The following is a 115,343-nucleotide window of genomic DNA, read 5'->3' on the forward strand; positions in this document are numbered from 1 at the left end:
CGCTTGACCAATGGTTTCAAGGAAGAAGCGTGTAAAGGAAGAAAGACACTTGACATTATTCAGTTTTGAAGGTACAATACTTTCAGATGAAAAGAAAATCCGGTGACTATAGCGAGGAGGTCACACCTGTTCCCATCTCGAACACAGAAGTTAAGCTCCTTAGCGCTGATGATACTTGGCGGGCGACTGCCTGGGAAAGTAGGACGTTGCCGGTTTTTTTAGGCCCTATGGTCAAGCGGTCAAGACACCGCCCTTTCACGGCGGTAACCCGGGTTCGATTCCCGGTAGGGTCACCAAAGATAATCCACGTTAAAAGTATAGGCTGCTTTTAATCGTGGATTTTTATTATATGAAAGATATTTTAGTGCTATATGCGAGGGATCAGGAAACTATGAATAACAGTAAGGGTAAGATTCGGTTTGTTTTAGAGTTACTAATTGTATGTGTATTATCATTACTCTTCATAATGATCGGCAATCGAACTTGCGGCTATATACCAGGGGGCGCTGGAGAAACGGATGTCGAAAGCGCAAAGGTCATTAAACTAGTAGATATTCGAGAAGAGATAATTGAAGGCCTTCAAAATACCGTAATTGTCTTTCAAGCAGAAATGCTTACAGGAGACGAAAAGGGACAAGTCCTCGAAATGGAACAAATCATCAATGATGTAACGATTGATAAACCCAATCCGGTAGAAGTAAAGGATCGAATACTTGTCTCCAATACAGATCTCATGGGTAATGCAACAGAAGATGCCCAGTGGTACTATTTACAGCAGGATAGAATTCCCGGGATGCTGTGTCTTGCAGCCATATTTTTGATATTGTTGTTGATTATCGGGAAATTAAAAGGGCTGACAACGATTATTTCTTTAGCCTTTACGGGAGCGGCAGTATTCTGTGTATATATTCCAGCGATCCTATCCGGGAAAGATGTCTATTTGACTACTATTATTATTACTATTTACATTATTTTTTCCAGTTTGATTCTGCTCAATGGATTTAATAAAAAAACGCTGTGTGCAATCGTTGGCAATATTGGCGGGATATTAGCGACCGGAGTCCTGGCTTTCGTTGTAAATTATGCTTTAAAAATCACAGGGATGGTCAATGAGGATTATGTCTTTTTAGCTGCAATTGGAGACGATTCTTCTATAGATCTTCGTGCCATCGTTTGGAGTGGAATTATGATTGGCTCCTTAGGAGCGATTATGGACGTTTCAATGTCCATTGCCTCGGCCATGCAGGAATTAGCTGTTGAAATGAAAGACCGCACCTTTAAAAGAATGGTTTCTTCCGGAATGAATATTGGAAGGGATGCAATCGGGACAATGACTATTACCTTGATCCTGGCCTATGCAGGCAGTTCGATCGCCTCTATTCTACTCTTTACTTTGAATAATCGTAACCTGCTGATTCTCATGAACTTTGAAATGATTGTGGTAGAAGTGATACAGGCTATTGTGGGAAGCCTGGGAATTCTTTTAGCGGTCCCAATTACCGTATTATTTGCCGGAGCAACCTTTAATAAGAACAAGAAGGCCCCTGGACAGTTTGACTAAAAATTGATTGTTTCGTTTTTACTTTCCATTTGAAAAGTACTTGCAAAATGAAACTTGGTATAGTATAATCTAATCTGTTGATTCGCATTTGAATGTTGAAATTTGAATGTTTATACGCGCCTGTGGTGGAATTGGCAGACACGCTAGATTTAGGTTCTAGTGGGCGACCGTGGGGGTTCAAGTCCCTCCAGGCGCACCACAATCTATCCGAAAAGGGCAGGAAACACATTGAAATCGGGAAGATTTCAATGTGTTTTGTTTTTTGCGGAGCTAAAAAAGAGGGTTATACTCTCTCAATGACATCCAATAGGAAGCGGGCGCCGACCCAATTGACTGCCCCTTGACAAAGTGTAGGCAAGAAAACTCAGCCCAGCTCGGCCGTGACTTTCGCAATTCCTTTGCCGAATACGTAATACGCGCTGTAATACCACGGGGCGGTCCCAAAAGGATGCTCAGAAATACACAGGTGTTGTTTTGATTTCTCCACATCATCTGTGATTTTTAGAAGTATGGTCTTCTCCGCGGGTAAAGGCTCCGATCTCCCCAAGGCCGTAGACTTCAATATATAGATTACCGTGCGCATAACAAGTTGGCAGCACTCTCGCGCGCAGACAGATTCGATCATGAGTGTCCTGCTGGAACGGACTGTCTTGAAGCGACGTGTCCAAGCCGGAAGAAAGGAATTCTTTACTTGTTTTTGTGCTTTTCGTTTATTGCTTTCATTGTTTCGTATATAATAAAAGAAAAGATAAAGAAGAATGTGATTTGATAATAAGTTGTGTTCTTTTTTATTTTACCTTCGTACATCTCATTGATCAGCCCAAAATAGGATGAAGGTTCATTAGAAAAAGCGTTCAAAACGAAAAAACTGTACCTAGGTACCATATGAATAATTTTTTAACAAATGTATAATATTCATAATTAATATCGCTATGAACGTAGCCGTGTACTTGATTTATATGGATTAATTATTGAAGAATCAAAGGAGCTATTATGAATAGTCATTTAACTTCTAAAGACTGGAAACGCATTAACGATATTATTCTGGAGATGAATTACGAAAGTGATATTTTGAAAGCGCTCAATTTATTTCTAGTTGGGATCGATAAGATGGTGCCATATGAAAAGGCGACAGTCTATTTTTACACGCTAACAAGGAATAAAGTGAATGTCGACACCCGAATCAGCCAGGGGTTTGACAAAAGAGATCTTGAAACATACGATGAATACTATTGTAAAATTGATGATATCGTTGAAAAAATGCTTCCTACCAAACTGACTACGGTTAGGAGCAGCGATATTTTCAACCTTAAAGAACGGAAGCAAACCGAATACTATAACGATTATATTCGGCCGGTGCGAACACATTTTTCCCTGGATTCAAATTTTAGGTGGAATAAAACGGTAAAGGAGACAAGTTTTGGTTCCCTTGACCTTTTCAGAACGGAAAAGGAGCGGGATTTTACGGATAAGGAAGTTGAAATCTGTAAAATTCTGCAGCCGCACCTTGAAACAAAGGCTTCCCAGTATGTATTTTCATTTGTTGATTCGCTGGAAGATATTCTAAGTAAATTTTCCTTTACAAAAACGGAAAATGAAATCGCGCGCTTAATATTACGTGGATATACAAATGAACAAATATCCAGAGAAAAATTTATCACTGTATCAACTGTAAAAAAGCATGTGACCAATATTCTGGAAAAATCCAAGTCCATTTCCAGGATTGAGTTTATATGCAAAATAAATTTTGATGGAAAGGATATATTATGAAATACGAAAAAGATGTTATGAATGTCGCGGTTGTGGACTTTAAAGTATATGCAGGACAAAAGGAACGCAACCTTAAAAGAATGAATGAATACTCGATCGCTGCCGCAAAGCGCGGTGCCGACCTTGTTCTGTTTCCGGAACTGAGCTTGAGCGGATATGATTATTTTATTGATGATAACATCAGCCTGGAAGAAAAGAGAGCCATGGCTGAAACGATACAGGGACCATCTTGTTCCTATATGGCCGAAACGGCGAAGAAATATGGCATATATATTGTGTTCGGTTTGGCAGAAAAAATGGAAGGCGATGAAGATAAAATATACAATTCCGCTGTGGCAATTGGGCCTGCGGGCGTGATCGGTTCCTATCAAAAAATCCACCCTTTTGATTTGGAAAATAAGTTTTTTAGCAAAGGGGAAACGCCCTTTATGTTTGATACGGAGTGGGGCCCCATTTCCATCGGGATCTGTTATGATACATATCAATTTCCAGAACTGATGCGGTATTATGTTGCAAAGGGTTCCAGGCTTTATTTAAATCCCACAGCGGTAGTAGAAGAAATTTCAAAGCAAGGCAGCAGACAAGCATTTATTGATTATTATGCTCCCACACTGGAATACGGCGTATTGTGCAATACGATTTTTATTGCCAGCGCAAACTTGACCGGCTTTGATGATATCAGCTACTTTGGCGGGGGAAGTGCAATATTAGGTCCCAAATTAACACCATTTTTTGAGACCAATGTGTACTATTATGCTGGGAGCAAAGAAAACACACAAGAAGGAATCAGCCTTACAACTATCGATCTTTCATTGGCCAGAAGACGGCTGATGGATTGTTCAGGAGCTGCTGGAGAGCCGGATTACAGACCGGATTTATATAAACAGTTTATTTAATTATTACTATTTTAAAGGAGGAAACACAATGGATTCTCAATTACAAAATGCTCCAACATTTAAGCGGAGCCTGAAGCTCTACCATTTGACCATCTTGGGCGTGGCTTATATGACACCAATGATCGTCTATGGTATGTACGGTGTTATTGCGGTCACTTCACATGGGCAGGCGGCAGGTGCCTTTGCGATCGGCGTTGTAGCTATGTTTTTTACCGCGTACAGTTATTGCCACATGGTAAAAGCATTTCCGATCGCAGGCTCTTCTTACACCTTTACCCGTCAGGGACTCAATCCAAAGCTGGGATTTATGACCGGATGGATGATCCTTCTGGATTATCTCTTTATCCCTATGGCGATCTGGCTGATTGGCTCTTCATACTTTGAAGCGGCGATTCCTGCAGTGCCTCGTTGGGCGTGGGTTTTGATTTTCATATTTGTTACATCGGCTCTTAACATTATTGGCATGAAAATTGGGGCTAATGTAAATATTTTTATGGTATTAATCCAAATTATGATTATTTTGGCATTTATCATTTTTTCCGTTAAAGCAGTCATGGCCGGTATGGGTGAGGGAAGATTCACACTAACTCCCTTCTTCAATCCGGACGTTCCGTTTGACTTTGTTGTTGCCGGCGCGGCGATATCGTGTTATTGCTATTTAGGGTTTGACGCGATCACGACGTTTGTTGAGGAAGCGGTAGAGCCGGAAAAAAATATCCCGAGGGCTATTATGCTGACTCTGTTAATCTGCGGGCTCGCATTTGCTGGCGCATCCTTTTTCACAACGCTGGCGCATCCGTCCTATGATTTTGCAAATGTCGATAATGCATCCTATGAAGTGGCGAAAATAATTGCACCTCCAATTTTTGCCTCAATTCTATTGATCGGTGTAATTATCGCGCAGTTTGCCTCCGGCGTATCTGCCCAAGCGAGCGGAGCAAGATTATTGTACGCAATGGGCCGCGATGGCGTGCTGCCGAAAAAAATCTTCGGGGTGTTAAATGGAAAATTCAATACTCCGGTAAGAAGTATCATCGTCACCGGCATCATCGCTTTGCTGGCTACGACGCTTGATGTGGCCACCTCTACTTCATTTATCAACTTTGGCGGCTTTATCGCATATATCTTTGTTAATCTGTCTGTAATTTTCCATTACTTTGTCAGAAAAAAAGCGAGAGGGATTGGCTCTGTGATAAAATATCTGATTTGCCCGGCTTTGGGAGCGCTCTTTGTATTCTACTTACTGATCCATCTGGATAAGTCCGCCATTATTTTGGGATGCAGCTGGGCTGTCGTTGGATTTATTATTCTCCTTTACCTGACGAATATGTTTAAGAAAGAACCGCCTGAAATGACGATCGACGAATAAATAAGTAATCAAAAGCAAACACCTGATTTACATGAGTGAATCAGGTGTTTTTTGATGAAATTAATTTGGCTTAGGCTGTAAATAAACACTTAGCTAAACAATTTTATCTTGACAGAAGATGAATTGTTGTATATAGTAAAACTAACGAACGGTCGATAGATAAAATAACCCATCGATTTGGCAAACAAACTTTGAGATATTTGCCGATTTAGACTTGTTTAGCAGAGGAGGAAATAATATGAATAAGTGTAGTTTTTTGGAAACAGCAATGCAATGCGGAGTCAGCCATTCTTTTTTAAAAAGTGATTATGTATCATTTGACAATGCCAGCTTCTCGCTGGAGCAGGCCGATTACGCAGTGATCGGCGCTCCATTTGAACAATGCTGTGTTTACCGGCCGGGAAGTGGATTTGGGCCCCAATCGATTCGTATCGCATCAGAGCAGTTTTCAACCTATAATATTGAACTGGATGTGGAGATTACCGACCACTTGAAGTTGGTTGATGCAGGCGATGTTGCAGTGATTCCCGGCAATCGGGATAAAAGTTTGGAACGCATTGAGGAAGCGGTGGAACGTATTTATCGGCATGGGACCATTCCTATTTTGCTGGGAGGGGATCATTCTGTTACTCTACCGGCGGTTAAGGGGATTTTAAAGAATTTTAACGGAAAACTGGGAGTGATTCATTTTGATACGCACCTGGATACGGGGGATGAATATGCGGGCGAGAAAATCAGCAACTGCACACAGATGCTTCGGATTTCGGAATTCGATCAAGTGGATGGATCAAATATCGTACAGATTGGAATTCGTGGATGTTTAAACCCTAAGGAAGAGTATGAGTTAGCTAAAAAAGCTGGGATTCATACAATTCTCATCAACGAAGTTTTGAAGCGTGGAATGGATTCTGTTGTAGAAGAAGCAATTCGACTGGCGTCAGAAGGAACGGATGCTATTTATTTAACGGTTGACATCGATGTCTTGGATCCTATTTATGCGCCAGGAACTTGTGCGCCAAGTCCGGGAGGACTGTCAATCCGCGAATTAATCGATGCAGTAAGGAAAATCGGAAAAGAAAAAGTAGTCGGATTTGACTTGGTAGAGGTGGCCCCTCAGTATGATTTGGGCGGTGTAACACAACGCTGTGCGGTAAGCACGATTCTAGAATTCTTATCCGCTTGCGCTATTGAAAAATAACCTTTTGAATATTACGTTTATGAACAACGCTGTTTCCAAATTATTTATTGGAAACAGCGTTGTTTATCGATCTTGTTTCATCATCTGCCAAGCAGTATCCCAAATGATCGTAATACGCTTTTGAAATTGTTCCGGTGAGTAGTAATGGTACTCCAAAGCAACGCCGTCCATAAGACAAAAATAGTAGTCAATCAGAGATTCAATAGCAATCGGTAGGATCTCTTTCCGCTCGATACCCTGCTTCAAAATCGATGCTATGATTTCCGATACATCTGCTTCATATTCCATGAACGTTTCCTGCATGGCGCTCTTTAAGGCCGGAGGCTTAAACTGACAGAAGCGATCGAAGAAATACATTTCCATTTCAAATTTTGCATTTCGTTCGCCATAGTATTTTAGAAATGCAAATAATTGATCCTCAACCGGCAATTCTTTCACAGCTTCATAGAGCTGCTGCATTCGCATAAGATCAGAATCGATAACGCTGTTATAAATACTCATAAACAACTCTTCTTTGTTTTTAAAGTGAAAATAAATAGTAGAGGCACGGATACCGACCTTTTCTGCAATATTTCGAATGGAGGCCCCTTCATAATCGTATAAGGCAAACTCTCTTAGTGCACACTCTTTAATGCGCTGCGCTGTATCGCTGGTATTTTTTTGTTCCGTATTAATCAGAGCTGTTTTTCCCATTGTAAATTCCTCCAGTATAAATAATACTAACATATTTAGCCTAATGATACAATTGCCGTTTAAAAGGAGATAATATGACTAATTAATTTCTTGATTGACAAGGGTCAGGTTCTTGTGTACAATATAAACATACCGATCGTTCGTTAGGTTAATTATCGTTTTGCTATTCTCCAAGGAGAGAAAGGGAAAAAATGAGTTTTTTTAACTTTATCGGATATGATCAGGACGGCAGTATTCAAGAACTGAATACCAATCTTGAAAAAAATCAACTTTCTACATGGCATATCATTTTGGCTTCTATGGGCTGGAACGCGCCTGCCTGGGTAGCAGCATCCTCCATACCACTGCTGTATGCTGCAGCAGGACATGCGGGCCCTCTAGTTTTACTCGTAACCTTTCTTTGTTCCACGTTGATCATTATGTTTTGCATGGTATACCTTGTCAGACAGGCGCCCTCTGCAGCTGGAGTTTTTACCTTTACAGAAAAATTTGTGAATCACGATATAGCTACAGTAATCGGTACAAGCTATGTGATTTGCGCTATGATTATTTTGGGAATGACTACGAATGTGGCAGGCACTTATATAAAAGCGCTATTTCCTTTCATTAAGGGGGAATACTCAGGGCAGATCGTAGGAACCTTCTTTATTTTGATTTTATTGACAATTGCATTACAGGGTGTCGCGCTCAATGCCAAACTATCTGCGGTTTTCCTGGCAGTTGAAGTTACGATTGTAGTCGGACTGGGTATCTGCGGAATTGTGAATCCGCGTATTGAAGGAATTTCTCTAGCGGAATGCTATTCAATTGAGGAAGTAGGCGGCATCGGCGGTTTGGTCAGCGGTGTACTAATTGGAATCTTTATCATCTGCGGATATGACACCACGATTAATTTTATTGAAGAAGCGAAAAAACCAGTACGTTCTGTACAGAGGTCATTGATGATTATTGTTTTTGTCATTTTCGCTATTTACACCATTGCTACAATTGGATGGCAGCGAGCTGTACCATTGGAAGTTTTGACTCAATTTGAAAATGGAGACGGCGGACCAATCGCCTCGGTTGCAGCAGCGTATTTGCCGGCCTCCATGCAATGGATCGCCATTTTTGTTGTCATTACTTCCACCTATGCCGGATTTCAAGTAGCTTTGATGTCTGGAGCCAGAGCAGCGTATCGTATGGGAGAAGAAGGCTGCCTACCGCCTGTTTTCCGATTGCTGAACAAGCATAAAACCCCGTGGTTCTCGACAGTACTGATTGCAGGCGTAGGGCTGTTGTTTATTTGGATCAAGCCCATGTCAGAACTGGACTGGTATCTGAATATTATTTCCATCGGGTTGATCCTATCATTCTCAGCAACATTGATTGCGTTCATCTTTGCAGTATTTAAACAGAAAAAACGGGCGCATGCTATTGCTGCTTCTCTTCTTCCAGCCTTTGCGGTATGCTTCATGGTCTATGCTGCGTATGCATCAGGCGCGGGAGCATGGAAATCAGGACTTGTGATTGTATTGATCGGTATAGCATTCATTGTTTGTGGAAAGACGATCGGCAAAAAATATATATGAGAATTTGGTTGCATTAATATGGAAAGGTTTGATATATTCGGCTGCGCAGCCGACTGCGCCAGAACGCGGAAGGTTTTCTGATATGGAGAACAACACCGAACAATCCTGACAGCTGGGATATAGCTGGCGGCGTCTGGGGAGATAATTGCGATTTTATGTTTGGTTATGATTCCTGTAAACTGGATACAGGCCTAAGGACGGCAGCCAGTCTTGTGCTGTCAAGGCAGAAGTAAAGTAGCTTATATATTAAGGCTAATACTCATGCACCAATTTTGCTGTTTTCAAAATTGGTGCAATTTTAATACTTTCGATGGTTAAAGATTATGCTTTATTCCGATCAAATATGGGATAAAGTGAGCTTTTCTTTTTCCCGGAAGTCTGTCTTATTTTATCATGCTCTCAACATATTCATCCACGACTCCGCGAGCCAGTTTGGGCTTGTCGGTTATAATACCCATGGCCCCCATTTTTAAATAAGACTCCATAGACTGCTTTTTATCCACCGTCCAGACATATACCGGAAGATATGCACGATTGCATTCAGCAATAAAGCTATTGGTAGCCATGCTCTCCTCAATGATGAGAAAATCTACATTAAGCTGACGCAGCGAGTTGAGCCTTGCTTGCCCCAGATTACCATATACACAGTATCCTACGGTATATTCGGGGTAATGCGTCTTCAAATCTTCTACAAGGCCGTACTCAAGAGACATGATCTCGCAGTTTTTTTGGAAATGGTTTTGTTCGACGACTTGCGTGACGGCTTTGACAATATTTTTCTTCTCATGGCCGTGGAGCTTCAATTCAATCAGCAGGTCAATTTTCCCCCGGGAATAATCGATGACCTCATCTAATGTAGAAATCTTTCCAGCCTTATCATTCTGTTTCAAATTAATTTTTTTCAATTCACGAGCCGTCAGATCATATACGTTGACGTTTTCTCCGGAAAGCCGTTTTAAGTTATCATCATGGATGACCATGGGGATCCCGTCTTTGGAAAGAAGAATGTCAATTTCCGCATAATCTGCTTTTGTATCGATTGCGCCTTGAATAGCTTCCACGGTATTTTCGACTCCATATTCACTGCCTCGATGACCGACCACCACCTGGTCGTAGGAATTGGGCTGGCTGTAAAGAATTCCAAATACCCCGAGAAATGCTAATATGCAGATTATAGTCCAAATGGGTTTTTTGTGATTTTGATAAAAGGGCCGTCTTTGAACCCAGCCGGCAATCGCCGAAGCGATCGTTTTCAAGGCATTGTAAATCTTTGACGCCGCCCCCTGCGTCTTTCTCAGCCTGCGATCGATCGTCGGCATGGCTTCTTCGTTGAGGCTGACCCTGCCGCGGCATTGGAGATACAGAGCCACCAGAAACGATAGCAGCAGTAAAATCAGACAGATTTGTAGGCATTCTGTTAATAAAAGCTGTAGTAAACTTTTCCAAGAAAAAAAGAAATTTCCTAATATTTCTACAATCCCTGTATCCGAGATACCGGCATAATAAGTCGGAAGAACGCCTGGATAAAGGAATAGGACACACCAAACTACGAAGATGATAATTAAGGGTATGGCATTTCGCAGCTTCATCGATAGCAGCAGAGCTAAGCTGCTTCGGCAGGCCCGGCCGAATTTGCGGCGGCGCAGGACCATGGAGGGCAGCACGAAAATCAGGCAGAAGAACAGCAGATACATAAGAACATAAAAGAACACCATCAGAATACTGCCGAAGGTAGATTTGTACAGCTCACCGCTGATAAAATTGGGAATATCCCCGTCGGGACGAATAGACGGCGCGATCCCCATCCCCACGAGAGGAAGCAGGCCAAGGGCATATAGGATGAATCCAATGGTGCCAAAGCTTTTGAGACTCCTGAAGGTGGTCAAAGCCATTTTTGCCGCATTTACCAGCGTTATAGGCGTACCGGAATATCGGTAGTAAATCATGATAATTATGACCGAAAATTCATAAAATGCAAGGAACGCTCCCAGAATGCATAATAAGATAGTAGCGATGATTCCTGCCGCATTGGTGAAGAAGCCTGCGATATCTCCATTAAAAACCACCTCGTGGCCGCTGATATGGAGGGCCTGCTGCATAATCAGCGATAATAACGGGCGGAATATCAGGGTACAAATCAGTTTATAGATAATTTCAAAAAATAGAAGCGCCGGCAGCACGCGTATGAAGGTCAAGGCTGCTGTTCCAATCATATTTAAAGTTGGTGATTTAACGTGTTTCATAAAATTACCCCAATCGTTTCTTTCCATTATAGGCTCTGTAACAGAAGAATTCAAGACCGTTATCAAAGAGGTATTAGATCCCCCCCTTTCGGGAATACTGAAAGCAGGAGGAGTGAATGAGAAACGGCGGGTACAAATGGTTTCGCATTTTTTTATATGGCCTGTTTTGTGTTGGAGTCACAGCTGTATTGGCAGTAAGTCTGCCTCAGATGCTGCTTCACTTTTATGACGCGGGGTACCAAGATCGCTGCGGTGAGAAGGTGTCCTTATCTAAAATTTTGGAAAAAAACCGACTAAGCAGCAATGACTACCAAATCATCTTTGAACAAACTGGACTGGGGCGGCAGGCGGTAGAATCCCTAAGAGATCGGCAGGGTTATCAAAAAGATGAGATTCAAGCTTTTCAGACGGCAATTTTTTCAAAAATAAAGATAGAATGCAGAGCTACGAGCCCAATTACCAGACAGGATCGATGCTGCTCAGCAGAGGGGAAAAAACTGCCGATTGCGCCGATTGAAGATGGTGACATCCTGATTTCTTTTTCTTCTCACACCTTTGGGTGGAGGCATGGGCACGCAGGGATCGTGGTGGACGCGCAAGAGGGGCTTTGTCTGGAAGCGCTTACGCTGGGCAGCGAGTCAGAGCTAAAGGATCTGGATCATTGGCGGGAATATTCCAATTTTGCTGTTTTACGGTTGAAGAACACCGATGCACAGGAACGGAAAGCCATTGCCCAATATGCAAGGGATTGTTTAAACGGTGTCCCTTACAGCTTGTTGAGCGGCCTACATGGAAAAAAAGAGGCTGTTTCTAACTGCTGCGGTCAAGCCCAGTGCGCCTATCTAATCTGGTATGCATTTGCTCATTTTGGATATGACTTGGATAGCGACGGAGGCCGGATTGTTACTGTAGCTGACCTTGCAGCCAGTTCTTTGCTGGACGTTGTTCAGAGTTTTCATATCAGTCCTGAAGCTTTCTATAGATTCGAAGACGATAAACGGTCAAAATCAGTCAAAATACGTGAATGAGTTTGAGAGGAATTGATTGACTTTGGAAGAGATTGTGTTATAATAAAAGCGCTAGGAGGCAAAGCGATGTTGCAGGATGAACGGCATGAAAAAATTTTAAACGAGCTGAAGATCAAACACGCTGTTAAAGTAACCAGCCTGGCCAAGGAACTGGGAATCAGCGAATCCACAATAAGGCGTGATATCAACGAATTACATCAGATGGGAAGGCTGAAGCGAGTATTTGGCGGAGCAGTCTCCGTATCCGCAGATATGGCTTCAAGAGAAACCGATGTTGCTGCCAGATCCCAAATCAACATAGAGGAAAAAGAGCGGATTGCCAGATACGCGGCAACGATGATCAACGACAATGACTTTGTTTTTATTGATGCAGGGACAACAACAGAAAGGATGATCGGGTATCTGGAAAAGAAAAACGTTACATATGTTACCAACGGCATTGTTCATGCGAAAAAACTAATTCAAAAGGGGTTTAATGCATATATCATAGGAGGTCTGCTGCGGCCCTCTACGGAAGCTGCTATTGGTACGGCCGCCATCGCTTCAATGAGCAGATACAACTTTACCAAGTGCTTTATGGGAACCAACGGCATTGATATAGAAAGGGGATTTTCAACGCCGGACATTGGAGAAGCAGCCGTAAAGACCGAAGCGATGAAGCAATCCTATGAATCGTTTGTTCTAGCCGATCATGCGAAATTCGGATTGATCTCTTCTGTCACGTTTGCCGGCCTGGAAGATGCCTGCATTCTTACCGATTGGACACCGGATGCCAGGTATCGCCAGTTTACGATTATCAAGGAGATCGAGCGCTTATGATTTACACAGTTACCTTCAGTCCAGCCATAGATTATATAATTCATATGGATGCACTGACGCAGGGAGAAATCAATCGATCGAAACGGGAAACGTGCCATTTCGGCGGCAAAGGTATCAATGTATCCGTTATGCTGGAACGTTTGGGCGTTAGAAATACGGCGATGGGTTTCATCAGCGGCTTTACGGGGAGGGCGCTTGAAGAAAGCCTTTGGAAGGCAGGAATAGATACAGATTTTGTTTATCTGGAGGAAGGCATTACCAGAATCAATATTAAGATTAAAACTGATCAGGAAACAGAGATAAATACGCAGGGAGCCTCCATTTCCCATGAAAAGCTGAAAGAACTGTTCCTTAAACTGGACGCACTGAAAGAGGGAGACATACTGATTGTTTCCGGCAGTGCTCCCAGCACAATTCCTGAGGGCAGCTATGAAACTATGCTGGACAGGCTGGAAGGAAAAGGAATCCGCTTAGTAATCGATACAACAGGGCCGCTTTTAAAAAAATTGCTGAAATACCGTCCCTTTCTCGTTAAGCCTAACAAAAAAGAGCTGGAAGAGCTGGAAGGAAGCAAGATTAGGAGCGATCAAGCATTGGAAGACAGGGCCGGTGCACTGCAAAAACAGGGTGCGCGGAATGTCCTGGTTTCACTAGGGGCAGAGGGTGCATATTTACTCAGCGAAGATACAAGAGCTTATAGAATGCAGTCTCACAGCGTGAGTGTTGTAAATACGGTGGGTGCCGGAGATTCTATGGTAGCGGGTTTCTTGGCAGGTTACTTGAAAACCGGCGATTACCCATTTGCGCTGCGCCTTGGTCTTGCGGCAGGTTCTGCAACAGCTTGCAGTGAAGGATTGGCCAGCCTGGAAAAAATTAAGCATTTTATGAATCCATTTGATCGATTGGATTTAGGGAGATGATTTACCACGTCAAAAAGGAGACGGAGGCGAGAAAGGTTTTAAAGCCTGAAGTCGCAATTTCGTAAAACTTTCATATAATAAATGATGTAATTCAAGGAGGATGAGCACAATGACAAAGATTGCAATTAATGGGTTTGGGAGAATCGGAAGATTGGCGTTTAGAAAGGTTTTTGACAATCAAGACTTTGAGGTGGTAGCCATTAATGATTTGACAAAACCGGATATGCTGGCTTATTTATTAAAGTATGACAGCGTGCAGGGCGCTTACAGAGGTCACACTGTGGAGCATGATGAGGAATCTCTGATCGTAGACGGAAAGCGGATCAAAATCTATAAAGAGTCTGATCCTAAAAACCTTCCCTGGGGGAAACTGGACATTGATATTGTATTGGAATGCACAGGCTTCTTTACTTCTAAGGCAAAATCGCAGGCACATCTAGAGGCAGGAGCTAAAAGAGTACTGATCTCCGCGCCGGCCGGTAACGATTTGCCGACGATTGTATATGGTGTAAATCATGAAAAGCTGACAAAGGATGACCATATCGTATCAGGCGCATCCTGTACAACCAATTGTTTAGCACCGATGGCAAAAGTCCTCAATGAATATCGAGAACTGAGAACCGGGTTTATGACCACGATCCATGCTTATACCGGAGACCAGATGATTCTGGACGGCCCTCACAAAAAGGGTGATTTCAGACGTGCAAGAGCCGGGGCTATAAACATTGTTCCCAACAGCACCGGTGCAGCGAAAGCAATCGGCCTGGTCATTCCGGAGCTGGCGGGCAAACTGATTGGATCCGCCCAGAGAGTACCAGTACCCTCTGGTTCAATCACCATTCTTGATGCAACCCTGAAAGATGAAACAGAAAGTGTCAGTGTGGAAGGAATCAACGAGGCGATGAAGGCGGCTGCCAACGAATCCTTTGGGTATTCTGAGGAAGAATTGGTGTCCAGCGATGTAATTGGCATGAGCTATGGCTCTTTATTCGATGCTACACAGACATTGGCGGAGCGGTGCGGCACTAAAATTTACGAAGTCCGTATTGTCGCCTGGTATGATAATGAAATGAGCTATGTTTCCCAACTATTGAGAACCTTGGGCCATATGGCAAGCTTGCTGTAACCTATTGACCATTTTCCGCGTCCCATCTCGGCCTAAATTTGGGTTCCAACTCCAGGTTTTAGCTTAGGGCATTCATATGCGCATCTGGCCTAGCGATGCTCCGAAAATCAATACGCAATAAAATCAAATGGCAGCGAAGGCGATTCAGCACAGTGCTGTCAGATAAAATTAAACGAATAAGGGTGAGGGCTTTCGGTTTACAAAGATAGAACGGAGGCCCTAGCTCTTTTTTGTGGTGTTTAAGATGAGGATTTTGATTTGTCGACTCGACGATTGCCTGTGAATGTGGTACACTTTTAAAAGGAGAAACTCATGATAGATAAAGAATTCCGGTTGAAAAATTATAGAGTGCAGAGACAGGCCCTGCTCAACGCCGGATATCGGGAATACGTGGGAACGATATCTATTTTAAAGGCCAATTTGTGGGCCTTGGCGACTGCCGGTCCATTCGCGATTCTGGCGGCAGTGATCTATATAATAAAATGGGGAGCATTATCCATCCAGCTGAATCTTTGGAATGTGGTGCTTTTCTTACTGCTGTTTCTGATATCGATTCCCGTACATGAAGGGTTGCATGGTCTGACCTGGGGAATTTGTTGCCGGAATCATTTTAAAAGCATACGATTCGGGATTATGAAAGATTCGGGTACTCCGTATTGTCACTGTATGGAGCCCCTGCATTTCGGCAGCTACATAGCGGGAGGACTAATGCCGTTCTTCCTTTTAGGGATCATTTTGTTTTTGATCAGCTTGTTGTTGCATTGTTTCTTATTGCTGCTGTTAAGTATGATTAATATTTTGTGCGCGGGCGGCGACACCACGATCGCGTTAATGCTTTTTCGCTATCGGGATGCAGAGATTCTGGATCATCCTACAGATTGCGGATTTGTAGCATTTCGCAAGGAGAAAGGAAGGGAAAGATAGTGAGTAAAAAAAATATTTGGGCCATGTATTTCAGCCCAACAGGTACAACAGAAAAGATTGTTCGCTGCGTTGCGGATGTTTTAGCGGACAGCGGGCAGACACAAGTCTTTGATTTTACGCTGCCGCAGGCCAGGACAGAGGGAAAATCGTTTACTCAGGATGATGCGGTAGTCTTCGGCGTTCCAGTATATGCAGGAAGAGTGCCTAATGTGCTCCTGAAATATTTAGACACAGTGCAGGGATGCGGTGCGCTGGCGGTTCCCATTGTTTTATATGGAAATCGAAATTACGATGATGCTTTAATTGAGCTGCGGAATATTTTGGAGAAAAACGGTTTTCGAACAGTGGCGGCAGCCGCCTTCATTGGAGAGCATTCCTTTTCCAAAATATTGGCGGCGGGACGACCCGATGAAGCTGATATGAAACTTGCCCGGGATTTTGCATCCAAGATCGTTCTTGAGGATCGGGGCATGATCCAAGTAACAGGAGAAGACCCTATTCGAGGATATTACCAGCCGCGGGACCGGAAGGGGGTATTCATCGATATTCGTAAAGTAAAGCCTCTTACCGCAGACTCTTGCGACAATTGCAAACTTTGTGCGCATGTGTGTCCGATGGGTTCAATTTCTATGGAAAATGTAAGGGAATTTACTGGAATTTGTATAAAGTGCGGAGCATGCATTAAAAAGTGCCCTCAGGGTGCTAAGTATTATGAAGACGAGGGTTATCTATATCATAAGCGCGAACTTGAAGAAGGATATACTCGCCGGGCCGAGCCAGATTTGTTTTTGTAAGATAAAGGCAGGCTGGCAGACTGCAGTCCCTTTTTTGTGTTTTCTTTATACGAACAGCTCATAGATACCAAGGATTACGATGAGAATGCCGGAAATTAGCTCTGAGTAGGCGCCTAATCGATTATTGGTGAACGTAAGCCCTATTTTCACACCAATAATTAGCAGAACCATGCTAAAAATAAGGGTACATAAGGATGTGAGAATAATTGGAAGCCCGGCAATATTGGCCCCAATACCAAAGCCCATGTTGTTGATCATTAGCACCAAGGCAAGGCCAAGACTTTGCCGAGTACTCATCGAAATTCTGTACCCGCTGCCTTGGACAGAAGCTTGCCCCTGTGCTTTATCATCGGCATTATCATTTGGGCCAGAGACGGATTCTGTTCCTGTTCTTTGATTAGAGGATGCCTTATGCTTTTTTCGAAAAAAGCCGGCGACGAGCCATAATCCCATGATAATGAGAATGCTGCAGCCGATCAGTGCTGCAGTCTCTTTTTTTAAAAACAGGGTGATTATTGTACCAAGGGACATAGAAATGAACGTACCGGCACTGGTGATCAGCGCGATTAATAGGTTGCGGGCAAAGTTGATCCTGATTCCGCGGATTCCGTAGGCGATCCCGAGGGGAATATTGTCCATGTTGGCAGATATGGCGAACAGGACGGCTGAAATAACATGCATAAATGACCTCCGTTTTTTGACACTACGTTATATATATGAATCAATGACAGAAGAAGGTTCGAGGAAATATGGAAAATATGTTTGAACAAGTCTATAAAATTGTAGCAGAGATTCCGACCGGCAAAGTAACGACCTATGGGCGGATTGCCAAAATGCTGGGCAATCCCCGGCTGTCAAGAGCAGTCGGATACGCGCTTTCTGTCAGTCCGAGCAATCTGCCCTGTCATAGAGTGGTCGACAGGAATGGGAAATTGGCAGATGCCTTTTTTCATGACGGAATCAATGAGCAGCAATTGCTTCTTGAGGAAGAAGGCGTGCCTTTTACTGAGCAGGGATTGGTGGATTTGGAGGCTTGCATCTGGGATAGTAGTAGGCTGGTATGAGAATAGAAGACAAACATTCTGCGCACAATAACATGCAAGGAGTGTGAAAAAAATGAATGAGAAAAATTATAATGCCGAACTATTGAATTTCATATATCAAAATTCACAGATGGGTGTGGACACCATTACGCAGCTTTTGGAAATCGCGCAGGACGGAGATTTTAAAGATCATTTGCATGCCCAGCTGAAAGAATATCGGCAGATTCACGATAAGGCGGCGCAAATGCTGGAAGCAAACGGGTTTACGGAAGAGGGCCTGACTGCTTTTGAGAAAATCCGTACCTATTTAATGATTAACTTCCAAACCTTATCCGATGATTCCACTTCTCATATTGCGGAAATGCTGATGGTGGGGAGCAATATGGGGGTGATCGATGCTATTAAAAATATCAGAAAATATAAGGATGTGGCAGAAGCAGATATTTTGGAGCTGATGGAACATCTGAAAAAATTTGAAGAAAATAATGTAGAGCGCTTTAAACCATATTTATAAATAAAATCGCGTTTTCTGTCCCTTTGGGCGGGCCTCGTTTGTTCTAATGAAAAAAGCAAACTTCGTACAACGCGACGTTTGCTTAAAAGAGGGTGCTTTTAAGTTGTTATTCGCCTTACTAATAGCGAGGGTTTGCTGCTATGGTCAAGGCCGGTCCCACCCGGCAGCAGCAATCATCCTGCTGAGTCGTTATCAGCGCAGAATGACTAGACTGCAGCTTTTTTCAGAGCCTCTTTATCGACTTTCTGTTCTTGTAGAAATTTGGACCAGTCAATTGCTGCGCCCAGATCCGTTTCCAGAATTTCGAAATTGCGCTGGGCCTGATGATGAAGCTCTGCGGTCTTTTGTCTGGAAAAATCGTTGAGCTCGTTCATGGAAACTTCCAGACCAGCAAGTCTCGATTCCAGGCTGGAAATTCTTTCGCCCATGGAAGATTCCAGGCTGGAAATTCTTTCGCCCATGGAAGATTCCAGGTTGGAGATTCTTTCGTCCATGGAAGATTCCAGGTTGGAGATTCTTTCGTCCATGGAAGATTCCAGATTGGAGATTCTATTGTCCATGGAAGATTCCAGGTTGGAGATTCTCGTATCCATTGCTTCCACTTTGTTTTCCAGTAAAGTCGTTCTCTCCAACAGATTGGCAAAGCCTCTTTCCAGATTGGTGACCCGAACCTTTACTTCCTTCACCTCGTCATAGATCATCACTAGCAGTTCTTTGATTTCACGAATGTTTTGCTCCATAATAAAGTCCTTTCCCCATTGTCCCTGACAATGGCTTTTTTGATTGAATCAATATCCGTATTATAGCATGCACAACACATTGTTGCAAGAAAAAATGTAAAAAAATTACAAATTTAATTGAGTCAATTGTAAACTTTACATAAAAAAAGGTTGACAATTTGCCCGGCGCAAGTATACTAGGCATAGAAGAAACTTTTCTTGTGGAGGTGTTGATATGACAAAAGCCTTTTCTGTGCAGAAGATGATTCTGTGTTCCTTGTTTGCAGCTTTGATTGCTGTGGGCGCCTTTATCAAAATACCGGTTCCTGTGGTGCCCTTTACTCTTCAATTTCTCTTTACCACATTGGCGGGTATGTTTCTGGGAGCGCGAAACGGGGCTGCGAGCGTGATCCTTTATTTGATTCTGGGTCTTGCAGGACTGCCGATCTTTGCCCAGGGCGGCGGCCCGGGATATGTCCTGGTGCCCAGCTTCGGCTACTTGATCGGATTTGCGGCAGGAACGTGGATCACGGGAAAAATGATCGAATACTGGCCTAGTCCAAACTTGAAACAATTACTGGCAGCGAATTTTTTCGGACTAATGGCTGTGTATGCGATTGGCATGGCATATTATTATATAATATGCAATTATGTTCTTGGAACACCCATCGCTTTTTGGCCATTGTTTTTGTATTGCTTTTTATTGGCAGTTCCTGGCGATCTTTTGATTTGTGTCGTATGTGCGATTCTAGGTCAAAGGCTTTTACCTCAAGTAAGGAGGTTTATAAAATGATAAACAAGGAAGAGCTGATAAAGCTGGCAGAGCGACCTTTTAAAAAGTTATGCGAGGAAGCGGACCGGCTTCGCTTTGAGATGTGCGGAACCGAGTTTGATCTGTGCAGCATTGTAAACGGAAAGAGCGGCCGCTGCAGTGAAGATTGCAAATACTGCGCTCAGTCTATGTATTACCAGACGGAAATTCCAGAATATCCATTGATGGATGAAGAGGCGATCTGCAGTGAGGCAGCATATAATCAGGAGAAAGGCGTGGCCCGATTCTCTGTCGTTACTTCGGGAAAACGCCTATCTGATATCGAGATTGAGCAGCTTTGCCGTACATATAGAAAAATTGCTGCTGAAAAGAAGATTTCCCCATGTGCATCCCACGGGCTTTTGACAGAAGATCAATTCAAAAAACTAAAGGAAGCTGGGGTAGTGCGCTATCACAATAATCTAGAAGCAAGTGAACGTTTCTTTTCGAAGATTTGTACAACCCATACACAAAAAGATAAACGAGAAGCTCTTAGGCGAGCAAAAAAAGCAGGTCTTTCCATATGCAGCGGCGGAATCATCGGCATGGGGGAAACGATGGAAGACAGGATCGACCTGGCGCTGGAACTGCGGGATTTAGGCGTAAACTCCGTTCCTCTAAACATTCTCAATCCAATTCCAGGAACACCTCTGGCCGCTCAAAAGCCGCTGTCAAATGAGGAGGTATGCCGAACAGTAGCGCTTTTCCGTTTCGCCTTGCCGAAAGCATCAATCCGTCTGGCCGGAGGAAGAGGTCTTTTGCCCGACAAAGGAAGGATGGCTTTCCGATCCGGAGCAAACGCTGCTATTTCCGGCGATATGCTGACTACCGCCGGTATCAGCATTAATCGTGACTTGGAAATGATTGAAGAACTTGGATATAAGGTGGTGAAATGCAATGACTAAAGGACTTTTTATTACAGCAACTGGAACCGATGCCGGAAAGACCTACCTGACCGGACTGATGATCAAAAAAATGCGGGAATCCGGGTACACTGCCGGATACTATAAAGCGGCGCTGAGCGGGGCGGAGCGAAAGGGAGGGGCGCTGATTCCCGGCGACGCAGATCATGTGAAACGAACCGCAGGGCTAACGGAACCCTTTTCGCAGATGGTTTCCTATATCTATGAAACTGCCGTATCACCCCATTTGGCAGCAGAAATAGAAGGCCCTTTGATATCGGAAGAAAAGGTCCTTGCGGACTATAAAAAAGCTTGCCTGAAGTATGATTACATAACCGTTGAGGGAAGCGGCGGAATTATATGTCCCATCAGACGGGAAAAGCCCCAGCTGATGCTGACTGATCTGATCAAGGCGATGAACTTGGGGGTACTGATCGTCGCGCCGGCCCAATTAGGTACGATTAACAGCACCATTCTAACCATTGAATACGCCCGCACAAAAGGGATCCCGGTGCGGGGGGTTATGCTCAATTACTTCCACCCAGGTGATCGGATGGAGGAAGATAACAAGCGATTTATTGAAGAATATACCGGTGTGCCCGTACTCGCTTGCGTTAAGGAATTGGAACAGGATCTGCCGATGGATGGGAAACTGCTGGCAGAGCTTTATCGATAAGGAGATCATTATGAATTTGAAAAAGGACTACATCTGGCATCCGTGCACACAAATGAAGGATCATGAAGCGTTTCCACTGGTCATGGCTGATCGGGCGGAAGGAATCTACATCTACGATGAAGAGGGGAAAGCCTACATAGATATCATCAGCTCCTGGTGGTGCTCCCTGCTTGGACACAATCATCCGCGGATAAGCAAAGCGGTAAAAGACCAGCTGGATAAAATGGAGCACGTCATGTTCGCGGGATTTACCCACAAACCCGCAGAGGAGCTGTGCAGACGGCTTGCAGGACTGCTGCCTCCAGGGCTGGAGAAATGTTTCTTTGTGGACAATGGCTCTGCTGCTGTGGAATGCGCCATGAAGATGAGCTTTCAGTATCATCTCCAGACCGGATATCCAAAGAAACAGAGATTTATGACCCTGGCAGGCGGGTATCACGGTGAAACACTGGGAGCACTTTCAATGGGCGGTATGGACTATTATTCTGACATCTATCGCCCGCTGCTGCTTTCCGCGATCCATGTGGATGGTCCGGACTGTTACCGCTGTCCCTATGGAAAAGAACGGGACTCCTGCCAAGCGGAGTGCATTCAGGGAGCGGAGAAAGCTTTTGAACAATACGGAGAAGAAACAACAGCCTTTCTACTTGAACCCATGTTTCAGGGAGCAGCCGGCATGCGGATCTATTCCCCTGTCTATTTGAAAAGGCTGCGCCAGTTGTGTGATCGTTATCATGTGAATTTGATCGCAGATGAGATTGCGGCCGGTTATGGAAGGACTGGAAAGCTCTTTGCTTGTGAACACGCGGGGATTACTCCGGATTTCATCTGTCTTTCCAAGGGGCTTACCGGCGGGTATCTGCCAATGGCTATGACGGTGACCACCCCGGAAATTTACCAGGCTTTTTATGCTAATTTCAATGAGAAAAAAGCATTTGTCCATAGTACCACCTACAGCGGCAATCCGCTTGCTTGCGCAGCGGCCGTTGAAGTATTGAAAGTGCTAGAAGAAGAGGATACTCTTGCGCATACGGAGGAAGGTTATCTAAAAAAGGTATTGAATAAGGCTTTGGCAGGCCATCCCCATGTGGGAGAGATAAGGACGATCGGATTAATCAATGCCATTGAGCTGGTAGAAAATAAAGAGACAAAAAAAGCTTTTGCCCCGGATCAGCGTATAGGGTATCAAATTTATAAAGAGGCTATGATGCGGGGGCTGGTGCTGCGGCCCATGGGAGATGTGCCTTACTTCAATCCGCCGCTGAATATCCGGCGGGAGGAGATTGATCAAGCGGTTTTGATCTGCCGGGAAAGCATTGAGGCGATCCTGGGTTAGCGGTTATCCTTCCAAGGCTGCAGGAGATGATAGAAATGGATTTGCCTCTGAATCTGTGTTATAATAAACCATTATTGCAGCGTGCGGACCGACCTGGACGGAAGATCGGATTACGACAGACTGCACAATGGCGGATCGAAAAAAGGAGGCAAGGAATATGAGACAGGAACTTTGGGAAAAAGCAGTCGCGTTTCACGGCCACCAATGCGGCGGGATCGCACTGGGTGTTCGGGCCTGTATGGAAGCGATCGACCGGCTTGGAATCACCTTTTCCGAAGATGAGGATCTGGTGTGTGTAACGGAAAACGATGCCTGCGGCGTAGATGCGGTACAAGCGATTTTGGGCTGCACCCTGGGCAAAGGAAACCTGATCTATTATGGAACGGGAAAAATGGCCTTTAACTTTTATAACCGCAGAACAGGTGAAAGCTTTCGCATGATCGCCAAACCAAAAAAGGCCGGCGGAAAAAAGGGAAAGGCGTATATCGATGCTGTACTCAGCGGCCCTTTGGAGGAAATTTTCGATGTGGGCGAAACCAGATATCCGCTGCCGGAGAAGGCCAGAAGCCTCAACACGGTCCTATGCCAGATTTGCGGAGAAGGAGCGCCGGAAACCAAGATGCGGATTCAGAATGGAAAGCAGGTCTGCCTGGAATGCTTTAACGATTATACCAGGGGGTGGTAGCGGCGATGGATTACATCAAACTTGATAAAAAAGCCATCGCAAGCTGGAGAATCGGCAGAGTCCTATCCTTTGCAATCCTGCTTCTGGCATGCGCAGCCCTGCGTATCATCAGCGGCAGGATCCCTCAACTGGATCCTTTTCTATGGATCATTACCTTGGCGCTTTCCGTGATTGTACTGTACAAGCTTTTGGGAATTCTTATCTATCCGATGATCGAATATCGTCAGTGGGGATATTATATAACGGAAGACAAAGTGGACATTCACCATGGAATTTTTTTCGTGACCAATACCATCGTTCCCATTATCCGAATCCAGCATATCACCGTCAGCCAGGGACCGATCAATCGCAGACTGGGGCTGTACGATGTGGAGCTTTCCCTGGCCAGCGATAATTTTAAGATCGAATGTCTGGCAAAAGACGTTGCCGATGAAATTGCCGAGAATCTGAAAAACAAGCTATACACAAGGCTGAAAACCAAGGAGGAAGGCCAATGAGATTCGGACCAAGACGCGGCCACTTTCTATTCATCTTTGAACGGTTTTTCCGGGATTTCGGACTCCTTTTGGCAGCTGTAGTCATTTCGCTGGTTCTTGGTGATTATCAAAAACTGTTGGAAAACGTTCCTGTGCTGGTTGTAGTGCTTTTTGCACCGATAAGCAGGCTGATCCAATATCTCTTTACCTATTACAGCATCGACGATGAGAAGCTGCTGGTAGAAAGCGGATGGATCAAAAAGAAAACCCAAGAAATCCCCCTTACCAACATAACCACAGTGGACTTTTCGCAAAATATCGTTTTCCAACTGTTCAAAGTTTACAGCGTAAACGTGGACAATGCGGGCAGCATCAGCGGAGATTCGGGAAAGGTCAAGATGGCCTTCAAGATGAAGGATGCCATTGCGGTGAAACAACTGCTGCTTTCCAAGCGGCAGCAGCCTGATCCGGAGATTCACAATGACCGCATTTCGGAAGATGATAGCGGTAATACCATTTTAGCTGGAACTGGAGAGATCCTGTTGATGGGGCTTTTGCGTTCAAAAGCGCTGGTGGTGATACAGGTTCTGGCTTACGGCGGTGTAGCCATCAGCCTTATTTCAAGGATTTTTCTCTCTAAAAACGTGGACGGCCAGGAACTGATGCTGAACTATTTTCTCAGCATTTCTGCGCCCCTGCTGATTGCAGCGCTGATCATCGCCCTTTATTTGCTGGGAGTAGCCATCAACGTGATTCTGACTACGATTAAATATTACGGCTTTCGGATTACCAATCGAGAAAATTCGATCTTCATTGAATATGGATTATTGAACAAAAAAACGTATACTTTAATTAAAGAGAAAATCAGCGGTGTATCCTATAATCAATCGATTCTCATGCGGATTTTCAAAAGAGGGACTCTGGAGGTTTTTGCAGTGGGCTACGGCAGCAATGAAGAGGATAGTCAGGAAGTGGCTATACTCTATCCTATAATCAAAAAGGACCGGTTAGAATTTTTTTTGAAGCGATTCCTGCCGGAACTGGAGCTGGAGAAATCACCAATAGGAACTGAAGCAAAAGCCTTTCCATACTTTTTCCTCTGCGGACGTTTCCTTTTCTCTGCACTGCTGCTCCTTTCCGCAGCAGTATCGACGGTCTTTTTTATTAGATTGCCGATAATCAAAGCTGTGGTGCTGGTTGTCTGCCTGCTGATTTTCCTGAGCGCTCTTGCGTCGGTAATACTGGAATACGGCAATACGGCGATGGCGGCGGACAGCAGAACCGTTTTTTTGACCTGCGGCGGCTTTACTAAACGCACTGTGCTGCTGAGGACAGAAACCATCGAATATATTGAGGAGAGGGCGACCACCAGAAAAAAGAGGAAAAGAGGGCTAACGACCATACGTCTGGGTATTCTCGCTCCGCCAGCGGTTTCACACCAGAGAGTGCGCAACTTGGCAATGGGCGTTTTTGAAGAGGTCAGGGAAAAGCTGACCTACTGATTTAAGGATGGAATTTATGACACAACTAACACAGCGGGCAATGGCGGCTTCTTTAAAAAAAATGCTGTCAAGAAAAACATTGGATAAGATAACCGTGAAGGAGATTGCGGACGACTGCGGCGTAAAAAGGCAGACTTTCTATTACCATTTCAAAGATATTTACGACCTTCTGGAATGGACCTTCGTACAGGAAGGGGAGCAGTTCATCGATGCGGAACGGATCTGCAAAAATTGGCAGGATGTATATCTGGAGGTATTCCAATATATTGAAAACAATAAAAACTTTACAATCAATGCCTACAATTCCATGGGACGGGAGCACTTGGAACGATATTTTTACAAAATTGTCTATGATTTAATCGCGCTGTTCATCGAAGGCACAAGGGATTCTCATAAAATTTCCCAAGAGGACAAAGACTTCATCTGCAACTTTTATAAATACGCGCTGGTGGGAATTATCTTAGACTGGATCCGAGGCGGGATGAAGGCGGACCCGAAAGTGATTACCAGTAAGCTGCACAGCCTGCTTAAGCAGCAGATGCATACAGATCTATTTCCTCTGAGCAGCGATTAATTTTTGACAAATCAGGAGCAGTGTTAAAATTTTTAACACTGCTCTTTTTTTGTCTATGGCACAGCCGGTTTCAAAGGCTTAGAATGAATAAGATTTAAGAGAAAAAAAGGAGGCCGGATATGTTAAAGTTCGGGGAAAAAGTAGTAAACCACAGGAGGGTCATCTTAGTCGTTTGCTTGCTGCTTTTGATTCCGTCCGTTCTTGGGATGATCAAAACCAGAATTAATTACGATGTACTGACTTATCTGCCCGATGATATTGAGACCATAAAAGGTCAGGACATCCTACTTAAAGACTTCGGCAAAGGTGCTTTTTCCATGGTTATGACTGAGGGTCTTTCTTCCAAGGAGAAGGTGGTGCTGGAAGATAGGATGAAACAGGTGGATCATGTGGCCTCGGTCATCAGTTACGAGACCGCTTTGGATGCGTCCGTTCCCATGGAGATTCTGCCGGATAAGTATAAAGCATCCATCCAAAAAGGCGATACATCTCTGATGGCAGTTTTTTTTGACACGTCCACATCCGCCGATGAGACCATGGACGCCATACGGGAAATCCGCCATTTATCCGCAAAACAATGCTTTGTCAGCGGAATGTCAGCTGTTGTGACGGATACCAAAGATTTGGCGGAGCATGAAGAACCAATTTATGTCATGATTGCAGTTGCCTTAGCTGCTGTTGTATTGGGTGTCTGTATGGATTCGTATATTATTCCAATTATATTCCTTTTGGGAATTGGTATGGAAATTCTGTACAATTTGGGGAGCAATTACTTTATGGGGGAAATTTCTTATGTGACAAAAGCCCTCAGCGCAGTATTGCAGCTGGGCGTAACCATGGATTATTCCATATTCCTGTGGCACAGTTACCAGGAAGAATGTGAAAAACTGCCGGGAGATAAACCGGCGGCAATGTCCCAGGCAATCGCCCATACCATAACCTCGGTATCGGGCAGTTCCATCACCACCATCGCCGGCTTCATCGCTTTGTGCTTTATGACCTATAAGCTGGGGCTGGACCTGGGGATCGTAATGGCCAAGGGCGTTATTTTCGGCGTCATCGGCAGCGTCACCATTCTTCCGTCCATGATTCTGGTATTCGATAAATTGATTCAAAAAACTATGCATAGGGAAATCATACCGGAAATGAACCGGCCGGCAGCCTTTATCATACGCCATGCCCGCCTCTTTGGCCTTCTGTTCCTGATTTTGCTGGTACCGGCCCTGATCGGATATACCAGGACCGATGTCTATTACAATTTAGATGCCAGCCTGCCAAAGAATCTGGACAGTATTGCAGCCAATGAAAAGCTGGAAAAAGAGTTTGATATGGGGTCCACCTATATGATTCTGGCCGATGCCAACCTTAGTGCCAAGACTGCCGACCGGATGACAAAAGAGATTGAGAAGGTAGACGGCATAAATACTGTTCTTGGTTTTAACTCGGTGATGGGACCGGCCATACCAAAGGATATGATTCCGGACAGCGTTTTGGATGAACTGCAGGCGGGCGGCCGCCAGCTGATGATTATCAATTCCAAATACAAGGTGGCAACGGGAGCCGTTTATAAACAGATCCGGCAAATTAACCAGATTACGGAGAAGTATGATCCCAAAGCCATGGTCATCGGCGAGGCTCCATGCACCAAGGATTTGATTTCCATCACCAACCACGACTTTAAGGTGGTCAGCTTGATTTCCATCATTGCCATCTTCCTGATCATCGCCATCAATTTTAAGTCGGCCTCTTTGCCGGTCATACTGGTGGCTGTCATCGAACTGGCGATCTTTATCAATATGGGAATTCCATTTTACACTGGCACCCGCCTTCCCTTCATCGCATCCATCTGCATCGGTACCATTCAGCTGGGGGCGACGGTGGACTACGCCATACTGATGACCACTCGATTCAGGCGAGAGCTGCAGCTGGGAAGGGAAAAAAAGGAAGCTGTGCGGATTGCACTCAGCACTTCCATTCCGTCAATCATCGTCAGCGCGCTATGCTTTTTCGCGGCCACATTCGGCGTTGGCATTTATTCGGATATTGACATCATCAGCTCTCTGTGCGGCCTGATGGCGAGAGGGGCTCTGATCAGCATGATGGTTGTAATCTTTATTCTGCCTGCAATGCTGGTTTTATTCCACCGCATCATATGCAGCACCAGCATGGGCTTTAAGCATTCAAAGGAGGAAGCAGAAAATGAAAAGAAACTTGAGGCAAACTAGAATCCTGACTGTGATACTGAGCCTGGTCCTTGCGGCAGCAGGCAGCACCGCTCCGGTCTTTGCCGCCGAAAAAACGGATGACGCCTTAATTTCCAAGGAGGAAACCGTGTATGTCATGGCCGACGAAAATGGAGATGCCAGTAAAATTATCGTCAGCGAATGGCTGAAGAACGCTGGTGAGCTCAGTCTAATCAAAGACTATACGGAACTGAAAGAAATTGAAAACGTTAAGGGCGACGAGTCCTTTGATCAAAAAGACGGCAAGGGAACCTGGAAAGCGGAGGGTAAGGATATTTATTATCAAGGAAAAATAAAAAAGGAGCTGCCCGTCGAAATGAAGGTCAGCTACTACTTGAATGATAAGGCTGTCACATCGAAGGAAATTGCCGGAAAAAGCGGTAAGGTAAAAATTCGCTTTGACTATACCAACAACCAAAAGCTGCACGGCGTCTACGTTCCTTTTGTGGTGATGACCGGCATGAGTTTGGATAACGATATTTTCAGCAAGGTGGAGGTGAAAAACGGCAAGGTGATCAACGACGGTCAGAAATCCATGGTTGTCGGCTATGCGCTCCCGGGACTTGCTCAAAGCTTGGAGCTGAAAGATACGGAGGTTGTTATACCAGATTACGTGGAGGTGACTTGTCAGGCAGAAAAGTTTGCATTAGGCGGGACCATGACCGTTGCTTCAAGCAGCTTACTGGATGATCTGGATTTGGGAAGAATTGATTCCATGGACGACTTGAAAGCTGCGCTGGATCAGCTTCAGTCAGCGGCAGCTCAGCTGGAGGAAGGCGCTGAAAAACTCCAGAGCGGAGCGGGCGATCTGGCCAAAGGAACCAGTGATCTCTCGAAAGGGGCGGGGACGCTTTCCAAAGGGACAACGGATTTGTACAAAGGGGCGGGGACGCTGAAAGAAAAAGTGGAGCAGTTGGGGAATGGACTGAAGGAGGCCAAAGATGGAAGTGCCCGGCTGCAGACAGGCGCCGATCAGCTTCTGAAAGGTGCAGGCGATCTGGAGTCAGGTGCCGGCCGGCTGAAAGGAGGGATCGGCCAAATCCCGGGTAAGCTTCAGGAAGCCGTAGGCAAAGTATCGGCGGGAATTCAAGGAGCGCAGGGTCAGCCGGGAACCATACAGGCGGATGAAGCTGCACTGGCCGCATTAAACAAGATCGATGAAAGTAAGCTGAGCGATGGGGAGAAGACAGCGCTGGCACAGGCGAAAGGCGCCCTCCAGAAGAGCATAGACGGCCAGAAAAGCATTGTATCAGGGCTGACAAGTGAAAGTGCAAAGATGAAAGACAGCGTGGCAGCCTTGAGTGACGGCGCGGAAGAGCTGGCGGCGGGAACAAAGGACTTGAAAAACGGCCTGACCGATCTCTCCAGCGGCGCCAAAGACTTGAATACAGGAATTACAAAGGCCTGCGAGGGCGCAGGACTTTTAAAAGACGGAGCTGCCGATTTAAAAAAGGGGGCCCATCGAGTTAACGATGGTGCAGGCGATCTGAATGCAGGGGCCAAAAAAGTAAATGCCGGTGCCGGTACTTTGGCGACGGGAGCCAGAGATTTGGCCGGGGGCATTTCCAAGTTCAAGAGCGACGGGGTGGATAAACTGGCAGAAGCCTTTAACGGAGATCTTTCCAAGGTAGTCGATCGTCTGAAAGCTTTGCAGAAGGCGGCATCCGATTATCAGAGCTTTGCCGGCAAACAGGCACAGACCAAAGGTACCGTAAAATTTATCTATAAAACCGACGAGATCGAGTAAGAGAATTGCTTTTGCTGCCGCAAGTGTGTTAAAATTACACAAAAGTCAATAAATGCGGGAGGAATGAGACGATATGGTAATTGCAGTAGTAGACGGACAGGGCGGAGGTATCGGAAGGGCCGTCGTTGAAAAGATAAAGGCAGCGATGCCGGCAGCACATGTGATCGGGCTGGGCACCAATTCAGTTGCTACCGGCCAGATGCTGCGGGCAGGCGCTGATGATGGCGCCACAGGAGAAAATGCTATTGTCCACAATATGCAGCATGTTGATATTGTGGTAGGAGTAATTGGAATACTCAATGCCAACTCTATGATGGGCGAATTGACACCGGCTATGGCCTCTGCCATCGGCGGCAGCCATACCTATAAAGTGCTTCTACCCATCAATCGCTGTCATATCCATGTGGTAAGCGTCGAAGATGTTCCTTTGGGCAAACATATCGACCATGCCATTGAAGCAATCAGGAGGTATATTGAGAAACAGGAATGAGGAGAAGGCCGCTGCCTGGAAAAACTGAATATCATAGAAAAACCCTGCACTGCGGGGCTTTTTTAGTTTGAAGGAAGACTTTAGGAGATGTGTCAGACCATGGATTTTCGGGGAACAGAGGAGTAGCAATACAGGCTGTATGGCTCAAGGCAGCAAGCATCAACAGGGATGAACAGCGATGGTATTAGAAAATATTGGTTACATTAAATGTAATCGAAATGTAACCTTGAACAATTATAATAACCTTAACGTAAAAAACAAGGGAGTATTTCCATTTACATAGGGAGGATTTTGTTCATGAAAAAAGGAAAAGGTATTCGAATCGCATACAGCCTGCTCATCGTATGCTTCCTGTTCGCTCAGATGACGACGATGGCTTTCGCGGAATCCCAAGGCGGGTCTGAAAAAGCGTCGACTGCGGAACAACAGAAAACGGAAAGAACACAGGATAAGAGCAGCAGACAGGCGGATTCGAAAGAAGTCGGTTATTATACCATCGAATATATCGTTGATCCCGCCTACGATCACTATTATGTATTAAAGCAAAGCGGCAGCCGCAGTTATACAATGAAGAAAAAAACCACCGAAAAGATTACCTCTTTCGGTGTATGGCTGCTAGCAAAAAATCAAACCGGAAACGGAGACATGAACGTAAAGATGACACTGCTCAACACGGCTCATGGAAAATGGGGACAAAAGGATGTACGTTTTGCACCGGGCGATGCCATCGATGTACACAAAAATAATCAGGCTTTCGTTAATTATAGCAATGGGTTCGGATTTACTAATTTTGATGCGGATTCGACGATTCGTATTATGGTCAGCCCATATAATCCGCCGGTGGAAACAGCTTTACATTCCATTGAATTCCGCGTCAGTCCCAGAGGCGGCGGAAAATTGACTGGTAAGACGTATTTTGAAGACATTGCTCATGGAACCCTTTTCGGAGATGTGGTAACAAAGCTGCCCGGAGCCGACCCTGACCCGGGATATCAGTTTGCGGGATGGGATCCTGTAAAAGGGCTGCCTGCAGCGGACAGTAAAGTGGAAGGAAATCTGCATATTGAAGCGGAATTTGAAGAAACGGAGGCTGCGATCCGCTATCGATCTTCTGATGAAACCGCAGGTAGGGTGGATCGTGAGGCTGAATCGGTGAAAGCAGTCAGCGGCAGTACCAAAGGCGTTGCTGCCAGTGCCAACTCCGGCTTCCGCTTTATCAACTGGACTGATGAGAGCGGAAAAGAAGTAAGCAAAGAAGCAGGCTTTAACCCGCAAAAGAATGATGACAGCGTTTATGAAACACAGACCTATACGGCTCACTTTGAAGAAGAGGTGGAACAGTTTTATAAAGGTGAGGAGAATACGTCTTCAACCCAACAGCAGCAATCCTCTGCCGGAGAACGGCAGCAGAACGAGTACGTTAAGAAGGGAGCTGCAGGGAATACAGCAGAATCCGCCGTTCAGACAAGGGCAAATCGGAATGCTTCGGTGAATACAAATACGGCGGATGCAGCTGTGGGCAGCGCTGACTCGCAGGATAAAACGGCCCCGGCCGCTGTCTCCATCCAGGACAGTCAGGTTCCGCTGGCCGCGGGGATATCCAAGGAAAGCGGCTGGGCATTTCTCAACTTGATCTTCGCAGTCTTGGCAGCTTTGATGAGCGTATATGTTCTGGCAGGCAAAAAGCAGAGCAAAGGCATGTTTAAGGCAGGCAGCGCATTTGCGGCTATCTGTGCAATTATGATCTTTATACTGACGGCTGAGATGAACCTGCCTATGATTTTGGCGGATCCGTGGACTGCGCCTATCGGGCTGTTGACGCTTTTAGAAGCAGTGATAACAAGGCTGGCGATAAAAGATGCTGCAAGAAAAAAAGGAAACTAAAGGTTACAAAATGAAAGCTGGGGCTGCTCACATTGCTTGGTGCGGCAGCTCCAGCCTTTTTATGTTACACGGCTGATGGAAAGGATTACTAACCTTAACGAAATAAGCCTGGATCATGCGTACTCCTATGGGAGGTAGTCGAACAATAAAATTGTTAGCACTCTACTTGGGTGAGTGCTAAAAAAGTTCTTTACTTTTTGCTCATGCAGGATTACAATATAGGTGTAAGATAAATTATCCTTGTTAATACTAAAGTTAACAGGCGCGGAGGTGAACATAAATGAACTTAGAAAAATATACGCAAAATGCCCAGGGGGCCATTATGGATTGCCAGAATATCGCCATAGAAGAAGGACATCAGCAGCTTGAGGCAGAGCATCTGCACCTTGCACTAATCATGCAGCAGGACGGGCTTATCCCGAAACTTCTCAAGTTCATGGAAATAAATGTTGGGGCTGTTATTGGGGATTTGGAGGAAGAGATGGAAAAGCTTCCGAAAGTAACCGGTGGAGCCGACAACATGTATTCGTCCAGGCGGCTTTCCCAGATCCTGATGAAAGCGGAAAAAATCGCAGAGGAGTTCAAGGATGAATATGTCAGCGTAGAGCATATGTACCTGGCCCTCCTCGAAGAAAAAGGGACGCCGTCTTCCAAGATATTCAAGAAGTACGGCATTACAAAAAACAAATTCCTGGAGGCCTTGGAAAAAGTCAGAGGCAACCAGAGAGTAACCAGCCAGAACCCAGAAGATAATTATGATGCATTGAACAAATACGGCCGTGACCTTGTGGAAATGGCAAAAGAGGGAAAGCTGGATCCGGTAATCGGCAGGGACGCGGAAATCCGCCACACCATCCAAATCCTTTCCAGAAGAACGAAGAATAACCCGGTGCTGATTGGCGAACCGGGCGTAGGCAAGACAGCCGTTGTAGAAGGCCTGGCCCAGCGTATCTTAAACGGCGATGTGCCGGAAGGGCTGAAAGATAAGACCATCTTTGCCCTGGATATGGGGGCGCTGATCGCAGGCGCCAAATTCAGAGGTGAATTTGAGGAGCGGCTGAAAGCCGTATTGAATGAAATCGAAAAATCGGAAGGCCGGATCCTGCTGTTTATCGATGAAATCCATAACATTGTAGGCGCCGGCAAATCGGAAGGCGCGATGGACGCAGGCAACCTGCTCAAGCCAAAACTGGCCAGAGGCGAACTCCACTGCATCGGCGCGACCACGCTGGATGAATACAGAAAGTACATTGAAAAAGATGCAGCTCTAGAGCGGCGTTTCCAAAAAGTATTGGTGGACCAGCCGACGGTAGAGGATACCATTTCAATTTTAAGAGGATTGAAAGAACGCTTTGAAATTCATCACGGTGTGCGAATCACGGATAATGCGCTGATTGCCTGCGCGACCCTTTCCGACCGCTATATCACGGACCGGTTTTTGCCGGATAAAGCCATCGACCTGATGGACGAGGCGGCATCGAAGATTCGGACCGAGATCGACAGCATGCCGGCCGAGCTGGATGAGATTTCACGAAAGATCATGCAGCTGGAGATTGAAAAACAAGCGCTGGGTAAAGAGACGGACGACGCTTCCAAGGCCCGGATGGATCATTTGGAAAAAGAATTGTCCCAGCTCAAGGATGAAAGCGCTACTATGCGGGCTCAGTGGGAAAATGAAAAGAAGGCCATCACTGAGGCCAAGGGGACCAAGCAGCAGATCGAGGAAGTTAAACTTCAGATTGAAGAGGCTGAGAGAAATTACGATTTGGAAAAACTGGCCCAGCTGAAATACGGAACCCTTCCCGAACTGGAAAAGAAGCTGGAAGACGAAAAGGAGCAGGCTGACGAGGCCAAGGAAAACCGTCTTCTGAAAGAAGAAGTCGGCGAGGAAGAGATTGCAGAAGTCGTTGCAGGTTGGACTGGAATCCCGGTGAGCAGACTGGTGGAATCGGAGCGGGAAAAATTGCTGCGTCTGCCGGAAACGCTGCACAAACGAGTCGTCGGCCAGGATACGGCGGTGGATGCAGTAGCAGAAGCCGTGCTCAGGGCAAGGGCCGGATTGAAGGACGAAAGCAAACCCATCGGTTCCTTTATCTTCCTGGGACCCACCGGCGTGGGCAAAACCGAGCTGGCAAAGGCATTATCAGAAGCCATGTTCGATTCGGAACGCAATATGGTGCGGATTGATATGTCCGAATATATGGAGAAGCACTCTGTATCCAGATTAGTAGGGGCTCCTCCGGGATATGTGGGCTACGATGAAGGGGGACAGCTAACGGAAGCCGTAAGGAGAAAACCATATAGCGTGATCCTCTTTGACGAAATTGAAAAGGCTCACCCGGATGTGTTCAACATCCTGCTGCAGCTTCTGGACGACGGCCGCTTGACGGATAATCAGGGAAGGACCGTGGATTTTAAAAATACCATTGTTATCATGACGTCCAACATTGGCAGCCAGTATTTGATCGATGGAATCAAGGCTGACGGCACAGTGGACGATGGCGTAAAACAGCAGGTTGAAGACGAGACGAAAAAGTATTTCCGGCCAGAGTTCCTAAACCGTGTGGATGATATCGTCGTATTCTCGCCGCTGACAGAAGACCAGATCGGAAGAATTATCCAGCTGTCCATGGTGGATATTGAAAAGCGGCTGGCGGATAAGAATATCCATCTGACCCTTACAGATGCGGCCAAGAGCTTTATTGCCCGAGAAGCTTACACACCTGCGTATGGCGCAAGACCTGTCAAACGGTACCTGCAGAAACATGTGGAAACCGAGCTTGCAGGCGAGATTATCCGCGGCAATATTAAAGACGGCGACAGCGTTGAGATGAGTACGGACGGTGAAGCTTTGACCTTTATTACAAAATAAAGACGTGTGCATAGGAATCTTGGAGTCCTGGACCGATTGGAAGAAGCCAATCTCAGGCAGGGCCCATGCAAAGAAGGGGCTGTCACAATGTGGCAGATCCCTTCTACTGCGGGATTCCATCATGCACACGTTTTTTAGATGGCATGGGCTTTTTCGTAAAAAACTTAAAATAAATTCTAGTATTTACGCAATTTGCAACGGTTGTGTCCTCTCCAACCGGTGTTAAAGCAGTTTTGACCGTTCCCGGCCACCATCAGACCCCGCAAACCCACAACTTTGCGTAAAAAATAAAACGTTTTCGAACGTTTTCCCGGTTTGGCTTCCGGGACCTCCCGGATCAGTCAGGCCTGGCCAGGTCCAGCCGCCTGGAGCAGCCATTTGGCACTGCCCCTGTCGTTTTGCCTGTCCAAGCTAATTTCCCCGCAATCAGAGCAGATTGAAGCTGGATTTTATCTGCGGAAACTGATAAAATCTATCGTGGATAGATTGGAATTATAATCTTAGATAGGAGATAGACGATAGATGCTTGAACTGGATCAATTAAAGCGCAGCACCTTGGCGCGGTTTTACACCAGAGGAAAACAATTGTACGAACAGGGACATGTGCGCAGCCTGGAAGTTCAGAGCTTCGGACAGGGCGGCGGAGCGCCCGCTGTCCATGTAAAGGGCGAAGTTCTGGGAAGCAGCGGAAAGGTGTATAAGAGCAGCGTGTTTATACGAAGCGATAAAATGTTTTCCTATGGCTGCACCTGCCCATCAGTTAACCAGTTTCCATATCCCTGTAAACACTGCGTTGCTTTGGCCCTGAGGTACCGGCAGCAGCAGGAAGATGCCAAGGGAAATACAGGCGTCCTTTTCCTACAGCAGGAACTTCAGAAGCAGGAAGAACCGTTTTCAAGACGGCTTTCGTCTTCCTTTCCTATACAAGAAATGATCTATCATTACTCGATGACGGACAAGGCGAGATATTTTCAGGCAGAGATTACCGGTACTATTGATTTAACACCAACCCTTCATAAGAGTTTTGGATCGCCCTGGCAGGTGGAATTTAAAATCGGAACGGAAAAACGAATGTATGTACTGAAAAACATTGTTGATTTTGTCCGCGCCGTAGAAAAGAAAGAAACGACGGCTTACGGCAAAAATCTGGAATTTATCCATGAAATCAGCGCCTTTACAGATCGTGCGCAGAAATTTTACATTTTTCTCAGAGAATGTCTGCAGGAGCGATCTGTAAGGGACAGCCAATATGGATACTCGAGGCGATATGGAGAAATGGAGAAATTGCGCAAGATGATCCTGACGGATAAAAATTTGGCCGATTTCTTTTCTATAATGTGGCCTGAACCCTGCCAGGTCAGCGACAAAAACAGTAAGTATATCACGTTTTCGGAAGAAGAACCTAAACTGGAAATGGCATTGGTGAAATCTGCGGCGGGCGGCTACGATCTGGCTATTCCAAACGTGCAGATGGTCAGCAATGAGCAGGATAATTTTCTGATCAGCGGCGATCAGGTATTACGATGCAGTGATGAATTTCGCAGTCATATGGAAGCTCTGTGCAGCGCAGCGGGCCGATACGGAGGAGAAGTTCTTCATATTGGAGAGAAAGATATGCAGGCATTTTGCGCCACAGTGCTTCCGGCCGTTCAGGGATTTTCTGAGATTGCAGGTCTTGAAGCTGCTGAACAATATCTGCCCGAGCCATGTCAAATCCGCTTCTTTTTGGATAAGGAGGACGGCATGTTTGTCTGCCGCCCGGAAAGCCGGTATGGGCAAAAAGAGACGTTCAACCTGCTGCAAAAGCTGGAAGTCAGTCAGATGTACCGGGATACGGTCGCCGAGGGAAAGGCGGTCCAGGCCGCGGGCCGGTATTTTCCTGAGCAGTACCGGGACCATCTCTGGCTGGATGAAATGGACGAGGACCGGGTGTACGATCTTTTTTCCGATGGTATCGCAGACTTGGAGCAGCTGGGGGAAGTCTTTTTATCGGCTGCCCTCAAGAGGATTTCCATTCATCAGGCACCGGAAATAGGCATTCATGTGGGAATGGACAGCGGTCTTTTGGATCTGAGCATCGATGCCGGAGATATGCCTCAGGAAGAAATGGAGGATTTGCTCCAGGCCTATCGGCTGCGCAAGAAGTATTATCGGTTGAATAATGGCGATTTTATGCGTCTTGCGGACAGTGGCCTTGCGGCGGTCTGGGAGCTGGCTGACGGTCTGGGAGTGAGCGACGAGGAATTGCGGGACGGCCATTTCCATGTGCCTCAATACCGGTCCTTTTATATCGATCAGGTGTTGAAATCCTGTGAAGGTGCGGTTGTCAGCCGCTCCTCGTCCTTTAAAAATCTGGTGCGCAATATTAAGGCGGTTGAGGACAGCGATTACGAGGTCCCCGCGCCGATCACGCCGGTTCTCAGAGGTTATCAGAAAAACGGGTACCGGTGGCTGATGACCCTGAGAGATCTGGGATTTGGCGGCATACTGGCGGATGATATGGGACTGGGTAAAAGTTTGCAGATGCTGACCTTTCTCTATACGTCCAGGGAAGAGACAAGGAAGAACGGAGAGCAGAGAACCAGTCTGCTGGTCTGCCCGGCTTCCCTTGTCTATAACTGGATGGAAGAGGTGCTCAAGTTCGCGCCGGATTTAAAAACCCTGCTGGTTACCGGCACTGCTGCCGAACGGGAAGCAATGCTGGAGGAATGGACGCAATATGATCTTCTGATTACCTCCTATGACCTGCTCAAGCGGGATGAACACAATTATGAAGAAAAAGCATTCTATTGTCAAATTCTCGATGAGGCCCAAAACATAAAAAATTATCAGACCAAGGCTGCCAAAGCGGCGAAGAAGATTCGGGCGCAGGTTCGCTTTGCTCTGACCGGCACCCCTATCGAAAACCGCCTCAGCGAGCTGTGGAGCATCTTTGATTATTTGATGCCCGGCATTCTGGGCTCCTATGCATCCTTCCGAAAAAAATATGAGCTTCCCATCGTGCAGGATGGCAATGGTGAACTTTCTTTGCGGCTGCAGAGAATGATCAGCCCCTTTATTTTACGTAGGCTGAAACGGGACGTACTGAAAGAGCTGCCTGAGAAGAACGAAACCATCGTCTATGCCAGGATGGAGAAGGAACAAGAAGCCCTTTACAAGGCCAATGCCAAGCAATTATCGGAGACCATCGCCGGTAAAAACGGAGAACAGTTTCGAACCGGAAAGATTGAAATCCTTTCCGCATTGACCAGGCTGCGCCAGCTGTGCTGCGACCCCCATCTGGTCTATGAAAATTACCAAGGGGCTGCCGCCAAGCTGGAAACCTGCATGGATCTGGTGGAGTCGGCCATTGAGTCGGAGCAGAAGGTGCTGCTCTTTTCCCAGTTTACCTCCATGCTGGATTTGATCGCAGATGAGCTGGAGCGCAGAGGCATTTCCTATTACATGCTCACCGGAGCCACCGGAAAAAAAGAGCGGCTGGAGATGGTCCACCAGTTCAATGAAGGGGATATTCCGCTGTTCCTCATTTCCCTGAAAGCAGGAGGAACCGGACTCAACCTGACTGGTGCTACCGTGGTTATCCATTACGATCCCTGGTGGAATGTGGCTGCGGAAAATCAGGCGTCCGACCGGGCTCACCGGATCGGCCAGGATAAACAGGTCACGGTATTCAAACTGATTATGCAGGGGACCATTGAGGAACGAATCCGCAAACTGCAGGAACGCAAAGCCCATTTGGCCGATGAGCTGGTAGGCGGCCAGGGCATGGCATTATCCCAACTGACCAGAGAAGACTTTATGGAGCTGTTGAATGTGTAAGTGTACACACCGCAGGCAATTTCCTATTTGCTTCAAAACGGACCACCGGCCATGAAGCCAAAAGCAAAGAGGGCTGTCGCATGAAGTGTGATTGCCTATGAATTTTGGTTTACCGTAATACCAGAACAGCCACATGAACAAATCCGTACGCAAAAAACAAAGGCCCCATATGTCGGTTCATATGAGACCTTGTTGTAAAATATGCGGACCTATCTTCCATCCTCCTTAAACCAAGAGAACAAGCCTTTGGTCATACATAGGATAACGACGATAAATGGCAGCGACGTGATGATGGTAATGGTCTGCATGGTGCTGAGCGGCGCCCCGATGAAGTTCATGCACAGGGGGATCAACGCCAGCGTCACGCACCAGAACAGCCGCAGCAGCGGGGATGTGTTCTCGCTTTCCTTCAGCTCCTTGGTCGATGCGGCCGATAAGGAGAAAGCCGCAGAATCAAGGGATGTTGCCAGAAACAACACAGTAATGACAAGGAAGGCAATAATGCCGACTATGCCGAATACGGTTTCATCCAGAATGGCGATAATCGCATTGGCGTTTCCTTCTTCCAGAAGAGTGTCCACAACATTGAGCTGATTCTTCAGCTCCAAATTCATACTAAAACTGCCATTGATGCCGAAGAAAACGAAGCAGCCGATTCCGCCGCCGAACATGACGCTGCAGATCATTTGCCGCAGAGTACGGCCTTTGGAGACCTTTGTGATGAAGATCGCCATCAAAGTGGCATAAACGATGCCGAAGGCATAGAAGAAAATGGTCCATGCTTCGGGAAATCCGCCCTGTTCGACCGGATCGGTCCACAGACTCATACCGATGTAATTCTGCACCATAATGCCCAGGCCGTTGGTGATTTCCTTAATAATGAACTTGGTCGGGCCGGTGAACAGCAAAGCCAGTATGAAGATAATCGCTGCATAAACATTGAAGGAACTGAGTTTTTTCATGCCCTTTTCAATGCCCACATAGGAACTGAGGGTAAAGAGGGCGGCGATGGCCAGGGTTACAATCACATTGGTGGTAAAGGTCGGATCGAAATGAAAGATTCGGCCCAGACCGGTTGCAATGACGGGAATCCCCAGGCCCAGAGTCACGCTGAGGCCGCCGACAACGCAAAATACGAAAAAGAAATCCACCAGCCGCCCCAGGGGACGGGCATACGGCTTGTCGCCGATCATGTTTTCACAGATTGAGCTGAAGCGGAGAGCCGGTATTTTCCTGCAATGATAGCCGTAGGCCACAGGAATTGCCAGAACCACGAACATGGCCCAGGGCGTAAATCCCCAGTGGAACAAGTTGTATGCCGTCGCCCATTCGGCGGCGGATACGCTGAACGGCTCAATATGCTGTGCCGGACTGGAATAATAGTAGGCCCATTCAACGAAAGACCAGATTACGCAAGCAGAGCCCAGCCCGGCGCAAATCATCATCGACAGGTATTGGAACATGGTAAACTCGGGATCGCCCTCGCCCAAATGGATTTTTCCGTACCGGCTGAACGCCATAAAACAGCAATACAGAAAGACGAGAAAACCGAACCAGAGTATGGGTGAACCCAGATTATCTGTGATCAAACTGAACAACGAGGCGATGAAATCCGTCCCGCTTTCCGGGAAAACCGCCAGCAGGACAACGACCACGATAATCAGAAACAAACTGACGATCATTAATGGTAAATCGATATTCTTACTTTTCATGCCACCCTCCTTTCTTTATACGAATCAGAACCTATTTCTTTTCATAAATCTTTTCGCCGTCCAGCCAGGTTTCAATGACTTTGATATCCCGCATCCGCTGAATCTCATCCTCTTTCAGGTCCAGGGGAGACTCACTGAGTATGGCAAAGTCAGCCAGCTTTCCAACTTCGATGGAACCGGCGATATGGCTGCGTCTCAGTGCCCGGGCCGCATAAATGGTATAAGCCTTCAGACCGTCTTCAACGGTGATCGCCTGCTCTGGACAAAGAACCGTGCCTTCATTGGTTCTTCTGGTAACCGCGGTAGAAATCGCTTCCATTGGGTTGGGCGTCGTCACCGGTGCGTCGGAAGAAATGGTGTAGAGGCTGCAATACTTTTTAAAGCGGGCCATAGGCATAAATTCTTTGCCTTTTTCCTCCCCAATGGCGTCTACAACGCCGTCGCCGTACAAGTAGAGAAACTCCGGCTGGGTGGAAGGAATCATGCCCAGCTTGCCCATGCGGATCGCCTGCTCTTCTGTAACCAGACCCGCATGCTCGACCCGGTGGATTGCTTCCGGCCATGGATCTTCTGCCTGGGCTTTTTCGATCGCATCGATAATGGGATCGACGGCAGCATCGCCGGTGGCATGGGTCAAAGTATGAAGCCGGTTTTTATGGGCCTTAACCAAAATCTCGATCATTTCTTCCGGTTCATGGTAGTTATAGCCTTCATGGCGATCACTGTCCAGATAACCGGTGCTGACATTGGCGGTTCCCGACAGCAAAGAGGCGTCGGAATAGAACTTGATGGAGCCGATGGTCAGCCAGTTGTCCCCAAAGGTACTGTTAAAGCCCAGGGCAATTACGTCATCCAGATAATTGGAAAGGAAGGACATTTCCATACGCATCTTCAGTTTTCCCTGATCCCTTGCCCGCAGGTACGTGTTTAATTCTTGTTTTGTAAGCTGGACTTCGTTTACGGTGGTGATACCGGCCCTTACGAAAAAGTCCTGCCCCACTTCAAATCGCTGCATCAAATGGTCCGGGCTGTCAGGCATATGAATGTTGGGGCCGTGGTTTTGCGGCTGAACGCCGTCCAGACCCGATAAAAGATCGTTGGCGCTGTCAAAGAGCTGGCCGTTGGGCTTACCGTCCTTGTCACGTCCCAGCGCGCCGCCTGGAGGATCTGGAGTGTCGTCTGTCACGCCGATGGCCCGCAGCAGCTTTGTGTTAACCACATTGCAGTGGCCGCTGGCATGCATGATCTGAACGTAGACGTCGGTAGAAACCTGGTCCAAATCTGCGGCAGTAGGGTGCCTTCTTTCTTTAAAGTTCCTCTGGTCAAAGGCATAGCCGCGGATGGCCTCGCCTGCCGGAAGGGTTTTGCCGTGCTCCTTTAAAACGCGGATCAAATCATCAATTCCTGCCACCTTGGGGTAGTCCAGATCGGCCCAAATGCGGCACATCCCAAGCATCATCGGATGAGTATGGGTATCGACAAATCCCGGCATCATGCAGCGTCCGTTCAAGTCAACGGTCTTGCAGCCGCTTCCGGCAGCCTCTCTGCATTCGGCCAAAGTGCCGACGGCCTTGATCACATTGTCCTCCACATAAACCGCTTCAACTTGTTTGTTTTCTGCCATTGTGAGAATGGTTCCACCTGTAAAAATCCGTTTCATATAATCCTCCTTTTTATTACGCGGGAAATATCATCAGCGATATTTCCGGAGTATCAACAAAGTCTACTTCTTTTAAGAAACGGCGAAGCCGACTTTGTTTTAAAGAAAAACGCCTTTTGCGTTTATAAAAAGCAAAAGGCGTGCCAATGGACATATACGGGAAGCTGAAAGGCGTGGGGACCGCTGAAAATAGAAGGATTATTCTTTCTCAAATAAGCGCGGGCGCCATGTATGAGCTGACTAGATTGAAACCTGTTCTCAATCTTGCATAATGGACACAAAACATGAAATTTCAACGCTTAAGGCCAATATGTAAATATCTGTTATTCAGAGTTGATTAGACGGATGGCGTATTTTTTTATCTTACGCGCGGCAGTGGCCTGGCTGATGTTCAAAGCCTGGGCAACCTTGATGGAAGTGCCATATTTCAGATAGGCGTGGCGTATGATTTCACCTTCGTATTGATCGAGCGCAAATTGCAGGTCGGAAACATCATAAATTGACGTATGGTTTTGCTGCGGGCCATGACCCAGGGAATCCATTAAGTCGGCGGGCAGGGCGTCTTTGGTAATAATCTGGTCCTCAGAAGTGACAACCATCCGATAAATGACATTTTCCAGTTCCCGCACATTGCCAGGCCAGTCATAAGTATTAAAGGCGTTCATTACATCCTTATCGATCATCTTCTCCAATCCGAATTTTTTGTTTGCCTTTTCCAGGATACTATTGGATAAGGTGACAATATCCTCCCGGCGTTCTCTCAGCGGCGGAAGGGTGAAGGTTACTGTATTCAAGCGATAAAGCAGATCCTGGCGGAATCGGTTTTGTTCCACTTCCCGGCTGAGATCCTTGTTGGTCGCTGATATGATTCGGCAATCGATTTTGATCGACTGACTGCCGCCGATCCGGCGGACTTGACTGTCTTGGAGAACTTTTAAGAGCTTGGCCTGTGATTGCATGGGAAGCTCGGACACTTCATCCAGGAAGAGAGTGCCGCCGTTTGCCACTTCAAAAAGACCCTTTTTACCTTTCTGGTCAGCTCCGGTGAATGCTCCCCGCTCATAACCGAATAATTCCGATTCGATGAGATTTTCAGGCAGAGCGCCGCAGTTGACTTCTACAAAGCGGCCGTCTTTGTAGTCGCTCAGCTCATGTACTTTTTTGGCCAGCAGGGTTTTTCCCACGCCGGTTTCCCCCAAGAGCAGCAGGTTGATATTATATTTGGCTGTGCTTTGCAAGGCTTTCAAGGTTTTCTGAAAGGAGCCGTTATTGGTAAAAAAATTATCGATTACCAGGGATTCATAAGACAGCTCATCCATGGTTTTTTCGTACTGCCTAACCTTGTCCATCAGTTCTTCGTACATGTTTTTAATTTTGATATGCTGGCCCATATCCCGGGTAAAGGTAACGACTTTTAAAATCTTTTTGTTTTGGTCGAAAACAGGGAAGGCGGATACAATGACGTGCTGGCCATCTTTCAGGGTTTGTATGCGGGTGATTTCACTTCCTGTCTTTAAGACGATGGCGGCGGAAGAAGGGCGGAAATACCCTTCCTCTTCCAAGTCGAATACGCTGCGGCCCAGCAGTAAATCGGCATCCAGACCGTAACTGGCTTTGAAGTTGTCATCTACGTAGATTACCATACCTTCGCCATCGGTGATTAAAACGCCGGAAAAGCTGGCGGCCTTAAAGAGCTCTTTCATGATATCCGTGCTGCACATAATGTTTCATCTACTCCTTCCTACTACAGTTCGACTGGGCGCAGTCATTAAAAAAGGGGCGCATGCACAAGAGAGATCAAGTACACGCACCCGGTTTGTTCATTGGCTATTTTTCTTGGTGGACGACCGGTTTGGCCGGCGGTCTTTTGGATGGCGCACCGCCTTCGGTATCCTTGATGATTTCCGTCAGGGAGCTGGCCAGACCGGCGATTCCCTGAATTTCCGATGGAATGATGATCTTAGTCGCTTTTCCGTCCGCCGCGGCCCGGAACGCGTCCAGGCTCTGGATGGTCAAAACCTCCTGTGTGGGTTCGGATTCGGACAGCATGCGCAGTCCGTCGGCCGTAGCTCTCTGAACCATGCGGATCGCCTCGGCTCTACCTTCCGCTTCTCTGATGGCCGACTGCTTTGCGGCTTCGGCTTCCAGAATAACCGCTTCTTTCTGTCCTTCCGCGATGAGGATGGCGGATTTCTTTTCTCCTTCAGCGCGCAGAATGGATTCACGACGTTCACGTTCAGCACGCATCTGCTTTTCCATGGCCATCTGTATATCCCGGGGCGGAGTAATGTTCTTTACTTCCACACGATTGATTTTGATGCCCCAAGCATCGGTGGCTTCGTCCAGGACAATGCGGATTTTGCCGTTGATATGCTCCCGGCTGGTGAGGGTTCCGTCCAGCTCCAGCTCTCCGATGATGTTACGAAGGGTGGTGGCAGTCAGGTTTTCAATGGCAGCCATTGGGTTTTCCACACCATAAGCATACAGCTTGGGATCGGTGATCTGAAAATAAACCACCGTGTCGATTTCAATGGTTACGTTATCCTTTGTGATAACAGGCTGGGGCGGAAAGTCGATAACGTGTTCTTTGAGGGAAACCTTTCTCGCCACTTTGTCGATGAGCGGAATTTTAAAATGCAGTCCCACCTGCCAAGTGCAGTGATAAGCGCCAAGACGCTCCAAAACATAGGCGTGCGCCTGGGGCACGATACGGATATTGGTCACGATCAGCCAGATGATCAGTACGATCAGGATGATCGGAGCAATGATAGACATGATATTCATGTAAGATCCTCCTTTTATTTTGTAATCGGTTCTTCAGAAGGAGTTACGACCAGCTTTACGCCTTCCACTCGATCGATGATTACCGTTGTTCCTTTTTGAATCGTAGTATGGCTGTCTTTTGCTATGGCAGACCATACGAGTCCGTCAACTTTGGCCTGTCCCGAACCGAACGGTTCGATGGTCTCTGTTACCATTGCCTCTCTTCCAACCAGCGCATCCACATTGGTCTTTTCATTTCCGATCTTCAGCCTTTTTTTGGCCAGAGGCCGGGTAAAGTAGATGAGCAGGATAGAGACGATAAGAAAAACGATAATCTGAATGGGCAGGGAAAACTTAGCCATAGCCACAATGGAAGCGATAATCGCCCCGCCGGTGAACCAGATTGTTGTAAGGCCCATGGTGGCAGCTTCGATGATGCCGCACACGGCTGCGATGATCAGCCAGATAACCGCCGCGCTCAGGGTAATTCCAAAGATTGTCATAAACACTCCCCCTTCTTTATTCATACACAAGCAATACCGGATTAACTTATTTTATCACAGTTTTCTGTTTATTTACATCTTCTTTTTTTGGAATTGTCGATATGTTTCTCCATCGCTTCGGCGCCTGCTTCCACATCCTTCTCCGTAAAGGCCTTAAAGATCATTCGGTGCTCTTCCAATACGGTGGTCAGATAATCGTCGGCATAGATGTCTTCCTGTAAGCGATATTTAAAATAAGTCTGGTAGGAGGAGAGGAGCTGCCGCAGCATGCGATTGTGCGATGCTTCGTAAATAATCTGATGAAATCCGGCATTGATGGTAAGCATTTTGTCCACATCGTTTCGCAGCGTATAAAACTCCATAAATTCGAAGGTTTCCTCCAGCGCTTCCATTTCATCATCGGTGATCCGCTCAATGGCCCACTTGACCGCCTGAATCTCATAAGCCTTTCGCAGCTCGAACATGTCCTCAAAATCCTGCTGGGAGAGGCCGATAACAAAAGACCCCCGATTGAGAATGTTCTCCACCAGGCCTTCCGTTTCCAGCTGACGCAGAGCTTCTCGCACAGGGGTGCGGCTTACCTTGTACTCCTTGCAGATCGTCTGTTCAGTAAGCTTCTGACCGGGAGCAAGCTTCCCGGTCAGAATATCTCTTTGCAGCTCTGAAAACAAATTTGTGGAAATTGGCGCATTTGATTTAGGATCATCAGAATGCTTGTAGAGTACCATAACTGTCTCCTTTATTGTTTAGCAAATGTTGCTGCTATTTCAGATGGCTGATTACAAATTCGGTAAAGTCGTCTGTCGAATTTCCCGTGCTGTTTGAGGTCATGCTGAGGGCGTCCAAAGCTTCGTCCAGTGCCTTGTCCAGGGCCGCAGCCTGGTCACCGTAGCCGATATGTCTCAGCAGCATAGCTCCTGCTCTTACGATGCTGGAAGGGTTGGCATACTGGCCTCTTCCTTCGGAAATCATTCTCGGAGCAGAACCGTGGATGGCTTCAAACATGGCGTAACGGCCGCCCTGGTTGATGCTTCCTGCCGTGCCGACGCCGCCCTGAATCTGCGCGGCTTCATCAGTTATGATGTCGCCGTAGAGGTTGGGCAGAATGAATACGTTGAACTTGCTGTTGGCCGGTTCTTTAATCAGGTTTGCTGCTGTGATATCAACGTAATAGTCGTCCACCTGGATTTCCGGGTAATCCTTAGCCACTTCGTAGCAGAGGCTGAGGAATTTGCCGTCGGTCTTTTTCATGATGTTGGCCTTGGTTACGATGGTGACTCTCTGGTTGCCGTTTGCTTTGGCAAATTCGAAAGCAGCGCGGGCAAGGCGGGTGGTTCCGATGGTGGTAGTGACTTTAAAGTCCATGGAAATATCGTCGTTGATATCCACGCCCTGGCTTCCCAGCGCATATTCGCCTTCTGTGTTTTCTCTGAAGAAGGTCCAGTTGATGTTCTTTTCCGGAATGGATACCGGTCTTACATTGGCAAACAGATCCAATTCTTTTCTCAGCTTTACATTGGCGCTTTCCAAATTGGGCATATTATCGCCTTTTCCCGGGGTCATGGTAGGTCCCTTGAGCAGAACGTGACAGTCCTTTACAGCTGCCAGCACGTCAGCGGGAACGGTTTCCATTTTTTCAATCCGGTTTTCGATAGTCAAGCCTTCGATGTCTCTCAGTTCCAGCTTTCCTGCCGCGATCTCGTCCGCCATCAGATGCTCCATGATTTTTTTGCAGGACTGGGTGATGATGGGGCCAATGCCGTCACCGTCGATGATGCCTACGATAATTTTATCCAGAGCCTCATAGTCCGTGGACTGGGGAGCGGTTTTCATCCGCTCTGCCCGCTCCAGCTGTTCTTTTACGATTGTTTCAAATGCCTTTACATATTCCATAGTGTTCCACCTTTTTAACCTTTCATGTAATTAATCTTGCCGCCCTTTAAGATCAGTGCGATCTCCAGGTCGGAGAAGTTAGTCTTTGTCTGATATGTTTTGCCTGTATTTTTGTTTTTTACTTCAACCGTGCCGCTCTGCACCTGCTTGGGCGCCTGCTCGATGACCAGCTCATCGCCGATGGTGAAATCGTCGTAATCAGCCGGATTTTCAAATACCAGAGGCATGATTCCGCTGTTGATCAGGTTGGAGCGGTGGATCCGCGCAAAGGATTTTGCCGCAACGAACTTTACGCCCAGATACAGCGGCGCCAGTGCGGCGTGCTCCCGGCTGGAACCCTGTCCATAGTTGTCGCCGCCGATGATGGCGCAGGTTCCGGCTTCCTTGCATCTTCCCGCGAACTCGCTGTCGACCTTCTCAAAGCAGTAGTTGGCCAGGTGAGGAATGTTGGAGCGATACGGCAGCAGTCTGGAGTCGGACGGCATGATATCGTCTGTCGTAATGTTGTCGCCTGCATGGAGAGTCACGGTTACTTCCACGGTTTCGGGAAGGGCGGTGTTTCTTGGGAACGGTTTGATGTTTGGTCCCATGGCCACCGGCGTATTTTCGGTATTGGTTCCTTCCGGGTAAACAATGAAGTTGTCATTTGCGGTAAAGTCGGTGTCTTCGATCTGCGGCAGGGCCTGGCCGGTTTTGCTGCCGTCTGTCAGCACGCCGGTAACTGCAGAGATGGCTGCGGTCTCAGGGCTTACCAGGTAAACGTCCGCATCCAGGGTTCCTGATCTGCCTTTGAAGTTCCGATTAAAAGTCCTCAGGGAAACCGCTCCTGATTTTGGCGATTGTCCCATTCCGATGCAGGGGCCGCAGGCGTTTTCAATGATACGCGCTCCGCTGGCGATGATATCGGCCAGGGCGCCGTTTTCTGCCATCTTAGTGAGAATCTTACTGGATCCCGGTGAAATAACCAAGCTTACATCAGGATGGACTTTCTTTCCTTTGAGGATGGCGGCAACCTTCATCAAGTCTGTGTAAGATGAGTTGGTGCAGCTTCCGATGGCAACCTGATCGACTTTGATTTCGCCGATGTTTGCTATAGAATCCACATTGTCCGGGCTGTGGGGCTGAGCAGCCAGCGGTGTCAGACTGTCCAGATCGACAATCAGTTCCTGATCGTAAACCGCATCGGCGTCTGCGGCCAGCGGCGTGTAATCGGCCTCTCTGCCCTGGGATTTGAGATATGCTTTTGTATTTTCGTCGCTGGGGAATACGGAAGTGGTCGCGCCCAGCTCCGCGCCCATGTTGGTGATGGTCGCTCTGTCGGTTACGGAAAGGGATTTCACGCCTTCGCCGGTGTATTCTACGATTTTGCCCACGCCACCTTTTACGCTCAGCTGCTGGAGCACGTACAGAATCACGTCTTTTGCCGATGTCCAGGGCTGGAGATGACCGTTCAGCTCGACTTTAATTACCTTGGGAGCAACTAGGCTGTAGGTGCCTTTTGCCATGGCTACCGCAACATCCAGTCCGCCGGCGCCGATGGCGATCATGCCCAGTCCGCCGCCGGTCGGCGTATGGCTGTCTGATCCCAGCAGGGTTTTTCCCGGTTTGCCGTAGTTTTCCAGGTGCAGCTGGTGGCAGATGCCGTTGCCTGGCTTGGAGAAGAGCACGCCGTGTCTCTGAGCGACGCTCTTGATGAAGGCGTGGTCGTCGGCGTTTTCAAATCCGGTCTGCAGGGTGTTGTGGTCTATGTAAGCGACGGAAAGCTCAGTCTGTACTTTGTCGACATCCATGGCTTCCAGCTGCAGGTATACCATCGTTCCGGTGGAATCCTGCGTCAGTGTTTGATCGATCTTGATCGTGATTTCTTCACCCGGTGTCAGATTGCCGCTCACCAGATGATTCTCCAGGATCTTATATGCTAGTGTTTTTCCCATTGTATATGGACCTCCTTGTCTTATAGAAATATGTAATTTTGATTGACGTATGTAATTCGCGCCTTTGAGGCGGCGAAATGGCGCGGGTGATCGATGCTGGCTGCGGTGATGTGTGCTGCCGCAGCTGCCTGCCTTCGGCACCATTGTATACAAGTATACCAGTATGCGGAATTGGGGTCAAGAGGCAGAATGGGGTTTTTTGAGGTGGTGGGGCGGGGGAAGGAAGGTGGGGGGTGCGCAGGGGAGAGGAGCGGGCCCTCTGGGCCCGGATAAATTAAGGCCGAAAAGTAAAATCATCGCTGGAGGCTATTTTAGCCTTGGCCCACGATAATTTTTAATCGCTGGAGGATGAAAAAAGGAGAATCAGCGATGATTTTCCGCTGGTTTTAGATGGAAAGATGGCAAAAAAGGAGCAAAATCATCGTGGAGAGGGCTGCCGGAGAGCGATCACGATGATTTGTCCGGGAGCTCTGGAGCCAGCCCAGCCCGGTAAGTCCCAGCATCAGCCTTCCCCGGAGCCCCGGGCCAACAAGAAATGAAGATTTTATGATATTTTTAGAATCTATTTGAATTTCAAAAGCTGATATGGTACGCTTAGGAACAGAAAGGGGCGCTTTGAGGATGTTAGGATATGTAACAGCGGATAGACCGGAATTAAAAATGCGGGAATTCGAAGTTTATAACGGATACTATTGCGGCGTTTGCAAATCCATCGCCCGGCGTTACGGACAGCTGCCGAGGATGGTGCTCAGCTATGACGCGGCGTTTTTGGCGCTTTTGATCGGCAGCCTCTACAGAGAAGAAGATCAGCCGGCCAGAGAACATTGCATCATTCACCCCATTAAGAAAAAAACCATTGTCAGCAATGAAGCCATCGATTATGCCGCAGATGTGATGCTGATCCTGGCCTGGCACAAGCTTCTGGATGACGCCAGGGATGAGGGAAAGCTGCACGCTAAGGCAGCGGCGAAAGCGTTAAAGCATATCTATCACAGGCTGGAAGCCGCCAGGCCCGGTCTTTGCCTGAGAGTTGAAAAAGGGCTGCAGGGATTGACCCAGCTGGAAAAAGACAAATGCGCCAATTTGGATCAGGCCGCGGAAGCCTTTGCCAAAATCATGGAAGCGATTTTTGAAGAGGGCCCTTTGCCGGGCGGATTTAAAGAACAAGAAGTCCTGCGCAGAATCGGCTATCATCTGGGAAAATGGATTTACCTGATGGATGCCATCGACGACATCGACGAGAACATTGAGAGCGGAGCCTATAATCCGCTGCTCTACCGATTCAACTACGAGCAGGGAGAAGAGGACTTCCACGGCCGGATCATGGAAACCTGCGAGTTCAATCTCTACCATTATTTGGGGGAGATAGGGAGGGCCGCTGATTTGCTTGCTATTAAGAAAAATGAAGGTATAATAGAAAATATAATTTACAAGGGGTTACTTCGAAAAACACAGAATATGACCCAAAAGGAGGAATAATGGATCCATATGAAGTACTGGGAGTCAGACAGGGAGCTTCCGAAGCAGAAATCAAAGCCGCTTATAAAGAGCTGGTAAAAAAATACCATCCGGACAAATATCAAAATAATCCGCTGTCCGACCTGGCAGAAGAAAAACTTCAAGAAGTAAATGAAGCTTATGACATACTCATGAAAGGCTCTGGGAAAAATGCCGGAACAGGATATGGACCGGGCTCCAGTCGTGGAAACAATTATGGCCAGGCGCGAACCACACCGGAATTCAACCAGGTCAGACGAAATATCGATATGGGAAATTTGCAGGCAGCGGAAGAAATTCTTAACCGGACCCAGAACCGCAACGCCGAGTGGATGTTTCTGTCGGGGATGCTGTCCTACCGCAAAGGCTGGTACGATGATGCAGTCAGCAAAGTACAGCAGGCAGTCAATATGGACCCGTCCAACCCGGAATACAGTCAGGCTCTGGGGCAGATGATGAACGTGGGACAGAGCTATCAAAATACAGCCTATGGAAGAGGATATAATTCCACAGAAGACGCTTTCTGTAAAGCGCTGCAGTGCTACTGTTGCGCAGATATGTGCTGTGACTGCTTCTAGATTCAAGGGGGATCAGGTGACAAATAAAAAGACCTTCAAGCTTGCACTGGGCGGAATCTGCCTGGCGCTGTCCGTTGTATTTATGTTCGGCGCCTCTTTCGTGCCTGGAGTGGAACTGACACTTTACGCGCTCAGTTCATTGTTTATCGCCGTGATGATCATTGAAACCGGCGTCAAAGGAGGAATTCTCCTCTATGTTGCGGCCATTCTGCTGGGACTTTTGATCGTACCCAATAAAATAGGGATTTTGCCGTATGCCTGTCTATTCGGTCTCTATGGAATCCTGAAATATTTTATTGAAAAGATTAAAAATCCGATTATGCAAGTAGGCCTAAAAGTATTGTTCTTTGCAGGAGTTCTTTCAGCGGCATTCTACGGCTTTCAGGGACTGCTGCTGGGAAACGTGGATTTGCCGGACTTGCCGGCGGCAGTGCTGCTTGCAGCGGGCATCCTGTTTCTACTGCTGTATGATTGGATCTATACTTTACTCATTCGCATCTATCGAAAACGATTCGGAAAGCCGGAAATGGCATCCTTTCAGCTATCGGAAAAGAGAAAAAACGGAAATGACAAGCAGGTATGAAAAAACGCTGGAAAAGGCCTTACTGATCCATATGCAGACCCTTTTGGGTATGGCCGTGGTCGCATTTGCGGCAGAGATTGTCTTTTATTTTGTGCTGACCGCCCAGGGGACCATGGAGTCAGAGCCAAGCAGATATTTCTTGAAATATGTGGCCCTGCCTACGGGCCTTAACGGAATCTGTGTATTGACAGCGTGGCTGACATATCGGTCTAATGGTACAAACTTGAAACAAAAAGAATATACCGTGTCACTGCTGGCCGTGGCCGAGGCCTTTATCATTGCCATTGTCCATGCAACCTTTCCTTCTGTCTATCTGCTGTTCGCCTTCATGATTATTGTTACCGTTTTTTATGGTGACAAGCTTTTGACGACGATCATTTTCTTCGCAGCACTGATCGGCCGATGTCTGAGTGCAATTTACTGCATTGACCAAAGCGTTTCCTTCTGTGCTGACGAGCTGGCGGATCTGCTGCTGGCTGTGATTATTTTATGCGGAATTTATGTGCTCTCGTTAACCATTATACGCTTGGAAAATGAAAAAAGAGAAATGATGGTACGCAGTATTGAGGAATGGGGCCGGATGAAGGAGACCGCACAGAAGGACCCTATGACAAAACTATATAATGTCAGAGCCTTGGAAGATTTCCAGAAAAAAGTGCAAGAAAAAAAATTGGGAAGACTGCCTACCTTTTTTGCCATGTGGGATATTGACGGTTTTAAGGAAATCAATGATACATATGGCCATCTGGAAGGCGATGCGGTATTGAGGTTTCTGGGAGAAAGATGTTTGGAACCTGCTTGCGGCATGCTATGTTTTCGCTATGGAGGCGATGAATTCAGTGCGTTTCTCTTTGACGATAAATGGGAGGATGGGCAAAAGAGGCTGAAATTATTGCAAGAACAGTTGAGACAATACACCATAAGCAGTACGGGAGAGAAGTTGCTGCTGTCGATCAGTATCGGGGCTACGCCTTACACTTCTGATGTGGAGTTGTCAGAATTGATCGCCCGGGCGGATAAAGCATTGTACCAAGTAAAAAAGAAAGACAAAGGAAGTATTCGCTTCATCCAATACTGACTTGGAGCCGCTGCCTGATTAAAAGACTAGGCTGAAAGCATAAAGAAGCTGCGAACATTTTTGATTCGCAGCTTCTTGTGTTTTTGCCGGGACCGTTCCATATCAGAGGTGCATGCTTGCAGAACCTTGTACGGCTAGCATGATATGGGCTAAAGCATTGGCGTCTTATGTTTAATCTTATTGCACTTCACAAATTTTCCGTCGCCCTTCTTGCCGAGGAATTCGCCGTCTTTGTAAACCAGATTTCCTCTGCTGTAAGTGGCCACAGGATACCCTTTAACCGGTACGCCTTCCCAGATGGTATGATCCGTGTCGCCATGCATAGCGTCATTGGTGATGGTGAAGTTTTTCTTCGGATCGTAGATTACGATATCCGCGTCCAGTCCCACCTGAAGAGCGCCTTTTTGTGTATCCAGTCCGAACAGTTTAGCCGGATTGGAAGCGCACAGTTCAACTGCTTTATTGAAGGTAATTCTGCCCTTGTTTGCCTCAGACAGAACATAAGGATACATGTTTTCAATACCGGCGCAGCCATTAGGAATGGTGGTGAAGTTTCCTGGAGTACCGTCCTTCTGGGTGATTCCCCAGTCCTTTTCTGCCTTTGTGAACGGGCAGTGATCGGTGGCGATGGTGGAGATATCGCCTCTCTTAATTCCTTCCCACAAAGAATCCTGAGATTCTTTCCCCTTCATTGGCGGAGAGCATACGAAGTCGCGGGCGCGAAGTCCCTGTTCCGGAATGCCTTCCTTATAAACTTTGCTGGTGAAGTACAGATACTGAGGACAAGTTTCTGCAAAAATGGGATAACCCTGATCCCTGGCTTCTGTTACTGCGTCCATGCCCTGTTTGTTAGCCAAGTGAACGATATAGAGAGAAGTTCCGGCCATTTTAGCCAAATTGATGGCTCTTACATCCGCTTCGCCTTCAACAGCCTCGTTTTTAGCCATATAATGCCACCAGGCGTCCGTTTTGCCCTCAGCCAGGTACTGGGCGATGAGAACGTTGTTGACTTCTCTGTTTTCAGCGTGCACGCCGACCAGTGCACCGATGTCTTTGGCTTTGAGCAGAGTTTTGTAGAACTGTCCGTCATCTACGCCGAAATCATATACCATGAATACTTTAAAGGAGGTTACACCAAACTTAACGGCATCCTCCATGGAATCCAGCATTTCATCCGTTGTGACATCACCCACACCAATGTGGAACGAGTAGTCCACTGCTGCTGTTGGAGCAGCCAGATCATTTCTGCGGTTGATTGCATCCAGCATAGGCTCACCCTGCCCCTGGAGGACAAAATCGAATACCGTGGTCGTTCCGCCGCATGCAGCCGATCTTGTACCGGCATAATAATCGTCGGTGGAAATGGTTCCGCCGAAAGGCATGGCCAGATGAGTATGTCCGTCAATGGCGCCAGGAAGTACCAGCTTGCCTTTAGCGTCTACCACTTCCGCGCCCTTTTCCGGCTTCAAGTTTGCTCCGATTGCTGTGATTTTACCGTTTTTTACGGCCACGTCCGCTTTGAAGCTCGACGGTGCTGTTACGACGGTGCCGCCCTTGATTAATAAATCCATAATACAACCTCCTTTTACTTGGATAAGAGTAGAAGCCCTTGGTTTCAAAGGCTTCTACGGTATCATTATTACGTAGGAAATATCCTCAGGATATTTCCTACGTATCAACAAAGTCTACTTCTTTAAACAATCGGCGAAGCCGACTTTGTTCTTTAAGTCTTTGTGAAAACTAATCCTTGTTATGCTTCTATTTTTTCGATAGTTTCAAACTCTTCATCAGAGATATTGGAATCCTTGGCCATGCTGGTTTTCATCAGCAGTACATATACGACGAAACCAACGATGAAGGACCAAATGTAGTTGATGGAGTTGATGTAAGTAATTAATGTCCAGAAGCCATTGCTTGCAGTGGCCGGCTGGAAGTAAGTGATCAGCGGAATGATGAATGCTACGACCCAGGCGATGATAGCGGCCTTGTTAAAGCCGTTGCCATACCAGTATCTGCCTTCTTCTCCCTTGAACAGTGCTGCGATTTCCACCTTCTTTTTCTTGCAAACGAAGTAGTCTGCGATAAAGATAGCGGCGATCGGTGAGAGGATTGTTCCGTAAGCGTTCATCCAAGTGAAGTATGCTCCGCCGGAACCATAGATCCACCAAGCCTGCAGGATGAAGAACGCGATCAGGATGGTAACAACAACGCCCTTCTTGTAGCTGATCTTCTTCGGGTTGATGTTGGAAATTCCGTTGGCCGGCGCTACTACGTTGGCCGCTACGCAAGTGGTTACGGTAGCTGCTACTACAGCCAGAGCTGCGATAAATACGATGAGCTTGTTATCGATCCGATAGAATACGGCTGTCGGGTCGAACATGGCCTGGCCGTCAACCAGCTCAGTTGCTCTTGCAAAGAACGCACCTACGAATGCGCAGAATGCCATTGGAATCGGCATGCCGTACAGCTGGCCTCTGAACTGATCCTTCTGCGATCTTGCATATCTGGAAAAGTCCGGGATATTGAGAGCCATGGTCGCCCAGAAAGCGATGTTGCCCATCAGGCCTCCCAGGTAAACGAGAGCAAACCCGCCGCCCTTTTCAATCAATGCATCATTGTTCGGTGAATTCAGTACGTCGGAGAAGGAATAGCCTGCTTCTCCCGCATACATTGCGGCCCAGATCAGAAGAGCGATCATAACTGCGATGAGCAGCGGTCCGCCGATGTTCTGGACCCATTTGATCTGATCCATACCTTTATAAGCTACCCAGCCGATAAAGATGATGAAAATGATGTAACCGATGAACTGACCGGCTACAACGGTCTCCATGCCGCCCCAGGAAGGAAGGCTCATTGTCCAGTCTTCATGGGCAAACTTGGGAATCACGCAGCCAATGATGGCCGCTACGGCACCGCCGCCTACCCAGGCCTGAACGGAAGTCCAGCCGCAGGCGGTGATCGCCCTCAGGATTGCCGGTATCTGGGCGCCTCTGCCGCCGAAGGTCAGTCTGGCAAAGAGCGGGAACGGGATACCGTATTTGGTTCCGACCTGCGAGTTCAGCTGAATCGGGATCAGAACGATGATGTTACCTAAGGCTACATTGATGATAGAAAGCCATGGGGATACACCCATACCGATAAGTCCGGATGCCAGGGAAAGGGATGGGATACAGATCGACATACCAACCCATAACATCGAAATGTTGTATGTAGTCCAGGTTCTCTGGGATACTGAAGTGGGAGCCAGGTCTTCATTGTAATACTTGGAAGACAATAGTTCCGCTTTGGCAGTATCCGTCAGTTCGTATAGTCCGTTGCGAACTACTTGTGTGTGCGTTGACATTTAAACACCTCCATATTAAATTTTTACAAAGCGTAAATTATTTCATAACCAATTATACTATAAATTGTCAGAAATGTAACTAGTTTTTTTTAATTTTTTAGAAAACTCAAAATATTGGTTGGAGTTGAAAACAATATGTTATCCATGTATAATCATACCCAGACGTAGAGGAGGTATCGTATGAGCTTTACGAAAAAACAGGTAAATGAAATACTGGATAAGTTGGAATTGCAATATCCGGACGCTGATTGCGCATTGGAGCACGGCAGCGTTTTTCAGCTTTTGGTGGCGGTCGTTTTATCGGCGCAGACCACAGATAAGAGTGTTAATCTGGTAACAAAAAAACTTTTTGAAACCTATCCGGACGCCCATGCTTTGGCGCAGGCCTCACAGGAAAATCTGGAGGATATCATCAAACGGATCGGCATGTATAAGAACAAATCGAAGAATATTCTGGCCCTGGCGAGGATGCTGGTTGAAAAATATGATGGACAAGTTCCAGAAGATTACGACCTGTTGATTGAACTGCCAGGGGTGGGGAGAAAAACCGCCAATGTGGTGCTGGCAGTGGGATTCGGCCATCAGCGGATCGCCGTAGACACCCATGTTTTCAGGGTTTCCAACCGAATTGGTCTGGTCGATGAAAAGGACGTTTTGAAGACGGAGATGGCGCTGATGAATAGCTTGCCGGAAGAGCGCTGGTCCCGCTCTCATCACAGCTTGATTTTCCACGGACGTTACTGCTGTCACGCTAGAAATCCAGACTGTGAAAATTGTGTAATCGGTTACATATGTAAAAAGAAGGGTGTAAGTGTAAAATGACAAAGCAGGACGCTCGGCTGGGGGTATACAAAGTGCTGGATGACTTGGGGGTTTCTTACCAGATTCATGAACATCAAGCTTTTTTCACAGTGGCGGAAGCAGATGAAAAGGGCTATGTGCTGCCAGGTTTAAATCTGAAAAATCTTTTTATAAAAAACAAGAGGGGACCGGAGCGGTACCTTGTCATATTGGACGACCATCGCAGGCTGGATTTTAAAGCATTTGCCAAGTTTACCGGCTGGGGCAATAAGGTCACATTTGCGGGAGATGATGAGCTAATGGAATACCTTGGTCTTACTCCTGGATCAGTGAGCCCTTTTGGACTGATTAACGACTTGCAGCATCGGGTGATTGTGGTGCTGGCAAAATCGATCGGCCAGGCAGCCGGTGATATGACGGTCAATTTTCATCCCAACGATAATACGGCAACGCTGTCACTGACTAAAAACGATTTTCTCAAGTTTCTGGAGCATATGGGAAATACCGTGATTTTCGAAGTATAATCGTTTAAATCTGAGCTTGGTCAAAGGGATACATGGTATAAACGGATTCCCGTCTCCATGTATCCCTTTTTGATCAATTTTTTTGGAAAATGTTGCCTTGACAACATACTTTTCTCGTAATCCTTGGTACACTGGGTGGTGTTATTAAGAAAAAAGAGAAAGGATGTTTACACCATGAAAAAACTAGTTGCTATTGTTATGATGCTGACGATGACGGTCGGTTTGCTTGCTGGATGCGGAAGCGGCGACGGAGACAATCAGGAGACAGGCGGAAGCAAGAACCTTGAAGGCAAAAGCCTGATGATTTACTGCGGCGCGGGAATGAAAGAGCCGTTTCAGAAAATCTCCGATACCTTTCAGGAAAAGACCGGATGTCAAATGAAGGTTACCTTTGCCAATGCGGCACAAATTCAAACACAGATCAACACTTCCAAAGAAGGTGATATGTTCATTGCCGGATCAGCGGAAGAATTAAAACCGGTAAAGGAAACAGTCAGCAAAAGCGAAGATTTGGTAAAACATATTCCAGTGATCGCTGTTCAGAAAGGAAATCCGAAAAACATAAAAAGTATCAAAGATTTAGCCGGCCATTCCGTGCGCGTACTAATTGGAGATCCGGATTCCACCCCGATTGGAAAGATTGCGCAGAAAGCCTTTGCTGATGCCGGAATTAAGGATCAGGTCAAGCTGGCCGCTACAACAACAACTGCTCCGCAGATGACTACGGCCCTTTCCGCAGGCGAGGCGGATGCTGCCATCGTCTGGAAGGAAAATGTCAAGGGCGACAACGTCGAGATCGCAGAGGTACCGGATATGGAAGCTTACATAAAAACCATTCCCGCCGCGTCTCTTTCAACGACAAAGGATGCGGATACGCTGAAAGCGTTCGAAGCGTTTCTTGGAACTAAGGAAGCAAAAGACATCTGGACCGAATTTGGATATGAGCTGGTATAACCCTTATGAAACGCAGATTCCAATTATTTGAATGGTTTGCCATTGGCGTTTTGATTTTGGTAACTGCATTTATTACGATTAGCTTGCTGGCGGTGATTTTAGGGGGATTTTCCGCTCTCAGGGAATCCCTCTTTTCTGATGAAGTCCAATTTGCTGTCAAATTGAGCTTGGCCACCGCAACCATATCCACAGTAGTATGTATGCTTTTGGCGCTGCCCTGCTCCTACGTGCTGACTAGAAAGCGTTTCCCGGGAAGGCAGCTAATTGAAGCTATTATTGAAGTGCCGTTGTCGCTTCCATATCTTGTTCTGGGGCTATGCCTATTAATTGTTTTCTCCTCTCAAGCAGGACAGCTCTTAAAGGCGGCTGGATTCCGGGTTGTCTTTGACGCTGCAGGAATTGTGATTGCCCAGATCATGGTCAATCTGCCTTTTGTGATCAAGCTGGTGACATCCGCCTTTTCTGAGGTAGACCTTCGCCTTGAATTCATTGCAGGGACACTGGGCGCAAGCAGGTGGAAACGCTTTTATACCATTACATTGGGATTGTGCCGGAACGATCTGCTGTCCGCTTGTATTTTAGCCTGGTCCCGGGGACTGGGTGAATTCGGGGCAACCCTCATGCTGGTAGGGGTAACGCGAATGGTGACGGAGACATTGCCGGCTAGTATTTATCTCAATATCTCCACCGGCGACAACGATATGGCTATGGCTTCCGCAACCATATTGATCGCTATATCTATGGCAACTCTGATCTTCAGCAGCAGGCTGGAGAAAAAGAACAAAAGAGTAACGAGGAAAGAAGTATGAACAGAGTAGAAGTCAGGAAGTATCACATTCGGCGGGGCGATTTTTCCCTCAAGTCCATCGATCTTGCGGTGGATGAGGGGGAAATCTTTGCGGTTGTGGGCAAAACCGGTTCTGGCAAGACGATGCTGCTGGAATCGATTGCGGGTTTCTATGAGGACGGGACAGGCGAGGTGCTCATAGATGGTATTTCGGTAAGCTCCATTCCGGTGGAAGAACGGCGAATTGGATTTGTTTATCAGGACTACGGACTGTTTCCTCATATGAGCGTATTAAAAAATATTGCCTACGGACTGACGATGCAGAAACAAAAGAAATCGGAGACTCTGCAAAAGGTTCAGCAAATTGCCGGACTCTTTTCCATTGGACATATTCTGCACCAATATCCGGGAACATTGAGCGGCGGCGAAAAACAGAGAGTAGCCATGGCCCGGGCGTTAATTACAAATCCCAGACTGCTGCTGCTGGATGAACCTTTTAGTGCATTAGATCCAGAAACAAAGAAAGCCCTATACAAACAAGTGAAACATATAAGCGCTCATTATCAATGTCCGATTATTTTTGTTACCCACGATTTTGAAGAGGCAGCATTTCTCGCTGACCGTATCGGAATTATGGAAGCAGGAAAGCTGTGCGCCGTCAGGACCCCGGATACGCTTTTTTCTTCCTATGACAGCGAGTCAATCCATCGATTTCTTGGAATTAAAGGAGAGTAACATGGAACAAAGAGAATTTTTTGAATATCTAAAAGCTCGTTTTGAACAAGTGTTAGAGAAATATGAGCTGAAATCAGAAACCATTGTCATCCGTTCAAAAGCCTTGTCTCCGCTGGAGGCAATCGGTAAAACCCAAAGAAAAGATTATCCGATCCTGACAGGAAAGGAGATTATGCTGGAGGCTGACTATAAAGGCGCCAAAGGACAGGCCTTCACCGATGCTCCGGCACAGTTTCAAGGGTCTTTGAAAGAGATTCTGAGTCTGGGGCTGGCTGATGATTCCCACGCAAGAGGACTGTTCATCGCTGCAATGAATGCAGTGATGCGTTATTTGGGACTTGCAGAAAAGACGGTCCATTGTAAAGAACAGGAACCGGAGGAATGTGCAAAGCAGGCTGCATGTTATATAAAAGAGCATTACGGAACTCCCAAGATCGCACTGGTGGGATATCAGCCGGCCCTTTTGGAAAATCTGTCAAAGGAATATCCGCTTAAAGTGCTGGATTTGAATCCGGAGAATATCGGGCAGCTGCGTTACGGGGTAATGGTGGAGCATGGAGTTGAGGACTTTCAGGCGGTTGTAAAAGATTGGGCGGAACTGGTACTTTGCACAGGCAGCACCCTTTGCAATGGTACGATCCTGAACTTTTTGAATTTGGATAAAGAGGTGCTTTTTTTCGGCACGACCCTGGCCGGTGCGGCTGAGCTTTTAGGCTGCAAGCGGATGTGCTTTTGTGCGAAGTAGGGTGATGGGGACTGCTTCTTGGCGGGCCAGAAGTTTACCGCGGGTTCTCGGTTTTGGCCGATTGGGGCCGCCAGGCCCAAGGAGCTTTTGCTGCTGTAGAGCAGAGTATCGGTATTTAAATAAAACGGCTTCGTTTTTAATACTCTTTCTAAAAACCAATTAAAAAAGTATCAGAATCCAATGATTTAAAGATGGATCCTGATACTTTTATCTGCGCAGAGCCCTAAGCAGGTGCATAAAAGGCTGAAAACTATCAAAGTCAAACGATTTTCTCAGCTATTTTGATAACACTGCTTCTAGCAGGGCACTCCCCTCTTGGAGTGGGAGATCCGGGAAAAAGACCGGCATTTCTTATGGCCGTTATCTTCCGCAGCACTTCTTATACTTTTTGCCGCTTCCGCAGGGGCATGGGTCGTTGCGGCCGATTTTTTCACCTTTTACAACGGTCTTTGATTTTTTATATGCCTTAACAATTTCCTGCCGTTTTTCTTCTGACAAGAGCTTTTCCCACTGAGGCAGACCATACAAATAATCGGCGTCAGCTGCCAGCATATTATAGTAAAGCTTTTCCAGATCAATGTCCAGTTCCACCTGAGAATCTTCGCCGTAGTTCTCAAAATCGTTGCCCTTACGAAGGCTGGAATTGATTCCGTCTAAAAATCCCATGAAGATAACTGGACGAACCTGATACTTGTCCGCAAGTTCTTTAAGTGGAGCGGATATTTTTTCCCCAGGGTTGTCCAACAGATCACTGTAAATCTTTGTTTCCGCCTCACTGTATTCTGTCCAAAAATCTTTGAATGAGGCATCTGTCTGATTCTCAATCAGATCGCGCCATTGTTCGTACAAAGTCATGTTCCTGTTACCTCCCGCATAATTTTGCTATTTCCAGCACATCGCCCATCACAGCACTGCCGGTTGGCAGCGGGCCGGCGCCTTTTCCATAAAACATCAGCTCGTCCACCGCGTTTCCGCGTACAAAGACAGCATTGAATTCATTATTGATCGTTGCCAGAGGATGTGAATTGGGGATGCGTGTAGGTTTAACGCTGTATTCCAAACCATTTTCTGTTTTTTTAGCAGAAGCAATCAGCTTGATTTTGCAGCCGTTGACTGCAGCGTCGGTAATATCGGCTCTGGTAATGTCGGTGATGCCGGTAGTTGGTATATCTTCTGGTGCGACATAGGTATCGAAAGCAAGTGCCATCAAAATCGACAGCTTGTTAGCCACATCGATGCCTTCCACGTCAGCCGTGGGATCGGCTTCGGCAAAGCCTTTTTCTTGGGCTTTTTTCAGCACATCGCCATAGGGCAGTCCGTATTCGGTCATCTGTGTCAGAATATAGTTGGTCGTCCCGTTGAGAATACCAAGGATTTCCTCGAACTGATTGGAACGGAGCACAGTGGTGATGGCGTTGAGAATCGGGATACCGCCTCCCACACTGGCTTCAAATCGGAAGTCCACATGGTTTTCTTTAGCTGTTTTCATCAAGCGGTCAAAGTTAGCCGCTACAGCCGCCTTGTTGGCCGTAACCACATGCTTGCCGTTTTTCATTGCGGAAAGCATGAAGGTGGATGCAGGCTCAATACCACCCAGGAGTTCGATGACGATATCTATTTCAGGATCCTGGAAAATCGAATCCGGGTCCTGCGTGAACTGTTCCGGTACAACCGTTATGTCGCGCTTGCGATCCACATCCCGCTCTAGGATTTTGGTAATTTCAATTTTGCATTCAGCAGCAGCTTCAATCTGCGCTTTATTCATTTCCAAGGTTTTATATGTGCCGGTTCCAATGTTGCCCAGACCCAGCAAACCAACCTTTACTATTTTCATTCAGAATACCTCCTACGATCTCAAAATGCATTGACTAAAATTATATAACAAAAAAGACGATTTGTCTTTAGAAAATTAGAAATTTTTGCGATTGGTTACAAAGTCATTGACTTTTATCAATCGAGCCGCCACAATGAAAGGAGTTGCGCATAAAAATCTTGAATAGGAGGAACAATATGGCAATACACATCGTTCTGGTAGAACCGGAAATCCCGCCTAATACGGGAAACATCGCCAGGTCCTGTGCGGCGACGGGCAGTGTGCTGCACCTGGTAAAGCCGCTGGGGTTTTCCATTGATGATAAAAGCTTAAAACGGGCAGGACTGGATTACTGGCCTTTCGTAACCCTGAAAGTCCATGAGAGCCTGCAGGTGTTTTTAGACACATATAAAGGAAGGAATATGTACTTGGCTACCACCAAAGGCCCTAATCTTTATACAGACGTGGAATACCAGGATGAGGATATGATCCTGTTTGGAAAAGAGACGGCAGGACTGCCGCGGGATTTTATCAAAGCCAATGAATCCCGGGCCATACGTATACCTATGAGTGAAGACACTAGACTGCGATCCTTTAACCTCTCCAACTCAGCGAACATCATCCTATTTGAAGCACTGAGGCAATTAGGTTTTCCTAATTTAAGCTAAAAGCTCTAGAAAAAAAACGTGGTTATGGTATAATTATTGCGTAAGTGTTGTGAAAAATAAAGTGAATTTCTTGATTTGACAGAGGTGTATGAATGAGCATGAGACTTGGATATGATCTGACAATTGAACAAACACAAAAACTGGTGATGACCCCTGAATTGATTCAGGCAATTCAAATTCTGCAGTTCAACACCCAGGAGTTGGATTCGTATGTGCAGGAACAATTGCTGACCAATCCTGTTCTGGAACAGGGAGCATCTGCGCCGGGGGAATCACAGGAGCATGGTGAACAGGAAAGCGGATCCAGGGAAGATGCCGCACCGGAAAAAAATGACCAGGATGGTGAAATCGATTGGAAGGAATACCTAAAAGACCGGCAGTACGATGATATCAGTTACCGGCAATGGGAGTACAAGGATCCGGAGGAAAAAGAAAATTCTTACGAGCAGTATACCACCTATGATGTCACCCTGCCGGAGCACCTGATGTTCCAGCTGCAGTTTGCTTCCCATAAAAGGGGCTGCCGCAATGTCGGCAGGTATATCATTGAGTCGTTGGATGAAAACGGATATATGACGCTGTCGGTGGAAGAGATCGCTAAAGTTACCAGTGTTCCGGAGAATAAAGTTGAGGAGGTCCTCGATATCATACACACCTTTGATCCGGCGGGAGTAGGGGCGAGGAATCTAAAAGAATGTCTGCTGATTCAGATGGAGCATAAGGGGCTGCTGACTGAAGAATATGAACTTGTAATCAATGAGCACCTGGAGGATTTGGCGGCTAACCGACTGGGAGCGATTTCAAAATCCATGGGCATTCCTGTTAAAGAGATTCAGGAAATGGCGGATGTGATTAAATCTCTGGAACCAAAGCCGGGACGCCAGTTTGCCAGTCAGACGGATACCAGATATATCGTGCCCGATGTTTTAGTGGAACGGGTGGATGACGACTACGTGGTAACGGTCAATGACAGCAGCACGCCTCATTTGATGGTCAGCTCCTACTACGAGAAACTGCTGACAGAGGCGGAGAAGGACTCCAACCTGTCCAAATATCTTACAGATCGGCTCAATTCAGCAGTCTGGCTTATCAAGAGTATCGATCAAAGAAAACAGACCATCTATAATGTGGTCAAAGCCGTAGTCAAATACCAGAAGGACTTTTTCGACAAAGGGAGCAAATACTTGAAAACCCTGACGCTGAAGCAGATTGCCGAAGAAGTGGGCATCCATGAATCAACGGTAAGTCGTTCCATCAACGGTAAGTACCTGCAAAGTCCAATGGGCGTTTTCGAAATTAAATACTTTTTCTCCGGGGGCGTTTCAGGCGACCAGGGAGAAGGCATTTCCTCAAAAAGCATAAAAAGTTTTATTAAGGAAATTGTGGACAACGAGGATCCGAAATCGCCTCACAGCGACCAGGATATGGTTAAGATGCTGAAGGATAAAGGTATTGATATTTCCCGAAGGACAGTGGCAAAATACAGGGATGAGATGAACATATTGTCCTCATCCAAACGAAGACGGTATTAATTAATACATTTAAATATATTTTTTAGTTAATCGAGGAGGATTACAAAATGGCAATTAAAGTCGGTATTAGTGGTTTTGGTCGTATCGCAAGAGTCGTGATCCGCGCAGCTATGGATGATAAAGATATTGATATCTGCGGAATCAACGTACGTAACGCGGACAAGGAGTACATGGTGTACATGCTCAAATATGACACTATCTTCGGCCGTTTTCCAAAAGACCTGGCTGTATATGAAAACGGGATTGTAATTGATGGCAAGAAAGTTCCGGTATACAGCGAGAGCGATGCCGCTAATATTCCGTGGAGCGAATGCGGGGCAGAGTATATTGTAGAAGGTACCGGAGCATACAACACGACGGAAAAAGCAATGGTACATATCAACCAGGGGGCAAAAAAAGTAATCATCACAGCACCGGCAAAGGACAAGACTACACCGACCTTTGTAATGGGCGTTAACCATGAGAGCTATAAAAAGGATATGCACATTGTATCCAACGCTTCCTGTACCACCAATTGTCTGGCACCGCTGGCGAAAGTCATTGAAGATAACTGGGGAATCGAACAGGGGCTCATGTCAACGATCCATGCAGCTACTGCAAAGCAGAAAGTGGTAGACGCCCGTTCTCTGAAGGATTGGAGAACTGGAAGATCTGCCTTTAACAATATCATTCCGTCCACCACAGGCGCGGCCAAAGCCGTAGGTCTGGTTATCCCGTCTCTGGTTGGCAAAATGACCGGTATCTCCTATCGTGTGCCAACAGCCGACGTTTCGGTAATCGACCTGAATATTATGACAAAAAAATCCGCTTCCTACGAAGCGATCTGCGCCAAGATCAAAGAAGCTTCCGAAACGACCATGAAAGGTGTCATCGAATATATCGATGATGAAGTGGTATCCAGCGACTTTATCGGCGATCCGCACACTTCCATCTTTGATGCCAGAGAAGGAATCCAGCTCAATGATAAATTCTTTAAACTAATCGCATTCTATGATAATGAATATGGATATTCCAGCAAAATCCTGTCGCTCATAAAACACATGAACAGTGTAGATACTAAATAGAGGAAAAGGGACTCGATCCCATGCAATACGACAGCCGATGAACAATCGGCTGTTGTGCTATAAGAGCGCCTCACGGCCCGTCAAAAGATCCGCTACCAAGGGCCGAGACACGGGCAGCACGGCCAAACAGGCCCATAGAAGATTGATTTACATTTGAAAGGGAGTAGAATTATGAAAAAAACAGTAAGAGATGTGGAAGTAAAAGGAAAGAAAGTTCTGCTGAGATGCGACTTCAACGTACCCATGCAGGACGGAAAAATTACAGATGATATTCGTATCACCGCGGCATTGCCAACGATCGAATACTTGATCGACCACGGAGCAAAGGTGATTCTCATGTCCCATATGGGCAGACCCAAGGGTGAGGCGAATATGGAATATACACTCAAACCAGTGGCAGAACGGCTGGAAGAGCTTTTGGGAAAAGAAGTTTTTTTTACCAGCGTTCCTGAGGTTGTGAGCCAGCAGATCATCGATACGGCAGCGGCTTTAGAAAACGGCCAGGTCATGCTCCTGGAAAACGTCCGCTTCCGCAAGGAAGAAACGAAGAACGAGCCGGGGTTTGCCAAAGAACTGGCCCAACTGGGAGAACTGTTCGTCAACGATGCCTTCGGCACCGCCCATCGCGCCCACTGCTCCACAGCCGGGGTGGCCGACTACCTGCCGGCAGTATCCGGTTTTCTCATTGAAAAAGAAGTAAAATTCCTTGGAGATGCGCTGGAAAACCCCAAGAGACCCTTTGTGGCCATCATGGGCGGCGCAAAAGTCGGGGACAAAATACCGGTCATTGAGAATCTCTTGAAGAAAGTAGACACGCTGATCATCGGCGGCGGTATGAGCTACACCTTCTTCAAGGCCATGGGACTGGAAATCGGGACCTCCATCCTGGACGAACCCAGCATCGATCTGGCCGGAGAATTGATGAAAAAGGCAGAGCAGGCCGGCGTGAAGCTGCTTCTCCCCGTGGATGTGGTATGCGCCAAGGAGTTTGACAACAACAGCGAAAAGAAAGTCTGCGACAGGGATCAGATACCGGCGGATATGATGGGCATGGACATTGGTCCCAAATCGGTCCAACTAATCAGCGAGGAACTGGCAAAAGCAAAGACGGTAGTCTGGAACGGCCCGGCCGGCGTATTTGAAATGCCCAATTTCGCAGAAGGAACAAAAAAAATCGCAGAAGCCTTGGCAAACAGCCAGGCAGCGACTATAATAGGTGGTGGCGATTCGGCAGCAGCTGTGGAACAGTTCGGCTATGCGGATAAAATGACTCACATTTCCACCGGCGGCGGCGCATCGCTGGAATTTTTAGAGGGTAAGGTATTACCTGGGATTGCAGTATTGGAGGAAAAAGAATGAGAACACCATTTATCGCAGGAAACTGGAAAATGTTCAAAACAGGGAGAGAAGCCGTAACCTTTGCCGAAGAATTCAAAGAACTATACCAGGACACGGACGTAAAGACCGCGATCTGTGCGCCGTACGTGTATTTGGGCCTTTTGAAGAACCTGTTTTCCGGCACAGACATCAAGGTAGGAGCGCAGAATGCGTTTTATGAAGATGAAGGCGCTTTCACCGGCGAAATATCGGTGCAAATGCTGGAGGATGTAGGTGTGGATTACTGTATCATCGGCCACTCCGAACGGAGACAGTATTTTGGCGAAACTGACCAAACCATCAACCGCAAGTTAAAGAGGCTCTTTGCTGGTACAATTACGCCGATTCTATGCGTTGGAGAAAATCTTCAGCAGAGAGAACAGGAAGAACAGTATTTGGTAGTAAGGGATCAGCTGATGGGCGCACTTGCGGGAATCGCTCCCGAGCAGGCTGTAAAACTGGTCATTGCATATGAGCCGGTTTGGGCGATTGGTACAGGAAAGACCGCGACTCCTCAGCAGGCTGAGGATATGTGCGAATTTATCAGAAACGCAGTTGAAGCTCTATATAACGAAGACGTTGCCGATGAAGTGGTAATTCAGTACGGCGGCAGCGTTAAACCGGCCAATGCAACGGAGATCATGAACATGGACAATATAGACGGCGCTCTGGTAGGCGGCGCCAGTCTCAATGCAAAAGATTTTATGGAAATTATTGATTTTTAGAAGGAGGAGAAGAACATGCCATTTATTGAAGATGTAATCGCACGGGAAGTGCTGGACTCAAGAGGAAATCCTACAGTAGAAGTTGAAATTATGCTGGATGACGGCAGTGTGGGAAGAGCGATGGTACCGTCCGGCGCATCCACAGGCGTTCACGAGGCAGTTGAGCTGCGGGACGGAGACAAGAGCCGTTATCTGGGCAAAGGTACTTTGCAGGCGGTAGAGAATGTAAACACCGTAATTGCCGATGAGGTGATCGGCTGCGACGTATTCGATCAGGTGGGCCTGGATAGACTGCTCATCGACCTGGACGGAACTCCCAACAAGGGTAAACTGGGCGCCAATGCGATTCTCGGCGTTTCCATGGCTGCGGCCAGAGCGGCGGCTGAATCTCTGGGACTTCCGCTGTTCCAGTACCTGGGCGGCGTCAACGGAAAAGTTCTTCCTACTCCCATGATGAATATTTTAAACGGTGGTTCCCATGCCGATAATACCGTCGACATTCAGGAATTCATGATCATGCCTGCCGGAGCTCCTACGTTCAGAGAAGCGCTGAGAATGGGCGCGGAAGTATTCCACAGCCTGAAAGCCGTATTAAAAGGCAAGGGCCTCAATACAGCCGTGGGCGACGAAGGCGGATTTGCTCCAAACTTGTCCACCAACGAGGAAGCCATTCAGGTCATAATCGAAGCCATCGAAAAGGCCGGTTACAAACCTGGCGATGATGTGCGCATCGCACTGGACGTTGCTGCCAGCGAATTCTACAATGCAGAGAAAGACATTTATGCTCTGACTGGTGAAGGCGTGAGCAGAACAGCGGCGCAAATGGTTGAATACTACGAAATGCTGGCGGATAAGTATCCAATTGTTTCCATCGAAGACGGATTGGCGGAAGACGACTGGAACGGCTGGAAGCTGCTTACCGAAAAGCTGGGCAAAAAGATTCAGCTGGTGGGCGACGACCTGTTTGTCACCAATACCGAGAGACTGGCAAGCGGAATCGAAAAGGGAATTGCCAATTCTATTCTCATCAAGGTCAACCAGATCGGAACACTGACCGAAACCTTTGACGCCATCGAAATGGCGAAAAAAGCCGGTTACACAGCAGTTGTGTCCCATAGAAGCGGTGAGACGGAAGATACGACCATCGCCGATATCGTTGTCGGACTCAATGCCGGACAAATCAAGACCGGGTCCCTTTCCAGAACCGACCGGATCGCCAAATACAACCAGCTGCTTCGCATTGAAGAGCTGCTGGGCGACTCAGGCCTGTACGCGGGATTTGATGCCTTCTATAATCTGAAATAACTTGAAGCGTAAAGTAACTTTGCGGGCAGCGTGTGCTGCCCGTAATCTTTTTTCAGAGTACCATTATGATTGAAGAGGGCAGGTGTGTCAGGATGCTGGAACAAAAAGAATATGATATTTTGAACGGTATTATTAAAACTGTATACCAAACAACCAACTCACAGGCCATGCGCAGACAGGTGCTGATGGACTTGAAAAAGCTGACCGGCTGTAAATTTTCAGTATTTAGCCTGGGCCTTCTGCGAAATAAAATCGTCTATCTAACCGATAGTGTGATCGTCAGCGATTTCGAGAAAGAATTTGAAGACTCGTTTATTTATCTCAGCGAAACAAAATATGAGATGTCGGATTATGCTTCCTGGATTTTTCTGATTCCGGAGTCGGTGGTCTATAAAGATTCTGACCTGGTCAATGACCAGCTGCGGAAAAAGACGCCCTATTACAAAGACTATCTGCTTGCCAGCGGACTGCCCCATGTGGCAGGGATCTCCATTGTGGAAAACGGCAAATTTCTTGGAGCGCTGACCCTGTACAAAGCGGAGAAAGCCGGTGATTTTACGGAAAAGGATCTGTTTGTCCTTGAGTTTCTCCGGCCCCATCTGGAAACGCGGCTTTCAACCGATGACCTGCGGGCAGGAGGCAACAAAAATAACATATCCTATCTGCTGAAAAGCAATTATTTCATGACAACACGGGAAATCGAGATCCTGGGCCTGGTCTTTAAAGGAAAGCGCAATGACGAAGTTGCAGATTTACTGGGGATTGCAGAAAACACTGTCAAAAAACATGTGAGCCATATCTACGAGAAACTGGAGGTCTCCAGCCGGTCCCAGCTGGTTCAGTTTGTCCTCGATCATGATATGGCTCACTTGTGGTAGAAACCATCCGCAGAAAAAGGGTGTGAAAGATTTTTCTAGCAGGCGGCTATATCAGGTGCAGCGCCTTCAAGGGTATCCAGCCTGCGGCATTCTCTGCGAATGAAGATCAGGCAGAGGATAAACGCGAGGGCATCGGCTGCCGGCTGTGCAAACCAGATTCCCTTATACCCGAAGATTGCAGGAAGAAGGAAGAGCAGCGGTGTGGAAAAAGCCACACGGCATAAAGCGCAGACCAGCGCCGGCCGGATCATTTCGATGGCCTGGAAGTATCCGCTGGTGACCAGGGCGAGACAACCGAAGGTGAATAACGGCAGGAATACATGCATGATGGCGACGGTCGCATCGATCAGCTCCGGATCTTCGCCGACAAAGAAGGTCACGACCGGTTTTGCGAAAACAAAGATGATTGCCAGCAAGCAGCTCAGGGCCAGAACAGACTGGAAGGTGGCGGTTTTTAACAGCTGTTTTACACGGATGAAATTCTTCATGCCGAAGTTATAGCTGGCAATGGGAAGCAGCCCGGAAATCAGTGAGTTGCAAAGGAGCATGATGATGTAGACAATATAAGCGTTGATCGTTCCAAATGCCGCAATTTCCAGTTCGCCCCGTCCATAGCTGACGATCTGGCGATTGACAATGATCGTTGTCAGAATAACGCACAGTTCGATGAGAAAAGGCGCAAAGCCGATCTTCAAGGCGCTGCCGATGATGGAAAACTTCAGTTTGAAATCGCGCAGATGAATTTTCATACCGCCTTTGGCTAGCTGCAGATAGGGCACCAGTGCAAAAGCAAAGCCTACGCAGATTACCCAGGAATATGCCGAAGCTTCCATACCAAATCCCATCCGCATCAGGAGAATGTATTCGAGGATGGTCGCAACGATCGCAGGAGCGATGTAGGAGATGGCCGAAGCCAGAGGTTTGCCGATGGCCCGGGTATAATAGTATACTGCCGTACCTGTAATGGAAAAAGGAATGCAGATAAAGTACGGAATTGCATACGCTCTGGCATGGGGCAAAATGTCCGGGGTGGAACCAAGGAACATCAGCAGCCGGTCCATGTTGAGCAGGCACAGAGCAGCCAGAACCAGGGAGAAGAGGAAGGTGAAGATGGTGACCATTGCATAGGTTTCCCGGGCACCCTCAGAATCACCTTCGCCCAGCTTACTTGCGATGACCGTTGAACCGCCTATGGCAAACAGTGCGCCCAGGGCGATGGTGACGGTCCAAAGGGAGGTAACGATGCCAATGGTGGCAAGGCCGATGGTTCCCTGGCTGTTTCCAACGAAGAACCCATCGGCAATAACCGATATGGCCTGGGCGATCAGGCCAATCAGGCCCAAAAGGGAGTATTTCCAAAACAGCGGCGTGATTTTTTTGGTAGCAAATTCGTGCGCTTCCGTTTCAGGAACAGCTTGATATTCTTGATCGTTACTCATATTTAGCACCGTGTCCTTTCTCAAGAAGCATTCCGTAGGTTTCCGGGCGGCGGTCTTTCAGCAGGGCATAATAGCCGGCCCGCAGCGGTTCCTTGTCCATATAATTGAAGCTGGCTGAAACGATGGCTTCTTGATCTTCAACAACTTCTGACAGCAGCTGGCCATTGGGGCCGGTCAGCTTGCTTCTTCCGAAAAAGTCCAGAATTTCTTCAGCACCAACCTGATTGCAGCAGGCCGTATAAATAACGTTGTCAAAGGCCCGCGCTTGCTGAACCAGATCCCAATCATGCTGCTGGGGCTTTTCCCAGGCTGCCGGAATCAAAATATAGTCCGCGCCTTTTAAGGCCAGGATACGAGCTGTTTCAGGGAAAGCGCTGTCCCAGCAGATCATGATCCCAATGGTGCCGATTTCAGTTTGGAAAACCGGATAGTCCGAGTTGCCGGATTCCACGCCAGGCTTTTCTTCTTCCACCAGATGCATTTTGCGGTACTGGCCCAGCACCTTCCCGCTGCGGTCGATCAGTGCGGCTGAGTTGTAAACCTTGTCCGTATCCGGATCTTTTTCAATGAATCCAAAGACGAGGAAAACGCTGTGGTCTCTGGCATAATTGGATAATTCTTTAATGGATGGACCCTGCATGGTTTCGGCAATGCTGCGGCAGTCTTCCGGTGTGCATTCACAGCCGGTAGTAGCCAGTTCCGGAAACAGGATCAGGTCTGTATCCGGATATTTTTGCAGAGCCATGTCTGCAAGCTGCTTCATTTTATCCAGATTCTTTCGTTTTTCATTGGTCAGCGAGTGCATCTGCGCACAGGTAATACGGATCGTTTCTTTTTTCATATGGTTGTTCCTCCAAAGGTGATTTATTGGCTCTTAGCTGCTAAGAAATTTGTTAGGTTAATTTTATCGCTCCGTAAAACCCTGTGAAATGTACCTGGGAAGTATTTGTTGCCGAAAAAAATAACACAAAAGTAGTATCTGAAAATTCATACTTGACAGATAACGTGCTTTGTGTTGCTTTAAAAGGAGTCGCCTGAAACCTATTTTAATTACGATAAACCAAAAGGCATGAGCAATCATACTTGGTGCGGCAGCCCCTCTGGCTGAACTTTTCCCAGGATGATTTCCAGCCAATAACAGGCCGCAGTTAGAAAAGAACCATGTTGTGACAAAAAAACTTGAATTATTTTAGGCCATGTGATAAAATTTAGAAGTTAGTTTACAAGGAGGTAAGAAAATGCAGACAATTCTCATGGTAGTACTGGCCATTGCAAGTGTTATTTTGATCATAAGCATTCTGCTGCAATCCAGTAATAGTGCCGGTTTGTCGGGCTCTATCGGAGGAGGAGCAGAGCAGCTTTTCGGTAAGAAAAAGAGCCAGGGATATGAGGGCATCCTCAACAAAATATCCACGGTGGCAGCGGTTCTGTTTATTGTGCTGTCTCTTATTCTCGTTATGCTTGAGGGTTAGGGTTAGCGGTTAATTCGTTTCGTTTAATTTTATTATTATATTTCACTTTTACATAAGAGGTGTCATTGGCGCCTCTTATAGTTGTGTTAAAAGTGAGAGGGAGGTATCATTTTTATGGACAACTTATCAATTATTGCTCCTATTGCGGCAGTCATCGGGCTAATTGTAGCCTTCGGCCTGTCATCATGGATCAGCAAAGTGGCTGAGGGTAATGATAGGATGAAGGAAATCTCAGGCTACATTCGCGAAGGCGCCATGGCGTTCCTGAGAAGAGAGTATAAAGTCATGATCATTGTTATCATCATACTCTTTATTCTGATTGCTGTATGCATCAAACCGCTTACTGGCGTGCTGTATGTAGTGGGTGCACTCCTGTCTGTTCTGGCCGGATTCTTCGGCATGAACGTTGCGACAAAAGGTAACGTAAGAACAGCTAACGCGGCCAATGAAGGCGGTATGAACAAGGCTCTCAAAGTAGCCTTCCGGTCCGGTGCAGTAATGGGCCTGTGCGTGTCTGGTCTGGGACTTTTAGGCCTGGGTGTCATCTTTGTTATTATGGGCATTTCTTCGGCAGACGTTATCACAGGTTTTGGTCTGGGCGCTTCTTCAATGGCTCTCTTTGGAAGAGTTGGCGGCGGTATTTACACAAAGGCGGCCGACGTTGGTGCTGACCTGGTAGGTAAAGTTGAAGCAGGTATCCCGGAAGACGATCCAAGAAACCCGGCTGTTATCGCAGATAACGTAGGCGACAATGTAGGCGACGTTGCCGGTATGGGATCCGACTTGTTTGAATCCTATGTTGGTTCTATCATTTCCGCAATTACACTTGCGGTTATTATCCCGCACGTAACTCCAATGTTCGGATCATCCTTTGAGCTGGATCCGGTCGTTGGTTCTGTATTCCCGCTGGTGCTGGCGGCTATCGGCCTGATCGCATCGGTTATCGGTATCCTGCTGGTAAGAGGCAAGGAAGGCGGCAACCCTGCTGCTGCGCTCAATATGGGAACTTATATCAGCGGCGTTATCGTAGTGATCGCTTCTCTGATTTTAAGCAAGACCATGCTGGGCAACTTCAACTCAGCGATTGCGATTATTGCGGGTCTGATTGTTGGTATTGCCATCGGTAAAATTACTGAAATTTATACTTCTGCAGATTATAAATCCGTTAAAAAGATCGCAGACCAGTCTCAGACCGGTTCAGCGACAACAATTATCAGCGGGCTGGGCGTTGGAATGCTGTCCACCGTATGGCCGATCATCTGCATTGCAGTTGGTATTTTCGTAGCAAACGGCTTTGCCGGATTATATGGTATTGCTCTGGCTGCTGTTGGAATGCTGTCCACAACCGGTATGGTTGTAGCGGTTGACGCTTATGGTCCTGTATCCGACAATGCCGGCGGTATCGCTGAGATGTCCGAGCTTCCTGCGGGCGTTCGAGAAATCACGGACAAACTGGACTCCGTTGGTAACACAACCGCAGCCATCGGTAAAGGATTTGCGATTGGTTCTGCGGCTCTGACAGCTCTGGCTCTGTTTGCTTCCTTCTCGCAGGTTGCACAGATCAGCGCAATTTCATTGCTGGATCCAATGGTAATCATCGGTCTCTTCATTGGTGCTATGCTGCCGTTCCTGTTCTCCGCTATGACGATGAACTCGGTAGGTAAAGCGGCGAACCAGATGATCGAAGAGGTAAGAAGACAGTTCAGAGAAGATAAGGGCATTATGGAAGGTACTTCCAAGCCTGACTATGCAAGATGCGTAGATATCTCCACAAAAGCAGCGCTGAAAGAAATGCTGGCTCCTGGCCTGATGGCAATTATCGCGCCTCTGGCAGTTGGTGTTGTTCTGGGCGTTGAAGCGCTGGGCGGCATGCTGGCTGGCGCGCTGGCTGCAGGCGTACTGCTGGCGATCATGATGGCTAATGCAGGCGGTGCCTGGGATAATGCGAAGAAGTATGTTGAAGAAGGACATTACGGCGGCAAGGGTTCCGATACCCATAAAGCTACTGTCGTTGGAGATACGGTCGGTGACCCGTTCAAGGATACATCCGGTCCGTCCATCAACATTCTGATCAAGCTGATGACGATCGTAGCAGTCGTATTTGCGCCACTGTTCGTAAGTATCGGCGGACTGATCTAATTGAAAAACAATTGAATGTAAGTTATTTAGGGCGAGCTCTTCGGAGCTCGTCTTTTTGTGTGGGGAGAGAAGCAGGAGTTGGGGATTTTTGAGTAAACAATGGAAGGTAAGAAAGAGATGGACTTGTTGCGGAAAAAATAGAAGATTTGGAAGAGATGGACTTGTTGCGGAAAAAAATGAAACTTTCATGTAAAATTTACGCCATTTTCAACGATAGCGGCCTCTCAAATCTGCCGGGAAGCTGCGTAGGCCGCTTTCTGCCAAGAACAGGCCCCATAACCCTGTAACTTAGAGAAAAGAATGCCGCTTTTTACAAAAGTTTTCCGGAATATGGGGCTTTGGCGGTTTGAAGGTGGGATGTGGATATCCCGGGAAAACTTTCATACTAATCTGGACAATATAATGTGACTGTAAAATCCAATAAAAGTAATAATTTCCAAAAAATACTTGACAAAATATGTAAATTACTGCAGAATGTAAATATATTACAGATTACTGCAAAGAGAGCGAAAAGTTCAAGGAGGATTTTGGAGATGAGAAGAGTCAGGGCGAAAGACGCCGGTCGGATTCATGCAAATGCGGGCTGTAACAGACAAGCCATACTTCTGCTGGCACTGATCGCAGTGCTGCTGCTGTCCTGCATGCCGGAGCAGGCCAGCGCCTTTACCATAAACGGCGGCAGCTACAAAGCGCTGATCTCTTACCCAGGGGTGAAAACCTTTAACTACGCAGTCAAGCCGGTCCGGGAAAATCTGATCGCCGCCGACATGGTGGATCCGGAATACAGCTTTAAGACCGGCTCCAAAGCAGTGGATGAATACTTCGGCTCAATGGCCACTTATACAGACCGAAGCGGAACCAAACGCAAAGGCTTTTATCTCAATAAAAACAGCAAAGGAAAATGTGGCGTCCGCTATAACAAGCTTTTTCAATACAACAACACTTGGGTTGACGTTAAGACTACCTTTACCAACTGGTCCCTCAAGGACAAGAAAAAAGCTTTCGCTGCAGGCGGGTTTTGCAAAATTTGGTGGACCAATGTCAAATGGCTGAAGATGAAGCACGAATTTTTCCTGTCCGGCACTAACACGCCTGTCCAGGTCAACGGGTTCTTTTCCTTCAGCGATGTGGACGATGCCCAGGGCCTGGCAATCCCCAGCGGCCAGATAAAAAAACTTTGGGTGAACTCCAAAGGAACGATTCTTAAATATAAAAAAGAAGATGACCTGCTGTTAATCCAGTCGGATGATGTTTTGATCCCCAACTTGGGCACAGCAAACTACAGCCCTGCCAAAGCGGCAACAGCCACTTTTTCTTATCAGTTCAGCGGCAACAGCCATACCCAATACGTACTGGACGGCAACGCCGACGGCTCGGATAACGTCATTGGATTTGATGCGGCCAAATACATTCCATCTATGATCCCCCAGCCCAAACCGCCTGCCATCGAAAAAACCGTATCCGATCAGGATGAAAAGGATGTTTCCAACAATATAGTCCCCACCATCCGCGATGCCTGGACCTACACGCTCAATGGTCTGGTGCCCTTGGAGACAGAGCCGGGAAACTTCTATCAAGGCTTTTCCATGAACGATACCTTGGATAGTTGTCTGGAGATTCAGGATGTCCACATATATAAAAATAAAAGCGAGGACGTGTCCGGTCAATTTACCATAAACATCAGCGGACCGACGGTATCTGCGGCAGCTAAAAACTGCAGTACAGCTTCATTTTACGGATGTAATTACCAGCTGCGTATCACTGCAGGCATAAAGAGCGGAGCTACAGAAGAGATATTGAGGAATCATGGCCATTACGACAGCGGCAGAGGCGCACTGCGCTTTTCCAACACCGGCAGGGTGGTGTATCAGGCAGGCGGCAGCCAGACCGTGCGTACCACCAATACAGTAACGACAGAAATTCCTCTGCCGGTTCTCTCCATTACAAAAGAAACCTCGAAAAAAGAATACCGGGTGGGCGACCCCATCGATTATACTGTGAGGGTTACCCAGACCAAGGCCAATTCAGCGGCGCTGGATCTGTATATAAAGGATGATAGCCTTCCAAAGGAGGTCAAAGTGCTGGCCGATACACTGCAAGTCTCCGGCATCACAGGGTATGAACTGACACCTCTGGAAAACGGCTGTCTGCTCAAGGTGAAGCGGCTGAATTACGGGCAGACGGCCGTCATCCGCTATCAAGCCAGAGCAGAAAAGGCGGCCGCCCATCGGGACATCGATAATACGGCGCTCACGGGCGCTCTCCTTGCCCGGGAAAAGACAGCGACAGCAGCTGTTCATATAAAGCCCTACAACATTGAAGGGCAAAAGATTTGGGATGACCATGAGGACCAGGACGGCCTGCGTCCCCAGTCCCTTAAGGTGAAACTGATGGCAGACGGGCAGATGGCAGATACACTTTCGATCAGCGAAGAAACGGAATGGAAATATGTATTTGAAGATTTGGAGCCTTTCGATGAACAGGGCCGCAGGATTGATTACACGGTAGAAGAAGAGCAGATTCCAGGATACACATCAAAGCAATTGGGATATGATATGGTGAATCATCATACCCCTGAGCAGATTACCATTGAAGGCGCCAAGCTTTGGAACGATGCGGATGACCTGGATAAGCTCCGGCCGAAAAGAGTGATCGTCTATCTGATGGCGGACGGAAAAAAATACGCATCAAAAACCATTTCCACGGCGGAAGACTGGAAGTATTCCTGGACCGTGGATAAATACCGGCCCAGAGGCGTACCCATTGATTATAAAGTGGAGGAAAAACCTGTAGATGGTTATGAGGCAAGCGTATCAAACTATGACTTGGTAAATACCCATGTCCCTTATCAGATACACCTGGTCAAATATGAAAAGCTGGAAAACGGCGAAAAAACAGAAAAGCCGCTGGCAGGCGCAGTCTACCTGGCTTACCGGCAGGGAGAAAAAGATGAGAATGGCAACTTGCTTCCGGACAAATTCCTGGGCAGATACACGACGGATTCCAGCGGCAGCATTATCATCAGAGGACTCAGCCCGGGCAGCTATTACCTTCTGGAAGACAGAGCGCCGCCCGGTTATCGGAAAGAAAAGGACCGCATAGATATTCAAATGGAAAAGGCACAGACCGACGGACCGGTAAAGCAGCCGCAGATCACGACTGTTATCGCATATAACCAGAGAGAATACGGCTTACTGGAACTCGTCAAAAAGGATGACAGAGCAAACAGCGTGGCGGACGCAGTCTTTGGGCTTTATCGAGATCAGGACTGCCAGAGGCAGGAAGGAAGTTATACCACTGATGATAAAGGGCGGATTCGCATTGATTCGCTGCGTTGGGGCATCTACTTTCTCAAAGAACTCCAGGCCCCAGGCGGCTATGAGCGGTCAGAAGAAATTCAAAAAGTGGAGATCGGGCCGGAGAATTTGCATCCGGTAATCGAGATTTACAATCAACAGAAAAAAGGATCGGTCATACTGACGAAAACCGATGAGACGGAAACCATAAGGCTTGCGGGCGCGGTTTATGATCTCTTTGATGATGCGGGGCGGATTGTTAAAGAAAACTTGACGACGGATGAAAAGGGCAGGCTTCAAGTCGAGGGACTCAGATGGGGCGGCTATTACTTTCTGGAGAAAAAGGCTCCCGAGGGGTATGGGATCAGCAGTGAAAAGATTCGCTTTTCCGTCAACAGCACAACAGGAGGAATGACCCAATATGTGGAGGCTGCCGATAAAGCCCGGCGGGGGCAGCTGACGATCGTTAAACAGCTTCGGACCGATGAAATCCATATGGCTCACGGGGTACCGTCTTTCATTTTCCGTCTTACAGGCAAAACGGCGGATGGGGAAGCGATAACCGAATATCAGATGGCGACCTTCAACCAAACCTACGTGGAAAACAACCGGAATCAAGACGGAACTGTAAAAAAATCGGTTGTTTTCAGCGGACTAAAAAGCGGAACCTACCAGGTGGAAGAATTGGAGCATATCCGATATCAACTGGCCGGGATCACAGACTTGTCGCCAAACGGCAAAAGGGACGGTGATAAGGTGATCTTCCAACTCGAGGGGGAGGAGGAAGGCACGGCCACCTTCCTTAATGAGAAAGAGAAGTGGCAGGACTATTCCCACACTGCGGCAAAAACCAACTTGATAAAACTGAACCGCAGGCTCACTGGACTGAAGCTTCAATATGAAGGCGAGAACATTCTGGAAGGAAACCAGCAATTTCCCCGGGAAAAGCTCCAAGTGACCGCTGTTTACGACGATGGCACCCAGGCTCCCCTGGGACAAAATCAATTCCAATTAAAGAAAGAGGATGGCGGGGTCCTGACCAGAGTTCCCAAAATTGCAGGAAGCTATACGGCAGCAGTTGAATATGAGGAGGATGGGATCTGTCGCCGGGCCACAATCACTTATCAGGTAGAAGCAGTTAAGCTGCTGACCATCCGGTTTGATACGGGAGGGGGCGGGACCATGGCTCCCCTGATCGCAGAGAAATACAGCTGTCTGGCGGATTACAGAGAAGGGGAATACATTCCGCTGCGCTCGGGATTTTCCTTTGGTGGATGGTACCTGGATAAAGAACTGATTTCCGCCTTCGATACAAAGAAGGAACTGGTCGAGGATTTGACGCTGTATGCCCGATGGCAAGAGAAACATCTGAACGACTATACCTGGGAAGAAATCAAGAAGATTGCCGATTCCGGCAAAGCGGAGACCGTGCTTGATGAATGCTTTTCCGCAGTCAAAAAAGACTTGGAAGATGGCCGATTGTCGCAGGAAACGCTGAAACATACCAAGGAGCTTACCATCAATGGAAAGCAGTGCCACGCTGTGATTCTCGGCTTCAATCAGGATCGGAAGGAGGATGGCAGCAGGGCGGGACTCTCTTTTGTGATTTGGGAGCCTGTGGCTGCTGATGTTTTCAACCCGACCCTGACCAACCAGGGCGGCTGGAAGGATTCTCAGCTTCGAAAAAAGACGGCTCCTTTGGCAGCGGAATTACCGAAGGCCGCAGTACCAGTGCAAAAAGAAAGCTGGGGATTTGCGGACGGCAAGGCGCTGAAGGAAACCACATGGGATAAGCTCTGGCTGCTTTCTCAGTCGGAAGTCTGCGGAGCATGGGGGTATGAGGACGAGGAACTGGAGCCATCGATTTACTTTGAGGATTTGGACTTTGGCCGGCTGCGGAGCGGCAGGGGAGAAGGAGCGCAGTACAAGCTTTTTCAAGGCCTGATTCCCGACGGAAAGCCGGATTTGGAAGCTGCCGCCGCATTGGGAAAACCCTGGTGGCTCCGCTCTGCCAACCTGGAAGGGGATCAAAGGTTCTGCTTCTTTGACGCTGATGGCGCGGCCAGATAGGGGAGATGATGATGGAAAAAATGAAACATTGCCTCGGACAGCAGGGCAAGTCATGTTTGCTGGTACTGGCTGGAGCAGTCATGTTGTTTCTGCTTCTGGTGGAGCCGGCGCTGGCCAAGACCGTCGCCGGTACCACCTCCAGAAATGGTTCAAAATATGACTTCAACTGTGTGTATACACTGACGGATGATGCTGCCAACAAACGATATGCCCTGGAGGTTACGGCCCAGCTGAAGATTAAAAAATACAAGTTCAGCAGCACCCAAACCCACAAGGTCAATATCAAAATAAACGGGACTACTTATACCAAGACCTTTGACGGTATGAGCGGAGGCAACAATTCCTCCACCGTGACCAAGAACCTTTATAAGAAGACGGTGTACTTTTCCTACGCCTCGGCCGCCAGGAGCATCCCGGTCAGCATTACCACTTCCGATCTTTCATCGGGCGGCTACGGGCCCGGCGTTTGTAAAGCTTCGACCAATGTGACCGTTCCGGCGGTGACCACGACGAAAACCCTGTCCGGCAGCGTTATTTGGCAGGACAACAATAATCAAGACGGTCTGCGCAGTATCAGGACCATAACCGTGATCAGGGACGGTCAGGCTTACACAAGCTTTGCGGCCATCGGCGCATGGAATGTCTCTGTTCCAGTCTATAAAGCAGGAGGGGGAGAATCGGCCTATTCGGTAACAGGAAACGGCCTCAGCGGATATTCGGGACCATCCGTTTCCGGATTTAACCTGACTTACATCAGGACAGCCTATTACACCACCGAAGTTTCAGGAAAAATTTACTGGGAGGACATGGACAATCTGATGGGAACCCGGCCCGGGTCCGTAGTTGTGCGTGTTCTCAGAGGAACATCCGTAGCAGCGCAGGGTACCGTTTCCCCTGGCGCAGACGGGAGCTGGAGTTTTTTCTTTTCCGATCTGCCAAAGTATGAGGGAGGTGCGGAGATTCGCTATACAGTCTCACAGAATGCCGATGGATATGGGACAGCATATGAAGGATTCAAGATTATCAATACCTGGATTCCAGCCTTTGATGTACGCATGGGATTCAGCATATAAGAAAGGAACAGAAAATGGGAAAAGAGATAAGATTAAGGGAAAAAGGGAGCATGCTGCTGGCGGCGTTTCTTCTGGCAGTGGTGGCAATCGGCGGAATCAGCGCCTATTTTACGGACGTGGATTCGGTGGCCAATGTGTTTACAATCGGTAAGGTAAAAATTGACCTGACCGAACCGGCGTATGACGCCCATCCGCAGGATCATCAGAATCTGACGCCAAACAAAAGCCTGGACAAGGACCCATACGTGACCAACACCGGAATCAATGATGCGTTCGTCTTTACAGAATTCACCATACCGAAAGCAGAGGTCAAAACAGCGGCGGAAAACGGTTCTCAAAATACGGCGGTCAATCAGGAACTATTCCAGTATCAGATCAGCGAGGGATGGACACAAGTGGTCAAAGAGGACCGGGAAGATGGCTGCCGGTATGTCTATGCCTATGGCTCAAACGAAGCCTGCACGCCCCTTTCTGCCGGCCATACAACGCCGGTACTGTTCGCAGACGGGAAGATCCGTTTTCTCAATGTGATCGAAGGCCAGGGCCTGGAAGAAGAAATGCTGGAGCTGCCGGTAGATGCTTATGGCATACAGACTGTGGATTTGGATGGGGGAAAGACCGCTCCGGCAGATGTCTGGGCTGTTTTAGAAAATCAGCAGGCAGGAAAGTAACATGAAAGGGATGAGGCGGCTGGCGGCTGCGGCCGGGCTGTTTCTCGTGCTGGCCGCGGGAGGACTGGCCAGTATGCTGGCACTGCAGGAGGAAAGCCTGTCCAGCAGATTTCAGACCGGAGGCGTGGACATTTGCCTGGAATCGAAGATGAAAGAAAATGGCCGCGTCAAAGAGTTTGTTCAGCCCCGCGATTTGGTCCCGGGCCAGGAGATTTCCATGATCCCGGTCATTACCAGCCGGGCAGAGGATTGCTACATAAGAGCGCAGATTGAAGTGACCATGGATGAAGAGGGACCGCAGCCTGTAAAGATGCAGGACTTTATTGGTATGAATGCGGCCTGGATTGAGCAAGGCGCCTATTACTATTATCGCTACCCGCTGGCGCAGGGGCAGACCGCGGAGCTTTTTCAAGGGCTGCGTGTGCCTGCCGCATGGACGGGCATAGAGGCATCCGGCTTTGATCTGCACATTACAGCGGAAGCTGTCCAGTCGCAGAACTGGCAGCCCGATTTTCAGAAGCACAGCCCCTGGGGGAGCGTGGAGACGGAAATTTCTCAGATCGGAGAATACTATCTGGCCGGAAGGGGCAAGCGGACGGAAAACAAAGGGATCAGCCTGGTTTATCAGGGCGGCGCAAAGGCGCTGGTCAGCGATGCCGATTCGTTCATGTCCCATTTGAGCGACCTCATGCCCGGTGATCATTACAGCGATGTTTTGAAGCTGAAAAATGCCGGACAAGAAAAAGTGTGTATTTTTTTTAAAGCATCCGCAGAGGAAACGAAACTTTTGAAGCAAATTCAGCTTCGCATTGAATCGGAAACAGAACTCTTTTATCAGGGCCCGCTGACTTGCGAAAAGCTGTCGGATTATCGGATGTTGGCAGAGCTTGAAAAAAAACAGGCGGAGAAGGTGAAGTTTTCCATCCATGTGCCGGAAACATTGACCAATCCCTACCAAGTCCTTGCAGACAGGGTAACTTGGTATTTCAAGGTTTGCGATGAGGATGGCAATCCAATACAGGCACAGACGGGTGATGAGCGATGCTTTGGGCTTGCGATTCTGATTATGGCTGTGAGCGCAGCGGCAGGGCTGCTGATAATAAGGAGGAGCAGGAGATGATACGAACTATTTATCATATCATTGAAAACGTGCTGATTTTTTTGATTCTTTTTTTTACGCTGGCCTTGGGCGGCGCCAAGCTGATCGGCCATATCAGCCCATTTATGGTTTTAAGCGGCTCCATGGAGCCCCAGCTTGCGACCGGCAGCCTGTGCTTTGTCAATGAACGAGACCGGGAGGCGAAGGCGGGAGATATCATCGCTTTTTCCAAAGGGAGCACGAAGATTGTTCATCGGGTTTTAAAGGCGGAGCACGGCGTCTATACCACCAAAGGGGATAACAATCCCCACGCCGACAGAGCGCCTGTCAGCCAAAAGGAGGTTCTGGGAAAAGTGGTCTTTTCTATTCCAAAAGCAGGGTATGCGGCGGCTTTTCTGCAGACGAAGAAGGGCATGCTCCTGACCAGCGCCGCTCTGGCGGCATTCTTTGTAATGGGGCGTCTGCTGCCTGAAAGGAAAAAGCGGGGAGGCGGCTATGAAGCAGGTTAGATTTAAAAACAGAAGGCTGGCTGTGGTGCTGATGCTTTTGCTGCTTGTTAACAGCAGTTTTCTGGGACTGCTTGCTTATAGTGTTTATCAAGCTCAGGCGGTCAATGCCTTTACGGTGGGTTACGGGGAGATTGAAATTGAAGAGGACTTTGAACCGCCTGCCAAAATGCTCCCCGGCATTACCATCCGCAAGGAAGTGGCGGTGGTCAACACAGGCCCGGTTCCCTGCAGGGTCAGACTGCTGGCCAAGTATACCAGCAGTCAAATGGCCGCCCTCTCTGTGGTGGATTTTGACCGGGAGCATTGGTCGGAAACCGGCGACTATTTTTATTACAAATACGTCCTCCAGCCAGGGGAAAAAACTGCTCCCCTTTTTTCTGAAATCAAGATCAGTGAAGCGGCAAGCCAAAGTGAACTGGAGCCGTTCGACATTCTTATCTATGGAGAAGCAATTCAAGAAAACGGCCTTCTATGGAGTGAGCTCTAAAGTCAAGGGCTGAATGTTACATTAGTAGGACTGTTTATTACAGCGTGACGATGTAACAAATTTCCTGTACGTAAAAACGGTACAAACCATTGACAAAAATGACCGGGGGGGGGGGTAGTATATTTATACGAATAGGGGAGAGGCAAGGATGAATGTATAAGCTATAATGCCATAAAATTGCAATATGATAGTTGTTTGCAAAGGGTGATATTATGAAAAGCTCTCTCCGCCATTCAGAGCTTCATAGCAACGGTCTTTGCGCACTATCATCCTGATGGTGCGTTTTTTTGCGCCACCTGCCCCAAGCTCTATTACGATTTCGTTTTGTACTATTTATTAAGGAGGAAGACATGGAAGCAAGGAAAAAGAAAAGCAGCAGGCTTCTAGCGTGGGTGGTCGTGATCGCCGTGGCGTTTACCATGACGTTCCCGACTGCATTTGTCTGGGGTGCTGAAACCGGCGCGACGCAGGAAACGGTCGCAGCCGATGATCAGACGCCGGGCGAAGATCCTGCGGCGGAGGAAAGCAGTAATAAGGATCCGACTGGGGCTGTGAAGACAGAGCCGGAGACGAAGAAGCCGGCGGCGAAGGCAGCGGCTAAAGCAGCGGCAGCAGAGAAAAAAGAGGCTGCTGATGAAAACGTGGACACAAAAAAGCCGCATGTCAATCAGGAAGCGATCGGTGGCACACATAATGCAGGAACCGTGTTCTTCGCAGAGGGCTACGATGTTACGATTGATGCTGCAAAAGATTTAGAAAATGAAAAAATGGGATTTACTGCTACATGGATCGATGGCGATAAGCAAGAGTCAATGACTGTGGCGCGGAATACTTCTGCCAATCCCTCAGAAAAAGAGAAGCTTTTTGTGGTTGGCGGTACAGAAAGTGAAAATCCTGACTTAAATACCACCAATATAACGGTTAAAGGCGGGAGCATGGATTATGTGATCGGCGGCAACCTGAACGTTGGAGCAGTAGAGACAGCCAATATTGAAATTCTTGATGGAAATATTGGTATGGTTATTGGAACGACCAAAGATGGCCCAAACGGTTCATATGATAAACGTAAAGAAAAAGCCTCTGTCGAAACTGTCAATATTAAAGTAGCAGGAGGCGATATGCAGGCCGTTGTAGGCGGTACTTATGCATACACCTACGTTAAAAATGTTAATGTGGAAGTTACTGGCGGAACCATTGCCGCTACTACTTCTCCGATGCAGGCGGGTATCCTGCTGGGCGGAACCAATGGTGAAGTGGAAAATGCCAAGCTTACTTTCAGCGGCGGCAAGACAAAGGATATCGCCCTGGGACAGAGAGTCATGATCACAGGGAAAGCTACCCTTGATCTTACCGGTGGAAACGCTGGAAATATCTATGCAGGCTCCTATTATGATGACGGGGATAATGCGGCAGGAACAACTGATTGGAACGGTTGGGGAGCCGGTCACGTCAATTACGGTCAGGCTAAGGCAATTGATCTGAACCTGGGTGAAAACCTGACCTATAATGATGTATATGCAGGATTTCAATTTATTGACAAAGCTAAGTTTGCTGAAAAATATACTGCAATAAGTGATATAAAGGATTCTGACAAGGCTCCTGTCAATATCACAATAAAAAAGGCAGGCGAGGCAAAGCGCGGCGATGCGGAAAAGCATACTGTCAGCATGCTGGAAAAGGTACTTCCCAGCGAGACTTTGACGATTGAGACGTCTCTTGCTGATGGAAAAGTGCTTGATCTGCAGGAAGGCTGCACGGTTATTGTTAAATCTGGCGTTAAGGATATCAAAGCTAAGATTGGAAAAAAAGATGTAACGTTAGAAGCGAGCGATACTTATACTGTAAAAGACGGAAAGCTGGTTGGTTCGGTTGCTAAGATTGGTGACACAAACTATGCCAGTCTTGAAGAAGCAATTGCAGCTGCAGAAAAAAATGGAACAATTAAGATGCTGCAAGATATCGATATTGAAACGCCAATTACAATTTCAAAATCGATAAATCTTGACTTGAATGGACATGTTATTACAGGTGCAGAAGCGTCAAATATTAATAAGACAATTGTTTTAAACGGGGCAGATGCAACTTTAACGATTGAGGATACTTCGTCAGAGAAAAAAGGTGAAATCACTTCTCATGATAATGGAACAACGCCGAGAGTACTGTCCGTAGAAAAAGGGAATTTAATTCTAAACAACGGTACAATTACGACAAAAGGCTTGACCGTGGCGGGCTCGGCAGTATTTCTCGGTAAGGATACTACATTTGTAATGAACGGAGGAAAGATCGACACGCCATCGTCTTCCGTAAAGCAAATTGGTGTAAATGTAGGATCATCCGGCGCGAGCTTTAACCTTAAAAATGGCGATATAACAAGCGAATATGGCGATTGTATTTCATTGAGCGCTGGAGCGGCACTTAAAATGGAAGGCGGAACTGTAACAAACAGTGGAGAACTGGGTACTGCCAGTGCTCTTTCAGGAGCTATGAGCCGAGATACAAAGGTAAATATTTCAGGAGGAAGGCTGGAAGGAAAGAATTATGCAATTTATTCCGGACAGCACAATGAAATTAAACTTAGTGGTGGAACATATATTGGAAAACTAAAATTAGACAATACTCAATTTGCTTCCATTACAGGCGGAACCTTCAGCACTAACCCATCCGCCTATGTTGTAAAAGACTATGCAGTCAATAAAACTGATAAAGGCTACAACGTTGTCAAAGCAACAGACGCAGCCGGCGAAGCGTTTATTGGAAACACATATTATAAAACCCTTGCCGATGCAATTGAAGCAGCAAAAGAAAAAGACACCGTAAAACTGAACAAAGACGTTCAGGTGACCATGACCGCTCAGAACACAGCGGCGATTCTAATCGATAAAAACATTACTCTGGACGGTAACGGAAAGACCATCACAGCAACAGGCGACACAAAAGCAATCGGCCATGTCATTGAAGTTTCCAACGGAGTCAAAGCTGCAGTCAAGAATCTGACTATAGACGGCAACCAGATTGCAAAACATGGCATCCAGGTGTATAGCAAAGAAGAACCACAAAGTGAAGCCAAAGTTACTTCCGTTACAGTGAAAAACTGTACGGGCTATGGATTCATGATCAATGGCGGTAAAATGATCGCTACCAGAATCACAGCGGAAGCGAACGGCTGGGGCGGCGTCAACATTGGACAGGGCACGGATGTAACCGCAGAACCAAGCTTTACCTTTAACAGCGGAACCCTGCAGGAGCATAATCCAATCCAGACCGATAACGTGGGCGACAAAGCGCCAAGTACAAGCTGGGTTATCTTTGGCGATAATGCTGGAACCTGGTATGCGACAAAGAGCGTCCGCAAGGAGGACAATAAGACTCTGATTCAGTGGAGCAGCCAGTTAGCCGGCGAAGCACAAACTGACGGCGTGACCTATCCGACCTTGAAAGAGGCAATCGAAGCTGCAAAAGCAGGAACAATCGTGACACTGCTGAAAGACGTGACCGTGGATATGGGGACGGAAAAAAATAATCCGGCTATTCTCATTGATAAGGCAATTGACTTTAATGGAAATGGAAAAACCATAACGGCCAAAGGCGACAAAGAAGGGATCGGACATGTGCTCGGCGTACAGAGTTCGAATGTTGAAATTAATGCCCTGACGATCGATGGCAATAATGGGACGGCCAGACACGGTATTCAGACCTATGGAGAAGGCAGTGCGGCAACCCTGACTGAGGTGACGGTTAAAGACTGTTACGGATATGGTGTCGTGGCAAACGGCTCTGCGGTAACCGCGAATGGACTTTACACAAGCGGAAACGGCTGGGGCGGTGTCAATGTGACAAAGGGCTCCGGCGTCACAGCTGATCCAAAATTTGAATTCAATTATGGAGATTTACAGCAAGACAATCCGATTCAGATTGATAACGTTGATAAAACTGTGGAAGTAAAGGCTGAATGGGTTGCGATTCATGAAGATATGGCTAGTGATTGGCATTCTGTAACAACGACTGATGATGGTAAGACGATCATCCAGTTTGCACCGGGCGCAGCGATTAAGAGCCTTTCCCTCAACACGAGTGCAATGACCTTGACAGAAGGCAATAAGGGGCAGCTCATTGCAACGATTGAACCGGAAGAAGCATATGATACCAGCATTGAATGGACTGCTAGCAATACCGACAAGATTACCGTCGATGACAACGGCGTTGTTACCGCATTAAAGACAGGCGAGGCAACTGTTACCGCGACAGCGGCAGATGGAACCACGAAGGCTGAATGTAAAATATCGGTAATAGAAAAAGCTGCAGACAAAGAACCGGTTAAGGTCATCGTGGAACCAAGTAAAACAACGGTAACCGACGATGAAGGGGACGAACAAGAGGTTATCAATGAAGCGGACGTTAAACAAGCGATCGACAACGCAAAGGAAAAAGAAGAAGTTGTTGTCAAAGTTCCGACAGACGTTCCTCCAGTGCTGAGCGAAGATGTCTTTGCGGCGGCGAGTGAAAGCAAGGCTGCCAAACTGATCGTAGAAGTACCGGCAACGAAAGATACCTATGCGGCGACCTTTGAATTCGATACGGCAGCCATTGAAAATATGGTGGCAGTTGATACGAAAATCGAGAAGAAGGATGTCAATGACGTTTCTGGCTTATCCGGCGATGCTGCAAAATTGGGATTAACCTTATCACACGAAGGCGACTTCCCGGCACCGGCGACCATCACCATTGCCATTAATGATGATAGTATTAAAGATGGCGATACGGTATATATCTATTATCTCAATAATGGAAAGCTCCAGCTGATCGACAATGGTCCGCTGACAGTGAAAGATCGCAAAGTGACTTTTACTCTGAGTCATGCATCTGACTACGTGATCAGCAGCGAACCGATTGAACCGGAAACCGCAGCGGATTCCGTGGATGCCCTGATTGGCAAGATTGGTACCGTTGCTTATACAGATGATGTATACCAGGCAATCAAAGCAGCGAAAGAAGCCTACAATGGTTTCGAAAAACAATATGAAGGACAGACCAGCTTAGTTAAACAACACGCGACGATGAAAGCTGCCGATGAGCAGTACACTAAGTGGGACGATCAAGTGAAAGCATTTAAGTCCGATATTGATGACCTTTATGAAGCTGTAGACGGCGCGATGACTTACGCCCAGCAGAAAAAGGTTGAAGCGCTGACAGCAGCCTATAAAGCCTTAAACGCTGATCAAATTGAAGCCTTAGAATGGGATGGCTATGGAGAAGAAGGCTACTACGGTGACTTGCTGGATATTCTCAAGGCCAGCAAAGACGCGGAAGCCGTTTCTCAGGCCAATCGGGTAAGCAAGCTGGTGGATCAGCTTCCGGCTGCAGCGGCTTATTCAACCGCAGACAAGAGCAAGATTGACGCTGCAAGAAACATGTACAACAGCGTGGTTGCCGAAACACCAGACGCCAAAGCGCTGCTAACCGCTGATCTGGCAAAGATCGAAAAAGCAGAAGCTGAGTACAAAAACGCCAAGAGAACCGCATACAGCAACGCGAGAATCTCCTTGTCAACGACTCAGTATACGTACAACGGCAAGGCTAAGACACCAGCTGTATATGGATTATCCGCCTTTGCCAATGGAACGGATTATACGGTAGCATACAGCAACAACACAAAGACAGGAAAAGCGATCGTAACTGTTACAGGAAGAGGCGACTGCGCAGGACTGAGCGCTAAGACCGCAACCTTCCGGATCACCCCGGCCAAGGCTGCAATCAGCAAGCTGAAGAAGGGTAAGAAATCCTTCAAGGTAACGATTAAGAGCCAGAAGAGCGCAGGCGTGAACGGCTATCAGATTTCTTACTCATTGAAGAAGAACAAGAGCTTCAAGAGCACCACGACCACCAAGACCAGCAAGACGGTTAAGAAGCTGAAGGCCAAGAGAACCTACTATGTAAAGGTACGTTCCTATAAGACGATCGACGGTAAGAAATATTATGGTTCTTACAGTAAGATCAAAAAGATTAAAACAAGATAAACAATTCCTTGCAATTACATACACAAAAAGAAACAGGCTTTGCTATTGGGCGGGCCTGTTTCTTTTTGCATGGAATTAGGGTTTTATTAAACCATTTTTTATGGCTTCCGCCCATGCAACCGCTTAATGATAAAACTTAATTAGGAAGCCTTACACCAAAATTAAAATCGAATGGTTTCATTTTGTCAATAACATACGATTACATTAAAAAGCCTAATTGTTACAAGGTTGCAATGTAACCTTTTTGTAGCAAGGCAATACCATGAAAAGCGTTGACAAAACTGGTGGGGGGGGGGTAGTATATTTATACGAAATAAGGGGATTGGGCTGTATGGGGCAATAAAAATCCAACAAAAAATTGACAGCCAAATAATTTGTGCAGCAAATAAAAAAGAACATTTGAAACAAATTCGAAGCATACGTTCTGGAACGTTTTAATACGATTATTTTTTTATTTAAACGAGGGCGCTGTCAATAGACGGCGTTTTTTTGTTCGGAAAGGCTTGAAGCGGGGATGCTGGATTGATGATTGGAAGGTAATTGTTTGGAATTGAATGGAGAACGGAAAGATGAATGTAAAAGAGCGTAGTTATGGAAACTCTTTCTTAGCGGTGCTGGTGATCGTGCTGATGATTCTTGCAGCGCAGAGCGCCAGTGTGTTTGCAGAGGATATTGATGCCAGCAAGTTGTCGCCGGATGGGAGCGTGACGGGATTTTCCAATCCAGGTGGATGGATATACGATGATGCCGCGAAAGCATATACAAAAAGCGGTGTGGAATCTAATGGCGCAATGTTTCAAACAGAAACAATTACAGGACCGGCAGTGTGTTCCTTTCAGTATGAAGTAAAAGGCGGAAACCTTGATTTTTTCGCATTACTCTTAGATGATCAACAGCAGGGTGACTCCTATAATACAGAGACGAACGGCTTTAAAGAAATCATGGTTCCCATTCCAGAAGGTTCGCACACACTAACCTTTTTGTATATGGGATTTGGAGGCACGGGTTCTGTTTCTATAAGAGATTTTTCATTGATACGTGGTCTTGCAGACATTACCATTAGTAGCGGAACTGCTTCCAAAGCATATAAGTTCCAGGACGTCAATGAGGAATATTTCCCCTCAAGAGGAGATGTTACATACACAATAGAAACAAAGCTCACAGATAAAGTGAGCGGTCTTCAGTTGTCGGCGAGTCTGGACGGCAATGAAGTTGTTATTTCAAATGGGAAAGTAGAAATTCCTATGACGGAAACCAGCAGCGAACGTAAGCTGGAACTGACCATCAACAATAGCGGCAAATCATATACAAAAACGATAACCATCACTCCTGCTCAGACAGAAAATGCAGGGGTCGCCATTGAAGGTGATGCTGCAAAGGGGCAGGTAACGGCAGAATACGCAGGCGCTTTCCTTCAAACGGACGGAACGATAAATGATATTAAAAGAAATAGTACAGTAATGATCAAAGCAGCTCCCAAGTCAGGAGTGGATTTCCTGGGGTGGGTTGACGGCGCGGGCCAGTTCTTGTCAGCAGAAAAGGAGTATTCTTTCCAGGTTGAAAAGAACGTTAAGATTAAAGCCGTTTTCAGCCAGAATGATTATGCGGCGAGGAACGACGGAAAGTTTTACGCCTCATTAGAAGAGGCTCTTGCTGAAGCTAAAGCAGGCGATACGGTAATTTTGACAGGAGACACGACCCTTAAAAACAATGCAACGGTTCCTAAAGATGTTTTTCTTCTGCTGCCGACCGATGCCTTGGACACAAAGGGATATGCTTCGAGCGGTTACTGTCCGGACGGGACAGATAAAACAACGCCATACACTGGAATTGGAAAGAACGCTAAACTGTATCATACCTTGACAATCAGCAAGGATGCCTCCCTTTTTATCAACGGCAGAGTTCTTGTCAACGCAGTAGTCGGCCGCCCGGCTGCCGGTTATTACGATCAGGATATTACAGGCGGTTATTCACAGATTAAGCTAGAGGGAAATCTTATTGTTAAAAATCAAGGTTTGTTGGACGTATGCGGTTATATAACAGGCACGGGACAAATACGTGGAGAAACTGGCAGTGAAATTAGAGATTTATATGTTGTTCGACACTGGAGGGGCGGTACGCAAGCTAGTAATATGCATTTTGCCAAAGTCTATCCAATGAACGAGTACGACTGTCATAATATACAAACGACAACGCGGATTGATTACGGCGCTTCGCTGGTGGGAACTGTGAAAATGTATGCGACATCTCTCTTTGGCGGAGGCGGAAAGTTTTATTGTACCCGTTTCCCGCAGATTAATAATGAAAATGGACTTTTCAGATTAAGTGATGAAAGCAGTTATGCGGAAAAGTCATATGAAAACGGGGTTGAAATCATTAAATTGTATGGGGGAGCAGCATTTTCAAATTCATCGCTAAAAATAACCACTTTAAATCTTTCTACAAAAGATTATATTTATCCGATAGACGGTGACTATTCCTTTGAATTTCATAACGGAGAATACTCCTTTGACAATGATTATAAGTTCATGCCAGGAGCAAAAGTTACAGTAGCAAGGGATGCCAAACTGACTATTCCTGAAAAGAAAAAAGTGGTTTTCTATGATAAATTTGAAGACCCTTTGAATACCGGATATGCCGGAGATAATACCCAATATCCGCAGGATCGGTCTCCTGCACAGCTGATTCTCAACGGAGCTCTCGATTTAAAAGGGACCTTGGCCGGACAGGTTGTCTGCGGCAGCGAGTACTCTGTCAGCAGAGAGTGCGATGCAGGCCTGATGCTGACAACGAAAGAGGCCAATGGATATAAAGGAAACCCGAAGACAAAGGACTACTCCTTCCAGCTAACCTGGCTCAATGAAAATGGAGAGTCCATTGGTGCACCTGCTGCCAAGCCTCACGTAGGTGACTGGATAGCTGATGCAGATGGACTGAATCATACCAGAACATGCACAAAGTGCGGAACGGTTGAGACGAAGCTTCATGAATATGACGCATGGAGCAGTGTTGATGAATCGCAGCACAAACACACCTGTACATTCTGTGGACATGAAGAACAAGCAGACCACCAATGGAGTACTGGAGTGGAAAATCAGGACGGAACAGAACTGGTTTACACATGCAAGGATTGCAGCGTAAAAAGAACAGAAAAACTGGTGACTGCTTTCAACTTAAATAAGCAAAGCACAGAACTAGTAAAAGGGAATAAAGAACAACTGATTGCTTTGATTGAACCAGAGGATGCAGCAGACAAAACTGTAATCTGGATGTCGACAAACGAAAATATAGCAACAGTTGATGAAAACGGCCTTGTGACAGCTAAAGCTGTCGGGAACACCTTAATCGAGGCCAAAAGCAGCAATGACAAGTTGACGCTTGCAACTTGTGCAGTATCTGTCACAGAGGAACAGGGCGAGGAGATTCCAGGGGTTGGAGATAACCCTGTTGTAGCGATCCAGCCGGAAACAGACGAACAGGGGGCGCTGAATGCGGAACCGATTGTCCAGCTGATCCAAAAGGCGGAACAAAATGAAACCATTGTAATTCTGCTGGAACAGAAGGACGATGAGGCTTTGCCGACCATACCGGCCGATGTCTTTAAACAAGCAAAAGAAAAGACCGGAGAGCCAATTGTGATTCAAACCGTTACCAAGGACAAAGATAAAATTGATGCAACCTTTGTGTTCCAACGTTCAGAGCTTACCCGAGAGGATCTTCCTGTAAACGTGGATATTTCCAAGACTTTGGACACGAAAGGACAGACCTTGCTTGCAGCTTGTCTGCCTGCTGATGCAGTGAATAAGACGCTGCGATTAGGACACAGCGGGGCTTTCCCCGGAACGGCAACGCTTATCCTGGATGTCAGTGATCGATTCAAGGCGGGAGAGCGGGTTCACCTCTATTATCTGGATACGGATAAAAATAACCTGACCCTTACGGCGAAAGACTTGGTCGTTGATACAAACGGGCGCATTACGGTAAAGATGACTCATGCATCCAGCTATGTGCTGACCAGCGTGGTTTACAAAGGCAAGAATATCACAGGAATCACTCTGGATAAAACCAGCTTGTCCCTGGAAGCTGGACAGAAGTCTAAACTATCGGCATCCGTGCAGCCGGAAGATGCGGCCGATAAAACTGTGACCTGGAGCGCTTCCAATGAAAAAATCGCGAAAGTGAACCAGTCCGGTGAAGTAACTGCTATTGCTCCGGGAAATGCGAAAGTCTATGCCAAGACCGCTGATGGAAGAACAGCAGTCTGTGCGGTTGAAGTAAGACTGGGCCAGCCATCAGGGCTGAAAGTGACGTCAAAAGAGTATAACAAGACCAGGCTGACCTGGAAGAGAGCAGCCGGAGCCAAAGGATACAAGGTATACCGAGCCACTTCGAAAAAAGGCAAATATAAGGTGGTTAAAACAACAAAATCGACTGCTTATACGGACAAAAAATTGAAAACAGGAAAGACCTATTACTATAAGGTGAAGGCTTATGCGGCGATCGACGGGAAGACGGCCTACAGTGCCTATACGACGATCAAGAAGGTAAAAGTCATCCCGGCAGCGCCAAAGGGCGTTAAGGCAAAAGCAACAGGCAGCCGCGGCGCTAAATGCTACTGGAAGAAGGTGGCGGGCGCCAGCGGATATGAGGTCTATCGCTCCAAGGGCGACACCAAGCATTTTAAAAAGATCCGCACCGCCGGGAAAAATTCGAGAAGCTATAAGAGCCAGAGCTTGAGCAAAAAAACCAAGTATTACTATAAAGTAAGAGCTTACCGCAAGGCGGCCGGCAAAAAGGTTTATAGTCAATACTCAAAGACAACAGTAGTGTTTGTAAAATGATAGCGGCGACGCTGTCTTACAAAATATGCCGTTCTGACCGCTTAACGCAGCGATGCCGTAAAGGGCGGAATGGTGCGAGGTGCTTCACGCCTCTGATCATTATCTCATTAACACTTATTTAAGAAGGAGTTTGTTATGAAGAAACAAGGAAAAACCAAAAAACTTTTGGCCTTTCTTCTGTCGCTGACCGTATTATTTACCATGTCAGCGCCGGCGGTATGGGCCGACTCGTCAGACAGTACAATTACAGGTACAGATGACAAAGTAAAACTTTCCATCAAGTCAGGCGAGACGATCGTTTCGGCCTTTGTCCGTGACGACTATTCAGCTTACCTGCAGATCCCTAAAAATGCCAAAGTAAATGCGGGAAATGCAGAAATTGACTTGACGATGAAAAACATTGAGAGCCTGGGTATGGGGGGTATAACAAAGTCCCATAAGATTACCATAAACACCGGAATAGAAGGTAAGGATCAGGTTGATCTGGAAAATTACATTGGACCAATTAAAGATTTCCAGAAGGCAAAAATTTCGGGTAAGATTGGTGATAAAGATTATTCTTATGCGGTACAGACTGTCACAACAGATACCGATTATCTTGTTAAAGCATCCACAAACACAGAACAGACTAGAGCTGCCTGGATGGAACTGGCATCCCATGTTGCCACGACTACTTATGATAAGGATGACAGCTATATGGTGATTCCGGCTAATGCGTATATGCAAATTGGAAGCGAACGATTGAGCTTTACCGATCCGAAAGGAACACCGTTAAAATTGGATAATGCCGGTAATTTAACGGAACTGCAGAAGTCAATTCGCGATGCGGTTGAATTGAACACCCAAGCAGCGAACTTAAAAGACGGCAGAGATGCAGAAGCCTACATCCCGGCAGGAACCATTCTGCGGGTTGGTGCAACAGAAGCCAAATTACTGCAGGGCGCGACCATCGATATGAGCGGTCTCAATAATTTGAGTTCAAATTCACTGGCCAATTTACGCGATGCGGAGACGAATGCAGACATGATCACTGCATTGATTAATTTTGTAATGAATCCAATCACCGCAGCCAGCGGACAGCAGAATATCCAATGCAACGTCATTTTTGACAAGCAAGTCGCTGTAGATAAAGACAAAGATGAAAACAAAACAACCATTGATACAACAGCAACCGACCAGGAAGCGCTGGACAGCACGACAGTAGACACAATTACCAATCTGCTGGCTGCCGCCGGTGAAAATGAGACCGTCGAAGTTGTAGTTCCCCAGAAGGCTGACGGAACAGCTCCAGAAATCAGTAAAGAGATAATCGAGGCAGCAAAAGGCTCACAGGCGGAAACTCTGGTAATCAAAACAAAAGATCAAGATACAAACATCGCTGCCACTTTTGAATTTAAAACAAGTGAAATTACAGACGCATCCATCGCTGTTAAGCCAGGAATCAAAGCAGCCGTAACGGCAGATTCTGAAAAGCTGGCTGCAGAAGCCCTGCCGACAGGAGCCAAGACAATGGGTATTACCCTGGACCACAAAGGCGATTTCCCGGCTCCTGCTACCATCACCATCGGCGTTGATCAAAAGACTTTCAAGCCTGGCGATGCTGTATATCTCTATTACATCAACAGCAAGACCAAAAAGCTGGAACTGGTAGGGGATAAAGCCCTGATCGTAAGCGATGCTCACACGGTTACCTTTACCCTGGATCATGCATCCGAATACGTGCTCTCCAGCGCAACTGTAAAAACAGCCGTAGATGTTACAGGCATCACACTCAACACCACAAAGACCAGCGTAAAGACAGGCAAGACCGTAGCCTTAAAGGCAACCGTAACACCTGCTGACGCAACCGACAAGACTGTAACCTGGACATCTTCCAACACCAAGATCGCTGCAGTAGATGCAAACGGCGTTGTAACCGGTAAAGCTGTAGGATCAGCGACCATTACCGCTAAGACAGCCAATGGCAAGACAGCTGCCTGTGCAGTTTCCGTAAGCCTCTCCGCTCCGGAAAACGTGAAAGCCGCTTCCGCCAGCAACACCAGCGTCAAAGTTTCCTGGAAAAAGGCAGTGGGCGCACAGAAATATCAGGTTTATCGTGCAACATCCAAAAAAGGCAAGTTCAAGAAAGTTGCCACAACCTCCGGTGCCAGCTACACAAATAAGAAGCTGACGACAGGCAAGACCTACTACTACAAGGTAAAAGCAATTTCCGGATCAGCGACGAGTGCATACACGAAAGTTGTCAGCGCAAAACCGGTTCCCAAGGCTCCGACTCGCGTAAAGGCAAAGAAGGTAAGCAAGACCAGCATCCGGGTTTCCTGGAAAAAGGTAAGCAAAGCGAACGGATACAAGGTATACCGCGCTACTTCACAGAAGGGCAAGTACAAGGCAGTTAAGACCATCAAGAAGGGCTCAACAACCAAGTACACCAACAAGAAGCTGAAGAAAAACAGAACTTACTACTACAAGGTAAGAGCTTATCAGAAAGTAAAAGGCAAGAATGTTTATGGTACTTACTCAAAAGTTGTAAAAGCCAGAACAAAATAAGTTGAGATTGACCACAATCACACATTAATAAGAGGGCGCGGCCGTATGAAGCGATTTGCTTTATGCGGCCGCCCGTCTTTTATCTGGGCGGCTCGTAGGATTACAGAGCAAAACCGGAGGCTGTCAAAAGCCAATAGGCGATCAATAAAAGCTAAGAAAATGGTCAATTTGTTACGGAATCAGTCTCATTTGTTACATGGTTGCTATGTAACAAAATAAAAGTACCTAAAAATGGTCAAACCCCTTGACAATGCTTGCTTTCAGAGTTAGTATAATAATACAAACAAACTTCGAAATAAGAAATTCCTTACAATAATTACATGCACCAATAGAGCGGGCTTTGCGAAAGCAAAGCTCGTTCTATTTTATTGTATGAACGAAAACCACGGGCTATGCCTGTGGTTCCGGAGAGCTTCCAGCGGTGAGCAGAAAAAAGAAAACCTCCATTTGTTACAATAAGACTAGGTCTGCCAACCAAAGTAACAAAGGAGGTATCCAAAATGGATAAAAATAGTCTAGCACACACCAAAGTACAGTTTACAAGGGACTACACAAGGTAACGGTCTGACGGGAGATGTGCCGCCCATCAGATTTTCCATGTAATGTTTAAGCTGTCGCTTGTGGCGGCTATGGTGGTAATCATCAAATCCACCACCCGCCGCTTGCCGTCAAAGGATACGCTGTCCCAAGTGTCGAGATAGCCGGAAATCTGGCTGATCTGTTCCGGGCTGATGGCTTCCACAGTCAAGCCCCGCTTAATGTTTCGCACCAACTCTTGAAACTTCGGGCGGTCTGTGTTCTTGCCGCTGTACCCTTTGTCTGTGTATTCCTTGCAGTTACTGCCTTTCAATTCGTATTTGCAAAACTCAATCTGGCTTTCAATGTAGATTGCGTCTATCCGATTGTTCATTTGTCGCTCCGTTTCTTCAAAAAGAAACGGAGCTGCTGACAGTTTTATTATACCGCCAGCAGCCCCGCAAATCAATGTTGTCGTTGGAAAACCTTACGCCCCGGCTTCCTCCTCCTGCCGCTTGTCGGCGTACTTGCGGAACACGTCATAAAGCTGCTGCTCCAATTCCCGGCGTTTCGCCGCTTCCTGTTCCGGGGTGAATACTGGGGAGAGATTTTCCAGCGTGATTTCCTTTCTCTGAAAAGTCACGACCTCTGTTTCTTTTCTGCACCTGATACCGCTTATAAAATCACCTATCCTTCCCATATTGCTGTTGCCGTTTCAGTTCTGCCAACACATCGGGCGGAATACGGTCAAGTACCCGCTGGATATTATGTAATTCGCTTTCCAGCTTCGCCCGTTCCATCGTGTCTTTCGTCTTGCCGTTTTCGCAGGCCTTTGCCCTTGCTTCCAGCTTGCGGTTTTCTTCCAAAAGGTCATTTATCGTGACCTTGTACTTTTTCAGTTGTCCGGAGAAATTCTCCATCTGCGGGAACCATTTTTTCAGCATGGCGAGGGCTTCCTCTTTCTTCCTTCCGGCGTTCAGCGGGTGAATGCCGTCCAGCGTGGCCTCAATCGCCCTTGCCTGTTTGGAACGGGGAACGAAAGCCGCCCCGCACTCGGCGCACCGCTTCACGCTGTCGCTATGGAAAATCTCCGCTTCCAGCGCCTTGTCCTAGGGTAGCACCGCCCAGCGAAACCACTTGCAGCAGATGGAATAGGAGATAGTCTGGGGGTAGACACATTCCTCCCCATCATCCAGTATCAGGCAGTTGCCGTTCTCATAGTTGCAGCAGGTTTTCCGAATAAAGGCGTTTGCCCGTCTGCGCTGCGCCGCCGCCCGGTGTGCGCTCTATCTCTGGTAGTTTTTTGCTCATGCGTTCCTCCGTTCTCCCGAAAGCCGTTCCTGCCCCCTCCCGGCGGCGTGTTCCGGCATTGGTACGCTGGCCTGCTTCGGGCCAAGTTAACCCGAAGTGACTTCTGGACATTTTGTCCAGAAGTGGCGGCGTTATGGCGTACTTCCCTAGCCGGTAATATCTCTTTCGGACGGTCATTCACTTGTGCCTGTCCATCGATGAACTAACACAAGTCTACACTTTTTTGACCGCCCGTCCCGTATATCAGAAAGGTTGGAAATACGGCTGAAAAACGCACTATTTCCACGCTCCCGGAATTGTGGTAGAATAAAGATACAGAAAGGAAAATCGGAGCTTGTAAGGGAGAAATCGTATGAGCAGAAAAGAAGTTACAACAAAAGAAGATTTAATGAGTGTTGTCAGTCTATTAGAAAATGCGGGCATATCATATTGGATTGACGGCGGGTGGGGTGTTGATATATTGGCAGGAAAACAAACAAGAGTTCATCGGGATATTGATGTAAATTTTGATTCTCAACATACAGAGAAATTGTTAAATCTGCTTTTTGAGTTTGGATATGAAGTAGATACTGATTGGAAACCTGTAAGAATAGAGTTATATAGCGAAAAACACGGTTATTTAGATATACACCCATTTGTCCTGAATAAGGACGGAACTGCGAAACAAGCGAATTTAGAGGGCGGTTGGTATGAGTTTGAAAAAGACCTTTTTGGTAGCGCTGTTTTTGAAGAAAAGACAATTCCATGTATATCTGTAAAGGGACAAAAAATCTTTCATAGAGGCTATGATTTGAGAGATAAGGATAAGCACGATATTTTAATTCTCGAAAGTATTTCAAGATAATTTGTAGTATTTCAGCTCCCCATTTGTCGAGTGTTCAAAGTAAGGGGGATAGCATGGCTTTGACAATACAGGAACGCATAAAAGATCTGCGCGTGGAGCGCGGGCTGACGCTGGAACAACTTGCAGAGCAGACCGGGCTTTCCAAGTCCGCGCTGGGCAGCTACGAAGCGGACGAGTACAAGGACATCAGCCACTATGCCCTTATCAAGCTGGCAAAGTTTTACGGTGTGACCGCTGATTATCTGTTAGGGCTGACCGAAACAAAAAATCACCCAAACGCCGAGCTTGCAGACCTGCGTTTGAGTGAGGCGATGATAGACCTGCTGAAAAGTGGATGGATTGACACCGGTCTGCTTTGTGAGTTGGCGGCGCATCCGGATTTTGTCAAGCTGCTGGCAGATATACAGATTTATGTGGAGGGTAACGCCGCCACACGGATACAGAACTTGAACGCATGGGTAGATGTGGCGAGGACTGAAATCGTGGAGAAGTACCAACCGGGTGAGCATGACAAGACTGCCGGAGTGCTGCAAGCCGCCCATGTGCGGGAGGGCGACTATTTCATCAGCCGGGTACATGACGATATTGACGCTATCATGGAGGACATACAGCAATACCATTGTGGACGAACTCAAACGGGATTTAGAGGAAGTGGCGAGCTTCAAGGGCAGCCGGGCGGAACAACTGTTGATGGTATTCTGCAAGCAGACAAAGTTACGTTATAACAAGCAGACAGAGGAAGAAAAACAATGGCTGACCCGGATTGTCCAAAAATCCGAACTGGCGAAAAGCTATGTGCCGCAAAGGGGTAAAAGAAAATGACAAGTACGCCTTTGGCAAATAAGGCGTACAGCTTAGAGGAGAGATCGATGGAAGATTTATTAAAAGAAGAAACCTATAGTTTTGTCAGTCCTAAGGACAAGAAATTTATAATAGCCTTTGAAGCTGAAATGGATAGGCTCGGATATACCAGCAACCAGACAATTGGGGACGGATATTGTTGGGGGCGGAAAATGATAATCTACACGAAGGCAAACGTGAAAAGCAAAAAATCCTTCGCCCGGATTTATTTGCGCGAAGATGACCTTATTCTTCGCATGTATTTCAGCAATATAGACAAACATAGACAGGCTATTGAACAGGCTCCCGACTATATACAGCAAGCCTTTACTGGTGCTTACGGAGCTTGTAAGCATTGCCATAATATGAAAGAGGACGGTTCATGTAACCACAGGAAAAGCTATACCCTTCACGGAAAACAATACGAATTCTGTGACGGTTTTGCTTTTTGGTTTTTTTCTCCCGACCTTGCAAGAATACCAGATTATATCAAGCTGTTTCTCGCCTTTTACCCTGAAAAGAGGAAAAAGTGATAGCTGTGCCTTATTGGTATAAGCCGCAATCGCATAACAGGCTCGACTGGCTTTGCCGGGTGTCTATACACAACATCGGGCCAAGTTGGCCCTAAGTCCAGACGAAGGACGAGGGACGGGGGCTCCATATACGCCCTGTCTGCTGACGAAAACAGCCTTGCGCTTGCGGCCTTCGCCCTACAAGCACAGCCTGTTTCACGGTCTGCGTGTAGTCTCTTGTAAACTGACCTAAATGGAATTGCAAATATCACATTGTGTTTGCACCGAAGTATCGTAGGAAAGTGATTTATGGAACAATCAAAGTGGACATAGGAAAGATTTTGAGGAAACTGTGTGAGCAAAAAGGGGTGGAGATCATCGAAGCAAATCTATATCCGGACCATGTCCATATGCTTGTGCGTATTCCACCGAAAATCAGTATTTCAAGTTTCGTGGGGTATCTCAAAGGAAAGAGCTCGTTGATGATTTTTGATCGGCATGCGAATATGAAATACCGCTATGGAAATCGGAAATTCTGGTGCAAAGGGTATACAGGTAGATACCGTGGGAAGGAACAAGAAAGCCATTCAAGAATACATAAGGAGCCAATTGCAGGAAGACATAGCCAACGACCAGATCAGTAAAAAAGAATACATCGACCCATTTAAAAAAGAAGATCCGGAAGAGGATAAATAAAGAACCCCTCTTGGAGGGGTAGTCTGAGAATGTAATGCGATTGGCAGACCTTTTTCACAATGCATCTTGAGATGCTCGCAGGTAGGGGTGCCTTTCAGGCACAGTGCAAACCACCCGTTCACACGGGTGGTGCTGGTTAATACGTAGGAATACACACGTTTATTATCGCATTTGCCGCGAATCTGCTATATGGATTTTTCGAAAAAAAGCTGAATGGAATTTGAGTTTTTACGCAATTTTCAACGATTGCGGCCCTTCAAACTGCAACTTTAAGCCGCTCTGCTGCTTTCTGCCAGAATCAGGCCCTGCAACCCCACAACTTTGCGAAAAAAATGCCGGTTTTTACAAAAGTTTTCCGCTGCCTGGTACCTTGTGGTCTTAAAGCGGTTTCCCCAATCTGGCGCCTAACCGGTTTGAAGTAATTTTCCCCAATCTGAAATCTCATCGGCTTCCCCTGCTTTTCCGCAATCTGGCGCCCGTTCAACGAAGCGCAGCATACAGCAAAAAATGCCTCTTTCCAAACACCCCGACTGTAGCGTTTCTTCATACTTCTCCTTGTGCTGAAGATTCCAGCGCTGCGGCGCCGTGGAGCACCATCTCTTCCGCCAGAGCCGCGATTTCTTCCGGCGACTCTTTCATGCCAGATGCCAGCCAATCCTGGATCAAGCCGATATGACCGCTGACAACAAAGGCGTAAAAACATTCAAAGGTCCGCGAATCCGCCTTATCATATTTCACAGCCCAGGTACGAAAACACTTATCCCGCACCAGACCCTTTAGCTTTTCGACAAATGCGATATCTCCGTTTTCCCCTAAGAAAGCGGCGCACAAATCTGCGTGATCCGCCAGATAGGTATAGATCTCCGTAAAGAGAAACAGCGGCGATTGCTGGAGCTGGGATGTGGGATAGGCATCCAAAATTATGCGGAATTCCTCCATGATTTCAGATTCGATCTTTTCCACCATATCGTAAATATCCTTATAGTGCAGATAAAACGTTCCCCGATTGATATCCACCAGCTCCGTCAGCTCCTTGACGGTGATCTCCTTAATACTTTTTTTCAGCATCAGCTTGGACAGACCCTGGCGCAGCAGCAGCCTGGTTTTGCGGATCCGGCGGTCCGCTGTCTTTTTTTCATTCATAATCAGTTTCCTCATGGACGCGAATAATGAACGAAATCTGGGGACTTTGTTCATTAACGCACATTTTTTCCCCTAGTTGCTTATTGAAAATTGAGCAAGACCTATTATAATAAAAGATAGCATTAAAATCAACAGCCTGTTCATTACTTAAAATTCGTCAATATAAGGGGGATCATAAATGGAACGCTTTTTCCGGGCAATACTAAGGCATAAAAAGACAGTGGTCGTTCTGTTTTTAATCTGCGCCGTTGCGGGAGCAATTCTTTCCACAGGCGTTAAGGTCAATTACACCTTTGCAGACTATCTGCCTGCGGATACGCCCTCGACCATCGCGCTGGATACCATGAAAGAAGAATTTGGAAGCGGCGCGCCCAACGCCAGGCTGGTGGTAAAGGACGTGTCCATTCCCCAGGCTTTGGCCCTGAAAGAAAAAATTGCTGCCATAGAAGGCATCCGGGATATTACCTGGCTGGACGATGGGGCAGAGGTTAAGGGGCCGTTGGAGTTGATCAGCCAAAGCGTTCTGGACCAATACTATAAAGATGAAAAAGCCTGCTTTATTCTCACCATCGACCCTGACCGGATTCTGGAGACGTACCTGCAAGTGCAAAAACTGGCTGGCGAGGATGCGGCAATGGCGGGAGCGGCGGTCAATACGGCCGCGGCCACTGCTACAACGGGCATTGAAGTAGGAAAAATCATGATGCTGGTCATACCCTTATGTTTTATCATTCTCCTGCTGACTACCACATCCTGGTTTGAGCCGGTCCTCTTCATGGTGACCATTGGCATCGCCATCTTGATCAACCTGGGGACCAACCTCTTTTTCGGCGAAATTTCCTTTGTCACCAAAGCGGCCTGCAGCATCCTCCAGCTGGCAGTTTCTATGGACTATTCCATCTTTCTTCTTCACCGGTTTTCAGCCTACCGGCAAGAAGGCGTGCCGGTTCAGGATGCAATGATAAAAGCCATCCGCAAATCCTTTTTTACCATTACTGCCAGCGGTTTGACAACGGTCATCGGATTTGCGGCGCTGATCCTCATGGAATTCCGCATTGGTCCCGATATGGGAACTGTCATGGCCAAAGCCATTGCCCTTTCCATGGTCTCGGTGCTGATTCTGCTGCCAGTGCTGGCACTGATGAGCTACCGATGGATCGATAAAACTCAGCATCGCCCGCTGATGCCAAAGTTCGAAGGCTTTTCCAAATTCGTAAACAAGATTCGCATTCCGGCGCTGATCGTCTTTCTGCTGGTGATGATACCGGCCTTTCTGGCTCAGAGCAGCAACGATTTTCGATACGGCGCGGGAGACATCTTCCGTGAGGGAACTCAGACCTATGCGGAAAGCGTGCAAGTGGAAAAAGATTTCGGAAAGACCAATCAGCTGGTGCTGATGGTGCCCAAAGGCGATACGGCCAAGGAAAAAGAGTTGAGCTCAGCTATCCATCAAATTCCCCAGGTTATAGAGGTTCTTTCCTTTGTGGATGCAGCGGGGCCCCAGGTACCGCCAGCCTATCTGGATCAGAAAACCCGCAGCAAGCTTATCTCAGAGCATTATAGCCGGATGGTAATTTCCGTAAGCACCAGTCAGGAAAGCCGGGAGGCCTTTGCAGTTGTTAAAAAGCTGCGCAAGCTGGGGGACCAGTACTACGGCAGCAAATATCTGCTGGCAGGGGAAAGCGCCACCACATATGACATGCGGGATGTGACTACAAGAGACATGGAGCGGGTCAACTTTATCGCCATCGGAGCCATATTTTTAATCCTGCTTATAACCATGCGTTCCATCATCATTCCTGTGATTTTGGTGCTGGTCATCGAAACATCTATCTGGATCAACCTGTCGGTTCCCTATTTTGCCGGTGAGCAGCTCCAATATATCGCTTACTTGATTATCAGCGCCATACAGCTGGGGGCGACGGTGGACTATGCGATTCTGATGGCAAGCCGCTATATGGAAGAGCGGCATCTATATACGAAAAAGGAAGCCCTGCTTTCCACTGTGCGCCATACGGCGCTGTCGATTCTGACTTCGGCTTCCATTCTCACATTGGGAGGCGGCATGCTGGCGGCGATTTCCACCAACGGCGTGCTGATCGAGCTGGGCACGCTGGTAGCCCGGGGAGCGGTCTTATCGGCGGTCCTGGTGCTGCTGGTTCTGCCGGGGATCCTCTACAGCCTGGATAAGATCATCGGCAAGCTGACTTATCAATCAAACTTTGCACAAGGGGGTAAAACACATGTATAGAAAAAACAGAACGGGAAAAAAGCTGAGGATGTTGACGGCAGGACTGCTGATCCTGCTGCTGGCCGATGTGGCCGCGGTTCCGGCTTTCGCTGATCAGCAGCCGTCCCCAAAGGACGAAGTGGTTTATGCGGATCTGGGCGGGGACGGACATATGGAGCAGATTTATGTGGTCAATATCTTTGAGGGGCAGAAATCCATTCTGGACTATGGAACCTATGAGCGTGTCCGCAACATGACTTCCACTGATAAAATCCGTGAAAAGGGCGATCAGCTCCTTATAGACACCGATCAAGAGATGCTCTATTATCAGGGTAACTTGAAAAAAGGCAGCCTTCCCTGGAACATCGCGCTCAAATATACCCTTGACGGCAGGGAAATAAGTCCGAAGGAACTCGCCGGAAAAAACGGAGAGATGAAGCTGGAAATCGCCATATCCGAAAACCCTCAGGCAGAAAAATCCTTTTTTAACCAATATGCCTTGCAGATTACGGCTGCTTTTCCGACCGATAAGTGTGAAAACATTCGTGCTCAGGGCGCGACCGAAGCCAATGCGGGAGCCAATAAGCAGCTGACCTGGACTTTGCTCCCTGGCACAGAGAAAACCCTTCAGGTGGAGACAGAGGTAAAGGACTTTGAAATGGAGAGCATCTCCTTCAACGGGATTCAGCTAAATATGGATGTGGACGTGGACAGCAGCGAGATGACAAAAAAATTCGGCCAGCTTTCGGCAGCGGTGAAAGCCATTGATCATGGCGCGAAAGCCATGGATAAAGGGGCCGGAGAACTAAAGAGCGGGGCGAAAAAATTAAAAAAAGGCAGCGATGATTTGGAAAACAACGTGAAAACTATTTCCAAACAAGTGAAGCAGGCCGGTAAGCTGGGGAGCGCATCTTCGGAAATCAAAGGTGCCGTTTCAGCATTGGATCAGGGTGTTGAAAAAATCAAAAGCTCTGTCAGCTATGACGCCTATAAAAAGGTCATGGCTGAAAACGGCCTCAATATCGACCAGTTGAAACAGCAGAACGCCCAAATGCTGGAGCTGCTGAATCAACTGAAGGCACAGGCCGGTATGTTGAATGAACCGCAGAAGAGCCAGTATCTTGCCCAGATCAGCCAGGGCCAGAAGCTGATCCAAGGGAATATAGCGGCCATTCAGGCAACCGAAACCTATCTGAACAGCACGGCGGCGGGAATTACCGAGGCCCAAAACGGTGCGGCTGCTCTGGCAGAAAACTATCAGACCTTTGATCAGCAGCTGCAGGGAGCGGTCAATCAGCTGAAGGAGCTGGATCTTTCTCAGATCAGTAAGCTAACCCAGGGTGCAGAGGCCCTTTCAGACGGAACCGGAAAGCTGAAGAGCGGCAGCAGCGCTCTGGCTCAGGGCACTGCTAGTCTTACCAGCAAGACCTCCGGCATCAGCGGCCAGGTAGAGGAACAAATCAACGACATGCTGGAGGGAATCAGGGGAACCGATGGAGAGGTAACATCTTTTGTTTCGGAAAAAAATACCAATGTGCGCAGCGTGCAGTTTGTGATTAAGAATGGGCCGATCGAACTCCCAGACAAAGATCCTCCTGCAGAATCACCAGTTCAAAAGCAAAGCTGGTGGCAAAAACTCTTATCCCTCTTTGGCATCGATTAAGCATCTTTCTTCGCTCAAAGAAAAAAATCTTTTTTTCTTTGATAAATTTGCGGCAATAGGCAAATAATATGTTAAGAAAAAAAGAGAGGAGTGAAGACATTGAAAAAAGCAAGAATCTTATTAGCAATGCTGCTGGCCGTATCTGTATTTTCATTTGCAGGCTGCGGCGACAAGGATACATCGGAAGGTCAGGTCAACGATGGCACAACAGTCGAACAAACGACGGAGAAAGCCTCCGATGCAGGCGAAGATTTGAAAAACGATGCTAAAGATCTGGGCGACGATGTGAAAGACGGAGCCAAAGATTTAGTCGATGGTACAGACAACACAGACGATGCACAGAAGAATAATACCAAAGAAACTACAAAATAGGCGGCTTTCCGAAAGTTAGGGGCTGCCGCGTGAAAAGCGATCTGCTTCATGAAGCCCCTTGGCATCTGGGATTGCACTAATTTTGATAAAAGCTACAAAATTAGTGCAATTTTTCAACGTTTCCGGGGGTCGGATTTAGCAAAAACCTCCTTAAGTGTGGATCTTGGAGAATTTACAGCTTCATAACAGACACGAACCTTTAACTTTGGTGCGGCAGCCCAAAGCCCAATTTGGCTTCAAACGGGTTTAGGGTGCGTTTATTGCCGGGATATGGTAAACTATACATATGAGAAAAAAGATGAAAAGACCTGAGACCATAGGCACATTGTCAAAACACAGAAAAGGGTTTGGCTTTGTTATAACAGAAGACGAAGAACCGGATATCTATATTTCCGCGCGCAGCATGGGCGGTGCCATGAACGGAGACCGGGTTCTGGTAGAATTAAATCCCCAGAGCCGCGGAAACTCCAGAGAAGGCGTGATTGTCAAGATTGTGGAACGCTGCACAAAAGAACTTGTCGGCACCTTTGAGAAAAGCAAACGATTTGGCTTTGTTGTGGCCGACGACCCCAGAATGGGCGAGGATATTTTTGTGCGCAAAAAAGATTTCCGCGGCGCACAGAGGGGCGATAAAGTGATGGTGCAGATCACCCGCTATCCGGATAAAGAAAACAGCGCGGAAGGAAAGATCACGGAGATCATCAGCCGCAGCGGGCAGGCCGGCGGCGACATCAAAGCGCTCATGCGGGGCTGCGGACTGCGGGAAACTTTTCCCAGCCGGGTTAACGCGGAAGCCAAAGCCGTCAGCAAGGCAGGCGTGGAAGAAAAAGATCTGGCGGGCCGCCGGGACCTGCGGGAAAAAACCACCCTTACCATAGACGGGGCGGATTCAAAGGATTTTGATGACGCGGTTTCCATTGAACTGCTCCCAGGAGGCAATTTCCTGCTGGGGGTTCATATTGCCGATGTGGCCCACTATGTTAAAGAAGGCGGCTATCTGGACCAGGAAGCGCTGAAACGGGGCAATAGCGTTTACCTGATCGATCAGGTGGTGCCTATGCTGCCAAAGAAGCTGTCCAACGGTATCTGCAGCCTTAACCCGGATGTGGATCGACTGACCCTATCGGTTGATATGGAAGTGACGCCCCAGGGAGATGTGGTTAATCACGATATTTATGAAAGCGTGATCCATTCCAAAGCGAGGATGGTTTATTCGGAAGTCTCCGACATGCTGGAAACCAATGATCTGGATCTGATAAAAAAACACCGGGAGGTTTATGAAGATATTCTGATTATGGATAAGCTGGCTAAAATTCTCCGGCAAAAGCGGGAAGCCAGAGGCAGCTTGGACTTTGATTTTGATGAAGCTTATATTACCTTGGACGAATCGGGGATCCCGGTCAGTGTGGACATTGCCGAGCGGCGAACGGCCAATAAGCTCATCGAGGAGTTTATGCTCTTGGCAAATCAGACTGTGGCAGAGCATTTTTATTGGATGGAAATCCCCTTTGTCTACCGGATTCACGAATCGCCCTCTCCAGAAAAAATGGAAGAGTTCCGAACTTTTTTAAGAGGGTTCGGCCTTACGCTTAAAGGTGCTTCTGATTCCATCCATCCCAAGACACTCAACGATATTTTGGATAAGGTGTCGGGAAAGACTTATGAAAATGTCATCAATACCGTGATGCTCCGGTCCATGCAAAAGGCTTTTTACGGAACGGAATGCGGCGGTCATTTTGGGCTGTCCCTCAAATATTACTGCCACTTTACCTCACCCATCCGCAGATATCCTGACCTGATCATTCATCGGATCATTAAAGCTTGTCTCCGGGGAAAGCTGGACGGAAAGACGATGAAGCATTTCAAGAAAAAGACATTGGAGGCTGCGGAAATTTCATCAGCCACCGAGCGCCAGGCCATTGAGCTGGAGCGTCAGGTGGAAAAGCTGAAAAAGGCCGAATATATTTCTTATCATGTGGGTGAATCCTTTGACGGAGTCATCAGCGGCGTGACCAGCTACGGAATCTATGTACAGCTGGCCAATACCATCGAAGGCATGATTCGGCTGGATTCTTTGACCGACGATTATTATATCCATGAACCGGAAAAATACCGGGTAATCGGGGAGCGGACCCATAAAGCTTACATGCTGGGGGAACGGATCCGCGTCACGGTGGATTCGGTGAGCATTGAAAATCGCGAAATCAATTTTGTGATGGAGGAGGTTTAAATGAAAAAGGATTGTATGGAACATATGGCCGCCTTTCCAGGCGGGACCATTGAAGAACTGCTGCCTACTAAAAAGCTGATGAAAGACCCGTTGGATCCAGACATAGCGTACCGCCTGGTTTTGGATGAACTGCTGGATGAAGGCGTGGCCAGGCAGAATCTGGCCACGTTCTGCCAGACCTATATGGAGCCGGAAGCGACCCGCCTGATGTCCCTGACTCTGGAGAAAAACGCCATCGATAAATCCGAATATCCCCAGACTGCCCAGCTGGAAATGCGCTGCGTCAATATCATCGCCGACCTGTGGCATGCCCGTAAAGACGAAAGGTTCATTGGAACCTCCACGGTGGGCTCTTCTGAGGCCTGCATGCTGGGCGGCATGGCCATGAAATTCCGGTGGAGGGAAAATGCGGCTTCCCATGGTCTCGATGTCAACGCCAGAAAACCCAATTTGGTCATTTCCGCAGGCTATCAAGTTTGCTGGGAAAAATTCTGTGTATACTGGGACATTGAACTGCGCCGGGTGCCGATGAAATGGGATCGCCTCAGCCTGGATTTGGAAAAGGTCATGGATTACGTGGACGAATACACCATTGGAATTGTGGGCATCCAGGGGAATACATACACGGGCAAACTGGACGATATCCAGGGGCTGGATCGATTGGTGGAGGCGCACAATAAGACGACGCCATACAAAGTATATATCCATGTTGACGGAGCGTCCGGCGGCATGTTCACCCCGTTTTGCGGACCCAACCGGCCGTGGGATTTTCGTTTGAAAAATGTTGTTTCGATCAACACGTCCGGTCATAAATACGGTCTGGTTTATCCGGGGGTCGGGTGGATTTTATGGAGAGATGAAAAATTCCTTCCTAAGGAGCTCGTCTTTGATGTGAGCTACCTGGGCGGCGATATGCCCACCATGGCCATTAATTTTTCCAGATCAGCAAGCCATATTATCGGCCAGTACTACAATTTTTCCCGCATGGGCTTTGACGGTTATCGGGTTGTACATGAAAAAACGCGTAAAATCGCTATGTACATAGCAAAAGAACTGAAAGAACTGGGAATCTTCGAGCTTTTAAACGATGGGGATGAAATGCCGATTGTTTGCTGGAAGCTGAAAGCAGATGAAAACCGCAAATGGAATCTCTACGATCTGGCAGATCGGATCCGCATGAGCGGCTGGCAGGTTCCGGCTTACCCGCTGCCGCAGGATTTGGAAACCATCGTCATCCAAAGAGCAGTGATCCGGGCCGACTTCTCCAGACAGCTGGCTATCCACTTTATCGATGATTTCCGCCGCGCTGTCAAAGAGCTGGATGAAGCGCGGATCCTGCCCGGTCCGGCGACCGATAAAGGCGTCTATGGCTTCACCCATTAACCTGTTTATAAATGAGACGGCGGCGCTACTGCGCAGATGGAAGAAAGGGCATCCCCGGCTTCATCGATGAAAACGGTTTTTCGAGCGATGTCCGCCATGGACAGCATGCCCACCAATTTGCCATTTTGTGTGACAGGCAGCCGCCGAACCTGGTATTTTGCCAATAATAATGCCGCATGATGGGTATTCATATCCGGTGAAGCACAGACAATGTTTGTGGACATTACATCACGGGCTTTTAATTGGCTTTCTTGGGCGCCGGATTTTCCCGGCGCCTTTTTTTCGCCGGAATGATCCCCGATCTCTCTGGCTAAAGCGCGCAGCACCAGGTCTCGGTCTGTCACTACGCCCAAAACCTCTCCTTTATCATTGCAGACAGGAATAAGCCCAACATCCTCCTGTTTCATTTGTTTGGCGATCTGCTTTAATGAAGTATCTTCCTTTACACAGCTTATTCCTGTAGTCATCAAATCTTTTACCAGCATAAAAATCCTCCCTGCTTCCGTAGTAATAAGCGCTTTTCCCAACGAAAAGAGCACCCCAAACGTTAGGATGCCCATTTATTTCCTTTTCATGCGATTTTTAGCGGTCTCTTCCCCAGAAGTTTCTCGTAAAGAGGATGACAATTGTAAATAGTTCCAGTCTTCCTACGATCATCAGCAAGCTGAGATAAAGCTTAAGGCCGTCTCCGAACATAGAGTAATTGCCCAGAGCGCCCACTTGGCCGAACGCCATTCCTGTATTGGAAAGCATGGCTGCCGACGTGGTAATCGTCGTTTCCAGATCAAGATTTTGCAGGGATAAAATCAGACTGGAGAAGAGGAACAGCCCCATATACATAAGAATGAACACGGTGATGGATGAGACCACCGGCGCAGGTACTGCTTTGCCCCTCAGTTTTACCGCCACCACAGAGCGGGGATGGATTCGTTTGTAAAAGCCGCGTCCGATCAACTTAAGAAAAACCACGATTCGAATTACCTTAATTGACCCGCAGGTAGAAGCCGCACAGCCTCCGATGAACATCAGCGTGAAGAGGATCAACTGGCATAGTGCCGGCCACAGGGTATAATCGGCGCTGGAATATCCGGATGTGGTGGCAACGCTGACCACCTGGAAAAAGGAATCCCGCAGCGCTTTTCCCAAGCTGGGATAGTGACCAAGAAAATATAGGCCCAGGGTACACAAAATAACGGCGCCTATGAGGATTCTCAAAAAGGCACGCAGTTCAATATCTTTTAAAACATACTTCCACTTACGCTTAATCGCGTAATGATAGAGTACGAAATTGACAGAAGCCAAAATGGTGAACACCCCGATCACGACCTCCACATAAATGCTGTCGTAGTAAGCGATCCCGTCAGGATGAGCCAAAAGGCCGCCGGTGCTGATGCTGCCCATGGTATTGATCAGCGCGTCAAATGGTGTCATCGATGGGCTGAGTGCGAGCAGGACAAATTCGATCACGGTAAAGGAAAAATACATCAAATAGAGAATTTTAGCTGAATCACTCATCCGTACCGCCATCTTTTCCAGAACCGGGCCGGGTGCTTCTGCTCTGACGATCAGCTGGCCATTGATGCCCAGCGCCGGCAGGATGGAAATAACAAAGACCAGGATTCCCATACCTCCCAGCCAGTGGGAGATGGCCTTCCACATGAGCAGAGAATGGGGCATGGTTTCGGCTCCAATGGATGTGCAGCCAGTCGTGGTAAAACCGGCCGTTGATTCAAAGAATCCGTCAATAAAGCTGCCGGTAAAATCGGAGAGATAGTAGGGCAGGGTGCCAAACAGCGAAGCAATAATCCAGCACAGCGCAACCACAAGATAACCTTCCCTGGCGCGGAATTTGGCCTTTACCGGTCGGATGAACAAAACTACCAGAATACCTGCACTGATGGTAATGACAGCCGAAATGAGAAGTGCCTTGAAGTTTCCCGGCTCATTGTATAAATGGGCGCAAAACAGAGCAGGGAGCATGGAAATGCCCACAATCAGAGTAATGACTCCCAATATTTTTACGATAGCCTGATAGTTTAGTGCAGTATTGAATGACATAGTTCTTCTCCCTTGCGGTTAATGATCCTGGTTCCAGAATTTCGGCGTCAGCAGAATGAGCAGTGTAAACAGCTCCAGCCTTCCTGCCAGCATTAAAAAGGATAAAAGCAGTTTGGAAGGAATGGCGTAAATAGAAAAGTTCGCCGTCGGTCCCACCAGTTCGAATCCAGGGCCGATGTTGCCCAGACAAGTAATGACAGAAGTAAAGCTGGTCGTCATGTTAAACCCGTTGAGGGAAATCAAGATCGTAGAGATGAAAACGACAGCCATATACAAAAACGCATGGTTGGCAATGGCCGTAACTGTGTCGGCCGGTACGGTGCTGCCGTTAAGTTTCACGTTGACTACAGCGCTGGGGTGGAGCCTGGTGGCGATTCCCCTGCGGATCAGCTTGAGCAGAATCAGAATACGGATCACCTTGACCCCGCCGCCGGTGGAGGAAGAGCAGCCTCCGACGAACATTAAGAGCATGAGCAGCATCTTGCTGAAGGTGGGCCACAAATCAAAGTCGGTGGTGGCAAATCCAGTGGTGGTCAGTATAGAAGCAGTTTGAAATAAAGAATAGCGTACAGCCTGTCCAATGCTTTCATAATAATGAGTAAGGAGCAGGTTCAGGCTGATCAGCGCGGTTGTGGAAGCGATGATAAACAGATAAAAGCGGAATTCCGCATCTCGAACCAGCGTTCGGATACCTCTGCGCAGCGACATGTAATAAAGGTTGAAGTTGGCTCCGGAGAGAATCATGAAAAGCGCGATGACCATATCCACATAGGCGCTGTCAAAGTGAGCGACGCTGTCCCCATAATTGGAGTATCCGCCGGTTCCCACAGAGCCGAAGGTATGAATCAGCGCATCATAAAGGCTCAGGCCGCCCAAGCACAGCAGGACTGTTTCTATGATGGTGAAAATTAAGTATACAAAATAGAGGGCTTTGGCCGTGTCGGACATTTTGGGCGTAACCTTGTCCAAGGTAGGACCGGGTGCTTCTGAAACAGCGATGTTCTGTCCGTTGATTCCCAAGGAAGGCATAAGGGCGATGGCAAATACCAGAATGCCCATGCCGCCGATCCAGTGGGTGAAGGAACGCCAAAAGAGTATGCTTTTGGGCAGGGCTTCAATATCGGAAAGGATGGAAGCACCTGTGGTGGAAAAGCCCGAACAGGTCTCGAAAAAGGCATCCACAAAGTTTGGAATACTCTGAGAAAAAACAAAAGGAACGGCCCCGATCACTGCT

Annotated in this window: 90 protein-coding genes, 2 tRNA genes, 1 rRNA gene and 1 pseudogene (1 of these 94 running past the window's edge); 68 read left to right on the forward strand and 26 right to left on the reverse strand. The window is 47.3% G+C overall.

The features are described from left to right. The first annotated feature begins 98 nt into the window (after positions 1-98). From rrf to speB, 8 genes are all read left to right on the forward strand, one after another. Positions 99-215, forward strand: a 5S ribosomal RNA gene (gene rrf / locus LG211_RS00005). A gap of 6 nt (positions 216-221) precedes the next feature. Continuing rightward, positions 222-296: transfer RNA gene (locus LG211_RS00010), tRNA-Glu, on the forward strand. 53 nt (positions 297-349) lie between these two features. Next, positions 350-1,561, forward strand: coding sequence for a YibE/F family protein (locus LG211_RS00015; protein WP_148395361.1), 1,212 nt, complete (start codon positions 350-352; stop codon positions 1,559-1,561). Positions 1,562-1,677: 116 nt separating this feature from the next. Continuing rightward, positions 1,678-1,760: transfer RNA gene (locus tag LG211_RS00020), tRNA-Leu, on the forward strand. A 794-nt stretch (positions 1,761-2,554) separates the two neighbouring features. Further along, positions 2,555-3,331, forward strand: a complete 777-nt coding sequence (locus LG211_RS00025; RefSeq protein ID WP_148395362.1) for a helix-turn-helix domain-containing protein — start codon at positions 2,555-2,557, stop codon at positions 3,329-3,331. After that, positions 3,328-4,227 (forward strand): carbon-nitrogen hydrolase family protein, encoded by a 900-nt coding sequence (locus LG211_RS00030; RefSeq protein WP_148395363.1) that lies wholly within the window; start codon positions 3,328-3,330, stop codon positions 4,225-4,227. Before LG211_RS00025 ends, LG211_RS00030 begins: the two co-directional genes overlap by 4 nt. A gap of 28 nt (positions 4,228-4,255) precedes the next feature. Continuing rightward, positions 4,256-5,596 (forward strand): APC family permease, encoded by a 1,341-nt coding sequence (locus LG211_RS00035; RefSeq protein WP_148395364.1) that lies wholly within the window; start codon positions 4,256-4,258, stop codon positions 5,594-5,596. Positions 5,597-5,834: 238 nt separating this feature from the next. Beyond that, positions 5,835-6,794, forward strand: coding sequence for an agmatinase (speB, locus tag LG211_RS00040; protein WP_148395365.1), 960 nt, complete (start codon positions 5,835-5,837; stop codon positions 6,792-6,794). A gap of 63 nt (positions 6,795-6,857) precedes the next feature. Here speB and LG211_RS00045 read toward each other — a convergent pair whose 3' ends face one another. Further along, positions 6,858-7,487, reverse strand: a complete 630-nt coding sequence (locus LG211_RS00045; RefSeq protein WP_253021027.1) for a TetR/AcrR family transcriptional regulator — start codon at positions 7,485-7,487, stop codon at positions 6,858-6,860. 191 nt (positions 7,488-7,678) lie between these two features. Here LG211_RS00045 and LG211_RS00050 point away from each other — a divergent pair, with 191 nt between their 5' ends. Beyond that, on the forward strand, positions 7,679-9,055 hold the full coding sequence (locus tag LG211_RS00050; RefSeq protein WP_148395367.1) for an APC family permease: 1,377 nt from the start codon (positions 7,679-7,681) through the stop codon (positions 9,053-9,055). Between the two features lie 383 nt (positions 9,056-9,438). On the opposite strand, the gene LG211_RS00055 is transcribed toward LG211_RS00050, so the two are convergent. After that, the gene (locus LG211_RS00055) at positions 9,439-11,298 is read right to left on the reverse strand and encodes a glycerophosphodiester phosphodiesterase (protein WP_253021028.1); all 1,860 of its coding nucleotides are present in this window, start codon (positions 11,296-11,298) and stop codon (positions 9,439-9,441) included. A 116-nt stretch (positions 11,299-11,414) separates the two neighbouring features. Between LG211_RS00055 and LG211_RS00060 the strand changes: the two genes are divergently transcribed. The 6 genes from LG211_RS00060 (at position 11,415) to LG211_RS00085 (ending at position 16,909) form a co-directional block, all read left to right on the forward strand. After that, entirely contained in the window at positions 11,415-12,326 is a 912-nt protein-coding gene (locus LG211_RS00060; protein WP_269476794.1) for a hypothetical protein, read from the forward strand. Positions 12,327-12,392: 66 nt separating this feature from the next. Next, complete coding sequence (locus LG211_RS00065; RefSeq protein ID WP_148395370.1) at positions 12,393-13,145, forward strand: DeoR/GlpR family DNA-binding transcription regulator; 753 nt, start codon at positions 12,393-12,395, stop codon at positions 13,143-13,145. Next, positions 13,142-14,065: a 1-phosphofructokinase gene (gene pfkB / locus LG211_RS00070; RefSeq protein WP_269476795.1), complete on the forward strand. Its 924-nt coding sequence runs from the start codon at positions 13,142-13,144 to the stop codon at positions 14,063-14,065. Before LG211_RS00065 ends, pfkB begins: the two co-directional genes overlap by 4 nt. A gap of 109 nt (positions 14,066-14,174) precedes the next feature. Beyond that, the gene (gap, locus tag LG211_RS00075) at positions 14,175-15,191 is read left to right on the forward strand and encodes a type I glyceraldehyde-3-phosphate dehydrogenase (protein ID WP_148395372.1); all 1,017 of its coding nucleotides are present in this window, start codon (positions 14,175-14,177) and stop codon (positions 15,189-15,191) included. A gap of 312 nt (positions 15,192-15,503) precedes the next feature. Then, on the forward strand, positions 15,504-16,115 hold the full coding sequence (locus LG211_RS00080) for a DUF3267 domain-containing protein (RefSeq protein ID WP_148395373.1): 612 nt from the start codon (positions 15,504-15,506) through the stop codon (positions 16,113-16,115). Next, positions 16,115-16,909: an EFR1 family ferrodoxin gene (locus LG211_RS00085; protein ID WP_148395374.1), complete on the forward strand. Its 795-nt coding sequence runs from the start codon at positions 16,115-16,117 to the stop codon at positions 16,907-16,909. Before LG211_RS00080 ends, LG211_RS00085 begins: the two co-directional genes overlap by 1 nt. A 45-nt stretch (positions 16,910-16,954) precedes the next feature. Here the strand turns inward: LG211_RS00085 and LG211_RS00090 are convergent, their stop codons facing one another. Further along, the gene (locus LG211_RS00090) at positions 16,955-17,590 is read right to left on the reverse strand and encodes an MntP/YtaF family protein (protein ID WP_148395375.1); all 636 of its coding nucleotides are present in this window, start codon (positions 17,588-17,590) and stop codon (positions 16,955-16,957) included. Between the two features lie 68 nt (positions 17,591-17,658). Between LG211_RS00090 and LG211_RS00095 the strand changes: the two genes are divergently transcribed. Continuing rightward, on the forward strand, positions 17,659-17,973 hold the full coding sequence (locus LG211_RS00095; protein ID WP_253021030.1) for an MGMT family protein: 315 nt from the start codon (positions 17,659-17,661) through the stop codon (positions 17,971-17,973). A gap of 52 nt (positions 17,974-18,025) precedes the next feature. Further along, positions 18,026-18,466 carry a hypothetical protein gene (locus LG211_RS00100; RefSeq protein WP_253021031.1) on the forward strand — a complete coding sequence of 147 codons (441 nt, stop codon included), beginning with the start codon at positions 18,026-18,028 and terminating at the stop codon, positions 18,464-18,466. Positions 18,467-18,672: 206 nt separating this feature from the next. Here the strand turns inward: LG211_RS00100 and LG211_RS00105 are convergent, their stop codons facing one another. Continuing rightward, positions 18,673-19,206 (reverse strand): hypothetical protein, encoded by a 534-nt coding sequence (locus LG211_RS00105; RefSeq protein ID WP_269476796.1) that lies wholly within the window; start codon positions 19,204-19,206, stop codon positions 18,673-18,675. A gap of 214 nt (positions 19,207-19,420) precedes the next feature. Between LG211_RS00105 and LG211_RS00110 the strand changes: the two genes are divergently transcribed. The 14 genes from LG211_RS00110 (at position 19,421) to LG211_RS00175 (ending at position 39,202) form a co-directional block, all read left to right on the forward strand. Beyond that, on the forward strand, positions 19,421-19,978 hold the full coding sequence (locus tag LG211_RS00110) for a biotin transporter BioY (protein ID WP_269476797.1): 558 nt from the start codon (positions 19,421-19,423) through the stop codon (positions 19,976-19,978). Beyond that, positions 19,975-20,901, forward strand: coding sequence for a biotin synthase BioB (bioB, locus tag LG211_RS00115; RefSeq protein WP_269476798.1), 927 nt, complete (start codon positions 19,975-19,977; stop codon positions 20,899-20,901). Before LG211_RS00110 ends, bioB begins: the two co-directional genes overlap by 4 nt. Then, entirely contained in the window at positions 20,894-21,574 is a 681-nt protein-coding gene (bioD, locus tag LG211_RS00120) for a dethiobiotin synthase (RefSeq protein WP_148395381.1), read from the forward strand. The genes bioB and bioD overlap by 8 nt, the downstream gene beginning before the upstream one ends. A 10-nt stretch (positions 21,575-21,584) precedes the next feature. Beyond that, positions 21,585-22,910, forward strand: a complete 1,326-nt coding sequence (bioA, locus tag LG211_RS00125; protein ID WP_148395382.1) for an adenosylmethionine--8-amino-7-oxononanoate transaminase — start codon at positions 21,585-21,587, stop codon at positions 22,908-22,910. A gap of 157 nt (positions 22,911-23,067) precedes the next feature. Continuing rightward, on the forward strand, positions 23,068-23,595 hold the full coding sequence (locus LG211_RS00130) for an FmdE family protein (protein ID WP_148395383.1): 528 nt from the start codon (positions 23,068-23,070) through the stop codon (positions 23,593-23,595). A 5-nt stretch (positions 23,596-23,600) separates the two neighbouring features. Beyond that, entirely contained in the window at positions 23,601-24,092 is a 492-nt protein-coding gene (locus LG211_RS00135; RefSeq protein WP_148395384.1) for a PH domain-containing protein, read from the forward strand. Next, a complete protein-coding gene (locus LG211_RS00140; protein ID WP_269476799.1) occupies positions 24,089-25,573 on the forward strand; it encodes a PH domain-containing protein in 1,485 nt (494 codons plus the stop codon). Before LG211_RS00135 ends, LG211_RS00140 begins: the two co-directional genes overlap by 4 nt. Before the next feature lie 16 nt (positions 25,574-25,589). Continuing rightward, on the forward strand, positions 25,590-26,147 hold the full coding sequence (locus LG211_RS00145) for a TetR/AcrR family transcriptional regulator (protein WP_148395386.1): 558 nt from the start codon (positions 25,590-25,592) through the stop codon (positions 26,145-26,147). 119 nt (positions 26,148-26,266) lie between these two features. After that, positions 26,267-28,372, forward strand: a complete 2,106-nt coding sequence (locus tag LG211_RS00150) for an efflux RND transporter permease subunit (RefSeq protein ID WP_269476800.1) — start codon at positions 26,267-26,269, stop codon at positions 28,370-28,372. Then, positions 28,347-30,137, forward strand: coding sequence for a methyl-accepting chemotaxis protein (locus tag LG211_RS00155; RefSeq protein WP_148395388.1), 1,791 nt, complete (start codon positions 28,347-28,349; stop codon positions 30,135-30,137). Before LG211_RS00150 ends, LG211_RS00155 begins: the two co-directional genes overlap by 26 nt. 73 nt (positions 30,138-30,210) lie before the next feature. Next, complete coding sequence (locus LG211_RS00160; RefSeq protein WP_269476801.1) at positions 30,211-30,627, forward strand: DUF3842 family protein; 417 nt, start codon at positions 30,211-30,213, stop codon at positions 30,625-30,627. Between the two features lie 297 nt (positions 30,628-30,924). After that, on the forward strand, positions 30,925-32,511 hold the full coding sequence (locus LG211_RS00165) for an InlB B-repeat-containing protein (protein WP_269476802.1): 1,587 nt from the start codon (positions 30,925-30,927) through the stop codon (positions 32,509-32,511). 280 nt (positions 32,512-32,791) lie between these two features. After that, positions 32,792-35,383 carry an ATP-dependent chaperone ClpB gene (clpB, locus tag LG211_RS00170; RefSeq protein ID WP_253021039.1) on the forward strand — a complete coding sequence of 864 codons (2,592 nt, stop codon included), beginning with the start codon at positions 32,792-32,794 and terminating at the stop codon, positions 35,381-35,383. 522 nt (positions 35,384-35,905) lie between these two features. Then, positions 35,906-39,202: a DEAD/DEAH box helicase gene (locus LG211_RS00175; protein WP_269476803.1), complete on the forward strand. Its 3,297-nt coding sequence runs from the start codon at positions 35,906-35,908 to the stop codon at positions 39,200-39,202. A gap of 209 nt (positions 39,203-39,411) precedes the next feature. Here LG211_RS00175 and LG211_RS00180 read toward each other — a convergent pair whose 3' ends face one another. The 8 genes from LG211_RS00180 to LG211_RS00215 all read right to left on the reverse strand — a co-directional run bounded on the left by LG211_RS00180 (position 39,412) and on the right by LG211_RS00215 (position 49,667). After that, a complete protein-coding gene (locus LG211_RS00180) occupies positions 39,412-40,914 on the reverse strand; it encodes a BCCT family transporter (RefSeq protein ID WP_269476804.1) in 1,503 nt (500 codons plus the stop codon). Between the two features lie 31 nt (positions 40,915-40,945). Continuing rightward, a complete protein-coding gene (locus LG211_RS00185; protein ID WP_269476805.1) occupies positions 40,946-42,574 on the reverse strand; it encodes an amidohydrolase in 1,629 nt (542 codons plus the stop codon). A gap of 323 nt (positions 42,575-42,897) precedes the next feature. Continuing rightward, positions 42,898-44,295, reverse strand: a complete 1,398-nt coding sequence (locus LG211_RS00190) for a sigma-54 interaction domain-containing protein (RefSeq protein WP_148395395.1) — start codon at positions 44,293-44,295, stop codon at positions 42,898-42,900. 106 nt (positions 44,296-44,401) lie between these two features. Continuing rightward, positions 44,402-45,358, reverse strand: coding sequence for an SPFH domain-containing protein (locus LG211_RS00195; RefSeq protein WP_253021044.1), 957 nt, complete (start codon positions 45,356-45,358; stop codon positions 44,402-44,404). 14 nt (positions 45,359-45,372) lie between these two features. Next, positions 45,373-45,840, reverse strand: a complete 468-nt coding sequence (locus tag LG211_RS00200; RefSeq protein WP_269476806.1) for an NfeD family protein — start codon at positions 45,838-45,840, stop codon at positions 45,373-45,375. Positions 45,841-45,908: 68 nt separating this feature from the next. Further along, positions 45,909-46,568, reverse strand: a complete 660-nt coding sequence (locus tag LG211_RS00205) for a GntR family transcriptional regulator (RefSeq protein ID WP_148395397.1) — start codon at positions 46,566-46,568, stop codon at positions 45,909-45,911. A 34-nt stretch (positions 46,569-46,602) separates the two neighbouring features. Next, entirely contained in the window at positions 46,603-47,733 is a 1,131-nt protein-coding gene (locus LG211_RS00210; protein WP_148395398.1) for an isocitrate/isopropylmalate family dehydrogenase, read from the reverse strand. A 14-nt stretch (positions 47,734-47,747) separates the two neighbouring features. Beyond that, on the reverse strand, positions 47,748-49,667 hold the full coding sequence (locus tag LG211_RS00215; RefSeq protein ID WP_148395399.1) for an aconitate hydratase: 1,920 nt from the start codon (positions 49,665-49,667) through the stop codon (positions 47,748-47,750). Positions 49,668-50,288: 621 nt separating this feature from the next. On the opposite strand from LG211_RS00215, the gene LG211_RS00220 reads away from it, so the two are divergent. From LG211_RS00220 to LG211_RS00235, 4 genes are read left to right on the forward strand one after another with little or no spacing between them, the layout of a single operon-like run. Then, positions 50,289-51,146: a DUF5685 family protein gene (locus LG211_RS00220; protein WP_148395400.1), complete on the forward strand. Its 858-nt coding sequence runs from the start codon at positions 50,289-50,291 to the stop codon at positions 51,144-51,146. After that, positions 51,146-51,742 (forward strand): J domain-containing protein, encoded by a 597-nt coding sequence (locus LG211_RS00225; protein WP_148395401.1) that lies wholly within the window; start codon positions 51,146-51,148, stop codon positions 51,740-51,742. Before LG211_RS00220 ends, LG211_RS00225 begins: the two co-directional genes overlap by 1 nt. A 16-nt stretch (positions 51,743-51,758) precedes the next feature. Further along, complete coding sequence (locus tag LG211_RS00230; RefSeq protein WP_148395402.1) at positions 51,759-52,325, forward strand: hypothetical protein; 567 nt, start codon at positions 51,759-51,761, stop codon at positions 52,323-52,325. Then, on the forward strand, positions 52,309-53,403 hold the full coding sequence (locus tag LG211_RS00235) for a GGDEF domain-containing protein (RefSeq protein WP_269476807.1): 1,095 nt from the start codon (positions 52,309-52,311) through the stop codon (positions 53,401-53,403). Before LG211_RS00230 ends, LG211_RS00235 begins: the two co-directional genes overlap by 17 nt. Positions 53,404-53,552: 149 nt before the next feature. Here LG211_RS00235 and hydA read toward each other — a convergent pair whose 3' ends face one another. Then, the gene (gene hydA, locus LG211_RS00240; protein ID WP_269476808.1) at positions 53,553-54,974 is read right to left on the reverse strand and encodes a dihydropyrimidinase; all 1,422 of its coding nucleotides are present in this window, start codon (positions 54,972-54,974) and stop codon (positions 53,553-53,555) included. Between the two features lie 179 nt (positions 54,975-55,153). Beyond that, the gene (locus LG211_RS00245; protein WP_148395405.1) at positions 55,154-56,746 is read right to left on the reverse strand and encodes an NCS1 family nucleobase:cation symporter-1; all 1,593 of its coding nucleotides are present in this window, start codon (positions 56,744-56,746) and stop codon (positions 55,154-55,156) included. A gap of 180 nt (positions 56,747-56,926) precedes the next feature. Between LG211_RS00245 and nth the strand changes: the two genes are divergently transcribed. The 6 genes from nth (at position 56,927) to LG211_RS00275 (ending at position 61,292) form a co-directional block, all read left to right on the forward strand. Then, complete coding sequence (nth, locus tag LG211_RS00250; protein ID WP_148395406.1) at positions 56,927-57,568, forward strand: endonuclease III; 642 nt, start codon at positions 56,927-56,929, stop codon at positions 57,566-57,568. Further along, positions 57,565-58,071 (forward strand): prolyl-tRNA synthetase associated domain-containing protein, encoded by a 507-nt coding sequence (locus tag LG211_RS00255; RefSeq protein WP_148395407.1) that lies wholly within the window; start codon positions 57,565-57,567, stop codon positions 58,069-58,071. The genes nth and LG211_RS00255 overlap by 4 nt, the downstream gene beginning before the upstream one ends. A 174-nt stretch (positions 58,072-58,245) precedes the next feature. After that, positions 58,246-59,025: a molybdate ABC transporter substrate-binding protein gene (gene modA, locus LG211_RS00260; protein ID WP_253021052.1), complete on the forward strand. Its 780-nt coding sequence runs from the start codon at positions 58,246-58,248 to the stop codon at positions 59,023-59,025. Positions 59,026-59,030: 5 nt separating this feature from the next. Next, entirely contained in the window at positions 59,031-59,834 is an 804-nt protein-coding gene (locus LG211_RS00265) for an ABC transporter permease (protein WP_148395409.1), read from the forward strand. Beyond that, complete coding sequence (locus LG211_RS00270) at positions 59,831-60,547, forward strand: ATP-binding cassette domain-containing protein (RefSeq protein WP_148395410.1); 717 nt, start codon at positions 59,831-59,833, stop codon at positions 60,545-60,547. The genes LG211_RS00265 and LG211_RS00270 overlap by 4 nt, the downstream gene beginning before the upstream one ends. 1 nt (position 60,548) lies before the next feature. After that, positions 60,549-61,292: a Rossmann-like domain-containing protein gene (locus LG211_RS00275; protein WP_148395411.1), complete on the forward strand. Its 744-nt coding sequence runs from the start codon at positions 60,549-60,551 to the stop codon at positions 61,290-61,292. Positions 61,293-61,652: 360 nt separating this feature from the next. Here the strand turns inward: LG211_RS00275 and LG211_RS00280 are convergent, their stop codons facing one another. Both LG211_RS00280 and LG211_RS00285 read right to left on the reverse strand, forming a co-directional pair. Further along, the gene (locus tag LG211_RS00280) at positions 61,653-62,147 is read right to left on the reverse strand and encodes an SEC-C metal-binding domain-containing protein (protein WP_148395412.1); all 495 of its coding nucleotides are present in this window, start codon (positions 62,145-62,147) and stop codon (positions 61,653-61,655) included. A gap of 7 nt (positions 62,148-62,154) precedes the next feature. Further along, the gene (locus tag LG211_RS00285) at positions 62,155-63,126 is read right to left on the reverse strand and encodes a homoserine dehydrogenase (RefSeq protein ID WP_148395413.1); all 972 of its coding nucleotides are present in this window, start codon (positions 63,124-63,126) and stop codon (positions 62,155-62,157) included. 176 nt (positions 63,127-63,302) lie between these two features. Here LG211_RS00285 and trmL point away from each other — a divergent pair, with 176 nt between their 5' ends. The 7 genes from trmL to LG211_RS00320 all read left to right on the forward strand — a co-directional run bounded on the left by trmL (position 63,303) and on the right by LG211_RS00320 (position 70,654). Continuing rightward, positions 63,303-63,773, forward strand: coding sequence for a tRNA (uridine(34)/cytosine(34)/5-carboxymethylaminomethyluridine(34)-2'-O)-methyltransferase TrmL (trmL, locus tag LG211_RS00290; protein ID WP_269476809.1), 471 nt, complete (start codon positions 63,303-63,305; stop codon positions 63,771-63,773). Between the two features lie 92 nt (positions 63,774-63,865). Beyond that, positions 63,866-65,305, forward strand: a complete 1,440-nt coding sequence (gene rpoN, locus LG211_RS00295; protein ID WP_253021056.1) for an RNA polymerase factor sigma-54 — start codon at positions 63,866-63,868, stop codon at positions 65,303-65,305. Between the two features lie 47 nt (positions 65,306-65,352). Next, complete coding sequence (gene gap / locus LG211_RS00300) at positions 65,353-66,369, forward strand: type I glyceraldehyde-3-phosphate dehydrogenase (RefSeq protein ID WP_148395415.1); 1,017 nt, start codon at positions 65,353-65,355, stop codon at positions 66,367-66,369. A 171-nt stretch (positions 66,370-66,540) separates the two neighbouring features. Continuing rightward, positions 66,541-67,728: a phosphoglycerate kinase gene (locus tag LG211_RS00305; protein WP_269476810.1), complete on the forward strand. Its 1,188-nt coding sequence runs from the start codon at positions 66,541-66,543 to the stop codon at positions 67,726-67,728. After that, positions 67,725-68,471: a triose-phosphate isomerase gene (gene tpiA, locus LG211_RS00310; protein ID WP_148395416.1), complete on the forward strand. Its 747-nt coding sequence runs from the start codon at positions 67,725-67,727 to the stop codon at positions 68,469-68,471. Before LG211_RS00305 ends, tpiA begins: the two co-directional genes overlap by 4 nt. A gap of 15 nt (positions 68,472-68,486) precedes the next feature. Continuing rightward, positions 68,487-69,776, forward strand: coding sequence for a phosphopyruvate hydratase (eno, locus tag LG211_RS00315; protein ID WP_148395417.1), 1,290 nt, complete (start codon positions 68,487-68,489; stop codon positions 69,774-69,776). A 92-nt stretch (positions 69,777-69,868) separates the two neighbouring features. Continuing rightward, complete coding sequence (locus tag LG211_RS00320; protein ID WP_269476811.1) at positions 69,869-70,654, forward strand: response regulator transcription factor; 786 nt, start codon at positions 69,869-69,871, stop codon at positions 70,652-70,654. A 35-nt stretch (positions 70,655-70,689) separates the two neighbouring features. On the opposite strand, the gene LG211_RS00325 is transcribed toward LG211_RS00320, so the two are convergent. Together LG211_RS00325 and LG211_RS00330 are read right to left on the reverse strand one after the other, a co-directional pair. Then, positions 70,690-72,093, reverse strand: a complete 1,404-nt coding sequence (locus LG211_RS00325; protein ID WP_148395419.1) for an MATE family efflux transporter — start codon at positions 72,091-72,093, stop codon at positions 70,690-70,692. Further along, a complete protein-coding gene (locus LG211_RS00330; RefSeq protein WP_269476812.1) occupies positions 72,086-72,934 on the reverse strand; it encodes a carbon-nitrogen hydrolase family protein in 849 nt (282 codons plus the stop codon). The genes LG211_RS00325 and LG211_RS00330 overlap by 8 nt, the downstream gene beginning before the upstream one ends. 397 nt (positions 72,935-73,331) lie before the next feature. Between LG211_RS00330 and secG the strand changes: the two genes are divergently transcribed. The 11 genes from secG (at position 73,332) to LG211_RS00385 (ending at position 98,311) form a co-directional block, all read left to right on the forward strand. Continuing rightward, positions 73,332-73,565, forward strand: coding sequence for a preprotein translocase subunit SecG (gene secG, locus LG211_RS00335; protein ID WP_148395421.1), 234 nt, complete (start codon positions 73,332-73,334; stop codon positions 73,563-73,565). A 114-nt stretch (positions 73,566-73,679) separates the two neighbouring features. Next, positions 73,680-75,704: a sodium-translocating pyrophosphatase gene (locus LG211_RS00340; protein ID WP_148395422.1), complete on the forward strand. Its 2,025-nt coding sequence runs from the start codon at positions 73,680-73,682 to the stop codon at positions 75,702-75,704. 533 nt (positions 75,705-76,237) lie between these two features. Beyond that, positions 76,238-81,070, forward strand: a complete 4,833-nt coding sequence (locus tag LG211_RS00345) for a SpaA isopeptide-forming pilin-related protein (RefSeq protein WP_269476813.1) — start codon at positions 76,238-76,240, stop codon at positions 81,068-81,070. Positions 81,071-81,081: 11 nt separating this feature from the next. Next, positions 81,082-82,143, forward strand: a complete 1,062-nt coding sequence (locus tag LG211_RS00350; RefSeq protein WP_269476814.1) for a Cna B-type domain-containing protein — start codon at positions 81,082-81,084, stop codon at positions 82,141-82,143. 14 nt (positions 82,144-82,157) lie between these two features. Next, the gene (locus LG211_RS00355; protein ID WP_269476815.1) at positions 82,158-82,814 is read left to right on the forward strand and encodes a SipW-dependent-type signal peptide-containing protein; all 657 of its coding nucleotides are present in this window, start codon (positions 82,158-82,160) and stop codon (positions 82,812-82,814) included. 1 nt (position 82,815) lies between these two features. Further along, a complete protein-coding gene (locus LG211_RS00360) occupies positions 82,816-83,934 on the forward strand; it encodes a hypothetical protein (RefSeq protein ID WP_269476816.1) in 1,119 nt (372 codons plus the stop codon). Continuing rightward, complete coding sequence (locus LG211_RS00365) at positions 83,931-84,422, forward strand: signal peptidase I (RefSeq protein ID WP_269476817.1); 492 nt, start codon at positions 83,931-83,933, stop codon at positions 84,420-84,422. The genes LG211_RS00360 and LG211_RS00365 overlap by 4 nt, the downstream gene beginning before the upstream one ends. Beyond that, entirely contained in the window at positions 84,409-84,909 is a 501-nt protein-coding gene (locus LG211_RS00370; protein WP_148395428.1) for a hypothetical protein, read from the forward strand. Before LG211_RS00365 ends, LG211_RS00370 begins: the two co-directional genes overlap by 14 nt. A 350-nt stretch (positions 84,910-85,259) precedes the next feature. Beyond that, positions 85,260-90,923, forward strand: a complete 5,664-nt coding sequence (locus LG211_RS00375; protein WP_269476818.1) for an Ig-like domain-containing protein — start codon at positions 85,260-85,262, stop codon at positions 90,921-90,923. 569 nt (positions 90,924-91,492) lie between these two features. Then, complete coding sequence (locus LG211_RS00380) at positions 91,493-95,764, forward strand: Ig-like domain-containing protein (RefSeq protein WP_269476819.1); 4,272 nt, start codon at positions 91,493-91,495, stop codon at positions 95,762-95,764. A gap of 135 nt (positions 95,765-95,899) precedes the next feature. Continuing rightward, a complete protein-coding gene (locus LG211_RS00385) occupies positions 95,900-98,311 on the forward strand; it encodes a fibronectin type III domain-containing protein (RefSeq protein ID WP_269476820.1) in 2,412 nt (803 codons plus the stop codon). A gap of 586 nt (positions 98,312-98,897) precedes the next feature. Here LG211_RS00385 and LG211_RS00390 read toward each other — a convergent pair. The 4 genes from LG211_RS00390 to LG211_RS20090 all read right to left on the reverse strand — a co-directional run bounded on the left by LG211_RS00390 (position 98,898) and on the right by LG211_RS20090 (position 100,068). Continuing rightward, positions 98,898-99,221, reverse strand: coding sequence for a recombinase family protein (locus tag LG211_RS00390; protein ID WP_417448589.1), 324 nt, complete (start codon positions 99,219-99,221; stop codon positions 98,898-98,900). Between the two features lie 93 nt (positions 99,222-99,314). After that, positions 99,315-99,470, reverse strand: a complete 156-nt coding sequence (locus LG211_RS00395; protein ID WP_465250763.1) for a hypothetical protein — start codon at positions 99,468-99,470, stop codon at positions 99,315-99,317. A gap of 40 nt (positions 99,471-99,510) precedes the next feature. Continuing rightward, a complete protein-coding gene (locus LG211_RS00400) occupies positions 99,511-99,897 on the reverse strand; it encodes a hypothetical protein (RefSeq protein WP_465250764.1) in 387 nt (128 codons plus the stop codon). A gap of 39 nt (positions 99,898-99,936) precedes the next feature. Beyond that, positions 99,937-100,068, reverse strand: coding sequence for a cysteine-rich VLP protein (locus LG211_RS20090; RefSeq protein WP_269476961.1), 132 nt, complete (start codon positions 100,066-100,068; stop codon positions 99,937-99,939). A 422-nt stretch (positions 100,069-100,490) separates the two neighbouring features. Here LG211_RS20090 and LG211_RS00410 point away from each other — a divergent pair, with 422 nt between their 5' ends. The 4 genes and pseudogenes from LG211_RS00410 to tnpA all read left to right on the forward strand — a co-directional run bounded on the left by LG211_RS00410 (position 100,491) and on the right by tnpA (position 103,030). Then, positions 100,491-100,982, forward strand: coding sequence for a nucleotidyltransferase domain-containing protein (locus tag LG211_RS00410; protein WP_148395433.1), 492 nt, complete (start codon positions 100,491-100,493; stop codon positions 100,980-100,982). Between the two features lie 53 nt (positions 100,983-101,035). Next, positions 101,036-101,707, forward strand: coding sequence for a helix-turn-helix domain-containing protein (locus tag LG211_RS00415; protein WP_465250765.1), 672 nt, complete (start codon positions 101,036-101,038; stop codon positions 101,705-101,707). 144 nt (positions 101,708-101,851) lie between these two features. Then, the gene (locus LG211_RS00420; RefSeq protein ID WP_148395434.1) at positions 101,852-102,355 is read left to right on the forward strand and encodes a hypothetical protein; all 504 of its coding nucleotides are present in this window, start codon (positions 101,852-101,854) and stop codon (positions 102,353-102,355) included. A 251-nt stretch (positions 102,356-102,606) separates the two neighbouring features. Continuing rightward, positions 102,607-103,030, forward strand: a pseudogene (gene tnpA / locus LG211_RS00425) (IS200/IS605 family transposase). 543 nt (positions 103,031-103,573) lie between these two features. Here tnpA and LG211_RS00430 read toward each other — a convergent pair. After that, on the reverse strand, positions 103,574-104,173 hold the full coding sequence (locus tag LG211_RS00430; RefSeq protein ID WP_253021071.1) for a TetR/AcrR family transcriptional regulator: 600 nt from the start codon (positions 104,171-104,173) through the stop codon (positions 103,574-103,576). A gap of 178 nt (positions 104,174-104,351) precedes the next feature. Here LG211_RS00430 and LG211_RS00435 point away from each other — a divergent pair, with 178 nt between their 5' ends. From LG211_RS00435 to LG211_RS00455, 5 genes are all read left to right on the forward strand, one after another. Next, positions 104,352-106,424, forward strand: a complete 2,073-nt coding sequence (locus tag LG211_RS00435; RefSeq protein ID WP_148395436.1) for an efflux RND transporter permease subunit — start codon at positions 104,352-104,354, stop codon at positions 106,422-106,424. Then, positions 106,417-108,066: a hypothetical protein gene (locus LG211_RS00440; RefSeq protein WP_269476822.1), complete on the forward strand. Its 1,650-nt coding sequence runs from the start codon at positions 106,417-106,419 to the stop codon at positions 108,064-108,066. The genes LG211_RS00435 and LG211_RS00440 overlap by 8 nt, the downstream gene beginning before the upstream one ends. Positions 108,067-108,165: 99 nt before the next feature. Beyond that, positions 108,166-108,438 carry a hypothetical protein gene (locus LG211_RS00445; RefSeq protein ID WP_148395438.1) on the forward strand — a complete coding sequence of 91 codons (273 nt, stop codon included), beginning with the start codon at positions 108,166-108,168 and terminating at the stop codon, positions 108,436-108,438. Between the two features lie 298 nt (positions 108,439-108,736). Further along, positions 108,737-110,668: a ribonuclease R gene (gene rnr, locus LG211_RS00450; protein WP_269476823.1), complete on the forward strand. Its 1,932-nt coding sequence runs from the start codon at positions 108,737-108,739 to the stop codon at positions 110,666-110,668. After that, positions 110,669-112,051, forward strand: a complete 1,383-nt coding sequence (locus LG211_RS00455) for a glutamate decarboxylase (protein WP_148395440.1) — start codon at positions 110,669-110,671, stop codon at positions 112,049-112,051. It begins immediately after the preceding gene. 5 nt (positions 112,052-112,056) lie between these two features. On the opposite strand, the gene LG211_RS00460 is transcribed toward LG211_RS00455, so the two are convergent. The 3 genes from LG211_RS00460 to LG211_RS00470 form a co-directional block, all read right to left on the reverse strand. Beyond that, positions 112,057-112,536 (reverse strand): CBS domain-containing protein, encoded by a 480-nt coding sequence (locus LG211_RS00460; protein WP_253021074.1) that lies wholly within the window; start codon positions 112,534-112,536, stop codon positions 112,057-112,059. 97 nt (positions 112,537-112,633) lie between these two features. Continuing rightward, positions 112,634-114,109 (reverse strand): TrkH family potassium uptake protein, encoded by a 1,476-nt coding sequence (locus LG211_RS00465; RefSeq protein ID WP_148395442.1) that lies wholly within the window; start codon positions 114,107-114,109, stop codon positions 112,634-112,636. A gap of 18 nt (positions 114,110-114,127) precedes the next feature. Further along, positions 114,128-115,343, reverse strand: the 3' portion of a protein-coding gene (locus LG211_RS00470; RefSeq protein ID WP_148395443.1) for a TrkH family potassium uptake protein. It continues 248 nt past the right edge of the window; 1,216 of the gene's 1,464 nt are visible here — the last part of the coding sequence; its start codon lies off the right edge, out of view — the gene reads right to left on this strand; the stop codon is at positions 114,128-114,130.

The organism is Hominibacterium faecale (assembly GCF_020734085.1).
Taxonomy (GTDB): Bacteria; Bacillota; Clostridia; order Peptostreptococcales; family Anaerovoracaceae; genus Hominibacterium; species Hominibacterium faecale.

Coding starts and splice junctions, on each gene's coding strand:
- LG211_RS00015 (WP_148395361.1), top strand. CDS start 350: ATGAAAGATATTTTAGTGCTATATGCGAGGGATCAGGAAACTATGAAT.
- LG211_RS00025 (WP_148395362.1), top strand. CDS start 2,555: ATGAATAGTCATTTAACTTCTAAAGACTGGAAACGCATTAACGATATT.
- LG211_RS00030 (WP_148395363.1), top strand. CDS start 3,328: ATGAAATACGAAAAAGATGTTATGAATGTCGCGGTTGTGGACTTTAAA.
- LG211_RS00035 (WP_148395364.1), top strand. CDS start 4,256: ATGGATTCTCAATTACAAAATGCTCCAACATTTAAGCGGAGCCTGAAG.
- speB (WP_148395365.1), top strand. CDS start 5,835: ATGAATAAGTGTAGTTTTTTGGAAACAGCAATGCAATGCGGAGTCAGC.
- LG211_RS00045 (WP_253021027.1), bottom strand. CDS start 7,487: ATGGGAAAAACAGCTCTGATTAATACGGAACAAAAAAATACCAGCGAT.
- LG211_RS00050 (WP_148395367.1), top strand. CDS start 7,679: ATGAGTTTTTTTAACTTTATCGGATATGATCAGGACGGCAGTATTCAA.
- LG211_RS00055 (WP_253021028.1), bottom strand. CDS start 11,298: ATGAAACACGTTAAATCACCAACTTTAAATATGATTGGAACAGCAGCC.
- LG211_RS00060 (WP_269476794.1), top strand. CDS start 11,415: ATGAGAAACGGCGGGTACAAATGGTTTCGCATTTTTTTATATGGCCTG.
- LG211_RS00065 (WP_148395370.1), top strand. CDS start 12,393: ATGTTGCAGGATGAACGGCATGAAAAAATTTTAAACGAGCTGAAGATC.
- pfkB (WP_269476795.1), top strand. CDS start 13,142: ATGATTTACACAGTTACCTTCAGTCCAGCCATAGATTATATAATTCAT.
- gap (WP_148395372.1), top strand. CDS start 14,175: ATGACAAAGATTGCAATTAATGGGTTTGGGAGAATCGGAAGATTGGCG.
- LG211_RS00080 (WP_148395373.1), top strand. CDS start 15,504: ATGATAGATAAAGAATTCCGGTTGAAAAATTATAGAGTGCAGAGACAG.
- LG211_RS00090 (WP_148395375.1), bottom strand. CDS start 17,590: ATGCATGTTATTTCAGCCGTCCTGTTCGCCATATCTGCCAACATGGAC.
- LG211_RS00095 (WP_253021030.1), top strand. CDS start 17,659: ATGGAAAATATGTTTGAACAAGTCTATAAAATTGTAGCAGAGATTCCG.
- LG211_RS00100 (WP_253021031.1), top strand. CDS start 18,026: ATGAATGAGAAAAATTATAATGCCGAACTATTGAATTTCATATATCAA.
- LG211_RS00105 (WP_269476796.1), bottom strand. CDS start 19,206: ATGGAGCAAAACATTCGTGAAATCAAAGAACTGCTAGTGATGATCTAT.
- LG211_RS00110 (WP_269476797.1), top strand. CDS start 19,421: ATGACAAAAGCCTTTTCTGTGCAGAAGATGATTCTGTGTTCCTTGTTT.
- bioB (WP_269476798.1), top strand. CDS start 19,975: ATGATAAACAAGGAAGAGCTGATAAAGCTGGCAGAGCGACCTTTTAAA.
- bioD (WP_148395381.1), top strand. CDS start 20,894: ATGACTAAAGGACTTTTTATTACAGCAACTGGAACCGATGCCGGAAAG.
- bioA (WP_148395382.1), top strand. CDS start 21,585: ATGAATTTGAAAAAGGACTACATCTGGCATCCGTGCACACAAATGAAG.
- LG211_RS00130 (WP_148395383.1), top strand. CDS start 23,068: ATGAGACAGGAACTTTGGGAAAAAGCAGTCGCGTTTCACGGCCACCAA.
- LG211_RS00135 (WP_148395384.1), top strand. CDS start 23,601: ATGGATTACATCAAACTTGATAAAAAAGCCATCGCAAGCTGGAGAATC.
- LG211_RS00140 (WP_269476799.1), top strand. CDS start 24,089: ATGAGATTCGGACCAAGACGCGGCCACTTTCTATTCATCTTTGAACGG.
- LG211_RS00145 (WP_148395386.1), top strand. CDS start 25,590: ATGACACAACTAACACAGCGGGCAATGGCGGCTTCTTTAAAAAAAATG.
- LG211_RS00150 (WP_269476800.1), top strand. CDS start 26,267: ATGTTAAAGTTCGGGGAAAAAGTAGTAAACCACAGGAGGGTCATCTTA.
- LG211_RS00155 (WP_148395388.1), top strand. CDS start 28,347: ATGAAAAGAAACTTGAGGCAAACTAGAATCCTGACTGTGATACTGAGC.
- LG211_RS00160 (WP_269476801.1), top strand. CDS start 30,211: ATGGTAATTGCAGTAGTAGACGGACAGGGCGGAGGTATCGGAAGGGCC.
- LG211_RS00165 (WP_269476802.1), top strand. CDS start 30,925: ATGAAAAAAGGAAAAGGTATTCGAATCGCATACAGCCTGCTCATCGTA.
- clpB (WP_253021039.1), top strand. CDS start 32,792: ATGAACTTAGAAAAATATACGCAAAATGCCCAGGGGGCCATTATGGAT.
- LG211_RS00175 (WP_269476803.1), top strand. CDS start 35,906: ATGCTTGAACTGGATCAATTAAAGCGCAGCACCTTGGCGCGGTTTTAC.
- LG211_RS00180 (WP_269476804.1), bottom strand. CDS start 40,914: ATGAAAAGTAAGAATATCGATTTACCATTAATGATCGTCAGTTTGTTT.
- LG211_RS00185 (WP_269476805.1), bottom strand. CDS start 42,574: ATGAAACGGATTTTTACAGGTGGAACCATTCTCACAATGGCAGAAAAC.
- LG211_RS00190 (WP_148395395.1), bottom strand. CDS start 44,295: ATGTGCAGCACGGATATCATGAAAGAGCTCTTTAAGGCCGCCAGCTTT.
- LG211_RS00195 (WP_253021044.1), bottom strand. CDS start 45,358: ATGAATATCATGTCTATCATTGCTCCGATCATCCTGATCGTACTGATC.
- LG211_RS00200 (WP_269476806.1), bottom strand. CDS start 45,840: ATGACAATCTTTGGAATTACCCTGAGCGCGGCGGTTATCTGGCTGATC.
- LG211_RS00205 (WP_148395397.1), bottom strand. CDS start 46,568: ATGGTACTCTACAAGCATTCTGATGATCCTAAATCAAATGCGCCAATT.
- LG211_RS00210 (WP_148395398.1), bottom strand. CDS start 47,733: ATGGAATATGTAAAGGCATTTGAAACAATCGTAAAAGAACAGCTGGAG.
- LG211_RS00215 (WP_148395399.1), bottom strand. CDS start 49,667: ATGGGAAAAACACTAGCATATAAGATCCTGGAGAATCATCTGGTGAGC.
- LG211_RS00220 (WP_148395400.1), top strand. CDS start 50,289: ATGTTAGGATATGTAACAGCGGATAGACCGGAATTAAAAATGCGGGAA.
- LG211_RS00225 (WP_148395401.1), top strand. CDS start 51,146: ATGGATCCATATGAAGTACTGGGAGTCAGACAGGGAGCTTCCGAAGCA.
- LG211_RS00235 (WP_269476807.1), top strand. CDS start 52,309: ATGACAAGCAGGTATGAAAAAACGCTGGAAAAGGCCTTACTGATCCAT.
- hydA (WP_269476808.1), bottom strand. CDS start 54,974: ATGGATTTATTAATCAAGGGCGGCACCGTCGTAACAGCACCGTCGAGC.
- LG211_RS00245 (WP_148395405.1), bottom strand. CDS start 56,746: ATGTCAACGCACACACAAGTAGTTCGCAACGGACTATACGAACTGACG.
- nth (WP_148395406.1), top strand. CDS start 56,927: ATGAGCTTTACGAAAAAACAGGTAAATGAAATACTGGATAAGTTGGAA.
- LG211_RS00255 (WP_148395407.1), top strand. CDS start 57,565: ATGACAAAGCAGGACGCTCGGCTGGGGGTATACAAAGTGCTGGATGAC.
- modA (WP_253021052.1), top strand. CDS start 58,246: ATGAAAAAACTAGTTGCTATTGTTATGATGCTGACGATGACGGTCGGT.
- LG211_RS00265 (WP_148395409.1), top strand. CDS start 59,031: ATGAAACGCAGATTCCAATTATTTGAATGGTTTGCCATTGGCGTTTTG.
- LG211_RS00270 (WP_148395410.1), top strand. CDS start 59,831: ATGAACAGAGTAGAAGTCAGGAAGTATCACATTCGGCGGGGCGATTTT.
- LG211_RS00275 (WP_148395411.1), top strand. CDS start 60,549: ATGGAACAAAGAGAATTTTTTGAATATCTAAAAGCTCGTTTTGAACAA.
- LG211_RS00280 (WP_148395412.1), bottom strand. CDS start 62,147: ATGACTTTGTACGAACAATGGCGCGATCTGATTGAGAATCAGACAGAT.
- LG211_RS00285 (WP_148395413.1), bottom strand. CDS start 63,126: ATGAAAATAGTAAAGGTTGGTTTGCTGGGTCTGGGCAACATTGGAACC.
- trmL (WP_269476809.1), top strand. CDS start 63,303: ATGGCAATACACATCGTTCTGGTAGAACCGGAAATCCCGCCTAATACG.
- rpoN (WP_253021056.1), top strand. CDS start 63,866: ATGAGCATGAGACTTGGATATGATCTGACAATTGAACAAACACAAAAA.
- gap (WP_148395415.1), top strand. CDS start 65,353: ATGGCAATTAAAGTCGGTATTAGTGGTTTTGGTCGTATCGCAAGAGTC.
- LG211_RS00305 (WP_269476810.1), top strand. CDS start 66,541: ATGAAAAAAACAGTAAGAGATGTGGAAGTAAAAGGAAAGAAAGTTCTG.
- tpiA (WP_148395416.1), top strand. CDS start 67,725: ATGAGAACACCATTTATCGCAGGAAACTGGAAAATGTTCAAAACAGGG.
- eno (WP_148395417.1), top strand. CDS start 68,487: ATGCCATTTATTGAAGATGTAATCGCACGGGAAGTGCTGGACTCAAGA.
- LG211_RS00320 (WP_269476811.1), top strand. CDS start 69,869: ATGCTGGAACAAAAAGAATATGATATTTTGAACGGTATTATTAAAACT.
- LG211_RS00325 (WP_148395419.1), bottom strand. CDS start 72,093: ATGAGTAACGATCAAGAATATCAAGCTGTTCCTGAAACGGAAGCGCAC.
- LG211_RS00330 (WP_269476812.1), bottom strand. CDS start 72,934: ATGAAAAAAGAAACGATCCGTATTACCTGTGCGCAGATGCACTCGCTG.
- secG (WP_148395421.1), top strand. CDS start 73,332: ATGCAGACAATTCTCATGGTAGTACTGGCCATTGCAAGTGTTATTTTG.
- LG211_RS00340 (WP_148395422.1), top strand. CDS start 73,680: ATGGACAACTTATCAATTATTGCTCCTATTGCGGCAGTCATCGGGCTA.
- LG211_RS00345 (WP_269476813.1), top strand. CDS start 76,238: ATGAGAAGAGTCAGGGCGAAAGACGCCGGTCGGATTCATGCAAATGCG.
- LG211_RS00350 (WP_269476814.1), top strand. CDS start 81,082: ATGGAAAAAATGAAACATTGCCTCGGACAGCAGGGCAAGTCATGTTTG.
- LG211_RS00355 (WP_269476815.1), top strand. CDS start 82,158: ATGGGAAAAGAGATAAGATTAAGGGAAAAAGGGAGCATGCTGCTGGCG.
- LG211_RS00360 (WP_269476816.1), top strand. CDS start 82,816: ATGAAAGGGATGAGGCGGCTGGCGGCTGCGGCCGGGCTGTTTCTCGTG.
- LG211_RS00365 (WP_269476817.1), top strand. CDS start 83,931: ATGATACGAACTATTTATCATATCATTGAAAACGTGCTGATTTTTTTG.
- LG211_RS00370 (WP_148395428.1), top strand. CDS start 84,409: ATGAAGCAGGTTAGATTTAAAAACAGAAGGCTGGCTGTGGTGCTGATG.
- LG211_RS00375 (WP_269476818.1), top strand. CDS start 85,260: ATGGAAGCAAGGAAAAAGAAAAGCAGCAGGCTTCTAGCGTGGGTGGTC.
- LG211_RS00380 (WP_269476819.1), top strand. CDS start 91,493: ATGAATGTAAAAGAGCGTAGTTATGGAAACTCTTTCTTAGCGGTGCTG.
- LG211_RS00385 (WP_269476820.1), top strand. CDS start 95,900: ATGAAGAAACAAGGAAAAACCAAAAAACTTTTGGCCTTTCTTCTGTCG.
- LG211_RS00390 (WP_417448589.1), bottom strand. CDS start 99,221: ATGAACAATCGGATAGACGCAATCTACATTGAAAGCCAGATTGAGTTT.
- LG211_RS00410 (WP_148395433.1), top strand. CDS start 100,491: ATGAGCAGAAAAGAAGTTACAACAAAAGAAGATTTAATGAGTGTTGTC.
- LG211_RS00415 (WP_465250765.1), top strand. CDS start 101,036: ATGGCTTTGACAATACAGGAACGCATAAAAGATCTGCGCGTGGAGCGC.
- LG211_RS00420 (WP_148395434.1), top strand. CDS start 101,852: ATGGAAGATTTATTAAAAGAAGAAACCTATAGTTTTGTCAGTCCTAAG.
- LG211_RS00430 (WP_253021071.1), bottom strand. CDS start 104,173: ATGAATGAAAAAAAGACAGCGGACCGCCGGATCCGCAAAACCAGGCTG.
- LG211_RS00435 (WP_148395436.1), top strand. CDS start 104,352: ATGGAACGCTTTTTCCGGGCAATACTAAGGCATAAAAAGACAGTGGTC.
- LG211_RS00440 (WP_269476822.1), top strand. CDS start 106,417: ATGTATAGAAAAAACAGAACGGGAAAAAAGCTGAGGATGTTGACGGCA.
- rnr (WP_269476823.1), top strand. CDS start 108,737: ATGAAAAGACCTGAGACCATAGGCACATTGTCAAAACACAGAAAAGGG.
- LG211_RS00455 (WP_148395440.1), top strand. CDS start 110,669: ATGAAAAAGGATTGTATGGAACATATGGCCGCCTTTCCAGGCGGGACC.
- LG211_RS00460 (WP_253021074.1), bottom strand. CDS start 112,536: ATGCTGGTAAAAGATTTGATGACTACAGGAATAAGCTGTGTAAAGGAA.
- LG211_RS00465 (WP_148395442.1), bottom strand. CDS start 114,109: ATGTCATTCAATACTGCACTAAACTATCAGGCTATCGTAAAAATATTG.